The 101,899-nt window shown below is 66.2% G+C and carries 128 protein-coding genes and 15 pseudogenes; 62 read left to right on the top strand and 81 right to left on the bottom strand.

Going from position 1 to position 101,899, the window contains the following annotated elements:
- On the bottom strand, positions 1 to 380 hold a 380-nt coding region (locus tag GNX96_RS28595; protein ID WP_279581721.1), incomplete at its 3' end, for a TetR/AcrR family transcriptional regulator.
- A 134-nt stretch (positions 381 to 514) separates the two neighbouring features.
- On the opposite strand from GNX96_RS28595, the gene GNX96_RS28590 reads away from it, so the two are divergent.
- The 4 genes and pseudogenes from GNX96_RS28590 to GNX96_RS65070 all read left to right on the top strand — a co-directional run bounded on the left by GNX96_RS28590 (position 515) and on the right by GNX96_RS65070 (position 2,816).
- Complete coding sequence (locus GNX96_RS28590) at positions 515 to 1,072, top strand: hypothetical protein (RefSeq protein WP_163570907.1); 558 nt, start codon at positions 515 to 517, stop codon at positions 1,070 to 1,072.
- Between the two features lie 259 nt (positions 1,073 to 1,331).
- Positions 1,332 to 2,123: an anti-sigma factor gene (locus GNX96_RS28585; RefSeq protein ID WP_163570904.1), complete on the top strand. Its 792-nt coding sequence runs from the start codon at positions 1,332 to 1,334 to the stop codon at positions 2,121 to 2,123.
- A 58-nt stretch (positions 2,124 to 2,181) separates the two neighbouring features.
- Positions 2,182 to 2,661: pseudogene (locus GNX96_RS28580) on the top strand (RNA polymerase sigma factor); the annotation flags it as partial.
- Positions 2,595 to 2,816, top strand: coding sequence for a sigma factor-like helix-turn-helix DNA-binding protein (locus tag GNX96_RS65070; protein WP_390624164.1), 222 nt, complete (start codon positions 2,595 to 2,597; stop codon positions 2,814 to 2,816). The pseudogene GNX96_RS28580 and the gene GNX96_RS65070, both read left to right, overlap by 67 nt.
- Before the next feature lie 60 nt (positions 2,817 to 2,876).
- Here GNX96_RS65070 and GNX96_RS28575 read toward each other — a convergent pair whose 3' ends face one another.
- The gene (locus tag GNX96_RS28575) at positions 2,877 to 3,614 is read right to left on the bottom strand and encodes an anti-sigma factor (protein WP_163570898.1); all 738 of its coding nucleotides are present in this window, start codon (positions 3,612 to 3,614) and stop codon (positions 2,877 to 2,879) included.
- Entirely contained in the window at positions 3,611 to 4,171 is a 561-nt protein-coding gene (locus tag GNX96_RS28570) for a sigma-70 family RNA polymerase sigma factor (RefSeq protein ID WP_279581720.1), read from the bottom strand. The genes GNX96_RS28575 and GNX96_RS28570 overlap by 4 nt, the downstream gene beginning before the upstream one ends.
- A gap of 502 nt (positions 4,172 to 4,673) precedes the next feature.
- On the opposite strand from GNX96_RS28570, the gene GNX96_RS28565 reads away from it, so the two are divergent.
- The 7 genes and pseudogenes from GNX96_RS28565 to GNX96_RS55870 all read left to right on the top strand — a co-directional run bounded on the left by GNX96_RS28565 (position 4,674) and on the right by GNX96_RS55870 (position 7,487).
- On the top strand, positions 4,674 to 5,315 hold the full coding sequence (locus GNX96_RS28565) for a fasciclin domain-containing protein (RefSeq protein WP_313885809.1): 642 nt from the start codon (positions 4,674 to 4,676) through the stop codon (positions 5,313 to 5,315).
- A 321-nt stretch (positions 5,316 to 5,636) separates the two neighbouring features.
- A complete protein-coding gene (locus GNX96_RS55890; RefSeq protein ID WP_279581719.1) occupies positions 5,637 to 5,975 on the top strand; it encodes a ferritin-like domain-containing protein in 339 nt (112 codons plus the stop codon).
- An 85-nt stretch (positions 5,976 to 6,060) separates the two neighbouring features.
- The gene (locus tag GNX96_RS55885; protein ID WP_279581727.1) at positions 6,061 to 6,159 is read left to right on the top strand and encodes a hypothetical protein; all 99 of its coding nucleotides are present in this window, start codon (positions 6,061 to 6,063) and stop codon (positions 6,157 to 6,159) included.
- Positions 6,156 to 6,293 (top strand): annotated as a pseudogene (locus GNX96_RS65065) (ferritin-like domain-containing protein); the annotation flags it as partial. The gene GNX96_RS55885 and the pseudogene GNX96_RS65065, both read left to right, overlap by 4 nt.
- Before the next feature lie 72 nt (positions 6,294 to 6,365).
- The gene (locus GNX96_RS55880) at positions 6,366 to 6,521 is read left to right on the top strand and encodes a hypothetical protein (RefSeq protein WP_279581718.1); all 156 of its coding nucleotides are present in this window, start codon (positions 6,366 to 6,368) and stop codon (positions 6,519 to 6,521) included.
- A gap of 256 nt (positions 6,522 to 6,777) precedes the next feature.
- Entirely contained in the window at positions 6,778 to 6,972 is a 195-nt protein-coding gene (locus GNX96_RS55875) for a hypothetical protein (RefSeq protein ID WP_279581717.1), read from the top strand.
- Positions 6,969 to 7,487, top strand: coding sequence for an ABC transporter transmembrane domain-containing protein (locus GNX96_RS55870; protein WP_279581716.1), 519 nt, complete (start codon positions 6,969 to 6,971; stop codon positions 7,485 to 7,487). Before GNX96_RS55875 ends, GNX96_RS55870 begins: the two co-directional genes overlap by 4 nt.
- Here GNX96_RS55870 and GNX96_RS55865 read toward each other — a convergent pair.
- On the bottom strand, positions 7,459 to 7,821 hold the full coding sequence (locus GNX96_RS55865) for a hypothetical protein (protein ID WP_279581730.1): 363 nt from the start codon (positions 7,819 to 7,821) through the stop codon (positions 7,459 to 7,461). The genes GNX96_RS55870 and GNX96_RS55865 overlap by 29 nt on opposite strands.
- Between GNX96_RS55865 and GNX96_RS55860 the strand changes: the two genes are divergently transcribed.
- On the top strand, positions 7,753 to 8,649 hold the full coding sequence (locus tag GNX96_RS55860; protein WP_313885810.1) for an ABC transporter ATP-binding protein: 897 nt from the start codon (positions 7,753 to 7,755) through the stop codon (positions 8,647 to 8,649). The two genes, GNX96_RS55865 and GNX96_RS55860, sit on opposite strands and share 69 nt — an antisense overlap.
- 332 nt (positions 8,650 to 8,981) lie before the next feature.
- Here GNX96_RS55860 and GNX96_RS28550 read toward each other — a convergent pair whose 3' ends face one another.
- Together GNX96_RS28550 and GNX96_RS28545 are read right to left on the bottom strand one after the other, a co-directional pair.
- Complete coding sequence (locus GNX96_RS28550) at positions 8,982 to 9,791, bottom strand: SAM-dependent methyltransferase (RefSeq protein WP_163570894.1); 810 nt, start codon at positions 9,789 to 9,791, stop codon at positions 8,982 to 8,984.
- Between the two features lie 98 nt (positions 9,792 to 9,889).
- Complete coding sequence (locus tag GNX96_RS28545) at positions 9,890 to 10,681, bottom strand: MFS transporter (RefSeq protein ID WP_279581715.1); 792 nt, start codon at positions 10,679 to 10,681, stop codon at positions 9,890 to 9,892.
- Between the two features lie 1,033 nt (positions 10,682 to 11,714).
- Here GNX96_RS28545 and GNX96_RS55855 point away from each other — a divergent pair.
- The 4 genes from GNX96_RS55855 (at position 11,715) to GNX96_RS55850 (ending at position 14,435) form a co-directional block, all read left to right on the top strand.
- A complete protein-coding gene (locus GNX96_RS55855; RefSeq protein WP_279581714.1) occupies positions 11,715 to 12,191 on the top strand; it encodes a hypothetical protein in 477 nt (158 codons plus the stop codon).
- Positions 12,152 to 13,054 carry a GGDEF domain-containing protein gene (locus GNX96_RS28540; RefSeq protein ID WP_279581713.1) on the top strand — a complete coding sequence of 301 codons (903 nt, stop codon included), beginning with the start codon at positions 12,152 to 12,154 and terminating at the stop codon, positions 13,052 to 13,054. The genes GNX96_RS55855 and GNX96_RS28540 overlap by 40 nt, the downstream gene beginning before the upstream one ends.
- A 137-nt stretch (positions 13,055 to 13,191) precedes the next feature.
- Complete coding sequence (locus tag GNX96_RS28535) at positions 13,192 to 14,022, top strand: hypothetical protein (RefSeq protein ID WP_279581712.1); 831 nt, start codon at positions 13,192 to 13,194, stop codon at positions 14,020 to 14,022.
- Positions 14,019 to 14,435, top strand: a complete 417-nt coding sequence (locus tag GNX96_RS55850; RefSeq protein WP_279581711.1) for a hypothetical protein — start codon at positions 14,019 to 14,021, stop codon at positions 14,433 to 14,435. The genes GNX96_RS28535 and GNX96_RS55850 overlap by 4 nt, the downstream gene beginning before the upstream one ends.
- Before the next feature lie 266 nt (positions 14,436 to 14,701).
- Here the strand turns inward: GNX96_RS55850 and GNX96_RS28530 are convergent, their stop codons facing one another.
- A complete protein-coding gene (locus GNX96_RS28530; protein WP_279581710.1) occupies positions 14,702 to 15,313 on the bottom strand; it encodes a TetR/AcrR family transcriptional regulator in 612 nt (203 codons plus the stop codon).
- Between the two features lie 66 nt (positions 15,314 to 15,379).
- On the opposite strand from GNX96_RS28530, the gene GNX96_RS28525 reads away from it, so the two are divergent.
- The gene (locus GNX96_RS28525) at positions 15,380 to 16,570 is read left to right on the top strand and encodes an FG-GAP repeat domain-containing protein (RefSeq protein ID WP_163570890.1); all 1,191 of its coding nucleotides are present in this window, start codon (positions 15,380 to 15,382) and stop codon (positions 16,568 to 16,570) included.
- On the opposite strand, the gene GNX96_RS28520 is transcribed toward GNX96_RS28525, so the two are convergent.
- Positions 16,557 to 16,715 (bottom strand): hypothetical protein, encoded by a 159-nt coding sequence (locus GNX96_RS28520; protein ID WP_163570888.1) that lies wholly within the window; start codon positions 16,713 to 16,715, stop codon positions 16,557 to 16,559. The genes GNX96_RS28525 and GNX96_RS28520 overlap by 14 nt on opposite strands.
- A gap of 33 nt (positions 16,716 to 16,748) precedes the next feature.
- On the opposite strand from GNX96_RS28520, the gene GNX96_RS28515 reads away from it, so the two are divergent.
- Both GNX96_RS28515 and GNX96_RS28510 read left to right on the top strand, forming a co-directional pair.
- Positions 16,749 to 17,735: a lipase family protein gene (locus tag GNX96_RS28515; RefSeq protein ID WP_279581709.1), complete on the top strand. Its 987-nt coding sequence runs from the start codon at positions 16,749 to 16,751 to the stop codon at positions 17,733 to 17,735.
- Complete coding sequence (locus GNX96_RS28510) at positions 17,732 to 18,949, top strand: lipase family protein (protein ID WP_279581708.1); 1,218 nt, start codon at positions 17,732 to 17,734, stop codon at positions 18,947 to 18,949. Before GNX96_RS28515 ends, GNX96_RS28510 begins: the two co-directional genes overlap by 4 nt.
- Before the next feature lie 13 nt (positions 18,950 to 18,962).
- On the opposite strand, the gene GNX96_RS55845 is transcribed toward GNX96_RS28510, so the two are convergent.
- The 3 genes from GNX96_RS55845 to GNX96_RS28495 all read right to left on the bottom strand — a co-directional run bounded on the left by GNX96_RS55845 (position 18,963) and on the right by GNX96_RS28495 (position 20,467).
- Positions 18,963 to 19,295, bottom strand: coding sequence for a hypothetical protein (locus GNX96_RS55845; RefSeq protein ID WP_279581707.1), 333 nt, complete (start codon positions 19,293 to 19,295; stop codon positions 18,963 to 18,965).
- The gene (locus tag GNX96_RS28500; RefSeq protein ID WP_163570883.1) at positions 19,252 to 19,962 is read right to left on the bottom strand and encodes a hypothetical protein; all 711 of its coding nucleotides are present in this window, start codon (positions 19,960 to 19,962) and stop codon (positions 19,252 to 19,254) included. The genes GNX96_RS55845 and GNX96_RS28500 overlap by 44 nt, the downstream gene beginning before the upstream one ends.
- Positions 19,963 to 20,272: 310 nt before the next feature.
- Complete coding sequence (locus GNX96_RS28495) at positions 20,273 to 20,467, bottom strand: hypothetical protein (RefSeq protein ID WP_163570880.1); 195 nt, start codon at positions 20,465 to 20,467, stop codon at positions 20,273 to 20,275.
- Positions 20,468 to 20,703: 236 nt separating this feature from the next.
- On the opposite strand from GNX96_RS28495, the gene GNX96_RS28490 reads away from it, so the two are divergent.
- The 6 genes from GNX96_RS28490 to GNX96_RS28465 all read left to right on the top strand — a co-directional run bounded on the left by GNX96_RS28490 (position 20,704) and on the right by GNX96_RS28465 (position 24,516).
- Positions 20,704 to 22,005: an ABC transporter substrate-binding protein gene (locus GNX96_RS28490; RefSeq protein ID WP_279581706.1), complete on the top strand. Its 1,302-nt coding sequence runs from the start codon at positions 20,704 to 20,706 to the stop codon at positions 22,003 to 22,005.
- A complete protein-coding gene (locus GNX96_RS28485) occupies positions 22,002 to 22,967 on the top strand; it encodes an NUDIX domain-containing protein (protein WP_279581705.1) in 966 nt (321 codons plus the stop codon). Before GNX96_RS28490 ends, GNX96_RS28485 begins: the two co-directional genes overlap by 4 nt.
- A gap of 36 nt (positions 22,968 to 23,003) precedes the next feature.
- Positions 23,004 to 23,159, top strand: coding sequence for an NUDIX hydrolase (locus GNX96_RS55840; RefSeq protein WP_279581704.1), 156 nt, complete (start codon positions 23,004 to 23,006; stop codon positions 23,157 to 23,159).
- Positions 23,160 to 23,252: 93 nt separating this feature from the next.
- Entirely contained in the window at positions 23,253 to 23,552 is a 300-nt protein-coding gene (locus tag GNX96_RS28475; RefSeq protein WP_163570879.1) for a hypothetical protein, read from the top strand.
- Positions 23,522 to 23,710 (top strand): hypothetical protein, encoded by a 189-nt coding sequence (locus GNX96_RS28470; protein ID WP_163570877.1) that lies wholly within the window; start codon positions 23,522 to 23,524, stop codon positions 23,708 to 23,710. Before GNX96_RS28475 ends, GNX96_RS28470 begins: the two co-directional genes overlap by 31 nt.
- A 32-nt stretch (positions 23,711 to 23,742) precedes the next feature.
- The gene (locus GNX96_RS28465; RefSeq protein WP_163570875.1) at positions 23,743 to 24,516 is read left to right on the top strand and encodes a hypothetical protein; all 774 of its coding nucleotides are present in this window, start codon (positions 23,743 to 23,745) and stop codon (positions 24,514 to 24,516) included.
- Positions 24,517 to 24,615: 99 nt separating this feature from the next.
- On the opposite strand, the gene GNX96_RS28460 is transcribed toward GNX96_RS28465, so the two are convergent.
- From GNX96_RS28460 to GNX96_RS28450, 3 genes and pseudogenes are all read right to left on the bottom strand, one after another.
- Entirely contained in the window at positions 24,616 to 25,374 is a 759-nt protein-coding gene (locus GNX96_RS28460; protein ID WP_163570874.1) for a succinate dehydrogenase/fumarate reductase iron-sulfur subunit, read from the bottom strand.
- Positions 25,322 to 27,311, bottom strand: a pseudogene (locus GNX96_RS28455) (fumarate reductase/succinate dehydrogenase flavoprotein subunit). Before GNX96_RS28455 ends, GNX96_RS28460 begins: the two are co-directional and overlap by 53 nt.
- 11 nt (positions 27,312 to 27,322) lie before the next feature.
- Positions 27,323 to 28,137: pseudogene (locus GNX96_RS28450) on the bottom strand (hypothetical protein).
- A gap of 264 nt (positions 28,138 to 28,401) precedes the next feature.
- On the opposite strand from GNX96_RS28450, the gene GNX96_RS55835 reads away from it, so the two are divergent.
- Together GNX96_RS55835 and GNX96_RS55830 are read left to right on the top strand one after the other, a co-directional pair.
- On the top strand, positions 28,402 to 29,007 hold the full coding sequence (locus GNX96_RS55835; RefSeq protein ID WP_279581703.1) for a LysR family transcriptional regulator: 606 nt from the start codon (positions 28,402 to 28,404) through the stop codon (positions 29,005 to 29,007).
- Positions 28,971 to 29,369 (top strand): LysR family transcriptional regulator substrate-binding protein, encoded by a 399-nt coding sequence (locus GNX96_RS55830; RefSeq protein WP_279581725.1) that lies wholly within the window; start codon positions 28,971 to 28,973, stop codon positions 29,367 to 29,369. Before GNX96_RS55835 ends, GNX96_RS55830 begins: the two co-directional genes overlap by 37 nt.
- A gap of 821 nt (positions 29,370 to 30,190) precedes the next feature.
- Here the strand turns inward: GNX96_RS55830 and GNX96_RS28440 are convergent.
- The 6 genes from GNX96_RS28440 to GNX96_RS28410 all read right to left on the bottom strand — a co-directional run bounded on the left by GNX96_RS28440 (position 30,191) and on the right by GNX96_RS28410 (position 38,381).
- The gene (locus tag GNX96_RS28440) at positions 30,191 to 31,693 is read right to left on the bottom strand and encodes a metallopeptidase TldD-related protein (protein WP_279581702.1); all 1,503 of its coding nucleotides are present in this window, start codon (positions 31,691 to 31,693) and stop codon (positions 30,191 to 30,193) included.
- A complete protein-coding gene (locus GNX96_RS28435; protein ID WP_279581701.1) occupies positions 31,690 to 33,162 on the bottom strand; it encodes a TldD/PmbA family protein in 1,473 nt (490 codons plus the stop codon). The genes GNX96_RS28440 and GNX96_RS28435 overlap by 4 nt, the downstream gene beginning before the upstream one ends.
- Before the next feature lie 306 nt (positions 33,163 to 33,468).
- Positions 33,469 to 34,674, bottom strand: a complete 1,206-nt coding sequence (locus tag GNX96_RS28430) for a cytochrome P450 (protein WP_163570870.1) — start codon at positions 34,672 to 34,674, stop codon at positions 33,469 to 33,471.
- 100 nt (positions 34,675 to 34,774) lie between these two features.
- Complete coding sequence (locus GNX96_RS55825) at positions 34,775 to 36,805, bottom strand: cytochrome P450 (RefSeq protein ID WP_279581700.1); 2,031 nt, start codon at positions 36,803 to 36,805, stop codon at positions 34,775 to 34,777.
- Between the two features lie 43 nt (positions 36,806 to 36,848).
- Complete coding sequence (locus GNX96_RS28415) at positions 36,849 to 37,130, bottom strand: 4a-hydroxytetrahydrobiopterin dehydratase (protein ID WP_163570864.1); 282 nt, start codon at positions 37,128 to 37,130, stop codon at positions 36,849 to 36,851.
- 42 nt (positions 37,131 to 37,172) lie between these two features.
- Entirely contained in the window at positions 37,173 to 38,381 is a 1,209-nt protein-coding gene (locus GNX96_RS28410) for a cytochrome P450 (protein ID WP_279581699.1), read from the bottom strand.
- A 147-nt stretch (positions 38,382 to 38,528) separates the two neighbouring features.
- On the opposite strand from GNX96_RS28410, the gene GNX96_RS28405 reads away from it, so the two are divergent.
- Both GNX96_RS28405 and typA read left to right on the top strand, forming a co-directional pair.
- Positions 38,529 to 39,530 carry a GNAT family N-acetyltransferase gene (locus GNX96_RS28405; protein WP_279581698.1) on the top strand — a complete coding sequence of 334 codons (1,002 nt, stop codon included), beginning with the start codon at positions 38,529 to 38,531 and terminating at the stop codon, positions 39,528 to 39,530.
- A 93-nt stretch (positions 39,531 to 39,623) separates the two neighbouring features.
- Positions 39,624 to 41,505: pseudogene (gene typA / locus GNX96_RS28400) on the top strand (translational GTPase TypA).
- Here the strand turns inward: typA and GNX96_RS28395 are convergent.
- Positions 41,470 to 41,829, bottom strand: coding sequence for a nuclear transport factor 2 family protein (locus tag GNX96_RS28395; protein WP_163570858.1), 360 nt, complete (start codon positions 41,827 to 41,829; stop codon positions 41,470 to 41,472). The pseudogene typA and the gene GNX96_RS28395 sit on opposite strands and share 36 nt — an antisense overlap.
- A 130-nt stretch (positions 41,830 to 41,959) precedes the next feature.
- On the opposite strand from GNX96_RS28395, the pseudogene GNX96_RS65060 reads away from it, so the two are divergent.
- The 3 genes and pseudogenes from GNX96_RS65060 to GNX96_RS28385 form a co-directional block, all read left to right on the top strand.
- Positions 41,960 to 42,409 (top strand): annotated as a pseudogene (locus GNX96_RS65060) (condensation domain-containing protein); the annotation flags it as partial.
- Positions 42,410 to 42,444: 35 nt separating this feature from the next.
- Positions 42,445 to 43,203, top strand: a pseudogene (locus GNX96_RS55820) (condensation domain-containing protein); the annotation flags it as partial.
- Between the two features lie 51 nt (positions 43,204 to 43,254).
- Positions 43,255 to 44,937, top strand: a complete 1,683-nt coding sequence (locus GNX96_RS28385) for a non-ribosomal peptide synthetase (protein WP_279581724.1) — start codon at positions 43,255 to 43,257, stop codon at positions 44,935 to 44,937.
- A 99-nt stretch (positions 44,938 to 45,036) separates the two neighbouring features.
- Here the strand turns inward: GNX96_RS28385 and GNX96_RS28380 are convergent.
- Positions 45,037 to 45,384 (bottom strand): annotated as a pseudogene (locus tag GNX96_RS28380) (transposase); the annotation flags it as partial.
- Positions 45,385 to 45,395: 11 nt separating this feature from the next.
- Between GNX96_RS28380 and GNX96_RS28375 the strand changes: the two are divergent.
- Complete coding sequence (locus GNX96_RS28375; RefSeq protein ID WP_313885808.1) at positions 45,396 to 45,722, top strand: transposase; 327 nt, start codon at positions 45,396 to 45,398, stop codon at positions 45,720 to 45,722.
- 133 nt (positions 45,723 to 45,855) lie between these two features.
- On the opposite strand, the gene GNX96_RS65055 is transcribed toward GNX96_RS28375, so the two are convergent.
- Entirely contained in the window at positions 45,856 to 46,047 is a 192-nt protein-coding gene (locus tag GNX96_RS65055) for an HNH endonuclease (protein WP_163570849.1), read from the bottom strand.
- The gene (locus GNX96_RS28365) at positions 45,972 to 47,102 is read right to left on the bottom strand and encodes a DUF222 domain-containing protein (protein WP_163570845.1); all 1,131 of its coding nucleotides are present in this window, start codon (positions 47,100 to 47,102) and stop codon (positions 45,972 to 45,974) included. The genes GNX96_RS65055 and GNX96_RS28365 overlap by 76 nt, the downstream gene beginning before the upstream one ends.
- 167 nt (positions 47,103 to 47,269) lie before the next feature.
- Here GNX96_RS28365 and GNX96_RS55810 point away from each other — a divergent pair, with 167 nt between their 5' ends.
- Together GNX96_RS55810 and GNX96_RS28360 are read left to right on the top strand one after the other, a co-directional pair.
- Complete coding sequence (locus tag GNX96_RS55810) at positions 47,270 to 47,449, top strand: hypothetical protein (RefSeq protein WP_279581696.1); 180 nt, start codon at positions 47,270 to 47,272, stop codon at positions 47,447 to 47,449.
- Between the two features lie 35 nt (positions 47,450 to 47,484).
- Positions 47,485 to 48,240, top strand: coding sequence for an IS5 family transposase (locus GNX96_RS28360; RefSeq protein WP_279581695.1), 756 nt, complete (start codon positions 47,485 to 47,487; stop codon positions 48,238 to 48,240).
- A gap of 218 nt (positions 48,241 to 48,458) precedes the next feature.
- Here GNX96_RS28360 and GNX96_RS55805 read toward each other — a convergent pair whose 3' ends face one another.
- The 14 genes and pseudogenes from GNX96_RS55805 to GNX96_RS55785 form a co-directional block, all read right to left on the bottom strand.
- Positions 48,459 to 48,887, bottom strand: coding sequence for a Gfo/Idh/MocA family protein (locus GNX96_RS55805; protein WP_390624166.1), 429 nt, complete (start codon positions 48,885 to 48,887; stop codon positions 48,459 to 48,461).
- 11 nt (positions 48,888 to 48,898) lie between these two features.
- Complete coding sequence (locus GNX96_RS55800; protein ID WP_279581693.1) at positions 48,899 to 49,420, bottom strand: Gfo/Idh/MocA family protein; 522 nt, start codon at positions 49,418 to 49,420, stop codon at positions 48,899 to 48,901.
- Positions 49,414 to 49,482 (bottom strand): hypothetical protein, encoded by a 69-nt coding sequence (locus tag GNX96_RS65050; protein ID WP_390624165.1) that lies wholly within the window; start codon positions 49,480 to 49,482, stop codon positions 49,414 to 49,416. The genes GNX96_RS55800 and GNX96_RS65050 overlap by 7 nt, the downstream gene beginning before the upstream one ends.
- A 5-nt stretch (positions 49,483 to 49,487) precedes the next feature.
- The gene (locus GNX96_RS28350; RefSeq protein ID WP_163570842.1) at positions 49,488 to 49,865 is read right to left on the bottom strand and encodes an NDP-hexose 2,3-dehydratase family protein; all 378 of its coding nucleotides are present in this window, start codon (positions 49,863 to 49,865) and stop codon (positions 49,488 to 49,490) included.
- On the bottom strand, positions 49,771 to 50,679 hold the full coding sequence (locus GNX96_RS28345; protein WP_163570839.1) for an NDP-hexose 2,3-dehydratase family protein: 909 nt from the start codon (positions 50,677 to 50,679) through the stop codon (positions 49,771 to 49,773). The genes GNX96_RS28350 and GNX96_RS28345 overlap by 95 nt, the downstream gene beginning before the upstream one ends.
- The gene (locus GNX96_RS28340; RefSeq protein ID WP_163570836.1) at positions 50,676 to 51,887 is read right to left on the bottom strand and encodes a hypothetical protein; all 1,212 of its coding nucleotides are present in this window, start codon (positions 51,885 to 51,887) and stop codon (positions 50,676 to 50,678) included. Before GNX96_RS28340 ends, GNX96_RS28345 begins: the two co-directional genes overlap by 4 nt.
- Positions 51,884 to 52,831, bottom strand: coding sequence for a glycosyltransferase family 2 protein (locus GNX96_RS28335; protein WP_163570833.1), 948 nt, complete (start codon positions 52,829 to 52,831; stop codon positions 51,884 to 51,886). The genes GNX96_RS28340 and GNX96_RS28335 overlap by 4 nt, the downstream gene beginning before the upstream one ends.
- Positions 52,828 to 53,559, bottom strand: a complete 732-nt coding sequence (locus tag GNX96_RS28330; RefSeq protein ID WP_163570830.1) for an NAD-dependent epimerase/dehydratase family protein — start codon at positions 53,557 to 53,559, stop codon at positions 52,828 to 52,830. Before GNX96_RS28330 ends, GNX96_RS28335 begins: the two co-directional genes overlap by 4 nt.
- Positions 53,560 to 53,561: 2 nt before the next feature.
- Positions 53,562 to 53,819 carry a phosphopantetheine-binding protein gene (locus tag GNX96_RS28325; RefSeq protein WP_163570828.1) on the bottom strand — a complete coding sequence of 86 codons (258 nt, stop codon included), beginning with the start codon at positions 53,817 to 53,819 and terminating at the stop codon, positions 53,562 to 53,564.
- Positions 53,816 to 55,558, bottom strand: coding sequence for a non-ribosomal peptide synthetase (locus GNX96_RS28320; RefSeq protein WP_163570825.1), 1,743 nt, complete (start codon positions 55,556 to 55,558; stop codon positions 53,816 to 53,818). The genes GNX96_RS28325 and GNX96_RS28320 overlap by 4 nt, the downstream gene beginning before the upstream one ends.
- A complete protein-coding gene (locus GNX96_RS55795; protein WP_279581692.1) occupies positions 55,559 to 55,915 on the bottom strand; it encodes an AMP-binding enzyme in 357 nt (118 codons plus the stop codon).
- Positions 55,884 to 57,060 (bottom strand): annotated as a pseudogene (locus GNX96_RS28315) (AMP-binding protein). Before GNX96_RS28315 ends, GNX96_RS55795 begins: the two are co-directional and overlap by 32 nt.
- A 42-nt stretch (positions 57,061 to 57,102) precedes the next feature.
- Complete coding sequence (locus tag GNX96_RS55790; RefSeq protein WP_279581690.1) at positions 57,103 to 59,805, bottom strand: MFS transporter; 2,703 nt, start codon at positions 59,803 to 59,805, stop codon at positions 57,103 to 57,105.
- A complete protein-coding gene (locus GNX96_RS55785; protein WP_279581689.1) occupies positions 59,802 to 62,393 on the bottom strand; it encodes a non-ribosomal peptide synthetase in 2,592 nt (863 codons plus the stop codon). Before GNX96_RS55785 ends, GNX96_RS55790 begins: the two co-directional genes overlap by 4 nt.
- 409 nt (positions 62,394 to 62,802) lie before the next feature.
- Between GNX96_RS55785 and GNX96_RS28305 the strand changes: the two genes are divergently transcribed.
- Complete coding sequence (locus GNX96_RS28305; RefSeq protein WP_163570822.1) at positions 62,803 to 63,870, top strand: condensation domain-containing protein; 1,068 nt, start codon at positions 62,803 to 62,805, stop codon at positions 63,868 to 63,870.
- A complete protein-coding gene (locus tag GNX96_RS28300; RefSeq protein ID WP_163570819.1) occupies positions 63,867 to 64,064 on the top strand; it encodes a hypothetical protein in 198 nt (65 codons plus the stop codon). Before GNX96_RS28305 ends, GNX96_RS28300 begins: the two co-directional genes overlap by 4 nt.
- Here GNX96_RS28300 and GNX96_RS28295 read toward each other — a convergent pair.
- Both GNX96_RS28295 and GNX96_RS28290 read right to left on the bottom strand, forming a co-directional pair.
- Positions 64,061 to 64,297, bottom strand: coding sequence for an acyl carrier protein (locus tag GNX96_RS28295; protein WP_163570816.1), 237 nt, complete (start codon positions 64,295 to 64,297; stop codon positions 64,061 to 64,063). The two genes, GNX96_RS28300 and GNX96_RS28295, sit on opposite strands and share 4 nt — an antisense overlap.
- A 39-nt stretch (positions 64,298 to 64,336) precedes the next feature.
- Entirely contained in the window at positions 64,337 to 64,975 is a 639-nt protein-coding gene (locus GNX96_RS28290; RefSeq protein ID WP_279581688.1) for a histone deacetylase, read from the bottom strand.
- A gap of 75 nt (positions 64,976 to 65,050) precedes the next feature.
- Here GNX96_RS28290 and GNX96_RS28285 point away from each other — a divergent pair, with 75 nt between their 5' ends.
- Positions 65,051 to 65,227, top strand: coding sequence for a hypothetical protein (locus GNX96_RS28285; RefSeq protein ID WP_163570814.1), 177 nt, complete (start codon positions 65,051 to 65,053; stop codon positions 65,225 to 65,227).
- A gap of 317 nt (positions 65,228 to 65,544) precedes the next feature.
- Here the strand turns inward: GNX96_RS28285 and GNX96_RS28280 are convergent, their stop codons facing one another.
- Positions 65,545 to 65,805 carry a hypothetical protein gene (locus tag GNX96_RS28280; RefSeq protein WP_163570811.1) on the bottom strand — a complete coding sequence of 87 codons (261 nt, stop codon included), beginning with the start codon at positions 65,803 to 65,805 and terminating at the stop codon, positions 65,545 to 65,547.
- 86 nt (positions 65,806 to 65,891) lie between these two features.
- Here GNX96_RS28280 and GNX96_RS28275 point away from each other — a divergent pair, with 86 nt between their 5' ends.
- Positions 65,892 to 66,629, top strand: coding sequence for a GntR family transcriptional regulator (locus GNX96_RS28275; protein ID WP_163570807.1), 738 nt, complete (start codon positions 65,892 to 65,894; stop codon positions 66,627 to 66,629).
- Between the two features lie 8 nt (positions 66,630 to 66,637).
- Here the strand turns inward: GNX96_RS28275 and GNX96_RS28270 are convergent, their stop codons facing one another.
- The 20 genes from GNX96_RS28270 to GNX96_RS28180 all read right to left on the bottom strand — a co-directional run bounded on the left by GNX96_RS28270 (position 66,638) and on the right by GNX96_RS28180 (position 75,145).
- A complete protein-coding gene (locus GNX96_RS28270; protein WP_163570805.1) occupies positions 66,638 to 66,952 on the bottom strand; it encodes a hypothetical protein in 315 nt (104 codons plus the stop codon).
- The gene (locus tag GNX96_RS28265; RefSeq protein ID WP_163570802.1) at positions 66,943 to 67,095 is read right to left on the bottom strand and encodes a hypothetical protein; all 153 of its coding nucleotides are present in this window, start codon (positions 67,093 to 67,095) and stop codon (positions 66,943 to 66,945) included. Before GNX96_RS28265 ends, GNX96_RS28270 begins: the two co-directional genes overlap by 10 nt.
- Positions 67,095 to 67,346 carry a hypothetical protein gene (locus tag GNX96_RS28260; RefSeq protein ID WP_163570799.1) on the bottom strand — a complete coding sequence of 84 codons (252 nt, stop codon included), beginning with the start codon at positions 67,344 to 67,346 and terminating at the stop codon, positions 67,095 to 67,097. The genes GNX96_RS28265 and GNX96_RS28260 overlap by 1 nt, the downstream gene beginning before the upstream one ends.
- A gap of 40 nt (positions 67,347 to 67,386) precedes the next feature.
- Positions 67,387 to 67,542, bottom strand: a complete 156-nt coding sequence (locus GNX96_RS28255; RefSeq protein ID WP_163570797.1) for a hypothetical protein — start codon at positions 67,540 to 67,542, stop codon at positions 67,387 to 67,389.
- Positions 67,539 to 68,138, bottom strand: a complete 600-nt coding sequence (locus tag GNX96_RS28250) for a C40 family peptidase (protein WP_163570794.1) — start codon at positions 68,136 to 68,138, stop codon at positions 67,539 to 67,541. Before GNX96_RS28250 ends, GNX96_RS28255 begins: the two co-directional genes overlap by 4 nt.
- Positions 68,135 to 68,731 carry a hypothetical protein gene (locus GNX96_RS28245; RefSeq protein WP_279581687.1) on the bottom strand — a complete coding sequence of 199 codons (597 nt, stop codon included), beginning with the start codon at positions 68,729 to 68,731 and terminating at the stop codon, positions 68,135 to 68,137. Before GNX96_RS28245 ends, GNX96_RS28250 begins: the two co-directional genes overlap by 4 nt.
- A gap of 29 nt (positions 68,732 to 68,760) precedes the next feature.
- Positions 68,761 to 69,660, bottom strand: a complete 900-nt coding sequence (locus tag GNX96_RS28240) for a hypothetical protein (protein WP_279581686.1) — start codon at positions 69,658 to 69,660, stop codon at positions 68,761 to 68,763.
- Positions 69,661 to 69,799: 139 nt separating this feature from the next.
- A complete protein-coding gene (locus GNX96_RS28235) occupies positions 69,800 to 69,940 on the bottom strand; it encodes a hypothetical protein (RefSeq protein WP_163570787.1) in 141 nt (46 codons plus the stop codon).
- A 9-nt stretch (positions 69,941 to 69,949) separates the two neighbouring features.
- Entirely contained in the window at positions 69,950 to 70,270 is a 321-nt protein-coding gene (locus GNX96_RS28230) for a hypothetical protein (protein WP_163570784.1), read from the bottom strand.
- Positions 70,271 to 70,376: 106 nt separating this feature from the next.
- Positions 70,377 to 70,838 (bottom strand): hypothetical protein, encoded by a 462-nt coding sequence (locus GNX96_RS28225; protein ID WP_163570783.1) that lies wholly within the window; start codon positions 70,836 to 70,838, stop codon positions 70,377 to 70,379.
- Between the two features lies 1 nt (position 70,839).
- Complete coding sequence (locus tag GNX96_RS28220; protein ID WP_163570780.1) at positions 70,840 to 71,115, bottom strand: hypothetical protein; 276 nt, start codon at positions 71,113 to 71,115, stop codon at positions 70,840 to 70,842.
- A 12-nt stretch (positions 71,116 to 71,127) separates the two neighbouring features.
- A complete protein-coding gene (locus GNX96_RS28215; protein WP_163570778.1) occupies positions 71,128 to 72,324 on the bottom strand; it encodes a hypothetical protein in 1,197 nt (398 codons plus the stop codon).
- 38 nt (positions 72,325 to 72,362) lie between these two features.
- Entirely contained in the window at positions 72,363 to 72,533 is a 171-nt protein-coding gene (locus GNX96_RS28210; RefSeq protein WP_163570775.1) for a hypothetical protein, read from the bottom strand.
- Positions 72,534 to 72,915: 382 nt separating this feature from the next.
- Positions 72,916 to 73,386: a recombinase family protein gene (locus GNX96_RS28205; RefSeq protein WP_313885807.1), complete on the bottom strand. Its 471-nt coding sequence runs from the start codon at positions 73,384 to 73,386 to the stop codon at positions 72,916 to 72,918.
- 76 nt (positions 73,387 to 73,462) lie between these two features.
- Complete coding sequence (locus GNX96_RS55780; protein WP_279581685.1) at positions 73,463 to 73,588, bottom strand: hypothetical protein; 126 nt, start codon at positions 73,586 to 73,588, stop codon at positions 73,463 to 73,465.
- Positions 73,588 to 73,764, bottom strand: coding sequence for a hypothetical protein (locus GNX96_RS28200; RefSeq protein ID WP_163570773.1), 177 nt, complete (start codon positions 73,762 to 73,764; stop codon positions 73,588 to 73,590). Before GNX96_RS28200 ends, GNX96_RS55780 begins: the two co-directional genes overlap by 1 nt.
- A 37-nt stretch (positions 73,765 to 73,801) precedes the next feature.
- Entirely contained in the window at positions 73,802 to 74,380 is a 579-nt protein-coding gene (locus GNX96_RS28195) for a hypothetical protein (RefSeq protein WP_163570771.1), read from the bottom strand.
- Positions 74,373 to 74,519: a hypothetical protein gene (locus tag GNX96_RS28190; RefSeq protein WP_163570769.1), complete on the bottom strand. Its 147-nt coding sequence runs from the start codon at positions 74,517 to 74,519 to the stop codon at positions 74,373 to 74,375. Before GNX96_RS28190 ends, GNX96_RS28195 begins: the two co-directional genes overlap by 8 nt.
- 39 nt (positions 74,520 to 74,558) lie before the next feature.
- Positions 74,559 to 74,810, bottom strand: coding sequence for a hypothetical protein (locus tag GNX96_RS28185; RefSeq protein ID WP_163570766.1), 252 nt, complete (start codon positions 74,808 to 74,810; stop codon positions 74,559 to 74,561).
- Positions 74,807 to 75,145: a hypothetical protein gene (locus GNX96_RS28180; protein ID WP_163570763.1), complete on the bottom strand. Its 339-nt coding sequence runs from the start codon at positions 75,143 to 75,145 to the stop codon at positions 74,807 to 74,809. The genes GNX96_RS28185 and GNX96_RS28180 overlap by 4 nt, the downstream gene beginning before the upstream one ends.
- A 623-nt stretch (positions 75,146 to 75,768) precedes the next feature.
- Here GNX96_RS28180 and GNX96_RS28175 point away from each other — a divergent pair.
- Genes GNX96_RS28175 through GNX96_RS28165 form a run of 3 tightly spaced genes read left to right on the top strand, consistent with a single transcriptional unit; the run spans position 75,769 to position 77,300 of the window.
- Complete coding sequence (locus tag GNX96_RS28175; protein WP_163570761.1) at positions 75,769 to 75,987, top strand: hypothetical protein; 219 nt, start codon at positions 75,769 to 75,771, stop codon at positions 75,985 to 75,987.
- Positions 75,988 to 76,017: 30 nt separating this feature from the next.
- The gene (locus GNX96_RS28170) at positions 76,018 to 76,335 is read left to right on the top strand and encodes a hypothetical protein (RefSeq protein WP_163570759.1); all 318 of its coding nucleotides are present in this window, start codon (positions 76,018 to 76,020) and stop codon (positions 76,333 to 76,335) included.
- On the top strand, positions 76,332 to 77,300 hold the full coding sequence (locus GNX96_RS28165) for a hypothetical protein (protein ID WP_279581684.1): 969 nt from the start codon (positions 76,332 to 76,334) through the stop codon (positions 77,298 to 77,300). The genes GNX96_RS28170 and GNX96_RS28165 overlap by 4 nt, the downstream gene beginning before the upstream one ends.
- Before the next feature lie 489 nt (positions 77,301 to 77,789).
- On the opposite strand, the gene GNX96_RS28160 is transcribed toward GNX96_RS28165, so the two are convergent.
- The 8 genes from GNX96_RS28160 to GNX96_RS55765 all read right to left on the bottom strand — a co-directional run bounded on the left by GNX96_RS28160 (position 77,790) and on the right by GNX96_RS55765 (position 81,750).
- Positions 77,790 to 78,665 carry a hypothetical protein gene (locus GNX96_RS28160; protein WP_163570753.1) on the bottom strand — a complete coding sequence of 292 codons (876 nt, stop codon included), beginning with the start codon at positions 78,663 to 78,665 and terminating at the stop codon, positions 77,790 to 77,792.
- Positions 78,666 to 78,944: 279 nt separating this feature from the next.
- Positions 78,945 to 79,220 (bottom strand): hypothetical protein, encoded by a 276-nt coding sequence (locus tag GNX96_RS28155; protein WP_163570751.1) that lies wholly within the window; start codon positions 79,218 to 79,220, stop codon positions 78,945 to 78,947.
- A gap of 100 nt (positions 79,221 to 79,320) precedes the next feature.
- Positions 79,321 to 79,566, bottom strand: coding sequence for a hypothetical protein (locus GNX96_RS28150; RefSeq protein WP_163570749.1), 246 nt, complete (start codon positions 79,564 to 79,566; stop codon positions 79,321 to 79,323).
- A 95-nt stretch (positions 79,567 to 79,661) separates the two neighbouring features.
- Positions 79,662 to 79,880: a tyrosine-type recombinase/integrase gene (locus tag GNX96_RS55775; RefSeq protein ID WP_279581683.1), complete on the bottom strand. Its 219-nt coding sequence runs from the start codon at positions 79,878 to 79,880 to the stop codon at positions 79,662 to 79,664.
- Positions 79,849 to 80,205 (bottom strand): tyrosine-type recombinase/integrase, encoded by a 357-nt coding sequence (locus GNX96_RS55770; protein ID WP_279581723.1) that lies wholly within the window; start codon positions 80,203 to 80,205, stop codon positions 79,849 to 79,851. Before GNX96_RS55770 ends, GNX96_RS55775 begins: the two co-directional genes overlap by 32 nt.
- Positions 80,206 to 80,366: 161 nt before the next feature.
- The gene (locus tag GNX96_RS28140; RefSeq protein WP_163570746.1) at positions 80,367 to 80,561 is read right to left on the bottom strand and encodes a site-specific integrase; all 195 of its coding nucleotides are present in this window, start codon (positions 80,559 to 80,561) and stop codon (positions 80,367 to 80,369) included.
- A 219-nt stretch (positions 80,562 to 80,780) separates the two neighbouring features.
- Positions 80,781 to 81,188, bottom strand: a complete 408-nt coding sequence (locus tag GNX96_RS28135; RefSeq protein WP_279581682.1) for a hypothetical protein — start codon at positions 81,186 to 81,188, stop codon at positions 80,781 to 80,783.
- A gap of 31 nt (positions 81,189 to 81,219) precedes the next feature.
- Positions 81,220 to 81,750, bottom strand: coding sequence for a hypothetical protein (locus GNX96_RS55765; RefSeq protein ID WP_279581729.1), 531 nt, complete (start codon positions 81,748 to 81,750; stop codon positions 81,220 to 81,222).
- Between GNX96_RS55765 and GNX96_RS55760 the strand changes: the two genes are divergently transcribed.
- The 8 genes and pseudogenes from GNX96_RS55760 (at position 81,634) to GNX96_RS28095 (ending at position 86,954) form a co-directional block, all read left to right on the top strand.
- Complete coding sequence (locus tag GNX96_RS55760; RefSeq protein ID WP_279581722.1) at positions 81,634 to 81,885, top strand: ATP-binding cassette domain-containing protein; 252 nt, start codon at positions 81,634 to 81,636, stop codon at positions 81,883 to 81,885. The two genes, GNX96_RS55765 and GNX96_RS55760, sit on opposite strands and share 117 nt — an antisense overlap.
- Before the next feature lie 48 nt (positions 81,886 to 81,933).
- Positions 81,934 to 82,053, top strand: a pseudogene (locus GNX96_RS55755) (ATP-binding cassette domain-containing protein); the annotation flags it as partial.
- Between the two features lie 361 nt (positions 82,054 to 82,414).
- On the top strand, positions 82,415 to 82,969 hold the full coding sequence (locus GNX96_RS55750) for an ABC transporter permease (protein WP_279581728.1): 555 nt from the start codon (positions 82,415 to 82,417) through the stop codon (positions 82,967 to 82,969).
- On the top strand, positions 82,920 to 83,240 hold the full coding sequence (locus tag GNX96_RS28115) for a hypothetical protein (protein WP_163570681.1): 321 nt from the start codon (positions 82,920 to 82,922) through the stop codon (positions 83,238 to 83,240). The genes GNX96_RS55750 and GNX96_RS28115 overlap by 50 nt, the downstream gene beginning before the upstream one ends.
- Positions 83,237 to 84,787 carry an aminotransferase class V-fold PLP-dependent enzyme gene (locus GNX96_RS28110; protein WP_279581681.1) on the top strand — a complete coding sequence of 517 codons (1,551 nt, stop codon included), beginning with the start codon at positions 83,237 to 83,239 and terminating at the stop codon, positions 84,785 to 84,787. The genes GNX96_RS28115 and GNX96_RS28110 overlap by 4 nt, the downstream gene beginning before the upstream one ends.
- Positions 84,788 to 85,160: 373 nt before the next feature.
- Positions 85,161 to 86,014, top strand: a pseudogene (gene mshB, locus GNX96_RS28105) (N-acetyl-1-D-myo-inositol-2-amino-2-deoxy-alpha-D-glucopyranoside deacetylase).
- A gap of 13 nt (positions 86,015 to 86,027) precedes the next feature.
- Positions 86,028 to 86,453, top strand: coding sequence for a hypothetical protein (locus GNX96_RS28100; RefSeq protein WP_163570731.1), 426 nt, complete (start codon positions 86,028 to 86,030; stop codon positions 86,451 to 86,453).
- A 69-nt stretch (positions 86,454 to 86,522) separates the two neighbouring features.
- On the top strand, positions 86,523 to 86,954 hold the full coding sequence (locus tag GNX96_RS28095) for a hypothetical protein (protein ID WP_163570729.1): 432 nt from the start codon (positions 86,523 to 86,525) through the stop codon (positions 86,952 to 86,954).
- A gap of 71 nt (positions 86,955 to 87,025) precedes the next feature.
- On the opposite strand, the gene GNX96_RS28090 is transcribed toward GNX96_RS28095, so the two are convergent.
- Positions 87,026 to 87,856, bottom strand: a complete 831-nt coding sequence (locus tag GNX96_RS28090) for a GNAT family N-acetyltransferase (RefSeq protein WP_452124492.1) — start codon at positions 87,854 to 87,856, stop codon at positions 87,026 to 87,028.
- 211 nt (positions 87,857 to 88,067) lie between these two features.
- Between GNX96_RS28090 and fdxA the strand changes: the two genes are divergently transcribed.
- The 6 genes and pseudogenes from fdxA to GNX96_RS28055 all read left to right on the top strand — a co-directional run bounded on the left by fdxA (position 88,068) and on the right by GNX96_RS28055 (position 92,194).
- Positions 88,068 to 88,388: a ferredoxin gene (fdxA, locus tag GNX96_RS28080; RefSeq protein ID WP_163570721.1), complete on the top strand. Its 321-nt coding sequence runs from the start codon at positions 88,068 to 88,070 to the stop codon at positions 88,386 to 88,388.
- Positions 88,351 to 89,489, top strand: a pseudogene (gene dapC, locus GNX96_RS28075) (succinyldiaminopimelate transaminase). Before fdxA ends, dapC begins: the two are co-directional and overlap by 38 nt.
- Positions 89,490 to 89,664: 175 nt before the next feature.
- Positions 89,665 to 89,943, top strand: a complete 279-nt coding sequence (locus GNX96_RS28070; protein WP_163570718.1) for a GlsB/YeaQ/YmgE family stress response membrane protein — start codon at positions 89,665 to 89,667, stop codon at positions 89,941 to 89,943.
- A 121-nt stretch (positions 89,944 to 90,064) separates the two neighbouring features.
- Positions 90,065 to 90,541, top strand: a complete 477-nt coding sequence (locus tag GNX96_RS28065; protein WP_279581680.1) for a DUF397 domain-containing protein — start codon at positions 90,065 to 90,067, stop codon at positions 90,539 to 90,541.
- 134 nt (positions 90,542 to 90,675) lie between these two features.
- Positions 90,676 to 91,263 (top strand): AAA family ATPase, encoded by a 588-nt coding sequence (locus tag GNX96_RS28060; RefSeq protein ID WP_279581679.1) that lies wholly within the window; start codon positions 90,676 to 90,678, stop codon positions 91,261 to 91,263.
- Between the two features lie 514 nt (positions 91,264 to 91,777).
- The gene (locus GNX96_RS28055) at positions 91,778 to 92,194 is read left to right on the top strand and encodes a GNAT family N-acetyltransferase (protein ID WP_163570712.1); all 417 of its coding nucleotides are present in this window, start codon (positions 91,778 to 91,780) and stop codon (positions 92,192 to 92,194) included.
- Between the two features lie 292 nt (positions 92,195 to 92,486).
- On the opposite strand, the pseudogene GNX96_RS65045 reads toward GNX96_RS28055, so the two are convergent.
- From GNX96_RS65045 to GNX96_RS28045, 3 genes and pseudogenes are all read right to left on the bottom strand, one after another.
- A pseudogene (locus GNX96_RS65045) lies at positions 92,487 to 92,783 on the bottom strand (beta-eliminating lyase-related protein); the annotation flags it as partial.
- Positions 92,784 to 92,922: 139 nt separating this feature from the next.
- Positions 92,923 to 93,210, bottom strand: a pseudogene (locus tag GNX96_RS65040) (beta-eliminating lyase-related protein); the annotation flags it as partial.
- 92 nt (positions 93,211 to 93,302) lie between these two features.
- Entirely contained in the window at positions 93,303 to 93,635 is a 333-nt protein-coding gene (locus GNX96_RS28045; RefSeq protein ID WP_163570707.1) for a hypothetical protein, read from the bottom strand.
- Between GNX96_RS28045 and GNX96_RS28040 the strand changes: the two genes are divergently transcribed.
- The gene (locus GNX96_RS28040) at positions 93,628 to 93,864 is read left to right on the top strand and encodes a hypothetical protein (protein WP_163570705.1); all 237 of its coding nucleotides are present in this window, start codon (positions 93,628 to 93,630) and stop codon (positions 93,862 to 93,864) included. The genes GNX96_RS28045 and GNX96_RS28040 overlap by 8 nt on opposite strands.
- A 172-nt stretch (positions 93,865 to 94,036) precedes the next feature.
- On the opposite strand, the pseudogene dapD reads toward GNX96_RS28040, so the two are convergent.
- From dapD to GNX96_RS28015, 5 genes and pseudogenes are all read right to left on the bottom strand, one after another.
- Positions 94,037 to 95,039 (bottom strand): annotated as a pseudogene (dapD, locus tag GNX96_RS28035) (2,3,4,5-tetrahydropyridine-2,6-dicarboxylate N-succinyltransferase).
- A 35-nt stretch (positions 95,040 to 95,074) separates the two neighbouring features.
- Positions 95,075 to 95,809 (bottom strand): hypothetical protein, encoded by a 735-nt coding sequence (locus tag GNX96_RS28030; protein ID WP_163570702.1) that lies wholly within the window; start codon positions 95,807 to 95,809, stop codon positions 95,075 to 95,077.
- A complete protein-coding gene (locus GNX96_RS28025; RefSeq protein ID WP_163570699.1) occupies positions 95,806 to 96,393 on the bottom strand; it encodes an RNA polymerase sigma factor in 588 nt (195 codons plus the stop codon). The genes GNX96_RS28030 and GNX96_RS28025 overlap by 4 nt, the downstream gene beginning before the upstream one ends.
- Positions 96,394 to 96,464: 71 nt before the next feature.
- Positions 96,465 to 97,118: a response regulator gene (locus GNX96_RS28020; protein ID WP_163570698.1), complete on the bottom strand. Its 654-nt coding sequence runs from the start codon at positions 97,116 to 97,118 to the stop codon at positions 96,465 to 96,467.
- Positions 97,091 to 98,344: a sensor histidine kinase gene (locus GNX96_RS28015; RefSeq protein ID WP_279581678.1), complete on the bottom strand. Its 1,254-nt coding sequence runs from the start codon at positions 98,342 to 98,344 to the stop codon at positions 97,091 to 97,093. The genes GNX96_RS28020 and GNX96_RS28015 overlap by 28 nt, the downstream gene beginning before the upstream one ends.
- Before the next feature lie 177 nt (positions 98,345 to 98,521).
- Here GNX96_RS28015 and GNX96_RS28010 point away from each other — a divergent pair, with 177 nt between their 5' ends.
- Entirely contained in the window at positions 98,522 to 99,136 is a 615-nt protein-coding gene (locus GNX96_RS28010) for a class I SAM-dependent methyltransferase (protein WP_163570695.1), read from the top strand.
- Here GNX96_RS28010 and GNX96_RS28005 read toward each other — a convergent pair.
- On the bottom strand, positions 99,106 to 99,282 hold the full coding sequence (locus GNX96_RS28005) for a hypothetical protein (protein ID WP_163570692.1): 177 nt from the start codon (positions 99,280 to 99,282) through the stop codon (positions 99,106 to 99,108). The genes GNX96_RS28010 and GNX96_RS28005 overlap by 31 nt on opposite strands.
- Before the next feature lie 28 nt (positions 99,283 to 99,310).
- On the opposite strand from GNX96_RS28005, the gene GNX96_RS28000 reads away from it, so the two are divergent.
- Positions 99,311 to 99,784: a DedA family protein gene (locus GNX96_RS28000; RefSeq protein ID WP_163570689.1), complete on the top strand. Its 474-nt coding sequence runs from the start codon at positions 99,311 to 99,313 to the stop codon at positions 99,782 to 99,784.
- Positions 99,785 to 99,809: 25 nt separating this feature from the next.
- Here GNX96_RS28000 and GNX96_RS27995 read toward each other — a convergent pair whose 3' ends face one another.
- Together GNX96_RS27995 and GNX96_RS27990 are read right to left on the bottom strand one after the other, a co-directional pair.
- The gene (locus tag GNX96_RS27995) at positions 99,810 to 100,409 is read right to left on the bottom strand and encodes a TetR/AcrR family transcriptional regulator (protein WP_279581677.1); all 600 of its coding nucleotides are present in this window, start codon (positions 100,407 to 100,409) and stop codon (positions 99,810 to 99,812) included.
- Positions 100,410 to 100,420: 11 nt separating this feature from the next.
- Positions 100,421 to 100,873 carry a FoF1 ATP synthase subunit A gene (locus GNX96_RS27990; RefSeq protein ID WP_279581676.1) on the bottom strand — a complete coding sequence of 151 codons (453 nt, stop codon included), beginning with the start codon at positions 100,871 to 100,873 and terminating at the stop codon, positions 100,421 to 100,423.
- Between GNX96_RS27990 and GNX96_RS27985 the strand changes: the two genes are divergently transcribed.
- From GNX96_RS27985 to GNX96_RS55745, 3 genes are all read left to right on the top strand, one after another.
- Positions 100,842 to 101,165 (top strand): hypothetical protein, encoded by a 324-nt coding sequence (locus tag GNX96_RS27985; RefSeq protein WP_163570686.1) that lies wholly within the window; start codon positions 100,842 to 100,844, stop codon positions 101,163 to 101,165. The genes GNX96_RS27990 and GNX96_RS27985 overlap by 32 nt on opposite strands.
- A gap of 150 nt (positions 101,166 to 101,315) precedes the next feature.
- Positions 101,316 to 101,606 (top strand): hypothetical protein, encoded by a 291-nt coding sequence (locus GNX96_RS27980; protein ID WP_279581675.1) that lies wholly within the window; start codon positions 101,316 to 101,318, stop codon positions 101,604 to 101,606.
- A gap of 97 nt (positions 101,607 to 101,703) precedes the next feature.
- The coding region (locus GNX96_RS55745; protein ID WP_279581674.1) for a hypothetical protein at positions 101,704 to 101,899 on the top strand (196 nt) is incomplete at its 3' end.

The raw sequence follows: 101,899 nt of genomic DNA, 5'->3' as shown, positions 1-101,899 counted from the left end.
TCGCGATGTTCCAGGACCGTACGGTGCACCGGGTCGCGATCGGAGTATTCGGCGGCCGCGTTGAGGAAGGCGCACCCGCGGAAGTCCTTCCGCCGGATGTCCGCGGCGATGTCGGCGGTGATCCCGCGAACCGCGTCCTCGGCCGACTCGCTGCTCGCCAGGGTTGCCGCGAAGCGGTCGCGCAGCGCGCGGTCGGCCGCGCCGAGGTAGGAGATGACAAGGTCTTCCTTGCTCGGGAAGTGCCGGTAAAACGTGGCCCGAGTCGTGTCCGCTTCGGTGATGATCCGGTCGACCGGAACCGAGTGCAGACCTTCGGCGTAGAAGATCCGACTCGCCGTCCCCAGCAGCCGCGACCGCGCCTCGGACGGTCGACTGCCCACACCTCGCTGCACACCCCGACGCTACCAGATAGAACGTTCATTCTTGACAAACGCCGAACCGTCCTGCGAACATGCGAAGAGGCTACAAGACAGAACGTTCTATCTATAGTTAGCTGGCCTCGAAGGAGCCCCTCATGAGTACCGCTGCCACTCCCGTCGCCGTCGGATCCGCTCCGGCACTGCGGCGCCTGTACTTCGTCCGGTTTGCGTTCGCCGTCGTCTGGGCGGCGCTGATCGTCGTCACAGGGAGCCAGTTCGGGCCGGCTGCCGCCGCACTCGTCCTGCTCTACCCTCTCTTCGACGTAGCCTCCGCCATCGTCGATGTCCGGGCATCGAAGTCGTCGTCCTCACGCTGGGGGCTCTACCTGAACATTGCCGTCAGCCTCCTGACCACCGCCGGACTCGGCGTCGCCGTCACCTCCGGAATCCCCGCGATCCTGCGCGTCTGGGGTGTCTGGGCCGTCGTCGCTGGCCTGATCCAGCTCGTCGTCGGAATCAACCGGCGAGCGCTGGGCGGCCAGTGGCCGATGATGCTCAGCGGCGGCATCTCCGTGATTGCCGGCACCAGCTTCTTGTTCATGGCGGCGGGGCCGGATCCCTCGCTCCTCAATGTGGCCGGCTACGCCACGCTCGGCGGCATCTTCTTCCTCGTATCGGCGCTGCGCCTGGGCCGCAGCATCTCGGAGCACTGAGGTCGACGTGTTCCTTGATGTCGCCCGTGTTCTGGGTACGCCGAACGGCGAGTTCTGTGCTGATTCAGGACTAGCGTCGCCTTGACTTAACGTGTTCGTACGATCGGGCCGATTGGTTCTTTCTTTTGGCTTAGTTTTCGATCGGGAAGCCCGCAAATCCAGACCGTGCCGGCGTACGAACGACAGGCATGAAAGTAAGCCGAGCGACGGTCTCACGCTCTCATCATCGTGACGGGTTGCCGGCCGATCGAGTTTTCCGGTGAACCCGGCCGAAGACGACCCCTGGCACCTGGATTTCGAACTGCTGGCACCGGGATGGGCGCTGAACGCGTTGGAACCCCTTGAGGAGGTCCTGTACGCGGAGCACTTGTTTCGTTGTCCAGCTTGCCAACACGGGGTCGGAAGACTGATCAGCACGCTTGGTTTGCTCACGCTGGAAGGCGAATTCGTGGACGGCGTGCCGGCGGAACTGGGGGATCGGATTCGACTGGCGGTCGCCGCCGACGACCTGGCGCACTCCCAGCGCAAGGCCGTACCCATTGAGGTTGGTCCGCTACCGGCGAAGGAATTCGTCGGAATTCGGAGAAAACGACGTCCGAGATATCGGTTGTTGGCCGCTGCCATGGCGCTAGTCGTGGTGGTGGCCGGCGGGGCATACGGCTTGGAAAGCCGATATGTCGCACGGGCCGCCGCTGAGCAGCGGCTCGTACGGGAACTGGAACAGCCACGGTCGCGGCTCGCCACCTTGGCCACCCCCGTCGGGAAACCGGTCGGCTATCTGGTGGCCAGTGGTGGCACGGTCGAATTCATCGCGGACGGGCTGGCCTCGAGTCCAGCCGGGCAGCGGTATTGGGCTTGGGCGGTCAGTGGGACCGTGGCGCGGCCGCTGGCCGGGTTTTCCACCGATGACGCGGGTCCGGCTCTGCATCCACTGGCGGTCCGGTTTTCCACGATCTCGGCGGCCGTTACCTTCGCGATCAGTTTGGAGCCGGCGACCACCACACCGATCCGTCCCACTCAAGTGGTAGCCAGCGGACCCAGCCAGGCATAGCGCTCGCCCTTACTCGGCCGGGGCTTTACGGCTTTGTGCTGCTCTGGAACGGAAGGTGATGGTGGATGCGGACAGCAGGACCAACCCCATCACCGGGTTCACGGTCATGACAGATCCCGATTTCGACGACGTTGACCTGTTGAAGCGAATCTCGAGGGGAGATCACCAGGCTTTCCGACGATTTTTCCTGCGCCACTACCGGTTCTGCATTCAGTACGCGTACCGGATTGTCCAGGATCCGGCCGGCGCCGAAGACGTGGTGCAGGATGTCTTTCTTTCGGTGTGGACCGGGGCGGCCCGGTTCCAGGCCAGCCGGGCTCGCGCGGTCACCTGGCTGCGAACGATCGTGCACCACCGGGCGGTCGACCACATTCGGCGGGCAGCCAAGGAAAAGTCGACTGGTGTGGGTTCGCTGCAGGATCTCGCGGCCAGCGCCACCGGCGTCGCCGCGTCGAACCCGTTTCAGGAAGTGTGGACCGCGGATGCCGTACTGAGCGCGTTGCAGGCGGTGAACGAGCTGCCGCGGCGACAGCACGAGCTGATCGTGCTGCTGCCTACTTTCGCGGCTACACCCAGTCCCAGATCGCCGAGGCCACTGGGATTCCGTTGGGTACGGTCAAAACTCGTACGATCGCGGCGCTTCGCTCGTTACGGATCTCGCTTAGCCACTTGAATGACCGGGAAATGCGCTAGTGGGTGGTGAGGCCGCTAGCGATCACCACGCTCGGCCGAGCCGGAATGCTTTGTCCCGACTCAAGACTCACGGCGAAAGCGGTCGCCTTGCCCACCTGCTTGCCACCCACCAACAGATCGACAGGGCGGGGCACCGCACCGGCCGGAGACGCTGAAGCTGCCCAGTGGCCGGGGTGCTGTGTTCGCACCCCACACGCCCCACAGCCAATATCGCGTACGCGCGGAGTCGTTGGCGGCGACGCCGTCCGTCACCACTTCCAGATCCGCGCCGCTGGTGACGACGTACGCGACTCGGTGCCCGTCCGATGTGGACAATGCGGTCGACTGGCTGCCGGGTGCCAGCAGCTGGTGGATCAGATGCTGCTGTTGGACGGTGGCGTGGCTATCGCTGGTTTGCGAGCCGCGCAGCACCACGTTCCAGCCGCCGAGCGCGACCACGATCACAGCGGCGGCCGCGGTGACCATCCAGGGCACCGATCGCACTGTTGGACGCCTTGATCGGTCCTTCCGGCTTACGCTCAAAATCAGCGGCCGTACTGAACCTGCCTCGTAATGTGCCGCTGCCGCCCGAATCCGATCGCCCAGCGTCGCCGGCGGTTCGTCGGAGGGCAGCTCGAAAGCGAGATCTCCCAGTGTGTCAACAAGTTCGTCGACCGTACGTTGGCAACCCTCGCAACTGTCCAGATGCGGCTGGAAAAGCTGCTCGTCGCTGACATCGAGGCCGTGCAGCGCCCAGCCCGCCGCGAGTTCCTCGAACCGTTGATGAGATCGGGCGTCGGTGAGGTCGAGCTCGCTCACAGCGCACCTCCTTCTGGTGCCAGACCCGCGCCGAGCACCACCCGGAGCCGGCGCATGCCGGCCAACATCCTGGTTTTCACGGTGCCCAGCGCAGTGTTGGTCAAGGTCGCGACCTCGCGTTGGGTGTAGCCGCCGAAATACGCCAGCACCAAAGCATCTCGCTGGGGGCTGGGTAATTGGCTGAGAGCGCCTCTGACCCGCTCGCCGATGACTGTCGTCCAGACCCGGTCGTACACCGCCTGGGACACGCCGTTGGCGTTTTGTTCCACCAGAAACTCCTGGGTGGCCAGGCTACGCCGGCGCCGCAGCGACTCTTCCCGGCGGACCGCGTCCACCGCCTTGTGGTGGGTCACCGAAAGCAGCCAGGACGCGAAACCGCCGCGCGCCCGGTGATAACTGTCGGGATCTTTCCACAGCGCCAGGAAAACGTCCTGGACCACGTCCTGGGCGAACCCTTCGTCGCCGGTGATCCGGCGGGCCAGACTGTACGCCGGTTTGCCGTAACGCTCGTACAAAGTGTCCAGCGCGGACGTGTTCCGCTCGGCCACCTGAGCCATCAGCTCGGCGTCGCTGGTCTCACCTGGTTCCGCTGTCCGACGGCCCGACGCCCTGCTGGCGCCTGACGATGTCTGACCGACCATGGGACTCCTCGTCATGCCATTCGTTCGTCACCGAACCCGATCCGGATTCCCGGTACGGCTAACCGCTCGCGATGATCTCGACAGTGGGGTGAGATGTGATCGTACGTGCCCATCCGAAAATCCGCCGCGCACGTATACCTGTCGTGGTTTTCGCAGGTCAGCACGGGGGAAAGAGAAATTCGTGGCAACCGGCAAACCAAAATGACAAGTGCTACGAACACTTCACGTGGCGGTTCTCGACCGACGGTTGGAGAGTCAGTCGAAAAATTTCGACGAGGGGCAATCCAATCCGCCAGACGCCCCGAACGTTGCTCAGAATCGCCGCAACAAAACAGCACAAACCCGTTTGACCGCCCGGACACCGGTCCTGGCGCGGAAGATTACCGGCAGGGCCGGTTACCAGAAAGGAAGTTCCACCGTGAACCCGTGGAACACCAAGAAACTGACTCGGGTCGGCATGGTCGTGGTCGCCGGCGCGCTCGCCGTGGGCATGAGTGCCTGCAGTGGCAGCACCACTGCCTCCTCGAACAATTCTTCGGCGCCGGCCGCGCCAGCCACCTCCGCGGCCGCGGCCGCCCCGGTCGGGGAGAACTTCGGCTCGGGCTGTGCGTCCGTGCCCAAGACCGGTGCCGGCAGCTTCCAGGGCATGTCGGGCGCCTCGGTCGCCAACGCCGCGAGCGCCAACCCGGTGCTTTCCACGCTGGTCGCAGCGGTTAAGCAGGCCGGTCTGGTGGACACTCTGAACAGCCTCCCGGCGGCCACCGTTTTCGCGCCCCCAAACGCAGCTTTCGCCAAGATCCCGGCGGACCAGTTGAAAAAGGTGCTCGCGGACAAGGCGACGCTCACCAAAATCCTTACCTACCACGTGGTGGCCGGTAAGAAGCTCACCCCGGAGCAGGTCATCGGCACCCAGACCACCGTCGAAAAGGGCACCCTGACCGTCGCTGGCAGCGGTGAGGACCTGACCGTCAACGGCAACGCGAAAATCGTCTGCGGCAACGTGCAGACCGCCAACGCCACCGTCTACATCGTCGACACTGTCCTGATGCCGCCGGCGTAAGGTAGCGGTCTGTCTGTGATTTGGCACGGCGGCTCCGGCGCCCAGAAGCCGTCTGGCCGCACCGGGGGACCGCCCCCATACGACCAGGTATGAGGGCGATCCCCCGGCACACCCAGCCGGCTCCTGGATCACCGGATCCACCATCCCAAATCACAGACAGACCACTAGCAACCCCAAGGCCGGATCAGCCCAAGCGGGCTGGTCGGGCTTTTTGTGACCGGACGGGGATGCGAAAAAGAAATCTGAACCGGGGCAGGAGTGATCGCGAACACATAGCTGCGGGAACCCTCGCGACTCAGCAGCTCGAGAAAGGTCCATCCAGTGTTCGGAAAAACCTTCGTTCGCGACCTCATCAGCCGCAGCGCTGAAAGCGGCCCAGATCGTCGTAAGTTCCTGGCCGCCGCTGGCGCCGCCGGCCTCGGCTCGGCTTGGTGGGTACGGGTGCGCTGGCGACCGCTCTCGCGCCGACGGCGAACGCCGCCATCGCGCCGGCCGCCAAGAAAAAGGCGGCCTCCGCCGCCGCGATCAGTGACTGACTCGGCGATCCTGAACTTCGCGCTGAACCTGGAATACCTGGAGGCGGAGTTCTATTCGTACGCAGTCCACGGCTACGGACTCGCGGACAGCCTCACCACCGGCACCGGCGCCCGGGCGGCGTGACCGGCGGTCGCGCGGTGCCGTTTCTGTCCCGTACGGTACGGTACGCCAGTTCGCCCAGGAAATCGCCGGCGACGAATTGGCGCACGTGAAATTCCTGCGTACGGCCTTGGGCGGTGCAGCGGTGTCCCGGCCGGCGATCGACATCAAGAACAGTTTCACCGCGGCTGCCCGCGCGCGGGTCTGATCGGGTCGCACCAGACGTTCGACCCTTACCAGAACGAGAACAATTTCCTGCTCGCCGCCTTCATCTTCGAAGACGTCGGCGTCACCGCGTACAAAGGCGCGGCCCCGCTGGTCAGCAACAAAACCTACCTGGAAGCCGCTGCCGGGATTCTCGCCGTCGAGGCCTACCATGCCGCCACTATCCGCAGCACGCTCTTCCAGCGCGACTTGTGCAGCGCTGCCAACAAGATCTCGGACGCCCGGGACAGCCTCGACGGCTCGACCGACGACGACCAGGGCATCACCGCCAAGGGCAACGCGCGAACATCGTTCCCACCGACAGTAACGGTGTCGCGTATTCCCGGTCCGCGGACCGGGTGCTGAACGTCGTTTATCTCACCCCGAAAACGGCCACCGCCGGCGGCTTCTTTCCCAACGGCGTCAACGGCGCTATCAACACCAGCGGCGGCTGATCGAGCAGCCATACCAGCCCCATGTCCGCAACGCCCCGATGCGCGCGCCCGCCGCAAGCAACGGGCGTTGCGGACATCGCGCACTGACATTCGCCGGACAAGGCCAAGCCGAGGGTTCGTACCGAACGTCAGGTAAGTCCGGTGCACGGCGCGATCCGCGCATGCCGGTGAGTACGGAGGGGCTGGAGGCGATGATCGTGGCGGGTGCCGATCCCGAGGCCGGCGTACCAGCCGACCGGCCATGGCGGGCGTTGCTGGGGTATACCAAAGGCCTTCGCCGGGTGCTGGTCTTGGGTGGAACGCTCAGCCTGGTCGGCGGCGCCGCCGGGTTGGCGCAGCCGCTCGCGGCGGCGCCGCGGTGATCGACTCGCTCGGCGAGCACCGGTCCGTCTGGACCGCGGTCGTGCTGCTCACCGGCCTGGTGATGGGCGCGGGAGTGATCTCCGCACTGGGCTACTACCTGCTTGAACGTACGGCCGAGTCGGTCGTGTTGGCGGCCCGCCGGCAGCTGGTGGGCAGGATTCTGCGGCTGCGGATGCGCGAGGTGGACGAATTCGCCCCGGGCGACCTGATGTCCAGGGTCACCGCCGACACCACCCTGCTCCGCCAGGTGACCACCCAGTCGCTGGTCCAGCTGGCGACGAATTCGCTGATGCTGGTCGGCACGATTGTTCTTATGGCAGTGGTTGACCTGCCGTTGCTGGGCGTCACGGCCGCGGTCGTCGCGGTCATCGGGGTCATCGCCGCGGTCATGATGCCGCGCATCCGGCAGGCCACCCTGCGCGCGCAGGAAGCGGTCGGGGCGATGGGATCGGCGCTGGAGCGGGTGCTGGGCGCCTTTCGTACGGTCAAGGGCCGCCGGCGCCGAGACACATGAGTACGACGCGATCGACACCACCGCGCGGGCCGCCTGGAAACAGGGCGTACTGGAAGCGAAATGGCAGGCCATCGCGGGCACGTCCACCGGACTTTCGCTGCAGGTCGCCTTTCTGGCCGTACTCGGGGTGGGCGGTGCCCGGGTCGCCTCCGGCGGGCTGCGCGTCGCCGAACTCATTGCTTTCCTGCTTTATCTTTTCTACCTTGCCGAACCGCTCAGCGAGTTGGTCCAGGCGATTTCCCAACTGCAGGTCGGCGCGGCCGCGGTGGCCCGCATCCAGCAGGTGGACCGGCTGCCGATCGAGCCCGCCGAGCAGCGCGCGTGGCGCCAGCACCCGGCCCGCTCAGCCGGGTCCGGCCGCGATCAGGTTCGACCGAGTGTGGTTTGGTTACCAGGAAACCGATCCCGCGGTGCACCGCAATCTGAGTTTCCAGGTACCCGCCGGAAGCACGGCCGCGTTCGTCGGCCCGTCGGCGCCGGCAAGTCGACCATTTTTGCGCTGTTGGAAAGATTCTTCGAACCGAACTCGGGCAAGATCGAGGTCGGTGGCCGGGCTATCGACGACTGGAAACTGCGCAGACTGCGGGCCATGATCAGCTATGTCGAGCAGGATGCCCCAGTGCTTTCCGGCTCGCTGCTGGACAATCTCTTGCTCGCCGACCAAAGCGCGAGCCAGGAACAGGTCGATGACGCGGTCCGGCGGGCCCGGCTGACTTCGCTGGTGGAACGGCTGCCGGCCGGGCTGGACACGATGGTCGGCCATCGCGGCACCCGGCTGTCCGGCGGCGAGCGTCAGCGAGTCGCCATCGCCCGCGCTTTCCTTCGGCGGCCCAGAATTCTGCTGATGGATGAGGCGACCGCCAACCTGGACGCCATCAACGAACGTTTTCTGATCGAGGCCATTGACAACCTGCGCGAAACCACGACGGTGCTGACCATCGCGCACCGCCTGTCCACCGTGGTCGCCGCGGACCAGATCATCGTGGTGAACAACGGCACAGTGGACGCCGCCGGCACGCATCAGGATCTGCTCGCGAGCAGCGAGCTCTATCGTACGCTGGCGCAAACCCAGCTGCTGACCGCGGAATCGCTGGCCGGTAGTGGACCTCAACAGACAAAGCAAAACAATGAACCGGGACCGCATCCGCACCGAATGCTTTAGGTAAGGAAGTTCAAAGCCAGCGAAACTTCTCTGTCAGCTGGCGGATTTATTGAAAGGAGGTGGAGAAACATGAGCAGCAACAACGAGCGTCGGCGCTGTCGCGCGAGGCAGCATTTTCGGCTTCCTCGATGTCGTCCTGTCCATCCGGGGTGGTTTTGGCGGCCGATACGGCCGGCGGTAGACAACACCTGCGAAATGAGCTCCCGCGCCACTTCTCGGCGCTGGAGCTCATTTCCGTACGCGACGAGAATCATTTTTCATTTCCTGGTAACCAAAAGCCGGATCAGCCCGAGCGGGGCTGGTCCGGCTTCTCGTGACCTTGGGCCGACAGTTCAGGGCTTTCGGGCGACGCCGCCCAGGACCATGCCGTAAATGGTCGGTTCGCTGCCGGTCAGCGGGCCGCCAGGCCACCACCTGTGCAGCTGGACCAGGCCCGGCTCGACGAATTCCAGACCGTCGAAGAGCGTGACGATTTCCTCGTACGGCCGGAAATGGGTGGTCGCGTTAGTGGTCCGGTATGCCTCTTCGATCGCCGTGGTCATCCGGTCCAGCTCGCTGTCGTCATGCGGGTTGTGCACGTGGGTCAGCGCCACATACGACCCGGACGGGAGGTAGCCGAGGTAGCGCGCCATCAACGACTGTTGGTCGCTGAGCTTGTCGATGTGGTGCAGGGTGGAGCCCTGGATCATCCCGATCGGGCGGTCCAGGTCCAGAAACCCGCGGATCTTGTCGTGCGCGAACAGCTCGTCTGGTTTGCGCAGGTCAGCGGCGGCGAAGACGGTACGGTCGTTGTCCTCAAGCAGGGCCCGCCCGTGTGCCACCACCGTTGGGTCGTTGTCGACGTACACGACCAGCGCGTCCGGGTTGGCGCGTTGGGCCACCTCGTGGGTGTTGTCCATGGTGGGCAGGCCCGATCCGCAGTCCAGGAACTGGTCGACGCCGGCCGACTCCGCCAGCCAGCGGACCACCTTGCGTGACCAGTCCCGGTGCAGCCGGGCGACCGTTGGCATGTGCGGGTCGATGGCGATCATCTTGTTGAAGACGGCCCGGTCGACCTCGAAGTGGTCCTTGCCGCCGAGCGCGTAGTCGTACACCCGCGCGATGCTGGGAACGGTGGTGTCAATTTTCGGTTCGGCGCCCACGGATCCGCTGCTCCCCTCGTGTCCTTCGTACGCCGCAGCGTACGAAGGTCCAAACGTACCGCCCACGCCGGCGCACCGTGAAGTCCAGCTGGCTCCAGCTAACGGTTCTTGGCGACTCGGTGCCAGCCGATGGCGATGGGAATGGCGACCAATGCGCCGACCAGGCCGGCGAGTGCGACGGTGGGTGCCGGCCCGAGGCGGTCGGCGAGTACGCCCGCGCCCAGGGCGCCGAGTCCTTGAGCGGTGATGAGGCCGGAGGACAACAGCCCGGCTCCCTGGGCGCGTTGTGCGTCCGGGAGCCGGCGCATGAACGAGGCCGTGCCCTGGATGTTGTACGCGGTGGCCAGCATGCCGGACATCGCGAACAACGCCATCGAGATGAGCAGCGAGGGTTTCAGCACGCACAGAATCAGTGGGATTCCAGCGAATATCCCCAAAACGCCGATTACCCGAATCTGCAGGTGTTCGGGGACCCACTTCCCGAAGATGATGCCGCCGATCACGCTGCCGACCGGGTCGCTGGCCATGATCAACCCGACCGCCACGGCCCCCGCTCGCAGGCTCGAGGCGTACGGCGCGGCCAGTGCTTCGGGCGTCACGTAGAAGCCGGCCAGCCAGCACAACGCGATCAGCGCGCGCAGTCCCGGATCGCCGAACACCACTCGTGCGCCGACGACCGTCGATGCCAGGAACGGCCGGCGTCCGGTCGCGGTCTGCGGGCTGGCGGCCGTACGCCGGCGTACTCCGCGCCGAAGCAGCGCGGCGGACAGCAAGAACGTGACCGCGTCCAACCCCAACCCGACGGACGGGTTGATCGCGGCCACCAGCAGGCCGCCGCCGGCGAATCCGACCAGCTGCGCCGACTGGCTGGTGATGTTCCGGATCGCCATCCCGACCGTGTACGTCGGGGCCGCTTAGTACGTCTGGAAGCAACGCCTGTTGCGCGGCTTTGAAGGGGCCGTTGAGCAGCGTCACGACTGTGACGAGCGCACATAAGGACCACAGCGGCAGGCCTGGGATGGCCATCGCACCGACCAGCGCCGCGCGCGCCCAGGTCGACGACCACCATCACCTCGCGACGCGGGTACCGGTCGCCGAGGCCGGACAGCAGGATCCCGCCCACCAATGCGGGTACGAAGGTCAGGGCATACGTCAGCCCGGTCAGGAAGGCCGAACTGGTCCGTTGGAAGACCAGCACGGACAGCGCGACCCGGGCCAGTTGGTCGCCGCCGACCGACAACAGCTCGGCCGTCCACATCGCCCGGAACTCGGCGATCGCGAAGACGGCCGCAAAAACGCACTCGTTCGCCAGTCTGCGCCATCGATATCCCCGCTCAGCCGACGACTCAATGTAGTTGGCCGTGTGCCGAATGTCACCCTCTTGGGGAGAATAAGCGCGATAAGGCGTGGGAAAACCTGTCGACGTACGAATCATGCGTGAGCTGATCGGCTCGATCGCGGCCGATCAGCCGCGAATGTGACGTGGTGGGTGAGTGATGGGCTCAGGTGTCGCGGTTGCGCATGACGTCGATCTCCTTTGTGGCTGTTGGTGACGTACGAGGCAGGAGTGACTGAGACGATGGCCTCACGTGTCGCGGTTGCGCATGACGGCGGCCTTTCTGTGTGTGTTTGGTGGGACGAATGAGGCTCAGGTGTCGCGGTTGCGCATGGCTGCGGCCCTCCTTCATGGCTGTTTGACGGCGTACCAGGGATGGCTCAGGTGTCCCGGTTTCGCATGATGACGGCCCTCCTCTGCGGCTGCGTGTGTCGGCTGGGACAGGTGGGGCTCACGTGTCGCGGTTGCGCATGACAACAACCCCCTCCAGGGCGGTTTGGGGGCGAAGTACGAGGTTCGTCCTTGGCCCCGGCGATTTTCGGGTGGACACTGGTGGGCGACATACCAGGGGTGGCGTTGTTATGAGTATGGATGACGTGACAGTCGGCGGCGGTGCCGTTGCGCTGCCCGTTGACACCGCCGCGGTGGTACGAGCCACGACCCGGGCGATGATATCGCCGCATCGGTGGACGTTGTGGACGCAACGGCCGCGGCTGATCGCGTACTGCCTGCTGGTTGAGGTCGTCGCAATCGCGGCCACGGTGTTTCTCGTCGGTAGGACGCACCTCCAGCTGACCGACGCGGTGGTGCTCGCCGGGCTGGCCGGGATGGGGATCGCGCAGGCCGAGCTGGGCCGGCAGGTGGAGCGGCTGCGCCGGCTGGTGAACGCGACTCCGCACATCAACATGACCTCGGTGTGGACCTTCGCCGCTGTCCTCCTGCTGCCGCCGGCCCTGGTCGCACTGCTGGTCGCCGTGCTTTATACCCACCTCGCCGTACGCGCAGCTGGTATCGGCTGCGCAGAGTGCCAGCTTTCCGGACGATTTTCAACGCGTCCCTGGTGATCCTGACCTGTTACAGCGCCGCGTCGGTGCTGGCGTACGCCGGCGTCACCGGCATGCATGCCGCGCTGACCGCACAATGGCAGGGCGTCGCCGCGATTGGCGGCGCGGCCATCGTCTATTTCGTGGTCGGCGCACTGGTCGCCCTCCCCGGCCTGACGATTACCCAGCCGTCAGTTAAGGAGTTCTTTGGCGGTTGGGCGGACAACCTGCTCGAAATCGCCACCCTGTGCCTGGGCATGTTGACCGCGCTCGCGTTGGCCACCCTGCCGGCGCTCGCTTTGATAGTCGTGCCACCGATGTTGTTGCTGCATCGCGGAGTTCTCGCCAAACAGCTGGAAATCGCGGCCACCACCGACGACAAGACGGGCCTTTTCAACACCACCGCCTGGCGGCACATCGCGACCCAGGAGCTGGCCCGGGCCCAACGGCACGCCCAGGCCAGCTTCGGCATCCTGATGATCGACCTCGATCATTTCAAGCAGGTCAACGACACTCATGGGCACCTGGCCGGCGACCAGGTGCTCAAAGGTGTCGCCACCGCCATCAGCAACGCTGTCCGGGTCTATGACTCGGTTGGCCGCTTCGGCGGCGAGGAGTTCGTCGTACTTCTCCCGGACATCCCCGAAACCACGGTGCTCGCGGTCGCCGAAAGGGTCCGCGAATCGGTCGCCGACCTCGCGGTCACCGTACTGTCCGACGACGACACCGCGGTGATCAACAATCTTTCGGTCTCTATCGGCGTCGCCACCTACCCGCATGCGGGCACGGGCGTGGACCGCCTCCTGCAGGCCGCCGACAAAGCCATGTACTCCGCCAAAACCGCCGGCCGAAACCAGGTCGTCAGCGTCACAGCTACCGCCTAGCGGTGGGCGCGGGACTCTCGCGACTGGCGCCCAGGGCTATTAGCGAACTCACTAACAGTCGCGAATGTAACGGAACGGCTCACAAAACGGGCCGTTTCGTTACATTCGCGGGTGAATTCCTACTGCGGAGGGCCGTCATGCGGGTGATCTGCGGTGTCCTGGTTTGCGTTGTCCTGGCCGCGGTAGTGGCCGTGCCCAGCGCGGCGAGTGCCGCGTACGCCGACCCGCTGACCACGACGACCAAGCAGAGCCTCGACTGGCATGCCACCCCAGCCGCCGCGCTGACCGCGCTCGACAACGCGTTGCCCAACGTCAGCGCCAACACGGTGGCGCACGACGGCGACTACTCCATGACGGGTTGTACGAGCACCGAGAAGGCCGCGCTGCCGATCGCGCCGGCCGCGACCACCTCGATGTGCTGGGACTCGGACCGGGCCGGCAGTGCGGCCTGGTCGCCACAGGGAATCACCACGTCGGGTGACGCGGACGCGGACGGGAGGTGGGGAGCGGACAAGATCATCCTGTCCGGCTGGCATGGCACCGACGCGCTGGGTCGATACAACGACGCCCGGATCATGGTCGTCAACTATGACAATCCCGCCGCGCCGACATTCCGGATGGTTTACCTGGCCGTACCCAACAGCACTGGCAGCACTTTTATCGCAGCCAAGGCACACATGGGCGGGATGGTTTGGTACGGCGATAAAATCTACGTCACGGCGGTTGGCGACACGTCCACCGCGATCCGGGTTTTCAGTACGACGCATATTCTGCAGATGACCGACAGTTCCAGCGCGATCGGCAAAACATCCGGCGGTTATGCCGCGTACGGCTACAAATACGCGATGATGCAGGTCGGCTATTACACGTACGCGGGTGGCACTTGTGACATGGCGTCGGACTCGGGTGTGCCGTGTTTTTTTCGTCCATCTCACTGGATCGCAGCACGTCACCGGACAGCTTGGTGACCACCGAATACTTCTCCGATCAGAGTCTCTACGGTCGCCTTTATCGCTATAACATGGGCACCGACTATTTGCTGGCCGCGACTTCTGGGACTGTGCCGGCGCAGGACGCGTACCGGAGCCACGTCGGCAACATGCAAGGCGTGCTGGCCCACGGTGGCACCTGGTATGTGGCGCACAGCTCGGCCACCCAGCCCGGCCAGCTCTGGGCGCAGACCACCGCCGCCAGCAAGTCGGCCACCTGTGGTGCCACTTCGACGACGGTGTGTTGGGCGATGCATCCGGAGGCGCTCACCTACGACTGGGCCACCGGCCTGGTCTGGTCCCAGTCCGAGTGGTCGCCTTCGGACTGCACTGCCGCCGCGCAGACGTGCGGCCGCACTCTCTACGCCGTTCCGCTCACTTCTCTGCCATAAACAGCCGCGCTGGCAAACCCGTACAGATCTTCCTCTAGTGTCCTGCGCCCGAAGTTCGCTACTTTCTCCGGCGCCCAGACGGCGTCTGAGAGCACCGGAGAATCGCCCACATACCACCAGTATGAGGACGATCCTCCGGTGCACTCAGGCCACCGTCTGGATCACCGAATAAAGCAACGAACTTCGAACCCAGAACACTAGAAAATATACATGCGAGCCGGTATGTTTCTGCGCAGTGATCGGGGTCACGCGTGGTAGGGGAGGCATCAGTGGTCGGCGGCGACGGCGATGAGCTTCTCCAGCTCGCCGCGCGTGGTCGCCCAGAGCGCCGCGACGGACCGCTGGCTGGACACGAAGCTCGTCAGCAGGACGCCCCGCATCACCGCGAGCGCGGTCAGCATGACGGCGGTCGCGTCCGGACTCGCCATCATCCCCGGCGCCGCACTGGTGAGAATCTCGGTCACCGCGACGGTCACCCGCTTGTCGAGCCGAATGACGTGCGGGCGCAGCTCGGCGTCCGTCCGGCTGGCGAGCCACAACTCCGCGATCGCCACGAAAGTGGGACTGTCGTGCAGATCCCACAGCCGGTCGACCAACGCCATCACGGTTTTCGTCTCACTGTCACAAATCGGCGGATCGGCCCGGAACTTGTCGGTAATCTGGTCGGCCGCGTGTTCCAGCGCCGCGGTCACCAACTCCGCCTTGGTGGCGAAATAATGCGCCTGCGCGCCCCGGGTGACGCCAGCCCGAGCGGCGATCTGGGCCGCCGTCACATTCGCATATCCGTGCTCCACAAGGCTTTCCAGCGTCGCGTCCAGCAACGCCGTCCGAGTGGCGGCGCGCCGCTGCGCCTGGGTCCGCCGCACCACACCTGCCATGGCGCCACTGTATCGGGTCCGCATCGAAATGGCCGGCATTCCCGCCTCCCGTCAAAGGAGCCACCGATGACCCGCCTGAAAACGCTCGCCCTCGCTGCTGTTTTCCTGACAATACTGGGCATCGCGGCCCCAGTTGGCGCGGCCGCGGCGGTACGGTTCAGTGCCGTCGCCAACTATTGGACCGGCGGTGTGGGTGGCAGCGGCTGGCACGCCCACAGTGTCGCGGCGGCGGATTTCACCGGCGACGGCCGGCCGGATGTGGTGGCCGCCGACTACTTTGCCTTCGGCCCACCATTTCTGCTGACCAATCGCGGTGACGGCACGTTCACCAGCCCGGGCCGGTCGGTGCCGGCGCCGCCGGCCGGGCCGGTCGGCATCGTCTACACCGGCGATTTCAACGCCGACGGTAAACCGGATTTGTTGCTGACCACCGATCTGGCGGTGCAGATCGACCTCGGCCGCGGCAACGGCACTTTCACCGTGTCGTACGACGCGGTGCTCCCGCAGGGATTTCAGGACGATGCCTCGATCGGGGATCTGAACCACGACGGAAAGCTCGATTTCGTGGTGAAGACCGCGGCTGGAGTGCAGAGTTACCTGGGCCGCGGCAACGGGACTTTCAGCGTCGGCCCGTTTTCCGCACTGCCCGCGCCCGCGGTGTCCACCTCCAGCATCACGCTGAATGATTTCAACGGCGACGCCTATCCCGATCTCGCCGGCGCGAATGCGATCAGCCAGCAGGCGTTTACCCTTTATGGGGACGGCAAAGGCGGGTTTACCGCTGGCGCAAGTGGATACGTCGGGCTCGGCGACGGCAGTACGGCCGTGGTGCCGGGCAGCGTAGTGGCCGGGGATTTCAACCATGACGGGCGTACGGACCTGGCCGCCATCGACGAGTTCGACACCGGCACCAACTCGCTCGCCGTCCTGATTTGCGACGGGCATGGCGGATTCCTGCCGGCCAAGCACTATGACGCTGGTTTCGCCGACGCCAACGCCGAAATCGCGGACCTGAACGGTGACGGCAACCTCGACATCATCGGCAGCGACACCCTGCTCAACAACCAGGTAGTCCAACTCGGTCACCCAGATGGGACCTTCTCGCTCGGCGGGAAGTTCCCGGTTGACGCCAATCCGCAGACTCCGGTCGTCGCGGATTTCAACGGTGACGGCAGAACAGACATTGCCGTGGTCGGCGACGGCCTGTCCGGCGCCACCCCGCTCAGCCAGCTTTCCGTCCTGCTCAACGAGTCGTGAGGAATCCGTCCATGCCTGGAAAACTGTGGCGCCTGCTGTTGCCGGCGGTGCTGGTCGCGGCCCTGGTGGGCTTTGCCCCGGCCGCCGCGTCGGTGCGCGGGGCAACCGCGCCCGGCACGATCGTGAGCTCGAAATCAGTGACCATCAGCGCGGTCGGGTTACCGGTGCCGGTACGCGCGTGGCAGCTGCATTATGCGTCCACCGATGCCAAAGGACAGCCCCAAACCGGCGTGGCTACCGTCCTGGTGCCGCTGATTCCGTACGTACATGGGAAACGGCCGCTGCTGTCGTACCAGACGGCCGAGGACAGCCTCGCCACCGGTTGCGCGCCGTCGGCGACTTTGCCCGCTGGCACGGAGAAAGAGCTGGCACTGATCAGCCTGGGACTCGCCTCGCCAAGGGCTGGGCGGTCGTGGTGTCCGACTACGAGGGCCCACAGTCCGAATACGGTGCGGGCTATCAGGCCGGCCATTTTGTCCTGGACGCCATCCGAGCGACCCTGCACTTCGCGCCGGCTGGCATCGCCGCCAGTGCGCCCATCGGGTTGTGGGGATATTCCGGCGGCGGCTTGGCCTCGGCATGGGCCGCCGAACTGCAGCCGACTTACGCGCCTGAGGTGAAGCTGGCCGGTGTCGCCGAGGGCGGCGTGCCACCGGACCTCGCCGCGGTGGCCAGGAACATCGACGGCGGCGCCTTCGCCGGCATCTATTTCGCCGTCGCGGTGGGCCTGAGTCGGGCCTATCCGGAAATGGACATCAACGCGATCCTGAACGACAAAGGCAAGCAGCTGGTCGCCAGCATTGGGACCAAATGCATCACCGACATCGCCGCTATCGGAGCATTTCATCGCATGGCGGAATACAGCACCGTGTCGGATCCGTTGGCGCTGCCGCGCATCCAGCAGGTCATCGCCGCGAACCACCTCGGCCAGCACCGGCCGGCTGGTCCGATCTTCGATTTCCACGCGATTTTCGACGAGCTGATCCCGATCGCCGGCGATGACGCACTGGCCGCCCAATACTGCGCCGAAGGCGTCACCGTACAGCATTATCGCGACCCGGCCAGCGAGCATGCTTCGCTCGCCGTCACTGGTGCGCCGCTCGCGGTGGCTTACCTGGCCGACCGGTTCGCCGCAAAGCCCGCTCCCAGCACGTGCGCGTCATGATTCGTACGATCGCGGCCGCGGTTCTGGCGCTGGCACTGATGGGTACGGCCGCGCAGCCGGCGAGTGCCGCGCTGGTTCCCTTGCCGGACAACGATCCCTTCTACAGCGTGCCGGCGGACATCGGTGGCGTGGCCAACGGCACCGTGCTGAAATCCCGCCAGGTCGCGGTGAACGCGTACAGCATCCCGCTGGCGGTGAAAGCGTGGCAGCTGCAGTACAAGTCGCTCGACAGCCACCAGCAGCCGACCGCCGATGTCACCACGATCATGGTGCCGTTGGCTCCCTGGCTGGGAAAAGGCCCGCGGCCGCTGCTGTCGTACCAGACCGCGGAAGACGGCGTCGGGCTCAAATGCACGCCTTCGTACTCGTTGCGGGCCGGTTTGGCGGCCGGAGTCACAAACTCCTCGTTGGAATCGGCTCTGATGGCCACCGCCCTTGGTCGCGGGTGGGCGGTGGTCGCGCCTGACTACGAGGGCCCGCAGTCCACTTTTCTGAGCGCGGGTCAGTCGGCGCACGGCGTTCTCGATGGCGTACGAGCCGTGCTGCGCTTTGGCCCGGCCGGATTCCCGGCGACCACAGCGATCGGCATGATCGGCTATTCCGGCGGCGCGTACGCGACAAGTGTCGCCGCCCAACTGCAGCCGTCGTACGCACCAGAGCTGAAGTTCGCCGGAATCGCGCTGGGCGGGGTCGTCGGTGACATCAGGTCCACTTTGGACGCCTTCAACGCCACCCCGTTGGCAGGCGCGGCAATCATTGGTGTGATCGGGCTGAACCGCGGCTATCCGGAGGCCAACCTGTCGTCCGTGCTTAATGCGGCGGGAAGACAGGCGATGGCCGTTAGTGCACAGGACTGCATCGCGGACGCGATCACCCGGCATCTGGGCAAGAAGATAACGGATTTCGAAGCAACTCCGAACGCCATCGACCTTCCCTGGGTGGAAAAACTCATGCGCGACAACAGTCCGCTCGGGGTCGTCGGCACGCCGTCCGCGCCGGTTTACGACTACCACGCGATCCCGGACGAGCTGGCGCCGATCGGTCCGGACCGCGAGCTGGTCGCGCGTTATTGTGCCGCTGGAGCGAAAGTCCAGCACGTCGAGGACCTGATCGCCGAACACATCAGCGAGACAGTGACCGGCGCGCCCGGCGCGATGCAGTATCTCGCCGACCGCTTCGCCGGCCGCCCAGCGCCGAACACCTGCGGATCCTGATGAGGCGTCAGGATCAGTCCAGCGTCCATCGACATATCGAGTCGTCGTCGGCGGTGATCCAGGTGCCGTCGCCCAACGCCCAGAGCCGTTCGGCAGCCGTACCTGGATATTTGACGGGTCCACGCAGGTCGACCGTCGCTTCGTCGGCGTCTGTTGCCGGCGACGGCAACAGCCAGTGCGTATGGATCTCCCAGTCGTCGTCGCGGCAGGACACGATTGCCGTTGTTTCGTCGACAAATCCTCCATACGTGGACCACCAGTGAGTGGGGTCGTCGCCGCTGAAACCGAGTTTTCGGGATATGTCACGGCTGTCGCACCAGCCGGCCACCGAGTTGCCGTCCGGCATGGTCCGCAGCCCGACGAACCAGCCCTGCTGGTTGATGGTCATCAGCCACCGCCCACTCGGATCGACATCGGCGAGGACCTCCTCGTCGGAGTAGACCTCTGTGAGCCGCAGCCCGTCTTGCCCGTACTCGCCCCAGAAGATCGCAACTGTCCTGTTCTATCAGCGTCACGCTGACCCGGCCGTCGATGCTCTGCTGCTGGGTGGAGTAGGCCCGCCAGGGCAGGCTGGCCCGGCCCACGAGTTTTCCGTCAGCGGCGTCGAGTACGACCCATTCCTGGCCGTCGCCCGCGGCAGGGACCACTGCCCACACGTGCTTTCCATCGGAAGGAACGAAAACCGAGCCGTTCTTGCTGCCGGCCACGGCCAACGGCCATTCCCAGGAGGACTCTCCGGTCGCGACGACCTTGTCGGCCGTACAGAACACCGCCGTGCGCAGATCTGGCGTGAACGCGTGATCGCCCACAGCGGTCGCCGGAATGCGAAAGTCCGCTGCCGGCCGCTGGTCACCGGACAGCAACGTGTCGAGGTCGAATACCTGAAACCGGTCGGACTCCGGCAGGCCGACCAAAATCCGGCTATTGGGCCGGATGACGCCATGCCGGTGGCTGATGATCCGGTACGCCTCGGGCCGCTCCACGCTGCTGACCAGCCGTGCTTCAAGCTTCATGACGACCACCCTGCCCGACCCGGGCGGTCCGGCCCCCGCGATGGTGCGAACCGAACAATCGGCGACCCGTTTGGGCAGCCCGTTGGCGACGCCAAAGGGCAAAACCGGGTCCCGTCGGCTGGAGAGTCCGGCGTTTCGAGCTGGACGCCGCGAACGCGAACTACGCTCCGGTCGAACGGATCCGCCGGTTCGCCATCCTGCCCAGGGATTTCACCATCGATTCCGGCGAGCTGACGGTGACGTTGAAACCGCGCAGAGCGGTGATCGCCGGCCTTTATGCGACAGTCCTGGACAATCTTTACGAAGACCTTTAACGGTGTGAGGAATGCGGCAGCGGCTTGGTGGTCGCGGCCGGCGACACGCCGTTGCCGGAGCTGACCGCCAGGGCGAAAGTGATGATGCCGACCAGCAGCACGATCATGCTGGACGAGATCAGCAGGGTGATCAGCAACGCGGGTCGGGGCGCCGGACGCCGATGCGGAACGGGCGGAAACGGGCTGCTCATCCGCACGTCTCCCTCGCTCGCCGTTGATCACCATTGATCGCCTTCGACGAGTCTGCGGCACCGCGCGGCCGGACGCGGCCGGGATTGGCTGGATATACCCGATCGGAGGCCAAGTTTCAGATGTTCGGGCAGAATTGCGCTGCCGTTCGGCGGCCAGGGGCGGACACGGATACTGGGACACCGTCCGGTTCGGGCAGGTATCCGTACCCGTTGGGCTATCCTGCTGGTCGCACCTGGTGAAGGGAACCGGAGAAATGGGCACTTCAGCTTCGTACAGCCGCCGTGACGTGTTGCGGGGGGCCGGCGCCGTCGCCCTGGCCGGTGCGCTCGCGGCCTGCGGCTCGAACAGTGGGCGGGCCGGCGCCGGCGGGATCAGCCAGTGGTATCACCAGTACGGCGAGAAGGGCACCCAGCAGGCCGCGGAGCGTTTCGCCAAGGCCTACACCAAGGCGAACGTCCAGATCCAGTGGACGCCCGGAGACTACTCGCAGAAGCTGGCCACCGGGTTGCTGTCCAGCAGCGGACCGGACGTTTTCGAGAACCAGCTCAACGTCGATCTCGTACGCGCCAAGCAGATCGTCCCGCTGGACGACATTTTCGCCGCCGCGAAGAGCGACTTCGTCGGACCCGCGGTGGACGCGAACACATATGACGGAAAGCTTTATGCGATTCCGATGATCGAGGACATGCAGCTGCTCTTCTACCGGAAGAGCCTGCTGGCCAAGGCCGGTGTGCAGCCACCCAAGAGCATTCCCGAGCTGATCGAGGCGGCCAAGAAGCTGACCAACAAGACCGTCAAGGGCTTGTTCGTCGGAAACTTCAGCCGTACGAACGGAAACTCGGTGCTGTCCGCCCTGTCGGTGTGGCCGTCCGGTGCGGATTTCCTGACCCCGGACCACAAAGTTGGCTTCCACCAGCCCGGAGTGGTGCAGACCCTGCAGCAGCTCCGCCAGCTTTTCAGCAGTGGCAGTCTGTTGCTGGGCGCACCCACCGACTGGTCGGACCCGTCCGCTTTCATTCAGGGTCTGACCGCGATGCAGTGGTCAGGCATCTGGGCGATCCCGCAGATCAAGGCGGCCTTTGGCGATGACTTCGGGGTGGCGCCATGGCCGGCGCTGACCGCGACCGGCAAACCGTCGGTGCCTATTGGCACTTGGGGTGCGATGGTCAGCGCGAAGAGCAAGAACGTCGACGCGGCCAAACAGTTCGTGAAATGGCTCTGGATCGACCAGACCGATGACCAGCTGGAATGGGCCACCAAATACGGTTTCCACATTCCGGTGCGGACCAGCCTGCTGGCCAAGGCCGCCGCGCTGAAGTCCGGCATCGGCGCCGACGTGGCGACTTTCAGCCAGCAGTACGCGAAAAACTCCACTCCGCCGGAGTGGACGCCGAAGATGCAGAGCGCGTACGGCGATGTGGTCACCCAGGTCGTGCAGAACGGCGGCGACGCCGAATCACACAGCTCGCAAGGCCGAAGGCCTGGTCAACGTCGAACTCAAACGCCTCTTCGGCTAATCGGAGGACGTACGCCTTGATCGTCATCGCGCACCTCAGTGACGTCCACATCGACGGTGACGCGCGTAGCGTCGAGCGCACCCGCGCGGTGATGACATATCTGGAAAATCTCGCGTACGACCTTGATGTCGTGCTCGTGACCGGCGACATCGCGGACCACGGCCTGCCGTCCGAGTACGAGCAGGCGCGGAAATTGTTGACGTCCAGGCATCCTGTCTTGATCTGCCCGGGAAACCACGACGAGCGGGCCGCATTCCGGGAGCATCTGCTGGGTCAGCCCGGGTCGGCGGAGCCGGTCAACCAGGTGTTTGAGGCGGCCGGATTCGCGGTCGTCCTGTGCGATTCCTCGGTGCCAGGCAAGGATGACGGATATCTGCAGGACGAGACGCTGGAATGGCTCGACGGTGTGCTGGCGGGGATCCCGGACGACCGGCCCGTACTGGTCGGGGGTTCACCACCCGCCGGTGCCGTTGAACACGCCGTATGTGGACGGGATCCGGCAGTACGGAGAGCAGCGGCTGGCCGATCTTGCCAGTCGCCACCGCAATATCGTCGCATTCCTCTGCGGCCACGCGCACACGCCCGCCGTGACCACCTTCGCCAGCCGCCCGCTGCTGGTGGCACCCGGAGTGGTGTCGACCCTGAAGTTTCCCTGGGAGTCCCAGGAAGGACCGGACGACCACGTCGACCTGCGGCTGCCGCCATCACTGGCTTTCCATATTTTGGACGACGAAGGCCGGCTGACCACCCATTACCGGACGGTGCTGGCCTGAGCCGGCTGGTGGTGGTCGGCGCCGCGATCCTGGATGAGATCGGATTCGTCCTCGCGGGGCGCCGAAAAGAGCCGCGCTCGGCCGCTGGGCTGTGGGAGTTCCCGGGCGGGAAGGTCGAGCCGGGGGAGAGCGTCGAGGCGGCGCTGGTCCGCGAATGCGAGGAGGAGTTGGGCATTCTGGGTCGAGGTGATCGACCGGGTCGCCGATGACGCCGCGCTGCCTGCTGGCGACGGCGTGCTTTCGGTGTGGCGGGCCAGGATCGTGGTCGGCACCCCGTCGCTTCCGACCACAGTGAGCTGCGCTGGCTCGGCGCCGACGAACTGGACTCGGTCCGGTGGATGCCCGCCGACCTGCCGTTCGTCGAGGCGCTGCGGCCGTCCCTGCCGCGCGGCGCCCGATGAGGAAGGCGTCCTTGCACGGCGAACAGCGCTGAGGCCATGTCCGACCTGCGGTCGTGCTGGCAGGGTCGTGATCAAACCCAAGCGGGAGGTTCGATGCCTGTCCACGATCGCGACTCCGGACCGACCCGGCCGCCAGTCCACCGGACCCGCGCGACCGCTGAGAGCGGCGACGCCCGGCAGGTGGCCGCTTTGCTGGCCGGCCAGCGCGGGATGAGCCCACAGGCCGTCCAGCGGCTTCAGACGGCCGGCGGCAACGCCGCTGTCACCGCGGTGATCCAACCGAGGCCACCAGTTCGCTCGAGGAGGCAAAAACCGCGCTGGCGGGCGGCGACCTTGCCGCCGTACGGGCGCTCAACCAGCGCTTGCGTACGCAGCTGGCGCAGAACCAGCTGACCCCGTCGGAGGACCTGCGCGCCGCGCTCGCCGAGATCCGGCACACCGTGATGGACCAGGTGTCCGCGCTTTACGTCCAGGGCCGGCCGGCCGCCGACGTGGCCGCCGACGGCGCCAACCACACCGCCGCGCGGTCGAGCAGACCGAAACCCAGCTGAACAGCCAGCTCACGGACCGGCTGGACGTGTTGATGGACGGTGATCCGCAGTTCCGGTATGAGCACTTCAACCAGACCGTGCAGCAGAACGTGTTCGCCGCCCTGCGGCTCCGGGCGTCCCGCCGCGCACTCGACCAGGTTGGCCATGGTGATACCGCGGAGCCGGAGGCGCGCCGGGTCGGGCGGCTGCCGGGGGACGCCTCCTGGTGCGGTGCTTTTGCCTTCACGCAACAGAACCTCGCGGCCGGCATGGACTCTCACTGGGTGCCGTTGATGCAGGGCGAAGGTGGCATCCGTGGCGCACTGGCGTACCAGGGCGCCACCTCGAACCCGTGGGTCTGGGCCTTCGACCACTGGGAGAAACTGTCGGAATACCACACCAACCATGGGTCGAGCCGGTGGTACGAGGCGATTGGCCAGGCGCCGCCGGCTCACGGCATCCAGCCCGGCGATCTGGTGTTGATCGACAACGCTTTCGGCACCGACCCCGACCACATCACCACCGCCATCTCGTTTGACGGGCGGTTTCTGAGCACCGTCGGCGGCAACCAGGGCAGCGGCCGCGGTGCTTCTTCGGTCGCCCACAACCATGCCGTGGATCTCACCCGAAACCCGCTCCCGACGGACGTACGCCTGGTGGAGGACGGAAAGCCGGTCAGGAAAAAAGACCCGACCAAAACGAAGGAGACCCGGGTGCACGGCGTCGGGCGGTGGTCGGTGGTCGACTACGAACAGCACATTTACCGTACGACCACCGAAAAGCCGACCGCGCCGCCGACGGCGAAAGAGCTCACGTCAGCCAGCTGAGAACGACTTCCAGTCGCCGCCCGAAAGAGGCATCAGACCCCACTATAGCCAAAGAAAAAGCCGGGGTACGCGACTGCGTACCCCGGCTTTCGAGTGCTGCTACGCGCCGGCGCGCTTGAAGATCTTGCTGCCGAGCCAGACGAGTGGGTCGTACTTGCGGTCGACGACACGTTCTTTCATCGGGATGATCGCGTTGTCGGTGATGTGAATGCCCTCGGGGCACACTTCGGTGCAGCACTTGGTGATGTTGCACATTCCGAGGCCCTGCGACTCCTGCGCGAATTCCTTACGGTTCTCCGCGGCGTCCAAGGGATGCATGTCCAGTTCGGCGGCCCGGATGAACATCCGCGGGCCGGAGAAAGCTGGCTTGTTCTCGTCGTGGTCACGGACGACGTGGCAGGTGTTCTGGCACAGGAAGCATTCGATGCATTTCCGGAATTCCTGCGACCGCTCGACGTCGACCTGCGCCATCCGGTATTCACCCGGCTTGAGCTCGGCCGGCGGCTGGAAGGCCGGCATTTCCAACGCCTTCTCGTAGTTGAAGGAAACGTCGGTGACCAGGTCCCGTACGACCGGGAAAGTCCGCAACGGGGTGACCGTGACGGTTTCCTGCTCGGTGAAGGTGTTCATCCGGGTCATGCACATCAGCCGCGGCCGGCCATTCACCTCGGCGCTGCAGGACCCGCATTTACCGGCCTTGCAGTTCCACCGGACGGCGAGGTCGGGCGCCTGGGTGGCCTGTAGTCGGTGGATCACATCCAGGACGACTTCGCCCTCATTCACCTCGACGGTGAAGTCCTTCAGCTCACCACCCTCGTCGTCGCCGCGCCAAACGCGCAGTTTCGCGTCGTACCCCATTAACGGCTCCCCCCTCGCTCGCGGCCGTGGTGTCGGACAGCGACCCCCCGTCGCGGTGCCGGGTCAGTTCCTCATCGGTCATGTACTTGTGCAGCTCGTCGATCTCGAAGAGGTCGAGCAGCCGAGTCGGGATTTCCGGGATGTCCTGCTTGACCACCTGAACCCCGGACTCGTCCAGCTTGCAGATCAGGTTTACCTTGCGCCAGACCGGATCCATCTTCGGGAAGTCGTCGCGGGTGTGGCCGCCCCGGCTTTCCTGCCGCATCAGCGCCGCCTTCGCCGCGCATTCGCTCACCAACAGCATGTTGCGCAGGTCCAGGGCCAAATGCCAGCTCGGGTTGTACGCGCGACCGCCGGTGGCCGCCGCGTTGTGGACCCGCGCCGCCAGCTCCTGCAGCCGTTTGATGGCCTGCTCCAGCTCGTCCGCGGTACGGATGAGACCGACCAGGTCGTTCATGTTCTGCTGCAGTTCGGCCTGTAGGGCGAACGGGTTTTCGCCGCTGTCACGGGTAAACGGTGCGAGCGCCTCGGTGACCGCTTCGTCCACATCGGACTGTGCGACCTTCGGTCGTTCGCCGATCTTGGTCGCGTATTCGGCGGCGCCGACCCCCGCGCGCCGCCGGCCGAAGACCAGCAGGTCCGACAGCGAGTTTCCGCCCAACCTGTTGGATCCATGCATTCCACCGGAGACCTCGCCGGCCGCGAACAAGCCCTCGATGCTGCCGCGGGCCGCCGCGGAGTCGGGGTCGACCTCGACCCCACCCATCACGTAGTGGCAGGTCGGCCCGATTTCCATCGGCTCGGCGGTGATGTCGACGTCGGCCAGTTCCTTGAACTGGTGATACATCGAGGGCAGCCGCTTGCGGATGTATTCGGGCGTACGCCGGGACGCGATGTCCAGGAAAATGCCGCCGTGTGGTGAACCACGACCGGCCTTGATCTCGGAGTTGATCGCGCGGGCCACCTCGTCACGGGGCAGCAGCTCCGGGGGACGCCGGTTGTTGTCCGGGTCCTCGTACCAGCGGTCGCCCTCTTCCTCGGTGGTCGCGTACTGCTTTGAAGACCTCCGGGACATAGTTGAACATGAAGCGCTTGCCTTCGGAGTTCTTCAGCACCCCACCGTCGCCGCGGACGGATTCGGTGACCAGGATTCCGCGTACCGAAGGCGGCCAGACCATGCCGGTCGGGTGGAACTGGATGCACTCCATGTTGATCAGGGTGGCACCGGCCAGCAGCGCCATCGCGTGCCCGTCACCGGTGTATTCCCACGAGTTGCTGGTGACCTTGAAGGACTTGCCGATGCCGCCGGCGGCCAGCACGACCGCGGGCGCGTCCAGGCAGAAGAACTCACCGGTCTTGCGCTGGTAACCGAAAACGCCGGCGATCTTGTTGCCGTCGGTCAGCAGCCGGGTGATGGTCGCCTCGGCGAAAACCCGGATATGCGACTCGTACGAACCGTGGTCGCGCTTGTCCTCCTGCTGCAGCGAGACGATTTTCTGCTGCATCGTACGGATAAGCTCCAGGCCGGTGCGGTCACCGACGTGTGCCAACCGCGGGTATTCGTGCCCGCCGAAGTTGCGCTGGCTGATTTTTCCTTCAGGCGTACGGTCGAAGAGCGCGCCGTACGTTTCCAGCTCCCAAATGCGGTCGGGAGCCTCTTTGGCGTGCACCTCGGCCATCCGCCAGTGGTTCAGGAACTTGCCACCGCGCATCGTGTCGCGAAAGTGCACTTCCCAGTTGTCGTTCGGGTTCACGTTGCCCATGGCCGCGGCGGCGCCGCCCTCGGCCATCACCGTGTGCGCCTTGCCGAACAGCGACTTGCACACGATCGCGACCCGCTTGCCGGCCTGCCGGGCGGCGATCGCCGCGCTCAGCCCGGCCCCGCCGGCGCCGACCACGACCACGTCGTACGACAGGCGCTCGATTTCCTCGCTCATCGTCCCAATCCCTAGTTGATAAAGCGCAGGTCGGTGAACACCCCGGCGGACACCAGTCCGATGTAGGCGTCGGTCAGCGCGAGCGTGCCCAGCGTCGTCCACGCCAGTGCCATATATGCTTCTCGTTCAGTTTCGAGACCTGGCGCCACATCCAGTAGCGCACCGGGTGTTTCGAGAAGTGCTTCAACCGGCCGCCGACCAGGCTCCGGCAGGAGTGGCAGGACGCCGTGTACGCCCACAGCAGGACGACATTTGCCAGCAGGATCACATTGCCCAGGCCAAAACCGAAGCCGCCGGTCTTGCCGTGGAACGCCACGATCGAGTCGTACGTGTTCAGCAGCGCGATGATGCCCGCCGCGTAGAAGAAATAGCGGTGCACGTTCTGGAAAATCAGCGGGAACCGGGTCTCGCCGGAGTATTTCTTGTGCGGCTCGGACACCGCGCAGGCCGGCGGCGACAGCCAGAAGGAGCGGTAATACGCCTTCCGGTAGTAGTAGCAGGTGAGCCGGAATCCCAGCAGAAACGGCAAAGTGATGATCGCGAACGGCACCAGCGGCGGGAAGGCCGGCAGCCACTGACCGAGGTGGCTCGCCTCCGGAATGCAGGAGGCGCTGATGCACGGGGACGCAAACGGCGTCAGGTAGTGATACTGCGGGACCCAGTAGTACTTCTGCGTCGCCGTACGGATCACCGCGTAAAGCACCCAGGCGACCAGGCCGACCACGGTGATCAGCGGCTGCAGCCACCAACGGTCGGTGCGCAGCGTGCGACCAGCGATCGTCGCGCGTCGGCGGGCGATATCTCGAACTGCCGCGGGTGCGCTCACCGCATCCCCTCCAGAGGTGTGTGACAGAACATCAGCATGGGGAACTTAAACCCGGTTTGTCGGCGCCGCAGATCGGGGGCCCGACCGCGGGCGATAAGGTAAGCCTTACCTGTGTCGCCGAAAAAAGCGGCAACGAGCCAGCGGGGCGCAGAGTTCCCGTATCGACGGCATGTACCACAGGCGGTCACGCTACGCCTGCGATCCACGGTTTGAAAAAGCGATCGTTTCTCTCGTCTCGATAGCCGTTGGTTATCGTTGGACAGCATGCAGCTCCAATACCTCACGTATTTCGTCGCGGTGGCCCAAACGCGGCATTTCACCAGGGCCGCCGAGCGGGTAAACGTGTCCCAGCCGGCGCTGTCCAAGCAGATCGCCACCCTTGAGCGCGAGCTCGGGGCCACGTTGTTCAGTCGGGCTAGGGGAAATATCACCCTCACCGCGGCCGGCGAGGCGCTGCTTCCGCTCGCCCAGCGGATCCTGGCCGACGTCGACACAGCCACCCGTGAGGTGCAGGAGTTGTTGGCGCAGCTGCGGCGTGGACGGGTGCGGCTGGGGGCCACTCCGAGTGTTTGTACGGGCCTGCTGCCGACTGTGCTGCGCGACTTTCACCGCGAGTATCCAGGCATCCAGCTGGTCGTCCAGGAAACCGGATCCGGCGACCTGGTCCGCGAGCTGTCCGCCGGCGCGCTGGACCTCGCACTGGTCATCCCGGCCCAGGGCGGCCCAGCCGAGGAGGGCGCGCTGGTGATCACCCCGGTGCTCGTCGAGGAGCTGATCGTCGCCTCCTCCCGGCCGCAGCGGCGGCACCAGAACCACGCAGCCCATCGGGCGGCCTGCGGCTGTCGGACCTCGCCGGACTGCCGCTGGTGATGTTCCGGCACGGCTACGACCTGCGTACGTTCACCATGACCGCCTGCCAGCGGGCCGGCTTCGATCCGACCATCGCCATCGAAGGTGGCGAAATGGACGCTGTCCTGGGTTTCGTCGCGGTCGGCCTCGGTGTCGCCGTCGTACCGGCCACCGTGGTCGCCAACCGCACCGATCTGCGCGTCACGCCCTTCGCCCAGCCCAGCCCGTCCCGGGTCGTCGCACTCGCCCACCGCCGGGACGTACGCCTCCCGCGCGCCGCCGCCGAACTCCGCGCCACTCTGCTGTCCTACCTGGACACCGAAGCAGCCGCCGGCACCCTCCCACCCCGCACCCGCCGCCGCTACACCGCCGTCCCCGCCTAGCCCGCCTCCCGCCCCGTGCGGGACGGTTACCTTCACCGCCGAGTCGGTAACTTTGACGGGACCAGCCCCGCCCTCCCAACCCCGCGGGACCGTCATCTTCACCGCCAAGTTGGTCAACTTTGACGGGACCAGCCCCGCCCTCCTAACCCCGTGCGGGACCGTCCCTTTCGCCATCAGGTTAGCCAACTTGGACGGGACCCAGCCCGGTCTTCCCAACCCCCCCCGTGCGGGACCGTCGCCTTAACCATCAAGTTGGCCTACTTGACGGGACCAGCCCGGTCTTCCTAACCCCGTGCGGGACCGTCATCTTCACCATCAGGTTGGCTAACTTTGACGGGAACCAGCCCGTCCGGCGCCATCGGCCGCCAGGCCGATTGTCGCCCCTCCGGCAGGAGCGTCCGCCTTTGAGGCCCCGCGGTCTTTGCGGGGCCTCAAAGGCGGACTCTCGTAGCCGTAGTCGACAGCGCCCGCGCCGAAGGCGCCAGAAACACAGGGGGCCATCGGCAGTAACCACAAGAAAACCCCGCCCCGCCACCGGTCTTTGGTGGCGGGGCGGGGTTTTCTTGTGGCTGGTAGACGAGGCACCGCACCCTCGCGGTCACCGCTTTTACCCAGGGCGTTCTTTTCCCAGCGGTCACCGCTTTTACCCAGGGCGTTCTTTTCCCAGCGGTCACCGCTTTTACCCAAGTCGCTCATTTCCCAGCAGTCACCGCTTTTACCCAAGTCGCTCATTTCCCAGCGGACACTGCTTTACCCAAGTCGCTCATTCCCCAGCGGTCCCCGCTTTTACCCAGGCTGTAACCCCGCGCACCCAGCGACACCTACCGTGGGTCGCCGCTCACCAAGACAACCCCAACCGCAGTCGAGACCGTCGAGCAGGTCCACCTCAAGTCCAAGCAGCAACCGACGTCAGCCTTCGCTCGTACGAAAGGAAAATCAGCCCGCGGAGCCGCCGGTGAAATTCCATGAGGCGAGTCGCAGTGACGGCACCGCGATCCGGTTGGCGGTGTCGATGGAGTAGCCGGTGGGGCTGATGCCGACCGGGTCGGAGCGATGGCGAGCAGGTTGCCGGGGCCGAAGGCGTCCGCGTACGACTGGGTGAAACGCAGGTTGCCGACCGGCTCGGTGACTCGCCCGTCCTGGATGCGCCAGAGGCCGTTGCGGGTGAGGCCGGGGTGACCAGGGTGCGTGGGTCCAGCACGCGGACATACCAGAAGTCGCTGACCAGCAGCCCGTCCGTCACCTCGAAGGCCAGGTCGTCGACGGTCCCGCCGGCTCCGCCGGGGACTCGCAGATGCAGCGGCAGCGCGCCGAACCGGTCGCCGCCGGGGATGGGCGTGGCCGGTGCTCTCGGCGCCGGCTTCGGCGGCCGTACGGCGGGAGTGCACGGCGGTGGCGGTGACGCCGGCGTCGATCAGGGTGAGCCGTCGTTTGACGGTGCCGTCGGCGTCGAAGGGCATGCCTACGGCGTCTTCGGACTCAGGGTCGTCCAGGAGCGTGAGGGACGGGTCGAACTGCGGCTGTCCGGGTCGTACGAACGAGCGGCCCTCGTTGACGGCCCTCCCGTTGAAGGCATACATGCCCAGGTAGAAGAGCACCTGCGCGGCGGCGCTCGGCTCGATGACCACCTCGTAGCGGCCCGGTGCGAGGTCCACCGGCGACAGGCTCGCGGTGGCCTTGGCGGCGGCGGTGGCGCCGAGCGCGGCCGGGTCGATGTCGGTGAGTCGGACGGCGGTGAGTTTCGCGACGCCGTCGGCGAAACCGCCGCCGTCTCGGGCCGCCCGGGCGATGCCGTCCACTGTGGACTCGCTGGCCAGGCCGCTGACCTGGTGACCGGCGGTGTTCGCGTACGTACGGGCGACCGAGCTGGTCTGGCAGACCCCGGCGGCGGACAGTCCACTGGCGCCGTCGATGAAAGCGCGGACCATGTCCGCTCGTACGGCCGGGGCCGCGTGCGCGGTTTCCTCGTCGTAGTTTCCGCTGTGCGCGAGCTTCCCGGAGGTGGTCAGGCCCGGCCAGCCCGGATCGACCGGCAACACCTCGCAGGCCGCGACGGCGCGTTCGGCGAGGCTGCGCACCGCGTCGGCGGCGGCCTGGTCCGGGGCGACGGTCAGGCTGGCCGCGGCCGTACGCCCGTTGACGTTGACCCGCAGCGACAGCGAGGTGCCGGTGTCGGTGACGTTCTGGTGGATCGCGGAGTTGGCGAACCTGGTCAGCGCGAGCGTGGAGGTGGTGACCAGCACGTCGGCCTCGGCTCCCGGCGCGGTCCGGCGAACTTCGGCGAGGACGCGTTCGCCAAGCTCCTGATCGGCGGCGGAGGTCATCCGGTCACCCCCACCCGGACGCCGGCGAAGCGGGCCGGCACCGACGGGTGGCCGGTGTGGCCGATCTGCCCCGGTTGGCCCTTACCGCAGTTCGGGGTGCCCCAGAAGACCCAGTGGTCGCGGTCGCCGGTCATGTCCATGGATCCCCAGAACCGCGGCGAGATCCCGGTGTAGGTGGGGTTGCGCAGCATCCGCCCGCGTTTTCCGTTCTTGATCTCGTAGCCGATCTCGCAGCCGAACTGGAAGTTCAGCGGTCGGTCGTCGATCGACCAGGATCGGTTGGTGTCCATGAAAATGCCGTCGTCGGTGGCGGCGATCATGTCGTCCAGACTGGATTCGCCGGGCAGCAGGCCGACGTTCGTCATCCGGACCATCGGCAGCCGTGCGTAGCCGTCGGCTCGTACGGCCCCGGCGTAGTCCAGGCCGGCCACCGCGGCCGAGTCGCGGCCGGCCAGTACGCCGGTCCACACCCCATTGCGGACGATGTCGACCGGCGTCGCCGGGCTGCCCTCGTCGTCATAGCCAAACGAACCGAGCGCGCCCGGCAGCGTCGCGTCCGCCGTGATCGTCATCAGGTCCGAACCGAACTTCAGGCTGCCCAACTGGGAGAGGTCCAGCCAGGACGTGCCGGCGAAGGCGGCTTCCCAGCCCAGGATCCGGTCCAGCTCGACCGCGTGCCCTACCGACTCGTGGATCTGCAGCGCCATCTGCTCGGAGCCCAGGATCAGCGTGGTCTCGCCGGCCGGGCAGCGCGGTGCGGTCAGCAGCGCGCGCGACTCCTCGGCGATCCGGGCCGCGTTGCCAGGCAGGTCCTGCCGCTCGATCAGCTCCCAGCCGGCGGTGCCGAACTGGCCGCGTACGCTCGGATACGACCGGCGCTGCGACTCGTTCTCGCCGATGCTGGTCGCGTTCATGCCGGCGCCGGACTCGATGATCCGCTGATGGATCCGGTGGCCTTCGCTGGAGACGAACCACTTGTCGGTGAACCAGAGGTCGTACGAGGCCTCAGCCAGATCGGCGCCGTGCTCGCGCATCGTCTGGGTGACCCCGGACAGCAGCTCGGCCTTGGCGGCCAGCGGCACCGCGAAAGGGTCCTTCTCGCACGTACTTGACCAGCTGTCGGTGACCGCAGGCGCGCCGAGCAGGCGGACCTTCGGGCCAGGCACCTGCGCGCTCGCGGCGGCGATCGCGGTGGCCTGCGCGCCGATGCCGCGGGCGGTCGCATCGGTCGGGTCGGGGACCGCGGCGAAGCCCCAGGAGGAGCCGACCAGTGCCCGGATCCCGAGCCCGGTCGACTCGATTTGGCTGAGCGCCTCGACCACCCCGTTGCGGGCGGCCATCGACTCGCTCCGGCGGTGCATCAGCCGCGCGTCGGCATACCGGGCTCCGGCGTCCAGAGCGGCCTGCACGGCCGCGGCGGCCACGTCGAACTCGTGCCGGACATCGCCGGGACTGGCACCTGCCGTCACACTGCCTCCCTTTCGCACACCCATTCGTGGACCCTACGCGAGCCGGCAAACCATTCTGAAATACCAGGTGGCGGTTTAGTTGTTTCCACCGAAAACGTAAGTCAAAACAGTGCCGGCCCGCACCGCATGCGTCCAACGTATATGCAGCCACGGTCGTACGTCCGCAACCGAACTCCGAGGTCGCGCGTGTTACGTCCGAGGGGCCCACCCCGAGCCTTTACCCGGGCCTGGCAGCGGGTCGTCGACGGTCTGCGCGTACGGCACGGAATCTGAACCAGCAGGTGGGTGTCAACTCTCGTGCAGGTCCTACCAGGTGACGGGCAACGCCTTCAGGCCGCCGGTGATGGCGTCCTTGCGCAGCTGCAGTTCCTCCACCGGTACGGCGAGGCGCAAGGTCGGGAAACGGTTCAGCAGCACCGAGAACACCTCCTGCAGCTCGATCCGGGCGAGGCTCGCGCCGATGCAGAAGTGCGGGCCGTGGCCGAAGGACAGGTGCGGTACGCGCGACTTGCGGGTGATGTCGAAGGTGTCCGGGTCGTCGAAGGCGGTGTCATCGCGGTTCGCGATGCCGAACGGCAGGAGTACGGCGTCGCCGGCCGCGATCGTCACGTCGCCGATCTGGATGTCCTCGCGGGCGTAGCGGACCAGCGCGCCGCCGTTGCTCTCGGTGCTGGTGACCCGCAGGATCTCCTCGACGGCGGTGGGCAGCAGCGACGGGTCCCTGCGCAGCGCGTCGGCCTGCGCTGGGTTGCTGAGCAGCAGAACCGTACCCATGTCGATGCGGGTCATGGTCGTCTCGTGGCCGGCGAAGAGCAGCCCGGTGGACAGCCGGCCGATGTACGACGAGTCCAACTTCCACTCGTCCTGCGCGGCCACCAGGTCGCTGATCACGTCGTCGCCGGGCTCGACCCGCTTGCGGTCGGCGAGCTCCAGCATGTAGCCGGAGAACTCGGCCATCGCGGCCTGCGCGAGCGGCGCGTCGACCATGTTGCCCATGTCCACCGACCAGGCCCGGAACCGTTCCCGGTCCTCGTACGGGACGCCGAGCAGCGCGCAGATCACCAGTGCTGGCAACGGAAAGGACAGGTTCGCGTGCAGGTCCGCTGGCCGCGGTCCGGCTTCCAGACGGGCCATGATGTCGGTGATGATCTCGCCGATTTTCGGGCGTAAGGCGTTCATCCGGCGAGCAGAGAAGGCCGGCGTGAGCAACCGCCGCATCACCTGCGCGTCCCGCGGCTCGGTGTCGAAGTTGTCGCTCGGACCGCCCAGCACCTGCGACTGGGACACCCGGGCGGCCTTGGCCGGCTCTCGATGCGAACGGTCGAGCCGCGGGTCGTCGAACAGCGTTCGTACGTCGTCGTACCGGGTCGCGATCCATGCCACGTCGCCGGCGTACGTACGCACCCTGGTGACCTGCCGGTCGGCCAGCAGCTCACGGTATTTCGGGGCGATGTCGAGCACATTCGCGCCCGGTGCGAACGGCAGGCGGGGGAGGTCTTCGGTGGTGGTCACGGCAGCGGATCCTTCCGGAGGTGGACAGGTTTCCCACGCTATGCCGGCCAAAGTCGGCTTTCTTCAACTCCGGGGTGGATCCGCCGCCCTGCCCCATCGTCTACCAGGTGACCGGCAGGCCCATCAGGCCACCGGTCAACGCGTCCTTTCGCAATCGCAGTTCCTCCACCGGTACGGCCAGACGCAGCGTCGGGAAACGGTTCAGCAGCACCGAGAACACCTCCTGCAGCTCGATCCGGGCGAGGCTCGCGCCGATGCAGAAGTGGGCGCCGTGGGCGAAAGACATGTGCTGGTTGGCGCTCTTGCGAGTGATGTTGAAGGTGTCCGGGTCGTCGAACGCCGTCTCGTCGTGGTTCGCGGTGGTGGCGGACAGCAGGATGGCCTCGCCGGCCCGGATGGTGACTCCGGAGATTTCCAGGTCCTCCCGGGCATAGCGGACCAGTCCGCCGCTGCCGCCGCCGGTGCTGCCGAGCCGGAGGATCTCCTCCACCGCGGACGGCACCAGGGCCGGATCGGCGCGCAGCGCGTCGGCCTGGGTGGGGTTGCTGAGCAGCAGGACCGTACCCATGTCGATGCGGGTCATGGTCGTCTCGTGGCCGGCGAACAGCAGGCCGGTGGACAGGCTGGCGATCTCGTCGGTCTCCAGCTTCCACTCCGGCGCGGCCGAGATCAGGTCACTGATCACGTCCTCGCCCAGGTCGGACCGCTTGTGTTCGACCAGATCCCGCATGTACGTGAAGAACTCGCCCATCGCGGCCTGCGCGAGTGGCGCGTCCACCAGATTGCCCATCGCCACCGACCAGGACCGGAACTTCTCCCGGTCCGCGGCCGGCACCCCGAGCAGCGCGCAAATCACCAGCACGGGCAGTGGAAACGAGAGCTGCTCATGCAGGTCGGCGGGCTTCTGGCCGGCCGCCATCCGGTCCAGCAAGTCGGCGATCAAGCCACTGACCTGGGGACGCAGCAAGCCCATCCGGCGAGCCGAGAAGGCCGGCGTGAGCAGCCGGCGCATCCGGGTGTGGTCCTCGCGCTCGGTCTCGTAGTTGTCGGTCGCGCCGCCCAGGATCGCCGAGGCGGAGATCTTGGCCGCCTTCTCCGGCTCCGGGTGCGAGCGGCCAAGGCGCGGGTCGGCGAAGAGCGCGCGAACGTCCGAATAGCGAGTCGCGATCCACGCGACGTCACCCGCGGTCGTACGCACCTTGGTGATTTTCCGGTCGGCGAGCAGCTGCCGGAAACCCGGCGGCACATCCATCACGTTCTTGCCAGGCTGGAACGGCAGCTGGGGGAGTTTTTCAGTCGTGGTCACGGTCCCAAAGTAGCCCGGAGCGTCCCGATTTTCCTCAACTCCCGGGTTGATCTGGTCGCGATGAGGCATCGCGGCCCCAACCGCGACTGCCCACAGCCAACTGGTCAGCTCTCGCGTTCGAGGAGCTCCAGATCCTGAGCGCCGAGGGTGGCCGAGTTCATCAACTCGCGCAGCAGGTTCGCCACCAGGGTGAGGCCGACGGGGTCGCCCCCACCTCGTCCATCCGCAGGCCGGGCACCCCACTTTGGGACAGTCGTCGGCGCACCCCGGCCGCCAGATGCTCCACTTTTTTGTGCGTCCACCGGCCATCGGGGTCGAGCTCGGCGAGTTCGGCGGCGGCCTGCTGGCGAGACTGCGGCTGCGCGCGTACGGGTCGTTCATCAGATAGCGCTGGCCGAGCGCGACCACGGCCAGTCGTTCGTCCGGGGTGAGCCGCCAACGCCTGGGCTTCTCGGTCTCGTCGGCCGGTCGAACCGGCGGCCGGCCGCCAGTGGCTCCGGCGACGTACAGCTCCAGCAGGTGCTCCCGGCCTCGCGAGCCGCCCAGCTGCAGGGGCGTGTAGCCGGTGGGCAGCGGCACCGGCTCGGCGTCGTGATGGAGCAGCACCGAGTGCGGCAGCCGGATCGGCGTACGTCCGGAGCACTCCAGCCACCATTGCTCGCCGCGGCAGGTGAGGGTCCCGTGCACCCGGCTGATCCGCAGGTCGTCCTCGCCGACGCAGATGTCCACCTCGCCGCGGTTGCGGCCGAACCGCAGCACCAGCCCGTCCCGGGGCGCGACCGTGATGCCGCCGGCGACGCTGAGGGTGCCCACCGCACCAGCCACCAGACCGCCTCCCCGTACCCGCTCCGATCACCCTATCGGCGCCTCAGGAGTGGGCGGCGACGATCCCGTCGATGGTGCGGGCCAGTTCGAGGTCCTTGGCGGTGACCCCGCCCTCGGAGTGGGTCGCCAACACCAGCCGCAGGGTGCGCCACCGGATGTCGATGTCTGGATGGTGATCGGCCTGCTCAGCGGCCACCGCGATGTCGTCGACGATCTGGATCGCGGTCGGGAAATCGGCAGCTTCGACCTGACGCCGAATCGCCGCCGCGTCACCCTCCCAGCCAGTCAACCCAGCCAGCGCCGCCGCAACCTCATCCGCACGCACTCAACACCGCCATGCCCTCACGATAGCCACGAGAGCCGTCGGCTACCAGGTGACGGGGAGGGCGCGCAGGCCGGCGGTGGTGGTTTCCGTACGTGCTTGCAGTGACTCCAGTGGGACGGCCAGTCGCAGCGTGGGGAAACGCTGCAACAGCACCGAAAACACCTCCTGTAGCTCGATCCGGGCGAGGCTCGCGCCGATGCAGAAATGCGGGCCGTGGCCGAAAGTGAGGTGGGCCGTCGTGCTGTGCCGGGCGATATCGAAGGTGTCCGGTTCGGGAAAGGCGCTGGTGTCCCGATTTCCAGCGTCGGTGGAGAGCAGGACCGCGTCGCCGGCCGGGATCGTCATGCCGCTGATCTCGATGTCGGCATGCGCATAGCGGGTGACGCCGCCGGACTGGCCGCCAACCGTCATCCGGAGAATTTCCTCGACAGCGGTCGGTACGAGCGACGGGTCGTCGCGCAGCGCGGCGGCCTGGGCAGGATTGCTGAGCAGTAGCACCGTACCCATGTCGATGCGTGCCATGGTCGTTTCGTGGCCGGCGAAAAAAAGCAGCGCTACCGCAAGGAAAGTCATCTCGTCGATGCCGAAATGCCATTCCTCGTCAGCGGCGATCACGTCACTGATCACGTCCTGGGCGGGGTCCTCCCGCTTGCGTTCGATGAGGTCTCGCATGTACGCGGAGAATTCGGCCAGCGCGTCCTGGGCCGACTCGCCATCGAGCATGCTGGCCATTTTCGTGGACCAGACCCGAAACTTGGCCCGGTCCGTGGCCGGCACCCCGAGCAGCTCGCAGATCACCAGCACCGGCAACGAAAAAGCGAGCTCCTCATGTAGGTCGGCCGGCGGTCCCTGGTCGGCGATCCGGTCCAGCAGTTCGGCGACCAGCCGGGCCACTCGGGGCCGGAGCGCGGTCATCCGGCGGGCTGAGAAGGCCGGCGTCAGCACCCGGCGCAGCCGTACGTGCTCCTGCTTCTCGGTGGCGTAGTCGCCGAGCGGTCCACCCAGGATCGCCGACTCGGTGAACCGGGAGGCTTTTTCCGGCTCCGGATGGGACCGGCCGAGCCGCGGGTCGGCGAGCAGCGTACGCACCTCGTCGTAGCGGGTGACGCTCCAGGCGAGGTCGCCGACGGCCGTCCGCACCCGGGCGATCGGCTGCTCGGCGCGCATCAGCGCGAGGTAGGTCGGCGGGACATCCAGCACGGTGTCACCGTGTGCGAACGGCAGCTGGGGGAGTTCCTCGGTGGCGGTCACAGGGTGTGTCCTTCCGAATACGTTATGAACCGTCACCGTATGCAGGGCGCGCCAGCTTAATCAAGCTTCTTTCCACGATCCCGGGAAAAGTCCTTGCTTGCCGGTACGCCTTGTTGCTGACACCGTGTCTGGGTGCGGCTGCGAACAGTGGATCCCAACGACGACCAGGCTTTCGCCGGCTGGTTCTCGGTCGTCGAGGCGTCGTATCAGCACGACCGGCCGGGCGAGCGGAACGGAACTGTGGAGGAGCTGCAGGCGCGCGGGCGCGGCTCCAAGGCCGAGCGTTTCGTTGACGTGGCGGCGATCGACGACGGCGCCGTGGTCGGAGCCGCCCGCTTGGGGTTGCCACTGCTGGAAAACTTGCGATTGGTTGGCCTGTCCCAGCTCGCCGTACGGCCGGACCGGCGGCGGGCGGGTATCGGAACGGCACTGCTTGCCGAGGTCGAGCGGCTGGCCACCGCGGCCGGCCGGGACCTGCTGGAGGCCGACCTGGACGAACCCGGTTGGCCGGAGGTGCCGGATCCGGGCCGGATCTTCGCCGGCCGGCACGGCTTCGAGTGCGCGCAGGTGGCCGTACGCCGCGACCTCACGTTGCCGGCCGACCGCGAGCGGATCGACACGCTGGAGGTCCAGTGCCGCCGGTACGTCAGCGGCTATGCCTTGCGCACCTGGCGAGACCGCTGCCCGCAGGACCTGGTGGACGACCGGGCCGTACTGGCCGCTCGGATGAGTACGGACGCGCCGATGGGCGACCTCGAGCGGGCCGCCGAGCACTGGGACGCCGACCGAGTCCGGGACCGGGAAGGGCTGCAGCTCGCGCAGAACCGGAGCTGGGTCGCGGTCGGCGCCATCCACCAGGCGTCCGGCCGGATGGTCGGCTTCACCGAGGTCGGATTCCCGCTGCGAGCGCCCGAGCGCGGCTACCAGTGGGACACCCTCGTACGCCGTGAACACCGTGGTCATCGGCTCGGCGCGTGGATGAAGGTGGCGAACCTGCGCCAGCTCGCCGACGTGTCTCCGGTCACCACCCTGGTGACCACCTGGAACGCTGACGACAACGCTCCTATGATTGCGGTGAACAAGAGCCTCGGGTGCGCGGCGAATGGTGCCCTGACCCACTGGACGAAGCGGCTGGGTGACCAGCGCTGACCGACCGGTCCGTACACTCGGCGAGGATGAGGCCAGCCGCTGGCCAGCACTCCGTACGGGCCGCTTCGCCCGCCGACAAGGATCGAGTACTCCATGCCCACTCGTGATGACCTGCGCAATGTCGCGATCATCGCGCACGTCGACCACGGTAAGACGACGTTGGTTGACGCGATGCTCTGGCAGTCCGGCGCTTTCCGGGTCGGCTCCTCGGTCGACGACCGGGTGATGGACTCGATGGACCTGGAGCGCGAAAAGGGCATCACCATCCTGGCCAAGAACACCGCGGTCAAGCACAGCGACCTGACGCTGAACATCGTCGACACCCCCGGCCACGCCGACTTCGGTGGCGAGGTGGAGCGCGCGCTGTCCATGGTGGACGGTGTGCTGCTGCTGGTGGACGCGAGCGAGGGCCCGCTGCCGCAGACCCGGTTTGTGCTGCGCAAGACGCTCGCGCTGCGGCTGCCGGTGATCCTGGTGATCAACAAGGTGGACCGGCCGGACGCCCGGATCGCCGAGGTCGTCGACGAGACGTACGAGCTGTTCCTGGACCTGGACGCGGATGAGCAGCAGATCGACTTCCCGATCGTCTACTGCCACGCCAAGGCCGGCAAGGCGTCGCTGGAGCGCCCGCTGGACGGCGAAAGCCCGAACTCGGAAGACCTCGAACCGCTCTTCGACATCATCAAGAAGACCGTGCCGCCGCCGCAGTACGACGAGGGCGCGCCGCTGCAGGCGCACGTCACCAACCTCGACTCGTCGCCGTACCTGGGTCGCCTCGCGCTGTGCCGGATTCGCAACGGCACCATCCGCAAGGGCCAGCAGGCCGCCTGGTGCCGTACGGACGGGACCATCCAGCGGGTCAAGATCACCGAGCTGCTGATGACCGAGGCTGGATCGGGTGGCGGTCGAGACCGCCGGGCCGGGCGACCTGATCGCGATCGCCGGCATCCCGCAGATCACCATCGGCGAGACCCTCACCGACCCCGAGGACCCGCGCCCGCTGCCGGTGATCACCGTCGACGAGCCGAGCATCTCGATGACGGTCGGGACGAACTCCTCGCCGCTGGCCGGCACCTCCGGCAACAAGCTGACCGCCCGGCTGGTGAAGAACCGGCTGGACGCCGAGCTGATCGGCAACGTGTCCATCCGGGTGCTGGAGACTGAGCGGCCGGATACCTGGGAGGTGCAGGGCCGTGGCGAGCTGCAGCTGGCGATCCTGGTCGAGATTATGCGCCGCGAGGGTTTTGAGCTGACCGTTGGCAAGCCGCAGGTCGTCACCAGGCTGATCGACGGCGCGGTGCATGAGCCGGTCGAGCGGCTGACGATCGACGCCCCCGAGGACTACCTCGGCGTGTTGACCCAGCTGATGGCGCTGCGCAAGTCGCGGCTGGAGCAGATGATCAACCACGGCACCGGCTGGGTCCGGATGGAATACCGGGTGCCGGCCCGTGGCCTGATCGGCTTCCGTACCGAGTTCCTCACCGAGACCCGCGGCACCGGCCTCATGCACCACGTCTTCGACGGGTACGAGCCGTGGGTCGGCGAGCTGCGGACCCGCCCGACCGGTTCGCTGGTCGCCGACCGACGCGGCCCGACCACCGGTTTCGCGCTGGCCAACCTGCAGGAGCGCGGCACCATGTTCGTCGGTCCCGGCACCGACGTTTACGAGGGCATGATCGTCGGTGAGAACTCCCGTCAGGACGACATGGATGTCAACCCGACCAAGGAAAAGAAGCTCACCAACATGCGCCAGTCCTCCGGCGACATCCTGGTGCCGCTGATCCCGCACCGGGTGCTGTCGCTGGAACAGGCCCTGGAGTTCTGCCGCGAAGACGAATGCGTCGAGGTCACCCCCGGCTTCGTCCGCATCCGCAAGGTCACGCTGGGCCGCGCAGGACCGGGAAAAGCTCCGCGGCCGCAAGAACCGCCCCCCGAAGAACTAGTCCTTAATCTCGGTGCCCTGCGCCGAAAGTAACCGCCAGCCGCTGCGCACCCGGACGAACACGTGGGTGTAGCGGCTGGCGGCGGTGACGCCGGTGAAGGTCATCTTCGTACGCCCGACCACGATGCCGATGTCGCCGACGTGCCGGACGAAAGCCTCTTCGGGGTAGGACTGGATCTCGCCGAACTGGACAGCGCCGGACGTGATCGCGCCGATCAGGTCCACTTTGGACACCATCGCACCGTCGGCGATCGAGACCAGCAGGAAATCGTCGGCGAGCAGGTCGCCGAGGGTTTTGGTGTCACCGTTGGTGAGCGCTTCGAAGAACTTCTGATCGAAAGTAAGCAGGTTCTGCACCTGGGGTCCATTCTTGAGTCGTGGTTGTCCACCATCGGACGCTAAACCCTGACATCGGTGGCAAGGCCAGCGTCGTTGGACGCTCGGGCCCGCCTTGTCAGGGCCTTCGTCGCTGGTAGATCATCCGGAAATGACGGAACGTCTGTCGTACGGCCAGCAGCGACTGTGGTTTCTCGACCGGTTACAGCCCGGTGACGCCTCGTACAATCTGTGTGAGGCGCTGCGACTGCGCGGTTCTTTGGATGTCGGCGCGTTGCGGAATGCTCTCGATGCGCTGGTGACGCGGCATGAAATGTTGCGGACGCGATTTCCGGACGTGGATGGCAGTCCGGTGGCTGTGCTCAGCCCACCTGGGTCGGCTCCGCTGCGGATGGTGGACGCCCGCGACGAGAATCACGCGCGGGAACTGGTGTCGGCTGAGGCGAACGGCGCTTTCGAGCTGGCCGCGGCCGCGCCGATCCGGTTGTTGCTGGTACGGCTCGGCCCACGCGATCACGTACTGAGTGTCGTGTTGCACCACATCATCGGCGACGGGTGGTCGCTGAACCTGCTCAACAGTGAGTTGATTGAGCTGTATCGGGGTCGCGAGCTGCGCCGCTTTCGGCGACCTACCGCGATTTTGTCACTGCTCAGCGGGCCGTCGATCCGGCGCCTGAGGTGGCCCGTTGGCGGGATCGGCCGATCGGCGCGACAGAGTTGGCGTTGCCGACGGACCGGCCACCCGCCGCCGAGCGGTCTACCAGCGGTGGCTTCGAAACCGTCACGCTGCCCGCCGATGTGGTTGCTGACCTGGTGGCGTTGGCCCGACGGGAACGCTGTTCGCTTTTTATGGTCCTGCTCAGTGCGTACCAGCTGCTGTTGTCCCGGCACACCGGCCAGCACGACATTTGTGTGGGCACGCCGATGGCCTCGCGTACGGAGCTGGCCTGGGAGACGATCGTCGGGTATTTCACCCAGCTGCAGGTGCTCCGGGGCGACCTCTCTGGTGACCCGGAATTCTCCCGGCTGTTGAGAAAAACCCGGTCCGATGTATTAGGGACCTTCGGCCGGCCGGACGTGCCTTTAGCCGCACAGTTCCAGACAATCATGGTGGTTCTGAATTCGCCGGAGGAGACCGGTTTCGCGCTGAGTTCGTTCGGCGACCTGGAACTCGAGTGGTTCGGCACCGGCTTCGGGCAGAGCATGCTGGATCTGACCTTGCAGTTGTTTCCGCTGGCGGACGGAGGTCTCAGCGCCGCCTTTGGCTACCGCGACGACGTCTTCGACGCAGCCACAGTGGCCGGCATAGCCGCACGTTTCTTGGTCCTGCTGCGAGATATCGTACGACGCCCTGACGCTCGCATCGGTGAGCTGGAATGCCTGGCCGCAGGTGAGTTGGATAAGTTGTCCGCCTGGGGCACCGGGCCTGGGCAACCGGTTCCCGCGGTGGTCCCTTTATTGATCAAGGCGTCGGACGCCGTGGCGGTGGGGTCCCTAACGTACGCGGAACTGTTGTCGCGCGCCGAAAAGCTGGCTGGCGCGCTGCGGGAAGCCGGTGTCGGTCCGGGGAGCGTTGTTGGCGTACATTTGCCGCGCTCGCCCCATGGTGTGATCGCCTTGCTCGCCACCTGGCTCGCTGGGGCTGCTTACCTTGCTCTGGATCCCGCATTGCCGGCAGCCCGGAAAGACCTGATGATCGTCGGAAGTGGAGTCGAGGTCGTCATCTCCGACGAGCCACTTCCGGGTGTGGTCAGGGTTTCCCCTTCCGCCACCGCGCCAGCGATGACTGCCGTGCAGGTGCTGCCCGAGTGGCTCGCGTACGTGATTTACACGTCCGGATCGACTGGCACCCCGAAAGCGGTCGCGGTGTCGCATGGCGCACTGGCAGCCAGGGTGGCCTGGATGACCGGCGTCTACGCGCTGACTCCGGATGATTGCGTCGCGCAGGTCGCGTCCTGGGGTTTCGACACCCACGCCGAGGAAATCTACCCAGCACTGGTAGCTGGGGCGCGGGTCGAGGTGGTCACGGAGTCCGCGGCACTGCCGGATTTCCTGCGGTCTGCCCAGGGCCGCGCGGTCACTGTGCTCGACCTGCCCACCGCGTACTGGCATGAATTGGTCGCCAGCCCGGAAGCTGTCCGCTGGCCCGACGGGTTGCGGCTGGTGATCCTCGGCGGCGAACAAGCATCAGCGGAAGCGGTTGCGCGGTGGGGTTCGCGTACCCGGCTGGTAAACACGTACGGTCCGACCGAAGCGACCATTATCGCCACGGCATGCGATCTCGTGCCGAACGCCGCCGCACGTCCGCCTATTGGCTGCCCGATCGCCGACACCGTGGTCAAAGTGCTGGATCCGGCCGGAAATCTGACGCCACCCGGGGTGTCTGGAGAACTGCACATTGGCGGCGCGGGGGTGGCGCAGGGATATCTGGGCCAACCGGATTTCCCAGTAACGGAAGGGATTCGTTGGTATGCGACCGGGGATCGCTGCCGCTGGCGACCAGACGGCCAGCTGGAATTTCTCGGCCGTCTCGACGATCAGGTGAAGGTTCGCGGTCACCGGATCGAACCGGCCGAGGTGCGCGCCGCATTGGAGGCCGAGCCCGGTGTCGATCAGGCCGTCGTCGTTGCTCACCAGGACCGGCTCGTCGGCTACCTCGTCGGGACAGCCACGGACCAGGCAATGCGGGCCGGCCTCGCTCGTACGCTGCCCAGTTACCTCGTGCCCGATCTGTTCGTACGACTGGAAAAACTTCCCCTGACAAACAATGGGAAGGTGGACATACGAGCGCTGCCCGATCCGGCCGCTGTGGTCGCCGTGCAGTGGAGTGAACCGGAATCCGATGCCGAGCAGTTGGTCGCCGAAATCTGGACCGAGGTGCTCAGCGTCGAACGAGTCGGTGCCGCCGACGACTTTTTCGCCCTCGGCGGCCATTCGCTCTTGGCCACTCGGGTCATTTCCCGGCTGCGCGCCACTCTGGAAATCGACGTGCCCGTACGCGCCGTCTTCGACTACTCAACGCTGACCGCTTTCGCCGCTCACGTAGAGGTGCTGCTCACCGCCGCTGTCGACGAACTCTCCGACGCGGAGGTAGCGAATTTGCTGTCCTACCAAGCCAGTAGTGAGTAAGAGACACCAGCCTCAAACATCCACAACCTCCATCCGCAGACTCCCGCGCTCGGCAGGACGTCTGGGTCCGCAACACGAACGGTGTTTCTGGCGTTTGCGTTAGTACGTTTCGGCGGCCGGCCAGCGGTTACCGAATGTGATGGCGAAGGCGTTCAGCACGGGCTTCCAGCGCATCGTCCGTCGGGCGCGGCCTGTTCCGGTGGGGTCCAGGTCGTGTGTCACAAGGTACAGGCACTTCATGGCTGCCTGCTCGGTTGGGAAGTGCCCGCGTGCGCGTACCGCGCGTCGGTGTCGAGCGTTGAGTGACTCGATCGCGTTCGTGGAGCAGATGACTTTCCTGATTTCGACATCGTAATCCAGGAAAGGGATGAATTCTTCCCACGCGTTGCGCCACAGGCGGATCATCGCGCCATGCTGTTTCCCCCATTTCTCGTCAAGTTCCTCGAGCCGGACTAGACGTGCACCTGGTCTGCGACAACCTGTCCACTCACAAGACCCCTGCCATCCACGAATGGCTCGCTGTGCATCCCCGGTTCCACCCGCACTTCATCCCGACCGGATCGTCCTGGGTCAACCAAGTAGAACGTTGGTTCGCCTACCTGACCACCGAACTCCTGCAGCGAGGCGTCCACAAAAGCGTGAAAACGCTGGAAAAGGGCATCCGTGAATGGATCAAGATCTGGAACGAGGATCCCAAGCCATTCGTCTGGAAGAAGAGCGCCGAAGAGATCCTCAACTCTCTCGCACGATATCCTCAACGGACTTCAGGCGCGGGACACCAGTAGCGTGTCGCTCCTAAATCTGGCGCTGCTTGTCCGAGGTTCTCGGGTTCAGGTCTGCTGAGGACGATCGGTGATGGTTCGTCTGCAGAGTTGTGGGCCGCCGGGCGTGATAGTGCCCGGCGGCCAGGTGGGTTTTCTATGCGGCGAGTTGATTAATCCCGCGGATGGGTCTTCGTTCGCGGTCAACGTACGCGGGCGGCAGGAATTCAACGATTCCGTCGACGATGCGTACGTCCCAGCCGCCGTGGTGCACTAAGCGATGGCAGCGGTCGCACAGGAGCACGCAATTGTCAAGGCAAGTATGCCCACCATCGGCCCAGTGCTGCACGTGGTGCCCCCTCGTGTCCAGCGGGGTGGTCGGCCGCATCTGGCGCAGCCTTTGTCTCGTGCTATAAGGGCTTTGCGTAGGGCTGGTGTGATGAGTCGTTCGTTGCGTCCGACATCCAGCGGTACGCTGTCGCTGCCCAGCACCATCGGGATAATGTCCGCGTCACAAGCGAGCCGCCGGACGCCCTCTGGGGAAATAGGTGCGCCACTGTGCGGGTAAGCGACTCCGAGGCGGTCGCGGAGCATGTCCCAGTTGATGGTGATGGTGAGATGCGGTCGCTCGGCGCCCTGGGTGGGGAGTTTCCCGGAGTCCGCGATCAGATTCAGGGCTTCCGCGAGCGCGTCCCCGTTGCGTTCGGACACTGACCGCTGATCAGGGGTCCCGTTCTCAGCGGGCCGGGGTTTGGCCAGCGGGCTGAGGATTTCGCTGAAGAGGGTCCCGGTTTCACTGTCGAAGGAGCCGGTGAAGTTGAGGCGCCCGTCCCGTCCGGTGTGGAGGGATAGTTCGCGGCGTGGTTTCTGGTTTTCGTGTTCGGAGGGCGCGGGTCCGTCGGGGTCCAGGTGATCGTGGATGCGCCTGCCGACTTTGGCTAGGCCTGGTGCGGTGTAGCGTTTCGCGTGTTCCACCAGGGACGCTTCGGCTTCTTCGCGGTCTTTGATGGTCACCCTGGCCGGGAGCCTGGTCACGACCCCAACAATGGTGTCGATTTGGGAGTCCGCGAGTTCGCCGCGGCGCATCGCCTCACTGGCGATACTGAGTGTGGGCGCGAGCGTTTCACCGGTGAGGGCTTGGCTGGGGCACAGGTTCAGGGCTCGTTTGTAGCGCCGGGTCGCCTCTGTGGGGGACAGTCGAAGGAGATCCTGCAGCATCCCCAGGGTGTTGCGGTGCCCGAGCGTCTTGCCGACGTTTCCCCGGTGGATCGCCGCGACAATGTCCAGCACCTCGACCTGCAGCAGCCGGACCGCTTTTTTTTCTTTCTCCTGCAGCAACTCACCTAGCTCATCCGGGTCACACCTCCAGAGCTCTGGAGAGGTGACTTCGTCGCCGGCGGCCATGACATTAATTCTACCGCCGGCGCCGACAGTTTGGTCGCGTACGGGTGATCAGGAATTGGATACTTTCACAATAACCCCAACGAAACATAGAGCGCGCGCGTTCAAGTCTTTGCGGGCGCGAGCGCTGGGCCTCAGAGACTGTTGGGGTAACTGAGTCGTGACGTCCGGTGGTGATGTTGATCATGATCGGCGTGTCGGCGGGTAAAAAGATCATTCCCACCAAGATCACGTTGTGTGCAACTGTCAGCCTGGTGGGTATGATCCACGTCCATGTTATCCGTCCAGTTTGTCCGATCGCGGGGTGGGCGCTGCTGCTGGCGCCGTTGATGCCGGTCCGTGATCAGTAAAAGGGCGGTATGGTAAGGAAATATGGTGATGGTTGGTGCTGGATGCGATCTTCTTTGTGCGGCGTTCGGGTTGTCAGTGGCGGATGATCCCGCATGACTTGATGTCGTGGGACGCCGCCTACCGCTGGTATCGGTCCTGGGCTAAGGACGGGACGTTCGATCGTGTCCACGACGCGCTTCGCGATCAGATTCGGGTCGCTGCCGGTCGCGACCCGAATCCGTCAGCCGCCGTTCTGGACGCCCAGTCGATCAAGAGCAGCGAGGGCGGGCAGGCCCGCGGGTTCGACATGGGCAAGAAAACCACCGGCCGTAAACGGCATCTCATTGTCGATACTCTGGGTTTGCTGCTGACCGTGATAGTCACCGCCGCATCCGTGCAGGACCGCCCCGGTGGACGCCGGATTCTGCAATATGGGGCCTCCCGATTTCCTTCGATCGCCCTGGTGTGGGCTGACGGCGGATATACGCACTCGATCGACAACAGCATGGTGGCCTGGGCACAGGAAAGACTCGGCCTGCTGTTACAAATCGTGAAACGTAACGATGACGTCAAAGGCTTCCAAGTATTACCGCGGAGATGGGTCGTCGAGCGCACCTTTGGCTGGCTGATCCGCAACCGCCGCCTGGCCCGAGACTATGAACGCCTCACCAGCAATTCCGAAACCATGATCAAACTGGCGATGATTCAGCTCATGGCCAATCGGCTGTCCGGCCAGACCATCCGCTGGCCCAACGCCACCGAACGCGAAGCAGCCCGACGACTCACCATAGAGACCAAATTCGCAGCGTAACCAGTCACATACCCAACAGTCTCTCAGACGCAATGACCCAGTAGCGTGGCGCTGATATTTTGAGGCCGCTGGTGTTGGAGTGGCTCGCCCCAGCGACGGCGCTCCGATTGTTGGGTGGTGAACCCATCAGACGGACTGTGCGGTTGCTCCTGTGACTGCTGTGAAACTTGAGAAGATTCACGCCAACAAATATCGCCAAACTTAGAAACGCCACGCTACTAGTGGAGGGCATCCACCCAGCGGGCGCTGGACCGAACCGCCTCGACCAGGGCCGCCTGGCGCAGGATTTGCGCGCCGTCGGTGCCGGCGGCGATCGCCGCGGCGAAGGCCTCGGCGGCCTTGACGAACTGCCGGTCCGCCGGGAGCACCCGCTCGGTCACCTCGCCGGCGACCTCCATTCGCAGGACCGGCGGATAATCATCTGGCGGCGTGAATGGTCGCCGCAACTCCAGCGATCCCTGGCTTCCCCAGATCGAACAGACGGTCCGGTATGCATGTATGAAACCAAAGTCTAGCTGCGCGGTCACTCCGGCAGAAGTGGTCAGCAGCACACTCCCGGCCACGTCGACCCGTGCGCCCGGGTCTCGTCGCAGCACCGCGCCGACGACTTCCAGTTCCGATCCGAGATAAAGCTGCGCGGCTCGGATCGGATAGACGCCTACGTCCAGGAGCGCCCGCCGCCGCCAAGATCCGGCAGATAGCGGGGGTTCTCGGGCTCCAACGGCGGAATTCCCATGGCTGCGCTGAAAGCCCTGATCTCCCCGATTCTCGGGAGGCTTTCCCGTACGACGGCATGCTGGGAGTGGTGCAGGAAAGCAAAATTCTCCACCAGCAGCAGACCGTGTGCTTGGGCCAATGCCACCAGCGACTGGGCTTCTTCCAGCCGTACGGTCAAAGCCTTCTCGGACAACACATGCTTTCCCGCGAGCAGCGCCTTTTCGATCCACTCGGCGTGAAGTCCAGTGGGCAGCGGGAGATAGACGGCGTCGACATCATCGCGGGCCAGCAGGTTGTCGTAGCCTTCGACCGACGCGCAGCCGTACGGCGCGGCGGTTTCCTGCGCACGACGCAGATCCCGACTGGCCACCGCCGTCACCTCGATGCCGGCTGCGTCGGCGAGTGCCGGCAGCATCCGCCGGCGGGCGATCGAGGCGCAGCCCAGCACGCCAAATCTCAGCACAGGTTCAACCCCGCCACCAGGGTTCGGGCTTGCACATTCACATAATGTGGGTGCCGCAACAATCCGGTCAGCCGATCGACCGCGAGCCACCGGTAGTCCGGTGGTGGGGGGGCGGGAGGTCGGGCGGTGCATCGACCACCCGATAGCGAGTCTGAGCGCGATAGAATCGGCCTCCTTCCTCGGAAAGCACCGTGTCATAACGGGCCCGCCCGGTGAGCACGAGGTCAAAATACGGCGGCGCCGGCAGATCGGCATAGCTGTTGGGTACACATTGGACGGTTGGCCCCAGTTCCACGCCGTTGCGCAGGCCACCCTCGGCTCGGGCCCGCACGAGAACCTCGGCGATGCCGTTACGGCGCCGTGACAGGAAAGCCGCCACCCCCTGCCCGTGCGGCCGGAAGAGCGGCTGGGTCCAATGGGTGACTTCCCGGGTGCCGGCCCGCACGGACACCGCCAGTACGCTGAAATGCCGGCGGTCGGTCCGGGCGATCTCGCGGATATCGGTACCAGTCCCGGACATCGGCCAGATCGATCAGCTCACTGGCCTGCGGATGCCGGGATTTCGCCTCGGTGATCCAGCTCAGCAGTTCGGTGTCCGGGTGCGGTGCGCCGGCCGCCGCAAGGCACGCCAACACCGTACGGGCGTCCATGTTCACCAGGTTGTCGAGCCGCAGCAGTCCGCCGAGCTCGGTGAGCGGAATCCAGCGGAAATCCTCGTGCGTCGGAACCAACTCGTCAGTGATTTCGACGACGATGTTTCGATTGCGTTTGCGGTAGAACCACGAGCCGTGTTCGGACTGCAGGGTGTCCACCAGCACCCGGCCGGGCCGTGGCGAACGGAAGAACTCCAGATAGCGTACGTCCGCGCCGCCGTGCACTCCCGTGTAGTTGCTGTGGGTGGCCTGCACAGTCGGTGCGAGCTGGAGCATGTTCACGTTCCCAGGCTCCATTTTCGCCTGCATGAGGCAATGCGGTTCTCCATCGATCCGCTTCAGCAGGATCCCCAGAATGCCGATCTCCGGCTGGTCGATGATCGGCTGCGACCAGTTTTTCACCGGACCACTGGGATCTGTCACCCGCAGCCCGCGGACAGTGAAGAAACGCCCGCTGTCGTGGCACAGGTTGCCACTGCCGGGCGCGAACCGCCAGCCGCGCAAGTCGTTCAGCGGGATCCGCCGGACGGTGAAGTCGTGCGTTACCTGCCGCTGCGCCCACCACCGGTCGAAGTCGACGACGGCTTGGAGCGTCTCGGTCCTCATGCCGCCCTCATCAGCAGTTCTTCCATCCTATAAAGGAAATCCCGGACGACGTCGGCCCGATGGTCGGCCAGCAGTGACAGCGTCTGGCCGTCCCTGTCGTCGGCGATCGCGAGATAGCACCGCAGGCCCGGTGGTCGAAAATCAGGTAGCCAGCGAAAAGTTGTGCCGGTTGGCTGGCGCGGCGGGCTCGGCCGGACCGGTGAGCGGGCATCGTTGAACATCACCGGCGGATTCACCCCGGCGGTCTCGACCAGCTCCCGGGCAGCCGCCGGGTCACATTGGGCGTGTTGGTACGCCCGCATGGACGCGGCCCACGATCGCTTGACCAGCCCCGCGAAGCCATCGGGTCCGGCGACTGATACGGACACGAACGCGTCCAGCGCGAAAGGAGCCACGCAGCCGCGTTCGTTGTCGGTTGTCCGGTTGTATGCCACGGTTTTCAGGAAACAGGTGTCTGTGTCGGCGATCTTCGCTTGCTGGTGAGCGAAAGCGGCGAGATAGACGGTCGAATCGGACGTACGACAGCGTTCGGCGAGACGGGCCGCAGCTACCTCAGCCACCTGCGAACGCAGTTCGCCATGTCGCAGACTCGGCACGTTTTCAAGCGGTCCGGTGGGCGCCGCGCCGCCAGCTACCGATCGCAAATACTCCAGCCCGCGTTCGCTGCGCCGGATGCCTGCCTCGCTTTGTTCGTGTCGAGCCTGATCCGCCGGCTGCCATGCGGCCGGTAAGCGTACGTCCGGGCGCCGCAACAGCCGGCGTAACTCCGCGGTCAGCATGCCAGCCGCCCAGGCGTCAACCGCCAGATGTGACAGGCCCAGCACGATTTCCCGTGGCTGGCCGTTAAAACACACCAGGGTGGCGCGGATTCCCCAGTCGTGGGCAGGATCGAACGGCTCAGCGGCCAGCTTCTCGACCGCGCTGGCGGTATCCGCGTGGCCGACGCGGATCTCCAGTTCGCCGGCAGCAATCACTTCCTGGGTCCGGCCGGGAAAGATGGTGTGCAGCGAGTCGTGCCGGCGGACCAGCGCGGCCACCGCCGTGGCCACGTCGTCGGAGGTGCATCCAGCCGGCACCGGCACCACTCGGGTGAGGTTGTAGTTGTAGTCCTCGTCCGCGGTCCGCCGCAACAGCGCGTCGTACACAATGGACTGTCCCCAGCTGAGCGGCGCCGCGGTGGCCCGCATGCCGGTGAAGGTCACGATCACCGGCCATCTCCCAGGATGTCGCGCAAGGACGAGGTGTCCCGGCGCAGCGTTTCGTCGTACACGTACTCGATTTCGCGACCGTGCATGGCCAACAGCCGCCGATCGTCTCGGTCGTAAACCTCGATCCGGTCCGCCGTCCGAACGATCCGGCCGAGGTCGGGATCGCTGTCGGCGCCATCGTAACCGGTTCCCAGTCGTTGGATGATGGCCAACTTGGCAACTCGGCGGTAGTTCGGATCTGCACAACTTTCCAAGAATTTGCTCAACACTTCGGTCTGTGCGGTGTTCCGATCGAACCGAGTGGAGTAGCTGCCTGGCCGGACTCGATAGAGATAGCTGGGGTCGGGCACCTTGGTGATCGGCGCACCACCGGCCACCAGCCGCACCCAGAGGTCCCAGTCCTCGCCGAGCGCGATCTGTCGGTATCCGCCTATCCGATGGTAAAGATCGCGAGAGTAGAGGGCGCCGACGAGCACGTAGTTGGTGACGAGCAACTGGGCGAGCTGGTCTCCCGGCAGCGGAAAGCGATCTTTCGTGTACGTGGCGGGGCTGGCCGGGCCGGAGCCGGTCCAGCTGAGCGGTCGCGGGCTGATCAGGCCCGGCCGTTCCGCGTACGCGTCGGACAGGATTTCCAGGTGATGCGGCAGAACCATGTCGTCGGCGTCGAGCTGCGCGACCAGATCGGTGGTCAGTGCGGCGATGCCGGTCCGCCGGCCACCCCAGATTCCCAGCCGCTGGGGCGTACGGATAACCGTGACCGGCAGCACCGTGGCCCACCGCAGAGCCAGCTTTTCGGTGTCGTCGTCGGAACAGTCGTCGACCACCACGATCTGGTCGGCCGGCCGGGTCTGGGTGGCCAACGACCCGAGCGCCTGGTCGAGGAACTCCGCCGAGTTCATCGCGGCGATGACGACTCCCACGGTGTGGCGCTTTCGCTGGTTCATCGGAGCACGTACCGATCAAGGACCTGGCGGAAGTAGTCCGCGCCGAAACCGAAATCCGCCACCGCAGGCACCAGCTGGCGGAGCTTTTCCGTACAGATCCGGGGATCCGCCGGGCTTGCCACCAGCTCGATAGTGGCCGTGATACCCAGCCGTTTCTCCAGCTCGGCGACCAGTTCGGACACCGGCACCGGATGACCGGACCCGACATTGACCACACCGGTCACTCGGGCGTCGAGCAGACTGTCCACCGTACGAACGAAATCGGCCGCGTCGATGAGGTCTCGACGGGCTCCGGACAGGACTTTCACCTTGCCGGACCGGATGTTCGCGACCAACGCCGGCACGAGCTGGTGCGCTGGCTGCCGGCGGCCCACCGGATAGGCCAGCCGGACAGTCAGATGTGCTGGGTCGGCCTTGGCGACAATGTCCTCCATTCGGAGTTTGTGTTGTCCGTAGGGCGATTCAGGTCGCGCCGGACCCGACTCTCGGCTGACCGGTTCGGCACGGCCGTAAAGCCCGGCCGATGCGGTGGAGATATAGACCAGACGTTCGCCGGAAGTCGTACAATGAGCGAGGGTTTCCCGCAGCCGTACGGCTTCCCGGTCGAAATCCGAGGTTTCCGTTGACGCGCCACTGGACGGCCCGGCCGCGAAGACCACCGCGTCCGGGTGCCGGCTCGCGATGGCCGCCAGGTTTTGACCCAGAAAGCCTGATCCGACCGTTCGCACGGTTAGGTCCCGGTTTCTCGTACGCCGAGCCTGGCCAGCTGCTCGACCATCGCGTCCAGACTTTCCAGGAAGGTCACGTCCGCGTCCAAGTCGATCCGCACGTCGTATTCGGACTCCAGTGAGTCGATGAGCCGCAGATATGCCAGCGAGCCGACGCCCAGCGATGCCAACGAATCACCGTGCGCGAGCACGTCGTCGGCGCCGATCGTGTGATCGCACGCCGCGGCCACCAGTGCGGCCACTTTCTCTCGGACGCTCATTCGGCCATCTCCTGCTGGAGTCCGACGACGGCCGCCACCACGCCGGAGATGGTGGGCGTGTCGAAGAAAACATCGAGTGGGACTTCCACCCCGAGCCGCGACCGCAGCCGCGCGATGATCTTGGTCATCGTCAACGAGTGGCCGCCGAGGTCAAAAAGGTCCTCGTTCGGCCCAATGTCGTCGATCCGCAGCACCTCACACCAGACTTCTTGCACCTGGGCGGCGACTCCGGTGTACGCGGGCGCCGCCTCGACATCTCGCGTACGCGGCGGAGCCGGCAGCGCCGATCGGTCGAGTTTCCCGTTCGGAGTCAACGGAAGCGAGCCAAGCCATACGTACGCGTTGGGCACCATCACCGCCGGCAGCGATCGGCTCAGGTGGTCGGACAACACCGCACTGTCCACGGTGGATCCGGCGGCCGCCACCACGTATCCGACCAGCTGCGGATCTTCTTCGCCAACGGCCGCGACCGCCGCCTCGGCCACGGTCGGGTGGGACAGCAGTCGGGCCTCGATTTCGCCCAGCTCGATCCGGTGACCGCGGATCTTGACCTGATCGTCCAGCCGGCCAAGGAAATCCAGCCGACCGTCCGCCCGGATGCGTGCGAGATCACCAGTGCGGTAGATCCGGCCCGGCCCGTACGGGTTCGACACGAACCGCGTGGCGGTCAACTCCGGCTGGTTGTGGTAGCCGGCGGCAAGTCCTGCACCGCCAATGAAAAGCTCGCCGGGGGAGCCGGCCGGGACGGCCGCGAGCGACTCATCCAGCACGTAGAGGTCAGTGTTGGCTATCGGGCGGCCGATGGTAACGGTGTCCGGGTCGGCGGGCAGATCGTCCACTGTGGACCAGACCGTGGTTTCGGTCGGGCCGTAGACATTCAGGAGGCGGCGAACCCGTACCCGGATTTCTTTCGCCAGCGGGACCGGCAGCGGCTCTCCGCCGCACAGTGCGACCAGGGTGGGCTCGCCGCCGAGTTCAGGAACCAGCAGTCGCCAGCTCGACGGAGTGGCCTGCACATGCGTGACGGCCTGGTCGCGGATCATCCTCGCGAGCGCGCGGCCATCCCGTACGGCCGTGTCCGGCGCCATGACCAGTCGGCCGCCGGACGTCAACGGCAGGAATATCTCCAAAGCCGCGATGTCGAACGACAGTGAGGTCAGCCCGAGCCAGCGGTCCGCCGGCGAAGCCCCTAATTCGGCAGAAAAAGAGCCAATCAGGTTGGCGAGGGCCCGATGCCCGATCTCCACGCCCTTGGGTTGTCCAGTCGATCCGGACGTGTAGATCACGTAAGCGAGGTCGCCATTTTCCTGAGGCGGGGGCAGATCCGGCGTGCGGAGAAGTTCTGCCAGATCGACCGTCACCACCTTCCCAGGCAACGGTGATTCCTCGCCGTACCGGGTCACCATGACCGGAGCGGCCGCATCGGCGGCGATGAAAGCGATCCGTTCGGTGGGGTAGGAGGGGTCCAGTGGCAGATAAGCCGCGCCAGCTCGCAGAATGCCCAACACCGCCACCACCAGCTCGGCCGAGCGTCCCATGTGGACACCGACCAAGCCGCCCGACCGCACTCCGGCCGCCCAGAGTCGTGCGGCCAACGCATTCGCCGCCGCGTCCAGCTCTCGGTAGGTCAGCCGGGTCTGGTCGAAGACCACCGCCACGGCTTCCGGAGTTTGCTGTGCGCTGCGAAGGAAATGGTCCAGGACGGTGTCTTGGAGGGTGACGCTGAGCTGCTCGGACATTCAGTTGCCTTCCTGCTCGGCGATCAGCTGATCTCGCAGCGCCCGCTTGAGCACTTTGCCGTTCTCGTTGTGGGGCAACGCATCCCGTACGTGGATCGTGCTGGGCAGTTGATGGCTGGCGAGCCGCCCGGCCAGGAAGGCACGTAATTCGCTCGGCACGACCTCGCCGCGTGGCACCACGGCGGCCGCGATGGCGGTGCCCAGCACTGGATGAGGGATACCGAAAACAGCAGCCTCGGCTATCCGGGGATGCTCGTAAAGGGCCGCCTCCACCTGCAGCGTCGAGACTTTTTCGGCGCCAGACTTGAGTACTTCCGACTCCCGGTCAACCAGGTAGAGAGATACCCTCCTCGTCAAGCCGGCCGAGGTCGCCCATCCGCACCCAGCTGCCCCGGAAAACCGCGGCGGTCGCGGCCGGATCGGCGTAGTACTCCCGTGGCCGGACCGGTGACCGCAACCAGACCTCGCCCACTTCGCCGGCCGGTACGGGCTTTCCTTCTGACGAAGCGATCTGAAGGTCGGCCGCTGATGCCGGCCGGCCCAACGCCGTCGGCCGGCGCGGGTCGAACACCATGGTGGTCTGCGCCGGAGCCGCCTCGGTTGAGGTGTAAGTGTTGACCACGGTCGCGTTTTCGAAGGCTTCGGTGAGGGCCACCGCGACCGCCGGGGGCAGCGCCGCCGCACTCACGCCGACCATGACTACCGAGGACAGGTCGAACCGCTCGGCAAGGCGGGCGGGCGGTGAGTGCCTCGATCGCCATGGTGGGCACCAGAAAGAGTGTTCCGGGGTGGTATTTCTCGATGAGCCGGCCGAGGTGGCCCGGGGTGAACCGGGACATTGCGACACCGGCCGGCCGGGCATCCAGAGCGGTCAAAAGCGCGGTCTGACAGGCGTTGGTGCCGACCGGAAAGGCGTGCAGGAAATGGTCCGAATGCGCCAGCTTCACTCGACGCTCGCCGGTCGTGCAGCCGAAAGTCAGGTTGCCGTGAGTGGCACTGACGCCCTTGGGGCGGCCGGTCGTTCCGGACGTGTAGATGATCTGGGCCAGGTCGGACGGCGAGGCCGTCCCCTTGACTGGCTCGGATCCGTCCTGGCATTTCGCCAGTGTCGCGGACCACGCATTTTCCGCTGTGACATGGACATCTTCGGCATGCAGGACGCCGGCCGCGGTGCAGTGGTGCAGAATATAGTCGCGTTCGGCTGGGGCCAGCCGTTCGGACACCGGTACGGGCACTCCGCCGGCCTTCTGTACAGCGCAGAAAGCCACCGCGAAGTCGATCCAGTGCCGCGTCCCGTACACCAGCGCCACTCGCTCGCCGCGCTCGACGCCTCGATGACGCAGCGCCCCCGCGACCACGCTGGACTTTGCTTCCCACTCGCCGAAAGTCAGCGAGTGCGCGCCAACCGCGAGAGCCAACCGGTCGGGTTGGTGGGCGGCTCTGGCGGCGAGCAGGTCGGGTACGGTGTGGCCCCGGCGGGCGGCCGCCAACCCGCTCGTCACCGGTTTTCCGTTCGTTGCCGGATGATCTCATATCCGACGAGGTCATCCATGGCACCGTTTGGTACATCCGTGTCGAAATTCCTCAGCAACCGAATGCGCATGGACACCAGCACCAGGATGATGATTGCCGCGCCGAACAGCAAGTAGGCGAGACCGGCGCCCCGGCCCGGTCCGGTGCCGATGACCGCGCCGACACTGGTGGCCAGCGCGCCGCCTGGATTCATCAGCGGCTGCAGGAGATGGATCCCGTACGGTCCGATAATCGCCCATCCCAGCGGAAGCGTGGACCACGCGATCAGGGTGTTCACCGCGAAAACCCGGCCGTGGAATCGTTGCGGGCACCTTCACGTGCACGATGGTGGCGTAGAGGCTGTTGAGCAGGGTCACACAAAGCGACATCAACAGCGCGCCGGCCGCCAGCACCCAGAGGTTGGCCCGCAGGCCGGTGATCACGCAGGCGGCTCCGCATGCCAACGCACAGAGGAAAACGCCGCGCAGTCGCTGGTGCCGTGGGCCGCCCCAGAAAGCCATCACCAGCCCGCCCAGCAGCACCCCCACTCCGCCCGCGAGAGCCACCCGGCCAGCGTCGGCGAGGCTGGCGAAGGAAAGTACGGTCGGTGAGACGAGCATGAACATCGGCGCCAAGAAGATGTTCAGCACCATGAAAAACAGCAGCATGGCACGGAAGCCGCGCTGCCCCCAGGAGAACCGGAAGCCGTTGACTGTCTCGGCCAACAGTGGTTCCTTGCGGTGCCGGGCGAGCGTGGTGGGGAAGCGTACGAGCGAAACCACGGCGATCGCGAAAACATAGCTGGCGACATCGAAAATGAGGATGCCGCCGAGGCCGATCGAGGCCAACAGCCCGACCGCGACCAGCGGCACCAGGACCTGTGACGCGCCGCCGATCATCTGGACCACCCCGTTGGCGTGGCCGAGATAGTGTTTGGGCGCCAGCTGCGCTACGGCCGAGCCGTAGGCGAGGCGCTGGAACGAAAGGGCCACCGATAACAGACCCACCAGCGGGTAGATCTGCCACAGCTGGAGATGCCCGGAAAAGAACAGAATCCCGAGCGCCAGCTGGGTGCCGCCGGCCGCGCAGTCGCCAAGGAGCATGATCAGCCGACGGTCGTAGCGATCGACCAGTGCGCCGGCCAGCGGTGCGACCACCATTCCCGGCAGCAGGCCGGCCACCGCCAGCAAAGCGAAACTGAGCAGTGAGCCGGTTTTCAGGTAGATCCACATCGGCAGGGCGAATTCGGTCAGTGCCGACCCGACGATCGAGACGAGCTGGCCGGAGGCCACCGTGAGAAATCTGCGCATGCTCGGCTGTGGGCCGATGATGACCTGGCGGCGGCGGACCGGGAAAACACCTGCTATCCGCCAGTTTTCGTCGCCAACAGGGCCCGGTTCTTCGTCGGCGAGCTGATGATGTGCGGTGGTGACGATATCGGCCAGTTCCTTGGCCCGGTACGTCACGAAGAAGTGGCCGGCCTCGTCGAGGGTCGCCAACGCGGTCGTGTCGGTGAGGAAATGCCATTCACGATAGCGTTCGGCGGCGAATTCGGTGTCCGGGTCGTGCTCGCCAACGACCGAGATGATCGGCGTGCGCAGGCGATCTTTTGGTTCCCGCAGAAGGTCCGTGAAGAACTCCTCAGCACGGACCGCCGCTCGGCGGGCAATGCGTACGACCTGCCGGGCGCTGGCCGGATCCAGGTCGCCGATGACCGCCAACCAGTTCGCGAAAGCCTGGTCGGCCCGCAACCGTTTCATGCCGGCGAGTGTGCTCAATCCGGACCAGACCCGTTTTCCGGGCTTGGCGAAGGGAAAGACCGCGCCGAAGTAGATCGCCGTCACGGTACGCCCGGCGGTTTCCAGCCGGCGCGCGATCTGCACGGCGAGCGCCGCTCCGGCGCAGTGCGCATAAAGTGCGATCGGCCCGTCGACCCGCACGAGGATTTCGTTGACACACTTGGTCGCCAGCTCGTCAAGCGGGATCGATTCTTCCGCGAGGCCCACCTCGTCGCCGGGCGCGGCGACCGCGAACAGCCGATGCCCGGCCGGCAGCGCCTGCGCCAGTGGCTGGAAAATCGCCGCGGTCCCGCCGCCGTACGGGATGCAGACATAACTGAGAACCCGTTGCCCGGCCGGCACCGGAGCGGTCAGTTCGTACAACAGCGGCCGAGGCCGATGGGTGTCCGCAGGCCTATCGACGAGCGTGGCGAGTTCACGAATAGTGGGCGAGGTGAACAGATCCATCACCGACAGCGCGACGCCGGTAGCCGCGCGCACCTTGGCGACGACCTGGGTGGCAACCAAGGAATGGCCGCCCAGATCAAAGAAGTTGTCGTCAGCCCCGATGCCCTTTCTTCCCAGCACTTGCGCCCATGCCTGGGCGATGACAGTCTCGGTGCCGGCTGCTGGAGCCCGGTAGTCACCGCTTTCGGTGTCGTCCGGAGGCGGCGCTGGCAACGCGCGGCGGTCCAGCTTTCCGCTGGAGGAAAGCGGAAGTGCTGTGAGCTCGACGAAAGCGGCCGGCACCATATACGCGGGTAGCCGCTTCTTCAGCGCTTGCTGGAGCTGGGCCCGGTCCTTGGCGATCGAGTCCTTGGCGACGAGGTAGCCCACGATTCTCTTGTCACCGGGGAAAAATTCGTGAACGGCGGCGGCCGCATCGGTGACCCCGGAGAGTTCGCGCAGTGCGGCCTCGATCTCGCCGAGCTCGATGCGTTGGCCGCGGATTTTCACCTGATCGTCGATTCGACCGAGAAAGTCCAGCGTGCCGTCCGGCCGCCACCGAGCCAGGTCGCCGGTCCGATAGAGAGCCGGCCCGCGCCGAATGGATTCGGGATGAATCGCTCTGCGGTCAACGATGGACGGCCGAGATAGCCGTTGGCCAGCCCGATTCCGCCGATGTGCAGCTCGCCGGGCATACCGACCGGCAGCTGGCGAAGGGTGTCGTCGAGTACGTACAGCTGGATATTCTGGATTGGCCGGCCAATCGGCACCCGGGCGAGGCCGGCGAGCTGGTCGGCGGTGCAGTGCCAGGCAGATACGTCAACGGCGGCTTCGGTTGGTCCGTACAGATTGTGCAGGGCCGCCGGCAGAGTCGCCAGGCATTTGCGGGCCAGGTCGACGGGAAGCTCTTCGCCACTGCAGAAAATCCGCCGCAGGCCGTGGCAGCTTGTCACCCCCTCCTCGGCCAACAGCATCGCCAGCATGGACGGGACGAAATGGATCGTGGTGATCGACTCGGTCTGAACGGTCTTTACCAGATAGGCGGGATCTCGGTGCCCGTCCGGCTGCGCCAGTACGAGCCGGGCGCCGGTCAGCAGCGGCCAGAAGAATTCCCAGACGGACACGTCGAAACTCGCCGGTGTCTTCTGTAAAACGGCGTCGCCCGGACCAAGGGGATATTCTTTCTGCATCCACTCCAGCCGGTTGACGATCGCGCGGTGGCTGATCATCGCGGCCTTGGGTTGCCCGGTGGTTCCGGACGTGTAGATCGCGTACGCGATGTTCGACGAATCCACCGCAGGCAGCGGAATTCCTGCGCTGTCGGGAAAGTCCCCATCGAGTCGGACGATCGTCGCAGCCGTTTCGGGCAGCGAGGCCACCGCCTGTGTATGAGTCAGTACGATCGGTGCCGCGCAGTCAGCCAGCATGAAAGCCAGTCGGGCCGGTGGATATCCCGGATCCAGCGGCACATATCCGGCGCCGGTCTTCAGCGTCGCGAGCAGCGCGATCACGAGTTCTTCCGACCGTTCCAAACACACGGCCACCAGTACGCCGGGACCGGCGCCGAGTCCACGCAACCTGAACGCCAGCCGGTTGGCGCGATCGTCGAGGTCGCGATAGCTGACGGTCTGGCCGTCAAAAGACAGGGCGGGAGCATCGGGCGTACGAGCGATCTGTTGCTCGATCAGTGAATGCAGGGTGGCGTTCGACCGGAAATCGGCGGTGGTCGCATTCCAGCTGGCCAGCAGTTCCCGTTCGGCGGGGTCGCTGAGGTCCACTTCGGACAGCCGAGCGGTCGGTCGGCGTACCACCTCGTGGAGCAGTCGGATCAGCTGATCGCCGAGCCGGGCAATCGTTCCGGCCTCGAAGAGGTCGGTGTTGTAGACGAAAGTCCCGGCAATGCCCCTCGCGTTCTCGGCGCAGTAAAGCTCCAGGTCGAATCGGGTCGAGGTGAGCTCGGCCGGCAGGATTTCCAGCTGTGGCCCGATCGCAGGCTGGTCGATGTTCTGATAGTTCTGCAAGGCGAAGATAACCCCGAAAAGCGGTGACCGCGCTGCGTCACGGGGCACGTTCAGTTCCTGTACGAGCCTTTCGAACGGAAGCTCCTGGTGCGCGAGGGCGTCCAACGTATGGTCACGGGTACGGCCCAGCAGCTCGGCGAACGATGGATCGCCGGAAAGGTCGGCACGCATCGTGATCATGTTGATGAAGCAGCCGACGAGGTCTTCGGTCTCTGGAAGGAAACGACCGCCCACCGGGGAGCCGACCGCGAAGTCGTGCTGGCCGCTGGCGCGTGCCAGGAGTGCCTGGAAGGCACCCAGAATAACCATGTAGAGGGTGGCGCGATGGGTGTTCGCGAACGCCGCCAGCTCGGTGGAAAGCGCCGGGTCGACAACGAAATGATGGGCCGCGCCAGCGTACGTCTGGATCGCTGGCCGAATGTGGTCGGTGGGCAGTTCCAGCCTGGGCAGCCCGGCCAGCCGCTCCTTCCAGTAGGCCAGCTGCAGCTGGACCGGCTGGGTTCGCTGCCGGTACGCGTAGTCCGAGTACGAGCAGCGCAGGTCCGGGAGTGTTGAGCCGTTGTAGAGGGCGATCAGGTCGGAAAGCACGAGCGCGGTGGACCAGCCATCGCTCGCGATGTGGTGGATCGGCAAGGCCAACTGGTGCTCGTCTGCGCCGAGGCGGACCAGCACCGCTCGCGCGAGCGGCCCGGTCGCCAGATCGAACGGCTCGAGATGGGCGGACCGGATAATGTCCTGGGCCTCAGCCTGGCTCTGCGCCGCGCGTACGATCAGCGGAATTTCGGTCCGCTCCTGGATTTCCACCCGTGGTTCGCCGGTCGCGGCGGCCGGGAAACACATCCGTAACACCTCGTGCCGGGCGGCCAGCGCGGCGAGCGCACGTCGCAGTCGCGCCGGGTCCATCTGGCCGTGAAGCGCAGCGGCGAGCGGAATCGTGTACGCGGTTGACTCCGGCGCGAGTTGGTCCATGAACCACAGACGTTCCTGTTGGAAAGACATCCGGATGGGCCCGTCCGGATCGAGTCGTCCGATCGTCCCGGGTCCCTGCGCCGCGCGCCGGCGCAACCGCTCGGCCACCAGGGGGACGGCGGTCAGCCGACTGTCCCGCCGTGCGCGCGGACAGGTCGGTCATCTTTGTCCTGCTCCTGCTTCTTTTGACACAAGGCTATTTACGGGCATGCGAAAGCGCCCGTGCTCGTTTTGGGTTTGTCAGCGTGGTACCGAAATCCGCGCTCTCTCTCGCCCAACCTCCCCGTGGACAGCGCCGCCGCAGGAAATATTCCTGCCACGGCGTTGTGGCGACGCTACTGCGGCAAAATCATGTCGTCAACAGAAAGAATTAAACTAACGAAGGAAGCTCGGCCGGATATGTCCCAGGACGTCCGCAAGATGACCAGGCCGTGCCACGGTGGCGTACGATTCTGCTTTCCCCGCCCATGGTGGTGCGCGCATTCTGTTGCCGCACAAGGATAGTGAGGGAGTGTGAATGGTGAACGCACCCGCGCCAGCGGACGGTCCGGCCTCGTTGGCGCAACAGGGCGTCTGGCTCAGTGAGCGCCGAGGCCAGGTGCGGACGCAGTATCACCTTCCCTTCACACTTACCTTCGAAGGCGTCCTGGACGAGTCGGCTTTGCTGGCCGCGACCCGGGCGGTGGTCGCCGCCAATCCGGTCCTGACAAGCGTGCTGCCCGAGCGCGACGGTGAGCCCTTTGTGCGAGCGAGCGGTGAGCTTCCGTTTGTGGAGAAGGTGAAACTGCCCGCTGGCGGTGATCTCGCCGAGGTGCTGCGGGAGCGTACGATCCGCCCCTTCGAGCTGGATCGAGGCCCGCTCCTGCGGATGACACTGGTGGCTGTCGATGACAAATGTCATGTTCTTTTGGTGACAGCACATCACATCGTCTTCGACGGCGAATCGATGGAGTTTTTCGGCCGGCAACTTTCCCGGGCGTACGCGGCAATCGTGTCCGGTAGTGGTCAGTCGACCTTCCCGCCGCCTTACCAGTACGACGAATATTTCCAGGACGAACAGAGGCATCTCACCGAAATGCTGCCAGCGGCTCGGGAGTTCTGGCGAGAACACTGGAGACGGCCAGATGAGGTCATCTTGCCCGGCCTTTCGGCGGTGCCGCCGGAAACCGATCCAGGCGACTACTACGAGTTCGTCCTCGACGGCGCCACCCGTGCCCACATGCGTGAGGTCGGCAGTGCCTTAGGGGTCACGTTGTTCGAGCTGATACAAACCGCGCTCTACGGAATTCTTTATCGGTACGGAAACCCGGAACCGGTCGTCGGGGTAGCGGTCGGGCTCCGGACGCGGTCGACGATCAACAGCATCGGAATGTTCGCCGAGGAGGTGCCACTGGCCGCGCCCGGTCACCTCGGCGGGAGTTTTCGGGCGCTGTCTACGGCACTGCATACGAGAATGCGGGAGTTGCAGCGATTTCGCCGTATTCCAGTGAATCGCGCGGTCCGCGGCGGTGGCGTGCGACCGGCGATCGCGCTGAGCTATCGCGGTCACCGCCGCGATCTGGACTTTTTCCCGGCTTGCGGGTGACCTCGGAATGGGCCTTCAACTTCACCGCCCGCCGAGCCCTGTGGATCCAGATCCTGGACGAGGGCAGCGAGTTGCGGGTCATCCTGCGGTTCGCGCCGCGGTTGATCTCACGGTCGTCGGTCGAGCGGATTGCCAAGGATTGGCAGGCAATGCTGGCATCCGGACTGGAGTCACCAGACCTGCGATGGCGCTAACTGGCGGCGACGAGTTCGGCCAGCGCCCGAATCGAGCCGGCATGCAGAATCGCCACGGTGTCGATCGAAATGCCGTACCTTTCCTCAATCGCGCCAGCCAGTAACTCGGCCCGCAATGAATCACCGCCGAGCTGCAGAAACGCCTCCGCGGCGGCGGTGTCGGGCTCGCCGGTCAGCTCGGCGAGCTCAGTTCGTACGAATTCCTCGCATTGCGCCACATCGACAGCAGCCATACGCCCGACAGTAGCGGTGGTTTCGGTTTGGCGGACAGTTTAGGAAGAAAGCAGGGAACTGACCTCATCCACCGACCAATGCCCGGCCGCGCCGGGGCGAGCGCACAGGTAGTCGGCCGTACGAAGTGGATCCCAGCCATGTGTTTCCATCAGGCCCAGCCCGATCATCCGCAGATAAGCCGCGGACGGGGCGCGGGTGTCCACATCGGATAATGACCAGGGCGCGGTGAAAGTGACCATCGGAAAACCGGCGTGCTCGCCGACCCGTACAAGCGTCTCGTAGCGACCGCCTCCGAGCCGCTGCCGGCCGGTATCGAGCAGCTCGGTGAGGTCGAGATCCGCCTGGGGAGGCCGGCGCATTTCCTGTGCCACCACATCGGCGAACTGACCGGGCGTCACCAGGTAGCGGCGCGCCGCCACCGCATCTGCGATAGTGGCATCCAGGAAAGCCACTCCACCGGTCCAGGTCGGCGACTCGGTGGCGAAATAGACGCCACCGGGCAGCCAGGCCGGCTCGGTCCGGCGCGGCGCCGAGCGGTCACGGCAGCCCGGGTAGGTTCGCCGGGCACCGGTCGGGCGGCCGCCATAGAGGTAGCAGCCGAACCGCGCTGCGCTCAGGTTGGACCCGTAGCTGACATACCAGAGGAGCATCGGCCGCTCAGCGCTGTACGTGGACACGGAACACACGTAAACGACGGTAGCGCTGTGGCCTGAAATATCCTCAACTGAGATCGGCCCGGAAAGCCGGTCCCCATGCCCGAAAACTACAGCCCGCATGTCTTCATCGGCGACGTAATGACGTTGCTCGCCAGCAAGGGCTTGCACCCGCTCCTCACCAGCCAAGAGATGGACAGGGCGGTCATCGGGGCCAGCATGGTCCTGGCCGCGCTCGGCATCCAGCCCGTCAAGACGCCTGAGGACCAGTCGTAGGCGGGCAGCAAACGACCCCACCGGGGCCCCCTTACCGGTGGGGTCGTTCGGTCCGCTCCGGGTGGTGCCCGGAGGGTTGGTTGCCGGCTCCCCGCCTCGCGACGCTGCGGCAGCAGGGAGCCAGCGGCTCGTTAGCCGCGCCAGTAGCCGTAGTTCGGTTTCCGGCCATCGGCCAGCGGCCAGCGTGCGCCACAGGTACGCGACGTAGTGGAGCCCCCGACGCTCGGCGTCCTCAGCTCGGGCGAGGTAATCGGCACGGACCTCACCCGAAGGGACCTCCCGGGACGGCTCTGAGCCAGGCTGCTCGTGTTGGCCGGTCATATCGCCCGAAGGCCGTTCATCAGGTCTTCCAGGAGCTGCTGGACGCGGGCCGTGTCCATCTCGCGTGGCGTGTACGCGATGCCCGTCGCGCTCAGCCATTGGATCTCGTGCCGGGTCTTGGCTTCGCGGGTGAGGGTGGCGTACCAGCCAGACAGGGCACGTTCGGCAGTGTTCGCGTCCTTGCTGGGGAAAGTCACCAAGAACGCGTTGCGTACGCCACGTGGGGACAACGGGCCTCCGAGGTAGTGCCTCTGCATCGGACCACCTATCTAAGTAGCGCAGATAGGTGGCTAACGTAGCGTCGCCACACCGGCTACGCAAGTAGCTCAGGTACGCTCTCCGGATGGCTGTACGACCGTGGTCACAGATCGCTGACACGCTCCGCCAGGAGATCGCGGGCAGCGCCCCCGGCGCTCGGCTGGCGTCCGGTACGGAACTGATGCAGCGCTTCGGAGTCGCCCGCAACACCATCCAAAACGCGATTGACCAGCTACGCGCCGAGGGCCTGGTCGTCAGCGTCTCCGGACGCGGCTGGTTCGTGTCCGAACGCAAACCCGTCATACGCCTATCCCGCAACCGGCTCTCCGCCGCCGAGCGCGCCGCCGGGCGCGGGACGTTCATGTCCGACGCCGCCACCGGCAACTGGAAACCAGCGGTCACGGTGAAGATCTACCGCGAGGCCGTACCGGCGGACATCGCCAAGTACCTGGACATCGAGCCCGGCACCGACGTGGCCGTACGTGACCGGATCATGCGCGCAGACGGCGAGACCGTGCAGCTGGCCGTCTCGTACATCCCCGTGGACATCGCGGAAGCCGCCGGCATCGAGAAAACCGACACCGGCCCCGGCGGCATGTACGCCCGGATCGAAGAGTCCGGCACCCACCTGACCCACTACACGGAACTCGTGTCCGCGCGCCCGCCACGCCCACGCGAGAGCGAACAGCTACAGATCCCCGCCGCGTACCCCGTTATCGAGGTCATCCGGGTCGCGTACGCCGGAGACCGGCCGATCGAGGCGAACCGGATGGTCATGTCCAGCGAGCGCTACCAGCTCGTCTACCAGATCGCCGCCGACTGACGGTCTGATCAGGGGTTTTGGTGATGGCTGATGTGCTCCGTCAGACCCAGCTCCAGCCGGTTGACTGCGTCGCGCATCGACCCGCCGTGGTCGGGCTGAAACTCTGCCTCGATCGCGCGGATTCGCTCCGGTACGCCGGGAACAGCCGGCCGGCCGGGCCGCGCCAGCTCGCCGTACCAGTCCTCCCGGAACTCTTCCTGTTGCCGGATCAACTTCCGGAGCGGGCACACGATGAACTTCACGGCGCCCCCGATGACCACGGCCGCGCCCGCGAACCCACCGAGGACGCTGGACAACGCTACGAGATCCACCGTCACCACCACGTCGCCCAGCGCGCCACGAGCGGTGTCTTGCCGCCCCGGCGCTCCCACGCGTCGTAGAGGCAGAACGACCCGCCGAGGAACAGCGCCACCCCGACCGCCACCGCCACGTTCTTGTCTTTGAACAGCGGCTTCGGGACGGCCATCACACGGCCCCCGGCTGCGGTCCGATCGTGAACACCTGAAACGAGACGGTGTCCCCGGCGGTGCCGTACAAGGTGAAAATCGTTGACCCCAGCGAGACCGTGTCACGTGACGCGGCCGGGATCTGCCACACCCCCGGACCGACCTGCGGAGCGGAACCGGTGGGGCCGGCCGATGAGACGGTGATCATGTGCACGCCGGGGTTCCGGACCTGGATGCAACCAGCCGGGGCGTGGTAGTTCCTGGAAATCATCCCCGACGCGTCGAAAATCGCCGTCTCAACAGCGAGAACACTATTCAGCAGCAGCCGCCTTGGACCGTTCCATAAAGCTGGTCTGGCTGGCCTGCATCGCTTCCAGCCGGGACAGCATCTCCGCGAACAGGATCCGCTCAGCGGTCTTGCCGCGCGCGGAGCCAGCGGGCAGACCGCCTACATCGATCACGCTCATGTGAGTGCCTCCGTTAGCTGGTCGGTCTGCTTCTTGATCTGTGGCCGGGCGACCAGGAAACCGCCGGCCACCACGAGAGCGATGCCGATCCCGGCGAACCCGAGCGGCATCACGATGCCCTTGAGGCCGTCCAGGAGCGGCCCGACAAACGAACTGCTGACGGAGCTGGCCAGGTTGCCCGCTGCGCCCTGCACGCTGCCGACCAGGCCGGCGGTGGCCGCTCCCAGGCCTGGGACCCGCCCGTACCGGGGGCCTGGTTGCGACGCGTCGCCCTGCCAGACGTTCTGGATTTTCACGTTCTCGCCGGGCTGTGGCGCCGAGATCACCTTGCCGCCGCCGACGTAGATCGCGACATGCGCACTCTCGTGGTCACCATTGCCCCAAAAGACCAGGTCACCGGGCTGGGGGTTGGTTACGGGGGTGGTCCAGTGCTCCTGGTCGAGCGCGAGCCGGGGCGCCTTGATCCCGACTGCGGACAGCGCGAACTGCACCAGCCCGGAGCAGTCGAAAGTGTTCGGGCCGGTCGCGCCGCCGAAAACGTACGGCTTGCCAACCTCCGAGGCCGCCAGCGCCAGGAACGTGTCCAGACCGCTCATATCGCGGCCCCCGCGACCTTGGCGACCGTCGCCGCGTTCTTCTTCGCGTGCGGGTAGACGAACACCACCAGGCCGCCGATGAGCAGCAGCCCACCGAGCGCGGCAAAGCCCGCGGTGAAGCCCAGTTGTTTGCCGCCCTCCAGCAGCGGGGTGATGACGGCGTCCAGGGTGGAGGTAGCCGCGCTCTGCGCGGCTCCCAGCGGGTTCGTCAAGGCGTCGCCTAGGCCGTCAACGAACGACCCCAGGTTGGCGCCCACGGAACTGGCCGCTGCCTTCGCGCCGGACAGGAACGACTGGTACTTGCCGCTGGTGTAGGTGGTCCACGGCCCGAAGTTCGTGCCGCCGCTGGAGATCGCGTACGCGGCCTTGGCCTGGTTCAGGTCCGAGGCCGCCAGCCAAGTCTGGTCACGGTCGCCGCCCGTGCCGGTCGCCGATTTCTGCGTACGGACCTGGAACAGGCCATAGGACGGCCCCCAGGTCTCGTTCTCCAGTCCAACGTCGCCGAGGTCCGCGTCATCGTACCCGGACTCCGCGCCCGCGATCGCGGTCATGATCACCGCGCCTTGGTCGGTGAATCCCGCCTGCCGCGCCAAAACATAGACCTGCTCCGGGGACCGGGTCGTCACGGCGCGCCTACAGCTTCCCGGGACTGGAGGTCGGGACCGCGAGCACCGTGCCGACGCCGAACGTCTGGTAGCCGGATGCGGCAGCGTTGCTCTTCTGAGCCTTTCCGTTCACGACCGCAGTCGTCCCGTGTGGGTACGTTCCACTGCTCCAGGGCAGTCGCGTCCGACGTACCGGAGAACCCGAGCGCGGACAGCACGTCAGCCCATCCCTGCCCGGCCTTGGTGACATACGCGGTCGTCCCGGTCGGTCGCGGGGTGCCGGGGTACGGGCCAACGTCCGTGGTGGTCGGCGCCGGCGTGGTCGGCGTGATCCCCTTCAGGGCGTCGTTGAGGGTCGTGCCGTACGCGGACAGTTGCTGGTTCAGGGTGTTTTGCAAGTTCTGCGAGTACGACCCCAGCCATGTGGCCACGTCGTTGCCGGTGGTGTCGGCGGTGCCGCTGCCAACCCCGGTAACCCCGGTCGCCGTAGAAGCATCCGGGGTGGTTGACCCAGTGCCAGCTGACACCTTGCTCCGCCGGTAGAGCACATACCCGCCGGCACCGACCGCCACAGCGACCCCCGCGAGCGCGTACTTGTTCTTGAACACGCCCTTGATCTCGTCCAGGTTGAAAGGCACGTCAGTTCCCCAGACCCAGCAGCCTTGACCAAGACCCATCAGCGCGACCGCGCTCGCGGTGCCGCCGGTCCCGGTGACGCTGCCGGTGTTGGGCAGGCTCGAAACCCCGACCAACGCGTCCATCGGGTTTGCCTGCGGGTGGACGGCGGAATAGAAGTTTTGGACCTGCACGTTGTGCCCGTCCACGTATACCCCACCGGAGTATTTGTGGCCGGAGATTCCGGAGCCACGGTCACCGGACAGGAACGCCGGCTGCCCTTCGTAGATACCCCGGGACATCGGCGAGGATGGGTTGCTGGACACGAAACATGCTGTTCGCGCGGTCGACCGCCAGCTGATCGGGGCCGTAAACCGGCACCGGTACGACGGTTCCGTTGCCGGGCACCGTCCTGCGGCGCTTGAAGGAGAAGGCCACGGTTCAGCGCCCCTGGAGTGCTTTGACGCCGGTCGCGTACCCGGCCGCGCCAGCGGAGATGACCCGCCCAGCGCCGGTCGCGTTCGCGACCAACAGGTACACACCGACCAGGGCCGCCGTGTAGAGAAGTCCCTTACGCAGCATCACTTTCCCCTATCCATTGAACATTTTCCCGGCCCACTGCTGAAGCTGCTCCGGTGTCGCATTAGGCCCCGGCGAGCCGGTCTGCCCCAGCGCACCCCAACCGGGCAGCACGTTGCCCGGCACCACCCCGTTGCCCTGCTGGCTCGTCGCAGCCGACTCGGCCGCCTTCGCGCCCTTGGTCTTGGGGACGCCGGCCACGCTCTCGGACAACAGCCGGGACAGCGCGCTGGCGATGACCCCACCGCCAGCCGCTAGCCGGTCGGACGCGCCGGGCTGCACAACCTGCTGAATGACGATCAACAGCAGCGTCCCGGACAAGAAACCCCACACGGTCAGCTCCCGGCCGGCGGCAGGATCGCGAGCCGCTGAAGAGCTTTACCGCCAAACACCTGGCAAAGCACCCAGATGCCGCCGACAACCAGCAGCAGTCCACCAGTCATGTCAGGTCACTCCCATCAGCCTTCTTGTTGAAGAACTTCGCCATCAGCACCGCCTTGACACCCGGCACGCCCTTCTGAAGGAACGGCCGCACCACCCAGCCCCAGACCATCAGCCCGAGGATGAACCCGGCGGCCTCATTGCCCATCGACAAACCAGCGCCGATCGGTTGCCCTACGGCCTTGCCGACCTTTTCGCCGACTGCCGACGCTCGGCCGCTGCCGTCGTCCTCGGCCTCATCGGCGGCTTCCTTGGCCGCGTTGAGTTTCGGTCGGATGTTCTCATCGGTGACCTGCTGGCGCGCTGTTCCCCGAACCGCGCGGTTCGGAGTTGTCCCAGAGCCATCCTCCTGAGGTTTCGCGGAATCCCCAGAGTCAGAACCCGGTCCATTGATCGGTTTCGGCTTTGGGGGCGTGAGACCCTTGGCTTTCAGGATGGCTTCGGCACCGCGAGCGGACATGTCAGCTCTTACCGACCGACGCCGACACCTTCGCCGGCCCGAGCTTCACAGAGCCGGCCACACCGACCGCGCCGACCGTCACCAGAAGCAGCGCCCCGAACCAAACCAAGGGATTATGCGGGTCGATGAGAGCCCGCCACCCCTGGTCCAGTTCATCGGACGCCAGTTGCTGGATCGGCGACGCGATGCCGTAGGTCGGACCCTGACCCGCGTAGCCGTACAGACCGCTCGCCGTCAGATGCGACGAGTCGGTGAACGGGCTTCCATCTGCGAGCATGGTCGATCTCCTTTACGCGCCGACCGCGCCAGCGAACAGGGTTTCTTGGGTGATGTACGCGATGCCCTGGGTCGGCGCAGCGACCAGACCCAGGAGAATCCGGAGGCTAGAAGTGGTGCCCTGGTCGATCACGTCGCGAACGGCGTTATCCGAGCAGAAGTCCCACAGCCCGACGCCCCAGTTCACGCCGAGGTTGACGCCAGCAGTCCGGTACGTCTGAACATTCCAGGTACCACCCCGATCGTACGACTCCGGGACAGTATTTCCGCCGTAACCCCAACCGACCGTCGCGTAGTTGGTGTCGTTGACGGCCAGCGGGACGGTCGCGGTCGCGCCGGTCGTGACCTGGGAAATCAGACGAAGCATGGTCCGGCCAACGCCGGTACCCGACAGGATCGGCCCGTTGGTTCCCTGGGTCAGCCCGCCGTACTGGATTTCGTTCAGACCGTGGAAAGTCGACAGGTCCGGAATGACCGGGGTGCCATTGACGATCGGGATGCTGTACGCCAGGCCCACTACCTCAACGTTCAGCGCCGACGCGAACGTAGCCGACGCGCCCATCGCCGAGATCAGACCGGACGATGAGGTGCCGCCGGCCGCCGCGCCTTGAGTGTTCCAGTTGATCGTGCAGGTCAGGTTCGACGCCGAGGTCTGCGCGAACAGCGATCCCACCAGCGACCGCTGATCCGCTGCGATCGGAACCAAGAATGTCAAGTCGACGGTGTAGGTGCCGACCGCCGGGACGTTCGCGCCCGGGTTCAGCGAGTTACCCGCCGAGGTGCCCCAGTCGTCGGTCGGGAATTTCAGCGACCCGGACGTGACCGCCGTGGTGCCGAAAGTCGCGGCCAGCCCATTATCATCGAGCTTCGGGTTCGCGATGAACTCCACCGACCGCAAGAGCAGGCCACGCGCGGAAATCAGGGTGCTCTGCCCGTTCGCGGAAAGCGCGAGGTTCTTGATCAAGTTCAGCGGCCATTCGTACGACATCGTGGTCGTGCCGATCGTTCCGCCGAAGGTCACCGTTCCCGACACGCGCACTTCCAGCGCCGAAACGATGCCTTCCTGGGTCAGCGTGATCACATCGCTTGACCCGATGCCGTTGATGGCTTTCTTCGGCTGCATAGGGAAACGCTGCCGACGCGTGGCCTTGAAGAACAAATCCGGGTTGAAGACCATTCCGGGGGACTGGACACCCTGCACGCTCTGCACGAGCGCGGACCCTGGGTTAACTGCGGCTCCAACAGCCATTACTGGTTCTCTCCTTTGGTGGGTCCGCAGTGGGTGAAGGCCACGAATTTGCGGAGGCCGGGCAGCGGGATCTTCTGAGCGGCCAGCTCGGCGGCGAAGTTCGCCAGCAGAGCCACGCCGCCCACTGCGATCCAGAAGGACGCTCGCTTACCGGCGAGCCTGATGCTCACGGTTACTTTCCCGTCCGAGCCTTGACCTGGTCGTACGCGATGACGACGATCAGCGCGACCACCGCAGAGGTGGCGATGCTTTTCATGTTCACTGTGTGAACACCTCTCTCTGTGATTGTGGCCGCGCTCGGCGACCAATCATCAGAAAGGTACTTCGGGAATTGTCCGTAAACGGGCAATGCCGAACAGTGGACGCTTTCCGTCCCGCTACAGGGATTCCATGCGTCCGAAAAGCCGTCTCAATTGAATGCCTCGCATTCTCCAGGCACTCTGGGATTCGGACAACGGCTCCCCAGGGGCACATCTGCCTTCTTTGGCTGTGGTCGTCCGGCAGCACTCCCGACCTGGCCCAGGAACATCCCCTGGGGAGCGTCAGCCTTGATTATGCCGCGTCCAGTACCCGGTACACGGTCGCCCGGCCGCACCCAAACACGCGCGCGATCTCAGCAACGGGGATCTTCTCGTCCCGCATCCGGAGCACCTGACGGACCTGTGCGCCATTCAGCACCCGCCGCCGGCCACCGAACCGGCCGTTCGCGCGCGCGACCGCGAGCCCGGCAATGGTGCGTTCCCGGATCAGCTCGCGCTCAAATTCAGCCAGGCCGCCCATGATCTGAAAGATGAGCCGGCCCATGGCCGTGCGAGTGTCGAAACCTTCCGTCAGTGACACGAATTCAATGTCACGCGCGTCCAAGTCCGTGATGATCTGGATCAAGTGCGGCAGTGACCGCCCGAGCCGGTCCAGCTTCCAGACCTTCAGCGTGTCACCCGGCCGCAAGTAGTCCAGTACCGCCGCCAACTCCGGTCGGTCGACCTTGGCCCCACTGGCGTGCTCGGTAAACACCTTCTCCACCCCGCGGCCCTCAGTGCACTGACCTGAAGTTCCGGGTCCTGGTCCACGGTCGATACCCGGGCGTAACCAACATCGGTCATCGGTGCGGCCTGACCATCTCGTAGGCAGCCATCACGACCAGGGCCACGCAGAGAGCCTTCTCCCAGGGCTCCGTCTTGCGGGGCGCCTTCACCAGGATCACGCGTACGGTCTGCTCGTCCATCACTCCGCCCCCTTGGCCATGATCTGGGTGTAGTGCCAGTTCAGCGCGGCCAGGCGCTCCTCGGAGAGGATGCCGGTTCCGAAGCACCAGCGGCAAAAGTTGTTCTTGCCGCCGCAGTCCGAGCACACGTAGCCGTCGATCTGGACGCGGTCCTCACCATCGGGATGCTTTTCCACTATTTGCCTCCGTGGGCCCAGTCGTACGTTTGCTTGGCTACGTCCTCCGGCAGGGCCGGGAAGTGCACCAGGCGGTAGTCGGGGTCGTCGTCGCGCTGGCGGGTTTCGGCTGGTTCGCGTCGTACCGCAGGTATTCATGCGGCCCGAGATCGGTCACACCCTCAGCGAAGTCTTTCGTGTTCCACCCGATCGTTTGCGCGATCCGTTCGCGGTCCTGCACGACGTTCATTTCGAACACGTACACCACATCGGATTGCGCCAACACCAACGCGTCGACGGTGATCGGGCGCGGGTCGCACAGGATCGCGGTCACGTTGCGGTGCCGGTTTTGGTGCAGCAGACGGGACATGTGCGCCGGCACCCGCCCGGACGGGGCCACATAGTTGACCTCGTGGATGAGCAGAGCGCAGTCACCGTGCGAAAGCGCGAGCGCGACCACGGCGTCTACGTCCTCAAGCCTCGTCGGCGAGCCGGGGTCAGGGACATAGCGGAGCGTCATGCGCTCCTTGTCCTTGCGCTTTGATTCCGGCCAGCGGCGCGGCAGATCCACCACGGTGCCCTTGAGGTCGACCACGTCGGGACCCATCGGCCCGTCGTCGCCGGCAACGTCAATCACGATCCGGTCGGTCGCCGGGGTACGAGCGGAAAAGCAGGGTCCCCATGATCGACTTACCAGACCGCTTTTTCCCGAAACAAGAGATGATCCGGCCGTCACCGATGACCAGCTGCCCGCGCTGGTCGAACGTGCCCGCCATCAGCGTTTCCCGCATATGTCGCAAAAGACGGACAGCATGTCAGTTTTCCCCGGTCGCCAGCGGGTCAACGTCCTCCACGGTCGGGTAAGTCGCCTCCGCGCGGGCCTGCGCTCGGATGGCGGCCAGTTGAGCGTTTGCGTGCGCCAGCTCCTGTTCCCGCTGCGCCAGCTCCCCAGCCACCTGGGCGGCTTTGTTGGTCAAAGCCGCGACGGAGTCCTGCCGCTCGGCGAGGGCCTTTCCGAGGTGGGTGAGGCCCCAGCCGACCACGGCCACCGCAAGAAGGGTGGTCATATCGGTCTGTTGAGCGATTGCGCGAAGTTTCGCGAGCATGTCAGTTCTCCAGGTAGTCGGTTTGTTCGGGCTGCTCTGCCAGGGTTGGGGTTAATGTCCGGACCGTCAGCGAGTGGCGCTTTGTTCACGTACGCGCCGAAAGCTGTGCCGGCGAGGATCACGTCAGTGAGGTCCGGGCCGAGGATGCCGAGGTCGGCGTGCCGGGCCGCGATGCGCCCCAGGGGGGCTGCGATCCGCCTGGACTCGGTGTCGGTGGGCATGCGGAGCTTCTGCCGGGTCCGTTGCCGGTACATCCACGCGCCACCAAGGAAAACCAGCCCCACGACCCCGACCATCAGGGCCTCAACATCAGCCGCCGTTGCCTTGGCGCGGGGTTCAGTACCCGTATCGGCCGTAAACGTCGTGCGATTCGACTTCCGGCCGGTCAGCCTTGACAGGAGGCCCCGGTTTGGGGTCGGGTCCTCCGGCGGTGGGCTGCTCTGGTCGGGGTTTTCCGGCGTCGGCTCCGGGATCGGGGGATCCAGGGGGCGGGGTTGGCTGAACGTTGGGATCGAGCTCAGCTCCGGGTCGTACGGCTCGCTCATACGCTTGGACCTTCACAATCTTTTTGCGTGGTGTGCCGGTGGGTTTCGGTGTCTCCGTGGGCGGGTCGCCGTCCGGCGTTGCGGTCGGCGCGGTCGCTGCTTCGGAGTCGGGAATGCGGCGGGCGAACACGATCCCGCCGCAGTCCGGTTTCGGGCAGGGACCGCGCCAAGTGGTGCGGCCTTTGGGGGCGAAGTGGCTGACGATCCGCTTACATTTCGGACAGGCACCCCGAACCCTGAGTTTCGGTGTGTCAGTCACGAACACCCTGCTTTCTGTTCCGACACCTAACATCAGTGTTCGCTACTAGTACGGGGTAGGGGTACCCTTGAGGTAGGAATTTAGCATCCGTTGCAGGCCCTGAAGGGTGTTCTACATGGCAACAATTGAAAGACTCGAAGCACTCGCCGAGGCCGCCCGGATCTCTGCCCAGATAGCAGCCGAGGACAGAGAGGCACGGGACCGGGAGATCGAGGATGCGGACGCTTCGGATCGGATGGGGATCCGAGTCATCGCCCGGGCCACGAAGCTATCCCCGTCGCACGTCTCGAAGATCACCGCGACCCGCACAGCCCAGCGTCAGGCGGCGATGTAAGTGCAGCAGCAATTTCCAAAGGCATCGTCAGTGACCCTGGACGCGACGGGCGCCGGGCAGGTGCTCATCACCCCGACCGGCGGTGACTGGGTCCTGGTGAACATGGGCGTTTCGGTGTCCAGTTCGACGCTGCAACCGACCGCGAAGCTGTTCAAGAACTTCCCGGCCCAAGTGAACTTCATCGAAGGCTCATACACGGGCGCGAACGACTCTTCCAACACGCGGATCGTGCTCCGCCAGGGCGAGACGTTGTTTTGCGTGTGGGCCGGTGGGGACGCGGGCGCAAGGGCAACGCTGGTATGTCAGGTCGTCCAGTACCCACCCGGCCAAGCACCCTTGGAGCAGTGACCGTGCCCTTCAGCAACCCGATCGTCGCCGGCACCGCGCTGGTTCGAAGTGCGATCAAGAGTCCGAACTATGTGGCCGGGTCGACCGGATGGTCGGTCAACGCGGACGGCACCGCTGAGTTTGCGTCCTTGCTGATCGACGGTGGAACGGTCATCGTGACGTTCACTGACGGCTCGCAGGTGAAGACTTTCGCTGGCAGCTATTCGACCACTAGCGGTCCTTTTTTGGGCGCGTGGATAGCTTTGGAGCCCAAGAACGTCAGTGGGCAGGCCTGGAATCCTGGTGCTATCGGGACCATCCCATCGGGAACGGACGCGACTCGCGCTAGTGTGGCGCTACTCTCGCCCTGGAATGCGAACCAGGTCGGTGACACTCAATCGCAGATATTGCTGCGAAACAAGGGCGACAACGCGGACGGTCTCGGCTGCCGAATCGGTCTTCTCGGGGACAACGTCATCGTCGGCGGAGCGACCACGCCGGAGGTGCTGAGCACTAGCGCGGACACCATCTTCATGAGCGCAAGCAACGTCTATCTTGACGGCAATCTCGCCCCATATCCCGGCGGCGCGCACACCCCTAAGATCGCCGGCCAGCCATTGCAGCCGGCGAGCGGTACCGTCGCCTTGACCTGGACCGGACCCAGCTACGTCAACGGCTTCAAGGACGGGGGCTCGCCGGCGGGGTATTTCCGGGACGCATTTGGGCGTGTCTCGCTGCGCGGGCAAGTGACTGGTGGTGCCGCGTCGGTGGTGGGCGCGGTCGTCGCCACACTGCCTGCCGGGTTTCGTCCGGCCGCCGGACGTACGGAGGTGTTCGCGGTCGCCGGGACAAACGCTGGCGCCAACGTGTTCGGTCGCGTCGACGTGAACAGCGCTGGTCAAATCGTCTGGCAAGGACCGGCTGTCGTAACCGGCGGCGTCAACTATTTCAGCCTCGCGACCGTGTCCTTTTACGCGGAGCAGTGACAGTCCGGCGGACCCGACCTGCGCTCAGTGCAGGCCAGGTCCGCCGGCGGTCAGCCCCAGATGTGTTGGCTGATGATGACGATCAGGGGGCCCCCGCGTTGAGGCCGGCTGAAACGCCAATGGCGATGCCATAGACGAACCAGTTGCGTGTGGTTGAGGTGCGGTCGGCGGACATGGCGGCGGTCTCCTGTCAGTTGGTGGGGGTTTTTGTCAAAGGAGTGGTCCGGACCGGTCCCGGACCGGTCCGGGACCACTTCCCAGGGCGGTGGTCCGGTGGTCCCCCCCCCTATAAGGGGGACCGCCGGACCGCCCCCTGGCCTGCACGTTTACGAGAAGCAAAATGATCACCCGGACCACCCCCCGGACCGCGCCTCATCAGACTGCATCTTGTGCCAGTCTTGGAGCGCTCTGAGAGCCCGTCCGCTGCCCCAACCGGTGCGGTCCATCACGTCGCGTTTGGATTTCGGCGGCGGGTCCAATGCGTCGACTTCAGCCACGTCGGCGTACGAACGGTCCATCGGTGGTAGCGGCAAGGTCGCGGTGACGATCCGCCACCGCACCCCACCGTTCGGTAGCGCGTCCAGGATGTACCGGCCCGCCAGGGGTCCGTTTCTCGCCCGTGCAGTGCTCCCTCACGCCCCCAGGGCGGTCCTTGTGGACAACGAGGCTCGCCGCGCCCCCCAGGCCCGGAGAGAACGGCTCAGCCACCGTTACGCGGTAACTGGCGCCGTTGATCGCCCGAAGTTTTGCCAGCGTCCCCGTAGCGCCCCTGTCGCGGGCGTCATCGGACTTCGGCAAGTGGTCGATCGCAACCACGACCGCGCCGGAGCTGGCCAGCGCGCTCAACGTCAACCGGTGGCCCTGCGTGTACTCATCCGGGCTATTCGACGACAGCCGCAACATCGGGATGATTTCACCCAAACTATCCACTACGGCAACAGCCGGCCGCCAATCCCGTAGTTCCCCGACCACGGCTAGCAACTCTTCGGACTCCTCCGGCTCAGCAAGGCGAAACACGTCCTGGTCACCGAGGATCTTCGGATGCACCCCGAGCGCCAACAGGCGGGGAATGATCTCGGCGGCTCCGTTGTGGTCCGCGTCAACGATCGCCGCTCGCCGGCCGTCGGTCAGCGCTTCCGCGACCGCCGAGTATGCGATCCACGACTTGCCGCACTCCGGGTCACCGAACAGAATGTTCGTTTTCCCCGCGTAGAAAAGAGAATGCCCGTCCTCCCGCGTCAGCAGGACCGGTTTGGGTGGCTCCGGGATGCCGCCGGCCAGCAACGCTGCCACGTCTACGAACAGCGGCGGCGCCTGGTCCAGCTCGTCCAGCTCGTCCGCCTCGTAGTGCAGAGGCCCGGTCACCGCGGGCGCTCCGACAGCCCGAGCCGGCGCGCGCGTCCCGCGTCCAGTTCCGGGGCAGGGCACCATAGTTCTGAGATCCGGTTCTCGCACACGTCATTTATGGCGCGCCGGTACCCATCGGAAAACCCAATCTCGTAGTGAACGATCACGTCTTCAGCGGAGTCGCGCGGGATTATCACGGGTTTCAGCAGGTCACGCGGTAGAATCGGCGTGACGGTTCGCGGCTTGCGGCGGCGGGTGTCTGGGAGGCGGTTCCCCCCGGGGGGCCGTTTTCCGCGCTCATGCGGCACCGTCCGCAGTCTTGTTCCGGCGGCGGGCGTGCGCGGACAGCAACGCCAGCTTGGCGAAGTACGCACGTTTCGCATGCTCGGCGCGCTGGGCACGCACGGCCGGCGGTAGCGTTCCATCCGGGTCAACCTGCTGCTCGAACCGTTTGAGGCTTGCCTCGCGGGCAGGGCGGGTGCGCGCGGAGCGGTCGACGGTGCGAGACCAGGATGTCTCGGCGGCGATTTTCGCTCGGAGGTGTGCGACTTCGGGGGAGGGTTTTCCAGGCACGACGAGTCCTGTCGATCAGGAGTCGCCGGTTGCCAATCCGAACTGTTCCTCAGATCCCTACGGGAGAGCGGCAGTACGGGAACCTTACAGCGGTGTGCTTCTACTTGCCGGGAATGACACGCCGAGCGATCGACGCGTCAAAGAAAGGATCGTCCAGAGTCGGGGTCGGCCACAGAGTCACAGTTTTTTCGCGCTGACGCAGGAGATCGGCGGGCACCAGCGGGAACTGCCGGCGGCAATGCCGACACCACGCCACTCGCAGAGAATCCGCGTCCGGGCTATCAGCGGCGACCCGCGACCACGGCAATTCCCGATCACCCGGCGGCACGTATTCAGCGAATGTCACGGCCCGTCCGCTCGCGGCCGCGACTACCTGGCCAATCACATGGGGGCGCTTGGACCGGTCGCAAAGCACTTTCGACTCGGTTCGATCAGCAGTCATCACAGGTCCCCCAGATTCAAGCGGGCGGCTTCTTCGGCGGCCCGGTCGGATTGCGTCGCTCGCGTGTACCGGTCCAGCATTTCGCGGCGCTGCCAACCAGCAACCGCCATCAAACCACCCTCAGACCCACCACCGGCCAACCAACGCGTTGCGAAAGTGTTCCGGAGCCGGTGCGGGTGAAAGTCCTTAAGACCGGCCAGTTCCGCGCGATGCTTCAATGCCTCGGTACAGGCCGGGATAGCTGAACCCTTTGCCTCGATCGCCGAGCCAGAACGCGGGACTGCCTGCGAGCCGATGCTTGTCCCGTAATCGGAGGTACCGGTCCAGCGCGCGTATTGTGCGCGGTCCGACTGGCACCACCCGCCCGCGGCCGCCCTTGCCGCGCTCGATTGTCGCCCGCCCGGCGGCCAGGTCGACCGCATCCAACGTCAACGCGGCAGTCTCACCCGCGCGGGTACCGGTCTCAGCCATGAAACGCACCAGCGCCTCGTCCCTACGTTCCCGGAAATCCCGGCCGTCACACGCCTTGATCAACGCTTTCACTTCATCCAAAGTGAGCGGATCGACGACCTTCGTGTCGACCTTCGGGGAGCGCGCGTTGACCAGGTGGTCTTCGGGGATCTCACGCTCTTCCGCCAGCCACGCCGAGAACCGCTTGACCGACCTGTGTCGGTTGTGTGCCGTCGCCGGTTCGGCCCCACCATCTAGTAGAGAGACGGTGAACGCGCCAGCATGTCCTTGGTCAGTGCAGGTGGCGTGCCGGTCTCGGCGGCCCAGTCGAGAAAGAGCCGGACGCCGGTTGTGTAGCTGGATACGGTGTTCGGCGACTTGCGTTCGGCGCGGAGGTGCAGCGCCCACGAGGTGAGCAGTGTGTGTAGCTCGGCGGCGGTGAAGGCCATAGCGGTATCTTGACTGAAAGCGCTATGCTACGCAAGTATTCGCGCCATCCGGCGTGTCTTTGCAGGTAAGACCCCTATTCGTAGGGTCGGCTCAGTTGAGATACCAGAGGAGCATCACCAGCCATGCTGTCAAATGGCGCCGCAAACGGGCCTGCCGAGGCGTCCGGATCCGGCCGAATATCCGATTCCGAGGTGCCCGTTCCGTCCGTAGTCTCACCGCTATGAGCGCTTCGCGCCCTCAGCCGCCAGCCGGCTCTCCGTCCCCCGCCCAGCGGCCCACGTCGCCCGCTGCTGGTGGTCCTTCGGCCGTACACCCGGACGAACCAGCCGATGCCGCCGCCGCGGTGCCGCAGTGGCCCACCGCGCCGCCCGCGCCTGCCGGATCCGCCGGTGATCCGTCCGCGCCGGGCGCTCGGCCGACCGCACCCCCTGCGGGACCAGCCGATGGACCCCGCGCGGTGCGGCCGTCCTCGCCGGCAGCTGTACGGCCGTCGGCGGGACCCGCTGCCGTACGACCACCGTCGCCCGCCACCGGGCCGGGCGGTCGACAGCCGGGACAACATGGTGCTCAGCCGGCCCGACCGGCCGGGCCGCAAGGCGCACCGGCAGGGCCGCCCGCTCGACCAACCGAGCCGCCTTCGGCCGTACCCCCGACCGCTCAGCCTGGGCCGCCAGCGGGCCGGCCACCGGCGTCGGCGACCGTGCCGTCGCTGATGCCTCCGGTGGTGCGGCCCGGCAAGCCGCCCGCACCGCCGGCCGTCATTCGGCCGGCGGGTCCTTCGGTGCTGCCGCCGGTCACCCGTCCGACGCTGCCGACGACGACGACGCGCAGCCAGTGGTACGCCCGGAGCCCGCGTCCGCGGGAGTCTCGTCGCAGACCACGGCGATGCCCGTGGTGGTGCCGGCGGCGACCATGCCGGCAGGCCCGACCGCCATCCCGGCCGTGCCGGCGGTCGTGGCCGCGCCGCAGAGCGCGGTGGCCGGTCGGTTGACGGCTGACCGGATTAGCAAGGTCGTACGCGGCAAACAGACGATCCTGCGGACGATGTCGCTGGTGGTCGAGCCGGGTCAGTTGGTCGCGATCATTGGGCCCAGCGGCGCGGGAAAGACGACTTTGCTGGAAACGTTGGCCGGCCTGCGCCCGGCGAGCACCGGCGTCGTACGCCGCGCCGGCTCGGGTCGGGTGCACTCGGTTTCGTGCCGCAGGAAGACATCATTCACCGCGACCTGCCGCTGGGGCGGGTCTTGCGCTATGCGGCTCGGCTGCGGTTGCCCGCCGGCGTGGGAAATGCGGAGATCGAGGAGGCGGTCGACTCGGCTTTGACCGTGTGCTGCGCGGCTCAAAGACCGGGAGAAGGTCCGGGTTGGCCGGTTGAGCGGTGGGGAGCGCAAGCGAGCCAGCATCGCTGTCGAATTGCTGGCACGGCCGCGGTTTTTCTTCCTGGACGAACCAACTTCCGGGCTCGACCCGGCGACCGCGGCCGAGTTGATGCGAGCGCTGCGGCGAATCGCGGACTCCGGTTGTACGGTGATCATGACCAGTCACAATCCCCCGGACGTGGACCTCTGCGACGAGGTGCTGGTGATCGCGGCGGCGGCGGCGGGCTGGCGTTTGGTGGAACACCGGCGAAAGCGCGCGAGTTCTTCGATGTGCCGGCGATCACCGGCATCTACACCCGGCTGGTCGAGCACAACCGGGACTACTGGCTGCGCCGGTTCGCCGACGACCGGGCCGGTCGTACGGACCTGTTCGCCATCCCGACGGCCACGTCCGTTTCCGAGCCGTTCAACGAAATCCTGGAACCGCAGCTGGTGCAGGAGCGCCGGGTTGGACCGTTCGGCAGTGGTTCCTGTTGACCGTACGAGCGTTGGACATCCTCGTCCACAACCGGCTGACCCTGTTGATCGTGCTGGGGTCGCCGGTGGCGATCCTGCTGATGTTCCTGATGCTTTTCAAGCCGGGTGCCTTCGATCCCGTGCATCCGATCCCGAACACGTCGGCGATGATCCTGTTCTGGATCGCATTCGGCGGGTTCTTCTTCGGTCTGACGTATGGGCTGTTGCAGATCTGTACGGAATTCCCGATCTTCTTCCGAGAACGGTTTGCCGGCGTACGGATCTGGCCGTACGTGCTGTCCAAACTCGCCGCGTTGTTGCCGCTGTTGATTCTCGTCGACGCCCTGCTGTTGGCGGTGCTGCGCTGGACGGACCGGTTGCCGAAGGGTGATTTTGGTCAATTGGCAGAGCTTTTCGGCACCCTGTTGCTGGCCTCGGTGTGCGCGATGGCGCTCGGCCTCCTGGCTTCGGCCGCGGTTTCCGAGCCGGGCCAGGCAACGCAACGCTCATGTTGCCGATGCTGTGTTTCCCGCAGGTCCTTTTCGTCGGCGCTTTCCTGCCGGTGCCGGTGATGGCGTTGGTCGGCCGCTGGATGAGCTACGTGATGTCGAACCGCTGGGCATTCGAGGCGCTCGGCCACACCGCCGGGGTGGAAAAAAACTGTGGAGCAGTGGCGCCTCCCCGCTCGGCGCGCCGCTGCTGGCGTCCTATGAGGACACCTTCTCCCGGCCGGCCTGGGTCGACTGGCTGATTATCGGTGGCATGGCAGTGGTTTTCCTGGTGTCCTGCTGGTTGATCCTTACCCTCAAGGCCGCGCGGCGCGGCGGGAGGCCGGTGCGATGACCGGTCTGGCACCGGTACCACCGGGGTTCCTGGCCAGCCATCCCGAATATGCTGACACCGCCGCCCTGGATCTGTTGCGGGCCAACGAATACAGCCATCTGGATGCGGGCGGCGGGATCTATCTCGACTACACCGGTGCGGGCGTCGCGGCGGAGTCGCAGTATCGCGCGCACGCCGATCGGCTGAGGTCCGGCTGTTATGGCAACCCGCACTCGGAAAACCCGACCTCGCGGGCGTCCACCGAGTTGGTCGAGAGCGCCCGCCGTGCGGTGCTTTCCTTTTTCAACGCCGATCCGGCCGAGTACGCGGCGATTTTCACCGCGAACGCCTCGGCGGCCTGCCGGCTGGTGGGGGAGTCGTACCATTTCCGCGGCCGCCGCTGTGTGCTGACTTTCGACAACCACAATTCGGTGAACGGGATCCGGCAGTTCGCCCGGTCGGCCGGCGCGTCCGTACGGTACGTTCCGTCGCGCGGTGGCGATTTGCGAGTGTCATTTGCCGATATTGACCGGACGCTGCGCGGCCGCGGGCTTTTCTGTTATCCGGCGCAAAGCAATTTCACCGGCGTGCAGCATCCGTTGGACTGGGTCGAATTCGCGCATAGCCGCGGCTATCAGGTGCTGCTGGACGCGGCCGCGTACGTGCCGACGAATCCGCTCGATCTCAGCGTGGTCAAACCGGATTTCGTACCGGTCAGCTGGTACAAGGTTTTCGGCTATCCCACCGGCGTTGGCTGCTTGCTGGCCCGCCGCGACGCGCTCGCCCAACTGCGTCGCCCGTGGTTCGCCGGCGGCACGATCCAGGCCGTGAGCGTGCAGGGAAACTGGCACGTACTGGCCGAAGACGAGTCCGCTTTCGAGGACGGCACGCTGAATTTCCTTGCTATCCCGGACATCGAGGTCGGGATCCGGTGGATCCAGGAAATCGGCGTCGACCTGATCCGCCGCCGCGTCCGCTCCCTGACCGGTTGGCTGCTCGAGCGACTTCGGTCGCTGCGCCACGAAAACTCCCGCCCGATGATCCGCATCTACGGCCCTACCACCACCGTAGGTCGCGGCGGCACGGTCACCTTCAACATCGTGGACCCCACCGGCGTACTCATCGACGAGCGGCTGGTCTCCACCGAATCCGCCGCCGCCGGCATTTCGCTGCGTACCGGCTGCTCTGCAATCCGGGCGCCGGCGAGGACGCTTTCGCCATCACTCGCCGTACGCTCCGGGGCACCATCGGCCGCCGCCCGCGGACCATCGACGACTACCTCACCCGCCTCGGCCTGCCCACCGGCGGCGCCGTCCGGGTGTCGCTCGGCCTGGTCTCCACGGTCGAGGACGTGGAGCGCCTGGTCGCCTTCATCGAGCGCACGTACACCAACCGCCCCGCCCACCACCACCGGCCCTCGCACCCCGCCTGCGCTGCTAAACCGGGTTTTCTCCGCTGGACCGGTCGTGCGACTCATCGACCGCGGCACAATGTCCCGCACTCGACATCGAGTGCGGGACATTGTGCCGCACTCGACGACCAACCAGCCATCCAAACCGGACAAATAGCTCACAAAGTGCGTCAAATTCTCAAGCCTCGACAGAGTGCGGCGCGAAACTGTCGTACCCACCCCGAAAAATCACCCCCACCCAAGAACGGGTGGGGGGCGGGTTTGAGGACCAATGTTCAACTAAAAATTAAGGTCCACCTCTCGACCCACCCCCCGCCCGTTCAAAGGGAGGGGGACAGAAAAACAGACACGTACGACAATTTCGCGCACCAACCGGCGTGTCGGCGGCGACGACACTCGTTTCTTGTCAACACGTCACTTGAGTTCGGCTACGACCAAAGCCGATGTGCCCAGCACCGAGGCGGCTGGACTGTCGGTGCTGCGAAGTACGCTCGTCGGTATGAGTGAGTCATCAGCTCCCGGCCCGCCGCATGCTCCTCGTCCATGCGCACCCGGATGATGAGACGACCGGCAGCGGTCTGGTGATGACGAAATACGCCGCCGAGGGTGCGCGCGTGACCTTGGTGACCTGCACGCTCGGCGAGGAGGGCGAGATCAGGGTGCCTGAGCTCGCGCAGCTCGCCGCGGACCAGGCGGACCAGCTGGGCGGCTACCGGATCGGGGAGTTGGAGAAGGCCTGCGCCGCCTTCGGGGTGACCGATCACCGATTCCTCGGCGGCCTGGCCGGTTCCGCGACTCCGGCATGATCGACACCCCGGCCAACGACAATCCGCGCTGCTTCTGGAAAGCGGATGTGGACGCGACCGCCGCCGACTACCTGGTGCCCATCATCCGGGAGATCCGGCCGCAGGTCGTCATCACGTACGACGAGAACGGCTTCTACGGCCACCCGGACCACATCCAGGCCCACCGGGTCGCCATGCGCGCGGTCGAGCTCGCCGGCAAGGACTCCGGCGAGGGCGAGCCCTGGCAGGTCTCCAAGATCTACTGGGTCGCGGTGCCCAAGAAAGAGATGTTCGAGGGTCTCCAGCACTTCGCGGACGCGGCCGACAACCCGTTCAAGGACATCAAGACCGTCGACGACCTCCCTTTCGGTACGCCGGACGAGCTGATCGCCGCCGCGATCGACGGCGAGAAGTATGTCCCGAACAAGCTCGCCGCCATGCGGGCGCACGCCAGTCAGATCGCCACCGACGACTGGCTGTTCAAGGTCGCCGAGATGGGTGGCCGGGCCACCGAACACTTCACTCTCGCGTACGGCGAGCGTGGCGAGACCGACGAGCGCGGTTGGGAGACCGACCTCTTCGCGGGGTTGGACGTTTAGTTACGCTCCGGGCGTGAAACGCCTCGCCAACCTCGTCATCGCGATCGTCGGTGGGGTGGTGGCGGTCGTCGCCGGCTTCGGCGCGGGCGTGGTCGAGGGTTTCCTCATTCCGCTGCGCGCCGGTGAGATGCGGGTGCCGATCGCCATCCTGGTGGCGATCGTGGCCAATGCCGGCATCGCGCTCTGGACCAGGTATGTCACCGGCAACAAGCTCGCGCCGGTCGCGCCGGCGATCTCGTGGTTCGCGGCGATCGCCCTGCTGGGCACCCAGACGAGCGCGGGCGACCTGGTCATCGTCGGCAACGACTGGGTCGCGCTGGCGACCGTCTTCGTCGGCGCGGTCGCCTTCGCGGTCGGACTGTTCATCGGTGCTCGGCCCGATCGGCCACAGATCGGAAAAGCTGAGGTCAAGTCTGCCGGTCTGGCTGACCGGCGGTGACCTGAGCGCCTAGGATCTGCGTACTTTCCACTGTCAGACTCGGCCGCACCGCCGGCCACGGAGGTACGCATGTCCCCAGCGCTGTCATCGCGGCTCATCCGGATCGGGATCGCCACGGTGATCATCGTGGTCGTCAACGTGATCGCCCGGGCGATCAGCCGGTTCGTGTTGCCGGCTTCGGTCGACGCGCTGACGCCGGCGTTGATCTCGCTGCTGGTCGCGGTGGTCGCCGCCGCGGTGATCGGCTTCTGGCTGGCGCGTCAGCAGCGGTTGCTGCCCACCGCCCTGGACCTGCTACTCGTCACCATGGTGTCCACGTTGCTGGTGGTCTTCGCCGCCGCGTACATCTCGGGCAAGCCGTCTTTTGACTTCACCGCCACCGGGCTGCAGCTCGCCCTGCACGCCGGCCTGCTCATCATCGGCTTCGCGGCCGGTGTGCTCGGTGCGATCGCCCCGGCCTCGACCCGGTCAGCCGCGCCTGGAAGGTGCAGTCCGAGGTGAAGCCGTCGGTGTCCCGCCGGCAGTCGCACACCCACCACAACGTTAAGCCGTCCAAGCCCACCAAGTCCTCGTCACGCTCTTAAGAGGGTGTCTGGGAACTGTGGCGGGCGATAGCCGAGCCCAGGCCCCGCCTGGCGGCACCGCCGGACCGAGCACATACAACACCGGTATGCACTCGATCCGGCGGCACCACCAGACAACACCTGGATCTCGACTCTCGACCCACCACAGTTCCCAGACACCCTCTTAGAGGGCGTCCAGACGCCAGTAGAAATACTCGTGGTGGACGGTGAAGCCGCAGCGTGCGTAGAGCGCCAAGGCCGTCGCGTTTTTCCGTGCTCGACCTGCAGATACACACCCTCGGCGTCGGTACGGGCGGCGGCTGACCTCAGCAGGTGGGTGGCCAACCCCTGCCGCCGGAACACCGGCGACACCTCGACGGCGGTCAGGTCCCCCAGCCAGCCCGACGCCGAGCTGGTACGGCAGATCCCGGCCACCGCACCGTCGATCCGCAGCGTCCCGAAGCGTACGTCCGCGCCGGCCACCAACACCGGCACCGCGCTGTCCGGCAAGTCCCCGCCGCGGTAGTGGTAGAGCGACAACCAGCCATCGTCCGGCGCGGCGGCCCACTCGATGGCGGGCAGGTCCGTACGCACCGCCTCCGCCACCGACGACACCGAAGCGGTCAACACCCGAGCCCCGTGTCCGCGTACGAAGCCGGCGTCCTCTAGCGGCCGCACCAGCTCGGCCCGTACGGGCAACGGCACCTGGAGCATCGCGGGCAGCCCTCGCTGCCCGTACCAACCGGCCACCGCCGTCAGCGCCTCGCCAACGGGCCGGCCGGGGGGGCCCAGTGGCAGCGCCGAGTTGGCCCGGCCGGTGAAGCCTCGGCCAGCTCGCAGCCGCCAGTCGCCCAGCCACCTGGTTTCCAGGCCCGGCCAGCCGCCCGCCGCGCCGCGACTCGTTCCAGCTCAAGGTCGTCCACCGCTGCTGTGTCCCATGCCACCATTAACCCCCGGACTACAAACATGCTCGGCCGAGCAGGATACTAAGCAGTAAGAACGCGATATCGCGTACGGTTTGTGTCGTAACCGCAGCGAGAGGACCGCATCCGTGACCTACGTCATCGCCGAGCCCTGCGTCGATGTGCTCGACAAGGCGTGCATTGAGGAATGCCCTGTCGACTGCATTTACGAGGGCGAGCGGATGCTTTACATCCACCCCGACGAGTGCGTCGACTGTGGAGCGTGTGAGCCGGTCTGCCCGGTCGAGGCCATCTTCTACGAGGACGATGTGCCGGACCAGTGGAAGGACTTCTACACCGCCAACGTGGAGTTCTTCTCCGAGCTGGGTTCGCCGGGTGGCGCCTCCAAGCTCGGCAAGATCGAGCGGGACCATCCGCTGGTCGCCGCGCTGCCGCCGCAGGGCGAGTAGGCGGGCGGGCCATCGAGCTCCCCCCGACTTTCCGTGGGACCGCCTCGCGCCAGCCAAGCGCACCGCGGCGGTCCACCCGGACGGACTGGTTGACCTCTCCATCGGTACGCCTGTCGACCCGACGCCTGTCGTCGTACAGCGGGCGCTAGCGGCGGCCGCGGACGCTCCCGGTTACCCGACCACCATCGGTTCGCCGGAGCTGCGTGCGGCGATGGCCGCCTGGTGCACCCAGCGGCTCGGTGCCGCGGTGGGCATCGATGGGGTGCTGCCCAGCATCGGTTCCAAGGAGCTGGTCGCCTGGCTGCCCACGCTGCTCGGCGTCGGCGCTGGTGACACGGTCGTCGTGCCGGAGTTGGCCTACCCCACTTATGACGTGGGCGTACGTCTCGCGGGCGCCGAGTTGGTACGTGCCGACAGCACGACGGCTCTTGGCCCCCGGTCGCCCGCCCTGGTCTGGATTAACTCGCCGTCCAACCCGACAGGTCGAGTGCTGCCGCCCGAGCACCTGGCCAAGGTGGTCGCGTGGGCCCGCGAGCGCGACGCGATCGTGGTGTCGGACGAGTGTTATATCGAGCTGGGTTGGGAAACAGAGCCGGTCAGCGTGCTGCACCCGGACGTGTGTCACGGCGACCACCACGGTGTCCTCGCAGTGCACTCGCTCTCCAAGCGCAGCAACCTCGCCGGCTACCGGGCCGGTTTCGTGGCCGGTGACCCGGCACTTATCAAGCGATTGCTAGAAGTCCGCAAGCATGCCGGCATGATCGTCCCCGCCCCCGTACAAGCCGCCATGGTCGCCGCCCTCGGCGACCAGGAGCACGTCGCTGAGCAGCGCGCGAACGTTATCGCCGGCGACGCGAGGTGCTGCGAGCGGCGATCGGCGCCGCCGGGTTCACCGTCGAGCAGTCCGACGCCGGCCTCTACCTGTGGGCGACTCGCGGCGACGACTGCTGGGCGGCCGTCGACTTCCTCGCCGAGCGCGGGATCCTGGTCGCGCCGGGCGAGTTCTACGGCCCAACGGGCGGCCGGCACGTACGCATCGCCCTCACCGCCACCGATGAGCGGGTCGACGCGGCCGCGGCCCGGCTGACCGCGCAGAAATAAGTCAGGTTCTCACCAAGGCCCGGTGAGCTGCGAATACTGTTCACCCAGGTGACCGACTGGTCAGTCAATCCCGGACGTACTACGCATAACGGGCCATCGCTCGAGGGGCGAGCCAACGCGGTAAGCGGTACAACTATCGCGAGGGCACATCGCCGGCTCGCAGAGGGGGCACGTCATGTGGACAATCATCACGACGATCATCGCCGGGGCGATCATCGGAGTTCTGGCACGGCTGGTCATGCCGGGTAGGCAGGCCATGCCGTGGTGGCTGACCGTCGTCGTCGGCGTGGTGGCAGTGCTGATCGGCTACTTCATCGCCGGACTCTTCCACGTTGCCAGCACGCCAGGTGTCGACTGGATCCGCTGGGGAATCTCGCTCGTCGTCTGCATCATCCTGGTCGGCCTGACGGCCGCGCTCTATCTCACACGAATCCGCGGTGGCTCTACCGCCTGACCGCTCGGCTTTGCCCTCGACGAACCATCGACTCAGTTGCTGGTTCGTCGGGGGCTTTTTCATGCTTGAAGGATGGATGCCTGGTACGCATTCATCGCCGCCGAGCCGGTAGATTTGTCCTGTGACCGAAGCAGAACCGCAGCCCGAGATCAAGATCCAGCCGGACCTGACGAACGCCGTCTGGCAGAGCGCCGAAGGCGACGACGCCGACCCCGACCAGAGCCGCGTGGAGATCGCGTTCGTCGAGGACAAGATCTGCATGCGCAACGGCGCAGAGCCGGACGGTCCGGTGCTGACCTTCACTCAGGCCGAGTGGGACGCCTTCGTGTTGGGCGCCAAGGACGGCGAGTTCGACCTCGACGAGGACGGCAACCTCCCACCCCTGCCCCCACAAAAAAGTCCGCCGACCCCCCGCCTCTTGACCCTGCCAAACCTGCCAGTCGCGGGAGGTAATCCTGGGAGACCAGGACGAAGCCGAGGCCGACCCCTGCTGAGTCTGTCGCGTACGTCGACGCGTCCCTCCGGGCCTAAGGTTTGGAACCTGCCCCCGAGGCGGTCGCTGACGGCGAGGCGCTGGTGCGTTAGAGTCGGTCGGTAGGCCGTTTGGTGCGGCCGCCGCTGTTGAGGGTTCCTCCAGCGTAAATCCCAATTCTGTCCGCTCCCGCAATGTCGGGTCCACAGTGCTGGGTGCACGACGCTGGGCGGCGGGCGGCCTCGCCGAACGGATGTGCCTTGATCGACAAAACAGCTGACGTAGCAACGAAAGACCCGGATCGGTTGGTGGTCGTCACCGGCGGGCCGGGGGCTGGGAAGACGACGTTGATCGAGGCGTTGGGCCGGCGAGGCTTTGGCATCACCGAGGAGGCCGGGCGGGCGATTATCCGGGAGCAGGTGGCGATCGGCGGCCTGGCATTGCCGTGGGACGACACCGCACTGTTCGCCGAAATCATGCTGACCTGGGAGTTGCGGTCATATCGTGGCGCTGAGCGCGATCCGGCCCGGATCGTGTTCTTCGATCGCGGGGTGCCGGATCTCGCCGGATATCTGCGCCTCCTGCGGCGTCCGGTTCCGGCCCATTTCGAGGCCGCCATCAGGAAATTCCGGTACCACCGGAAAGTCTTCGTCGCGCCACCCTGGGCGGCGATCTACGCCCAGGACTCCGAGCGTAAGCAGACTTTCGCAGAAGCTCAGCGGACGTACGAAGCGATCATTGGTGCGTACGCGGATCATGGCTACGATCTTGTTGAGCTGCCACTGGTCCCGGTCGGGGAAAGAGCTGACTTCGTCTTGACGCACCTCGCGGCCGCGTGGCCGTCATGACGGCGACGCGACTCCGCCAAGGTGGGCAGCCAGTTTTGGGGCGATCCACGGCCGAATCTTCGGCAAGGTTTACCCGTGGGCCGGGCAGGTTCGTACGATCGAGATTGCCAAGGGCAGCACGCAGTTCATGCCGCACACGATGATCCCGCGGGCGGCCGACTATCTTTTCGGCCAGATCCGCGACCAGAATTTCCGCGTGAGATGGACCGCGACCAGTTTGTCGCGGACGCCTGTGCCCCAGCATGACCCAGGTCAGCGGCCGAGCGCTGACTGCGACAGGTACCACAACGCGAGGCGCGGACCGCGGGGCCCGAAGAAGTAGATAGCTGGCAGGGAGATCAGCCGGCAGGCCAGCGATAGAGTCGAGTTTGTCTTACGCACTTGCCGGCTGTGTCGTCGTCCCGACGGGGGGAGTGTCCGTTGTTGGTGGTTGAGTTGCGGCAGTGCCGGGCCGCGGATGTCGAGCTGTGTGGAGAAATATCATCCCGGTCCCGGACGGACCAAGGTGAACGAGATGCGGTTTGGCCGTCAGGAGCAGGGCGTCGGCACGTTTCTGGTCGCCTGGTTGGACGACGTTCCGACCGGCTCCGGCGAGATTCGGTGGGAGGGCTGTGAAGCGCCGGAGGTCCTGCGGCGTTTTCCGGACTGCCCTGAAATCAACGGCCTGACCATCTGGCCGGCCGAGCACCGGTCGCAGGGCATCGGCAGCCAGTTCATCCGGGCCGCCGAGGCTCTCGCCGTCGAGCGCGGTTTCGACCGGATCGGCCTCGGGGTGGATGACGACAATCCAGCCGCCGCCGCGCTCTATCTTCGGATCGGCTACCAGGACGTGGACTGCCGGTATTTGGACCGATACCACTACCTTGACGACGACGGGGTCCGGCACGAGGTCGCCGATCCGGCCCGCTTCCTGGTGAAACACCTGGGCTAGCTGGCGCGGTCGACGAGTTCTTGGAGGGTGTCGGCGATTTCGCCGGGTTTCCAGCCCAGGGTCGCCTCGCCGACGCTGATCTCGGTTTTCGACCAGCCGGGGACCACCGTCGGACCCCACCAGAAGGTGGTGGTCTTCTTCTCTCTCTGCGCGTACGCGACGGTGGCTTCGTCCAGGCGATCGGAATCGGCGTCGACGTAGACGGCGAAGCCGTTGGTGTGTGTGGGACGGGATTCGGGTTGACGCGTACGCGCGGAAGTTCGGCGAGGCGGGCAGCCAGTTTTTGGGCGTACGAGACATAAGTCGGCACCCGCGGCAGGTATTCGTCGAGTCCGCGCAGTGCGCCCAACACGGCTGGATATTGTGCGAACAGCGTTCCGCCGTGGCGGCGCTGCCAACGGCGAGCCTGGGCGACAAAGGATGCCGGACCGACCAGGGCGGAGCCGGACATCGCGCCGAGGACTTTGTAGAACGACACGTAAACGCTGTCGGCGAGTCCGGCGATCTCGGCCAGCGAATGGCCCAGGTGTGCCGTGCTTTCCCACAATCTGGCACCGTCGACATGCAGACGCGCACCACGTTCTCCCACCGCCGCCGCGAAACCCGACAACTCGTCCCAGGTCGGCAGCTGGAAATCGGCCTCCCGCAACGGAAGCTCGACCACCACGCTGCCCAGCGGCTCCGCGACCGCGGCCAGGTCGTCGAGGGTGGGTTGGCGCGGTGCGTCGGGTGAGAAAGCGCGGCCGGAGCCGGTGCAGTTCCCAGACCGCGCCGAGTTCGTGGACTTCCAGGTGGGTCAGCGGGTGCAGCCCGACCGTGTCACGGCCGGCCTGCTCCGCCCAGATCCGCAGCGCGATCTGCTGGGCCATGGTCCCGCTGGGCAGGAAAACCGCAGCCTCAGTGCCGAAAAGGTCGGCCAGCCGGCCCTCCAGCTCCTCGATCAGCTCGCCGGTGCCGTACGAGTCACGATCCCGCCCCCGCGCCCGGCTGGCAAGATCCGTCAGCTGGTCCGCCATCACGGTCGGCCCGTGCATCTGCAGGAACCGCTCGCTGGCCCGCCGAACCTCGTCCCGCCGCTGCCGAGTCACCATGGGCCGACACTAGTGTCCTAGGAGCCGACCTTTTCCAGGATTTTGCTGGCGAGCGCCTTCTGGGTCGGGATGAGGGTCTCGTCGTCGGACGGGCTGCTGTCCTTGCTGAAGCTGACCACGATCTCCAGCGTGCCGTGCAGCACGTGCAGTTCGTTGTTGGCCTTGATGAAATACGCCTGGTCGCCGATGCCGTCGACGGTCGTCGCCGCGCCGGGAGGGGAGAACTCCGCCTTGGTGGTGTGCTGGACACCGAGCAGCAGATGGCCGCCCTTGAGGCCCCACGCGCACTCCCGCTGCGAGTCGCCGTCCTTGTACGGCTGGGCGCCATTGCCGTTGCCGTCCGTGTCCACCGGCAGGGTGGTCAGCGAGGTGATGTCGGCGTCCGTGATGCCGTCGCACGGGTTGGGCAGCGGCGCGGACGCGGGTACCTGCGCGTTGGTGGCCGGGGCACTGGTGGCCGGCGCGGCCGTGACGCCCTTGGTCGGGCCGCAGCCGGCGATCGCCAGTGCGACCGCGCCGGCCAGCAGCGCGTGGTCGCGCCGGCGGTGGCCAGTCGACCGCGGTGGGCAGTCAGCATGAAATCTCCCTCATAGAGTGACCGAGAAATGCGAGGCTACCTGTCCGGTATTGCCCAGGCCTGTTGTGTTGACGCGGCCCGCGGGATCCAAAGTAGACAGGCGCAGCCAAAATCCGCATATCGCGGCCACTAAGGGAAAAATTCTCTATCCCTAACGTCGGCCCGTTCGGGCAGTTAGTTCGCGTGCAGGTCCTCGTTCAGTGCGATGCCTTCGCTGGTACGACTGCGGGCCTCGATCGCACCGGACTGCGAGTTCCGCCAGAACTGCAGACCCGAAACACCGGAAAGCTCGCGCGCTTTCACCACTCGGCCATCGGTCAGCAGGACTTTGGTGCCAGCGGTGATATAACAGCCGGCCTCGACGACGCAGTCGTCTCCCAGGGAAATGCCGATGCCGGCATTCGCGCCCAGCAGGCAGCGCTCGCCGACCCGTACGATTTCGGTGCCACCGCCGGAAAGTGTACCCATGATCGACGATCCGCCGCCGATGTCCGAGCCGTCGCCGACCACCACGCCAGCGGAAATGCGGCCTTCTACCATGGCGGCGCCAAGGGTGCCCCCGCGTTGTAGTTGACGAATCCCTCGTGCATAACAGTGGTGCCGTCAGCCAAATGCGCGCCCAGCCGCACTCGGTCGGCATCGGCGATCCGTACGCCGGAAGGCACCACGTAATCGGTCATGCGGGGGAATTTGTCGACGCCATAAACCTGCACCGCGATGCCTGCGGCCCGCAGCCGCAGCCGGGTCGTCTCGAATTTTTCCACCGCACACGGACCAATGCTCGTCCAGACCACAGTGGACAGCACGGTGAAGATCTTTTCCATCGACAATTCGCGTGGCGCGACCAACCGGTGCGAGAGCAGGTGCAGCCGCAGATAGGCGTCGTACGCGTCGGCCGGTGGGTTGGCGAGGTCCCGGACGTGGGTGACGACCAGGTCGCGGTGCACCCCGCGGCGCGGATCGGAGCCGAGCAGGTCGCCGGAGACGCCGAGCATCGCCTCGCCCTGCTCGTCGTCCAGCGCCACCGTGCCGCCGTCGCCGATGCCCAGCTGCTGCACCGGTTGGGGTCCACCACCATGGAGGGGCTCGGATACCAGGTGTCGAGCACGGTCCCGGAGTTGGTCACGGTCGCGATGCCGATGCCCCAGGCACTGGCCGGAGATTCGCTCGAGGTCATACCCGTGAGCGTACGAGACCGCCCGCCACCTTCGGTCACCGCGCCATGTCCGCATGCCCGCATGCGTGCGTCCAAAGCACGCATGCGGGCATGCGGACAACGCGGCCGTACCGAGAGAGGGAACGGGCTACTTGAGCGGTGTGCTGCCGGATCCGTTGCCGTCGACGCGGACGGCGCCGCCGCCGGCGCCGGACTGTCCCGGGTGGCGGGACCTTGATGTCGACCACGTGACACACCCCGACCGGGCCTTGGGCGATTCCCAGACCGATTCCGGAAACGTCGGCCGGCTTGCCGTTCGGGCCAGGAGCCACCCCGCCCTCGGTGGAGATCACCAGCGTCTGGCCCTTTCCAAGCTGATACCGGCCGATGGTGAAGGTGACGTGGTCTTGATCTATCCGCATGCTGGTGTACATCGAGCCGCTGGGAGCTGGCCGATACCAGTCGTCCGAGCATTTCTTGCCCAGCGGCAGATACTTCGCGACCGTCGGGACGCCAGCGGCGATCAGCTGGCGCTGCAGACCCTCGGCGTCACTGAGTTTGTTGATCGTGACACTTACTGAGCCGTCATTGTTTTTGTCCACAGCGAAAGCTGGCGTCGCGGTGGTTTCGATGACGGCGACCGCGCCGACCGCGATCAGTGCGGCGGCGACCCCCCCGCCGACGACCAGTCGCGGCTTCCAGCCGAACCGGCGAGCCGGACCGGGGGTGGCGTTTTCGGCGACGATCTGACGCAGCTCGGTGAGCAGCCGTTCCTCGTACGTGTTCTTCATGACGATGCCTCCGACAGGATGGTGAGCTGTTCGGCGGTGGCGGGGGAGAGCCGTTCTTTGAGCGTTTGGCGGGCGCGGTGCAGTCGTACGCGCGCGGTCACTGGTCTTATGCCCAGGGCTTTCGCGGCTTCTTGTACGGCCAGACCGTCCAGTGCGACGAGCTCGAGCACGGCGCGTTCGGCTTCGGACAGCTCATCCATCGCGCGGTATAGCGCGCGTGTCCGTGCCTCGGCGTCGATGCGCTCCTCGAGTCGTACGAGGTCGTCGCCGTCGACCAGGGCTCGCCCGGCGACCCGGTTCCCGGCCCGCAACGCGCGGGCGGACCGGCGCCGTTCGGCGGCCATGACATTGCGGGCCACCCCATAAAGCCACCCGATCGGCTGGCCGCGGCTCGCGCGGTAAGTACGCGCCGAGTCGATGGCGGCCAGGAACACCTCCGCTGTCAGGTCGGCGGCGAGGTACGGGTCCTCGACGCGGCGGGCGACGAACCGCTGGATCGCCTCGACATGAGCGCGGTAGAAGGCTTCGAACGCGTCGGGATCGTGACCGATCCGGCTCACGTCCGGATCCGGTGGCTGACTCAAATGCTTTCCCCTTTCCCCTCCTTCTTACGTCCCCTCTTGGCTCGGCTGTTCGTACGCGTTACAGCTGGGCATTAGCGGGGGTCGGCTTGGAGGAAGGCGAGGACGGCCATCACCCGGCGGTTGTCGTCTTCGGACTGAGCGAGGCCGAGTTTGCCGAAAATATTGTTGATGTGCTTGCCGATGGCCTTCTCGGTGACGAAAAGGCGGCCGGCGATGGCGGCGTTGGAGCGGCCTTCGGCCATCAGTTCGAGGACTTCGCGCTCACGTGGGGTGAGTTGGCCGATCGGGCGGTCGGCGCGGTGCCGGGACAGCAGCTGGGAGATGACCTCGGCGTCCATGGCGGTGCCGCCGGCGGCCACCCGGCGGACCGCGTCGACGAACTGGTCGACGTCGGCGATGCGGTCTTTGAGCAGATAGCCGACCCCGCCGGCGTTGTCCGAGAGCAGCTCGCGGGCGTATAGCTGCTCGACGTACTGGGACAGGATCAGCACCGGCAGGCCCGGTTGTTCGCGGCGGGCCGCGATGGCGACCCGCAGGCCCTCGTCGGTGAGGGTGGGCGGCAGTCGTACGTCCACCACGGCCACGTCCGGGCGGTGCTGGCGCAGGGCCTCGGCCAACCGGGGGCCGGTGTCGACGGCGTCGACCACGTCGAAGTCGTTCGCGGTCAGCAGCCGGATCAGCCCGTCCCGGAGCAGGCTCAGGTCTTCGGCGATGACGACGCGCAAGGCAGCTCCATGATGACCTCGGTAGGCCCGCCGACCGGGCTGACGACCTCCAGTCTGCCGTCGAAGGCGGCCAGCCGCCGTCCGATGCCCGCCAACCCGCCGGAGTCGTCGGTGCCGGCGGGTTGCAGCGCCGCGCCACCACGGCCGTCGTCGCCGATGACCAGCCGCAGGGCACCGTCGAGGTAGCGCAGCCGGATCCAGCCTCGGGTCGCGTCGCTGTGTTTGGCCAGGTTGGTGAGCGCCTCGGCGGCGGCGAAGTAGAGCGCCGACTCGACCGGCGGCTCTGGCCGGGCCGGAATGATGATGTCCAGCCGGATGGGCACTGGGCACAGTAGCGCGGCGGCCTCGATGGCGCCGGCGAGGCCGCGGTCGGCCAGTACCGGCGGGTGGATGCCGCGTACGAGTCCGCGCAGGTCAGCGAGTGCCTGCTGGGCGGACGCGCGGGACGCGGACACCAGCTGCTTCGCGATCGCCGGGTTCTCGTCGATCGCCTTTTCGGCGAGCCCCAGGTCCATCGCGAGCGCGACCAGCCGGGCCTGCGCGCCGTCGTGCAGGTCCCGTTCGATCCGGCGCAGCTCGACCGACTGGGCGTCCACCGCGTCCGCGCGGGACGCGAACAGCTGACTGACCCGCTCGGTCAGCTCGGTCCGGCTGGACGGTGACAGCAGCCAGCGGCTGAAGGCGCACTGGGCGGCGGTCAGCCACGGCAGCAACCACCAGGTCGCCGCCACCAGAGCGCTGATCAACACCAGCCCGAGCATGTCCTGGGCAGGCCCGTTCCCCATCGCCGAGTCGAAGATGCTGTACGCGCTGATGAGCAGAGCAAGCGGCACCAGGCCCAGAGCCAGTGCGACCAGGGGTTGCAGGGCGAGCCAGCCGATGTCCCGCCAGGTGGCTGGATCCAGGGCCGCCGCCCGCAGACTGGCGAACATCCCGCGATCGAGGCCGCCGACGTACGGGCTGGCCAGCGGTCGCCCGGACAGCTGACCGGCCCAGCGACGCTGCAGCCTGGTCAACCGGCGAATGCCGAGCAGCGCCTCGTACAGGATCGGCAGCCCGACGCCAGCGATCGCGGTGACCAGCCCGATACCCGCCATGAGCAGGAAGAACAGGCCAACGAAGCCGGTGAACAGGTTCAGCCCGAGCCCGGCGAGCGCCCTCCCGCCCTGCCGCAGGCCCAGCCGGGAACCCGGCCCGACCGCAGAAGCGGGCACCTGCTCGGTCACCGTTCACCTCCCTCCCGTCGATCATGGCCCGGTGACCCGAATCGGCACAGTGGGGCTAACCCCACCACGAAAGGTAGGGAATCGCGCCACCAGCAGATGGGGCAGCACGATGGCGCCGTACCTGTCCAAATCGGCACGGTTGACGCAGGGGATGTCACGGATTCCGAGGAGGGCTCGATGACGAGCACGATCAATAGACCGAAGCATGACTGGCGGGTGTTCGCGGCCGCGGCGCTGCGGGAGCCGTCCCAGATGGGTACGTTCTTTCCCACCGGCGAGGCGTCGTCCGCGGCGCTGGCGCAGGTCGTACCGGGCAGCGGCGACCCGGTGGTGGTCGAGCTCGGGCCGGGCACCGGCGCGGTCAGCGACGTGATTTCGCGCCGGCTGGGAGGTCGCGGCCGGCACGTGGCGGTCGAGATCGACCCGACCCTGGTGGCCCATTTGCGGACCGCCAAGCCGGACCTGGAAGTTCTCCTTGGTGATGCCGCTGACCTGGGCAAACTGCTGGCCGACGCGGGCGTGGGCGCGGTCGATGCGGTGGTGTCGGCGCTGCCTTGGACGCTGTTCCCGGCGGCACTGCAGACGCAGGTCGTACGGCAGATCGCCGGTGTCCTGAGCCCCGGCGGGGCGTTCAGCACCATCGCGTACCTGTCCGGGGTGATGATGCCGCGAGGCCAGCGTTTTCGCCGCCAGCTGCGGCACGCTTTCGACGAGGTCGTGGTGACCAGCACGGTCTGGCGCAACCTGCCGCCGGCGCTGACCTACGTCTGCCGGCGGCCGGTGGTCCGGTGACCGGCCTGGTCGGATTCCTCAGCTCGCTGCAGGGCCCGGTCCTGCTGCTGGTCGCCGGCCTGCTGCTGATTCCGGAGTCGGGTCTCGCGATCGGATTCTTCCTGCCTGGTACGACCCTGCTGTTCGCACTGGGGTTCTGCGCCCACGCCGGGATGGTGCCCCTGGCGGCGGCGCTTGCGGCGGCCGCGGTCGGCGCCGTACTCGGGCCGCAGGTGGGCTATTTCCGCGGCCGCCGGCGGCGAGCGGTGCCGTCCCGGTGGTTGGCGCGGGTGCCGGCCGGGATCAACCGAGCGGGTGCAGGGATATCTGGTCCGTCACCCGATGTTGTCCGTCGCCTGTGGACAGTGGCTGGTCAGCGCGCGGATGCTCACCCCGTGGCTGTCCGGCCGGTTGCTGCCCTGGCGCCGGTTCACCCTCGCCAACGTGCCGTCCGCGGTGCTGTGGGCGACCAGCCTGGTGACGCTCGGCTACCTGGTCGGCGTCGAGGTCACCCAGCGGCTGAACGTCGGCATGACCGTGGTCGGTGTCGTCGCTGTGGTCGCGGTGCTCGGGTTCGCGTTGGTACGAGCGCTCAAACCCGCAAACAGCGCCGGCTGCCGGCTCCCGTTCATCGTAAAAGCGCGGTCAGCGCCAGCCAGTGGTGGATGAGTTCCGCACTCGTACGCGGGACCGCTTAGGAACGAATGGCGTGGTCGAAGGTGGTGGCCAGTTCGCGGCCGTACGCGGTGAGGTCGAAGTCCGGGTTGAGCGTCAGCTCGGGGACCGCGCCATCGACGGCGGCCCGGATCGCGGTGGCCATCGCCTCCCGGTCGAAGCGGCGCAGGTCGCCGGACGCCTGGCCCTGGGCGAAAAGGTCGAGCAGCGCGGCCCGGCCTTGCGCGGCCTCGGGCCGACGCTGGTCGATCCGGGCGCCGGCCGCGGTGCGGTAGGTGAGGACGATGTCCCGGGACGCCCGTACGTGCACCGGATAGGCGGCGAAGAACTCGACGTTCGCCTCGATGAACGCCCGCACGATCGCTCGTACGCCGGTGAGACCTTTCAGACGCTCGCCGATGAACGCAGCGCCTAGCCGGTAGAAGTCGGCGATGACCTGCTCGACCAGGTCGTCCTTGTCGGCGAAGTGGTACGAGATCACCCCGCGACTGACGCCGGCCCGGCGGGCGATGGCGGCCAGCGAGGCGGCCGGGTAGCCGTTTTCGGCGATTTCCTCGACCGCGCACTGGACCATCTGGGCCCGCCGGGCCTGCTCGATGAACGTGCCGCGGTGTTGCACGGTTGCCGAAGCTACTCCTCGTCCAGTTGGAAGCCGAGATAGAGGATGATCAGCAGCGCGAAGATGACCGCCTGCAGGACCCCGACGAACAGGTCGAAGAGCTTCCAGAGGATCTCCGGCAGCCAGAACACGTAGATCGGCAGCAGCGCGATGATGCTGAGCATGATGCCGCCGGCGAACATGTTGCCGAACAGCCGCAGCGCCAGCGTGAAGGGGCGGGTCAGTTCCTCGAAGATCCAGATCGGTGCCATCCCCGGCTCGTGTCCTTTGGCGATGTCGACGGCCCAGCGCAGCACGCCTTTCTGTCTGATCGACACGACATGCACCACCACAACCGTGAACAGTCCGAGCGCGTAGGTCAGGTTCACGTCGGCGGTCGGGGCGGGCAGCAGGTGATTGGTCGGGATCACCTCCAGCCAGTTCGCCACCCAGATGAAGAAGAAGACGCTGACCGCTAGTGGCACGACGACCGGGGCCGTTTTGATGCCGATGTTCTCCCGGACCTGGTCCTATCTGGCCGACCACAGTCTCCCACAGCAACTGCGGCTTGGACGGCACGCCGCTGCGTGCCCGCCGGCCGATCAGCAGCCCGGACACGACGACGATCGCGCCGGCCACCAGCGTCGCGGCGATGGTGTCCAAGTTGAAGGTCATGCCCAGGAAGGTCGCCGTGACGTGCTTGCCGACCTCGATCATCCCTTTCACCTCCCGTTATACTGTCCGTACGAAAAATTGGCAGCATGGTATGAATTCTAGCAGGAGAGAATGTGTCAGACGTGTCCGCCATGATGAAATCGACCGCTAGACAAGGAGGCTTGGCATCATGGTGATCGCGAAGTTCATGGATCTCGTCGTCGATTCGGCGGATCCCGAGGTCATCGGGCAGTGCGGCGTGGTGCCGGCGATATGAGCCTCGCGAGTTTTCGTGCGCTGTGTCTGTACGCGACTGACGGTCGCGCGCTTGGCGAGTTCTGGGCGGCCGCGCTGCGCTTATGGGTCAACACCGCGGGGCTGCTGATCGGCCGGCGGGCACGCAGCGGCGTGCCGTCCAAGCCGCAGTTGCTGTGGGAGACTGTGGTCGGCCAGATCCAGGACCAGGTCCGGGAGAACATCGGCATCAAAACGGCCCCCGGTCGTCGTGCCACTAGCGGTCAGCGTCTTCTTCTTCATCTGGGTGGCGAAACTGGCTGGAGGTGATCCCGACCAATCACCTGCTGCCCGCCCCGACCGCCGACAACCGTGCCGTCCACAGTGACGGTGATCGGATGTACGGATTTCGGCACCTTCGGACACTATGAAGTCGTCCGGCGTCGCGTCTTATGTGATGCACGGCAGCGGCGGCAGCCGCGGTGCGGGCCCGAACCCGGCGTACGACCTTGACGCCCTTCGTTTTCTATGTACTGCGAGGGAAATCGAGTCCGATCGCAACGGCCTCGGGGCGGATTTCTCGTACGCTCCGAGACTGGGCTGGACTGCGATTTCGGGATCGT

It is taken from the genome of Fodinicola feengrottensis (assembly GCF_010993775.1).
Classification (GTDB): Bacteria; Actinomycetota; Actinomycetes; order Mycobacteriales; family HKI-0501; genus Fodinicola; species Fodinicola feengrottensis.
This window is presented reverse-complemented; position numbering and strand designations above follow the sequence as displayed.

Coding starts and splice junctions, on each gene's coding strand:
- GNX96_RS55845 (WP_279581707.1), bottom strand. CDS start 19,295: ATGCCGGACGGCAACTCGGTGGCCGGCTGGTGCGACAGCCGTGACATA.
- GNX96_RS55780 (WP_279581685.1), bottom strand. CDS start 73,588: ATGGACGAGCAGACCGTACGCGTGATCCTGGTGAAGGCGCCCCGCAAG.
- GNX96_RS28260 (WP_163570799.1), bottom strand. CDS start 67,346: ATGATTTCCAGGAACTACCACGCCCCGGCTGGTTGCATCCAGGTCCGG.
- GNX96_RS28250 (WP_163570794.1), bottom strand. CDS start 68,138: ATGAGCGGTCTGGACACGTTCCTGGCGCTGGCGGCCTCGGAGGTTGGC.
- GNX96_RS28190 (WP_163570769.1), bottom strand. CDS start 74,519: ATGGCGGGCACGTTCGACCAGCGCGGGCAGCTGGTCATCGGTGACGGC.
- GNX96_RS28255 (WP_163570797.1), bottom strand. CDS start 67,542: ATGAGCGTGATCGATGTAGGCGGTCTGCCCGCTGGCTCCGCGCGCGGC.
- GNX96_RS28440 (WP_279581702.1), bottom strand. CDS start 31,693: ATGACCTCCGCCGCCGATCAGGAGCTTGGCGAACGCGTCCTCGCCGAA.
- GNX96_RS28320 (WP_163570825.1), bottom strand. CDS start 55,558: ATGTCCGAGCAGCTCAGCGTCACCCTCCAAGACACCGTCCTGGACCAT.
- GNX96_RS28110 (WP_279581681.1), top strand. CDS start 83,237: ATGACCGGTCTGGCACCGGTACCACCGGGGTTCCTGGCCAGCCATCCC.
- GNX96_RS28030 (WP_163570702.1), bottom strand. CDS start 95,809: ATGAAGAACACGTACGAGGAACGGCTGCTCACCGAGCTGCGTCAGATC.
- GNX96_RS28530 (WP_279581710.1), bottom strand. CDS start 15,313: ATGGCAGGTGTGGTGCGGCGGACCCAGGCGCAGCGGCGCGCCGCCACT.
- GNX96_RS28535 (WP_279581712.1), top strand. CDS start 13,192: ATGCGGGTGATCTGCGGTGTCCTGGTTTGCGTTGTCCTGGCCGCGGTA.
- GNX96_RS28465 (WP_163570875.1), top strand. CDS start 23,743: ATGGACGGTGATCCGCAGTTCCGGTATGAGCACTTCAACCAGACCGTG.
- GNX96_RS28305 (WP_163570822.1), top strand. CDS start 62,803: ATGGTGAACGCACCCGCGCCAGCGGACGGTCCGGCCTCGTTGGCGCAA.
- GNX96_RS28590 (WP_163570907.1), top strand. CDS start 515: ATGAGTACCGCTGCCACTCCCGTCGCCGTCGGATCCGCTCCGGCACTG.
- GNX96_RS28495 (WP_163570880.1), bottom strand. CDS start 20,467: ATGAGCAGCCCGTTTCCGCCCGTTCCGCATCGGCGTCCGGCGCCCCGA.
- GNX96_RS28475 (WP_163570879.1), top strand. CDS start 23,253: ATGCCTGTCCACGATCGCGACTCCGGACCGACCCGGCCGCCAGTCCAC.
- GNX96_RS28280 (WP_163570811.1), bottom strand. CDS start 65,805: ATGCAGAGGCACTACCTCGGAGGCCCGTTGTCCCCACGTGGCGTACGC.
- GNX96_RS28460 (WP_163570874.1), bottom strand. CDS start 25,374: ATGGGGTACGACGCGAAACTGCGCGTTTGGCGCGGCGACGACGAGGGT.
- GNX96_RS28225 (WP_163570783.1), bottom strand. CDS start 70,838: ATGTCCGCTCGCGGTGCCGAAGCCATCCTGAAAGCCAAGGGTCTCACG.
- GNX96_RS55855 (WP_279581714.1), top strand. CDS start 11,715: ATGGATGACGTGACAGTCGGCGGCGGTGCCGTTGCGCTGCCCGTTGAC.
- GNX96_RS28325 (WP_163570828.1), bottom strand. CDS start 53,819: ATGAGCGTCCGAGAGAAAGTGGCCGCACTGGTGGCCGCGGCGTGCGAT.
- GNX96_RS28010 (WP_163570695.1), top strand. CDS start 98,522: ATGACGAGCACGATCAATAGACCGAAGCATGACTGGCGGGTGTTCGCG.
- GNX96_RS28235 (WP_163570787.1), bottom strand. CDS start 69,940: ATGCTGCGTAAGGGACTTCTCTACACGGCGGCCCTGGTCGGTGTGTAC.
- GNX96_RS27985 (WP_163570686.1), top strand. CDS start 100,842: ATGAAGAAGAAGACGCTGACCGCTAGTGGCACGACGACCGGGGCCGTT.
- GNX96_RS28070 (WP_163570718.1), top strand. CDS start 89,665: ATGTGGACAATCATCACGACGATCATCGCCGGGGCGATCATCGGAGTT.
- GNX96_RS28095 (WP_163570729.1), top strand. CDS start 86,523: ATGTCCCCAGCGCTGTCATCGCGGCTCATCCGGATCGGGATCGCCACG.
- GNX96_RS28545 (WP_279581715.1), bottom strand. CDS start 10,681: ATGGCGATCCGGAACATCACCAGCCAGTCGGCGCAGCTGGTCGGATTC.
- GNX96_RS28140 (WP_163570746.1), bottom strand. CDS start 80,561: ATGGCCTTCACCGCCGCCGAGCTACACACACTGCTCACCTCGTGGGCG.
- GNX96_RS28365 (WP_163570845.1), bottom strand. CDS start 47,102: ATGGCCGCCGGCGACGAAGTCACCTCTCCAGAGCTCTGGAGGTGTGAC.
- GNX96_RS28525 (WP_163570890.1), top strand. CDS start 15,380: ATGACCCGCCTGAAAACGCTCGCCCTCGCTGCTGTTTTCCTGACAATA.
- GNX96_RS28345 (WP_163570839.1), bottom strand. CDS start 50,679: ATGAGGACCGAGACGCTCCAAGCCGTCGTCGACTTCGACCGGTGGTGG.
- GNX96_RS55835 (WP_279581703.1), top strand. CDS start 28,402: ATGCAGCTCCAATACCTCACGTATTTCGTCGCGGTGGCCCAAACGCGG.
- GNX96_RS28500 (WP_163570883.1), bottom strand. CDS start 19,962: ATGAAGCTTGAAGCACGGCTGGTCAGCAGCGTGGAGCGGCCCGAGGCG.
- GNX96_RS28175 (WP_163570761.1), top strand. CDS start 75,769: ATGGCAACAATTGAAAGACTCGAAGCACTCGCCGAGGCCGCCCGGATC.
- GNX96_RS28180 (WP_163570763.1), bottom strand. CDS start 75,145: ATGGTCGGGGTCGTGGGGCTGGTTTTCCTTGGTGGCGCGTGGATGTAC.
- GNX96_RS28570 (WP_279581720.1), bottom strand. CDS start 4,171: ATGGCTCAGGTGGCCGAGCGGAACACGTCCGCGCTGGACACTTTGTAC.
- GNX96_RS28275 (WP_163570807.1), top strand. CDS start 65,892: ATGGCTGTACGACCGTGGTCACAGATCGCTGACACGCTCCGCCAGGAG.
- GNX96_RS27980 (WP_279581675.1), top strand. CDS start 101,316: ATGAGCCTCGCGAGTTTTCGTGCGCTGTGTCTGTACGCGACTGACGGT.
- GNX96_RS28265 (WP_163570802.1), bottom strand. CDS start 67,095: ATGGCCGTCCCGAAGCCGCTGTTCAAAGACAAGAACGTGGCGGTGGCG.
- GNX96_RS28335 (WP_163570833.1), bottom strand. CDS start 52,831: ATGAACCAGCGAAAGCGCCACACCGTGGGAGTCGTCATCGCCGCGATG.
- GNX96_RS28055 (WP_163570712.1), top strand. CDS start 91,778: ATGCGGTTTGGCCGTCAGGAGCAGGGCGTCGGCACGTTTCTGGTCGCC.
- GNX96_RS28285 (WP_163570814.1), top strand. CDS start 65,051: ATGCCCGAAAACTACAGCCCGCATGTCTTCATCGGCGACGTAATGACG.
- GNX96_RS28520 (WP_163570888.1), bottom strand. CDS start 16,715: ATGGTCACTGATTTCGAGCTCACGATCGTGCCGGGCGCGGTTGCCCCG.
- GNX96_RS28220 (WP_163570780.1), bottom strand. CDS start 71,115: ATGCTCGCAGATGGAAGCCCGTTCACCGACTCGTCGCATCTGACGGCG.
- GNX96_RS28185 (WP_163570766.1), bottom strand. CDS start 74,810: ATGACCACCCTTCTTGCGGTGGCCGTGGTCGGCTGGGGCCTCACCCAC.
- GNX96_RS28510 (WP_279581708.1), top strand. CDS start 17,732: ATGATTCGTACGATCGCGGCCGCGGTTCTGGCGCTGGCACTGATGGGT.
- GNX96_RS28240 (WP_279581686.1), bottom strand. CDS start 69,660: ATGTCCCGGGGTATCTACGAAGGGCAGCCGGCGTTCCTGTCCGGTGAC.
- GNX96_RS28295 (WP_163570816.1), bottom strand. CDS start 64,297: ATGGCTGCTGTCGATGTGGCGCAATGCGAGGAATTCGTACGAACTGAG.